The organism is Polaribacter huanghezhanensis (assembly GCF_030444335.1).
Classification (GTDB): Bacteria; Bacteroidota; Bacteroidia; order Flavobacteriales; family Flavobacteriaceae; genus Polaribacter; species Polaribacter huanghezhanensis.
Window position 1 is genome coordinate 1,926,167 of sequence record NZ_CP128595.1, and the last position, 115,343, is coordinate 2,041,509.

Here is a 115,343-nt window from a genome sequence, read left to right on the forward strand (position 1 = left end):
ATTCTGATGCAGTACTAAGATCAATTTCTAACGGAGAGAAACAAGTTGTTGATGCTCGTTCTGTTGGAAGATTTAATGCAGCCGAACCAGAGCCTAGAAAAGAAATACGAAGCGGTCATATTCCGACTTCTACAAATTTACCGTTTGCATCACTTTTAAATACTTTTGAATTAAAATCGAAAGAAGAATTAGAGCAATTATTTTTAAAAGTGAATCCATCTAATAAAGCACTTGTTTTTTCTTGTGGTTCTGGAATTACAGCCTGTATATTGGCTTTAGGAGCAACAATTGTAGGTTATAAAGAGGTTTCTGTGTATGATGGTTCTTGGACAGAGTGGGGAAGTTTACCTCACTTACCAATTGAATAACAGTTTTTTTACTGATTTTTTGTGTAATATTTTTTACGCAGCCAAAACGAAACCTTAACCAATAAAATTAACGCAGGTACTTCTACTAAAGGACCAATCACTCCTGCAAACGCTTGCCCAGAATTCAATCCAAAAACTGCAATCGCAACCGCAATTGCTAATTCAAAATTATTTCCTGCTGCTGTAAATGCTACCGAAGCAGTTTTATCATAAGATGCTCCAGTTGCTTTGGTAACAAAAAAGCCGATGATGAACATCAAGGTAAAATAAATCAATAACGGAATTGCAATAATGACTACATCCATCGGGATTTCTACAATCAATTCTCCTTTTAAAGAAAACATTACGGTAATGGTAAATAACAATGCAATTAATGTTATTGGAGAAATCGTTGGAATAAATGTTTCGGTATACCATTTTTCGCCTTTTAATTTCACTAAAATCAATCGACTTAAAATTCCCAGTGCAAACGGAATTCCCAAATAAATAGCAACACTTTCTGCAATTGTTGTAATGGAAATGTCTACAATTGCGCCGTCAAATCCAAAATAGGGCGGAAGTACTGTAATAAAAATCCATGCATAAAAAGAATAGGCAAATACTTGAAAAATACTATTTAACGCAACTAAACCAGCGCCATATTCACTACTTCCTTCAGCCAAATCATTCCAAACCAACACCATGGCAATACAGCGAGCTAATCCTATTAAAATAAGCCCAACCATGTATTCTGGATAGTCACGTAAAAACGTAATTGCCAATACAAACATTAAAATTGGACCAATGATCCAATTTAAAAGTAGCGAAATGGATAAGATTTTTGTGTTTTTAAACACTTTAGGTAACAAAGCATAATTTACTTTTGCCAATGGCGGATACATCATTAAAATCAAACCAATTGCAATCGGAATATTTGTGAATCCGCTACTGAAAGAGTTGATGATGTTTGGAAAGGTAGGAATAAAATACCCTAATCCGATTCCAATAGCCATGGCTACAAAGATCCATAAGGTTAAATATTTATCAAGAAAGCTTAATTTTTTTGTCGCCATTTTTTAAGAATTTATTTGAGAAAAAATATAGTACATTTCAGTAGCAATTTGAATACTTCTTTCGTTGTATTTTTCTACCTGTTGTGGTGTATTGTCAAATGCTTTTGGATCTTCAAAAGTGATGGGAATTCGTTTTTCTGCACCCGGAACAAATGGGCAAGCTTCATTTGCTGAATTGCAGGTCATAATGGCAGCAAATGCTGATTTTGGATTGAAATCATCGTCTAATTTTTTTGAAAATCCGATAATTGGTTGTGCTTCTTTAGAAAATGAAATATTATAAATAGGATTTTTACTTTTAGATTCTTTTGTGATTTCAAAACCTGAATGTTGTAAGGTTTCAACAATCATTGGGAAAAGGGCTGTTTCCTCTGTTCCACCAGAATAGCAAAACACGTTTTTGATATTGAAATAATGCGCCATGGTTTGTGCCCAAACTTGTGCTAAATGACTTCTACGAGAATTGTGTGTACAAATAAAGTTTAACCAAATTTCTTTATTGTCATCAACTTTTGTATTGATAAAATCAATTAATGGGTATAAAATTTCTTTTCGTTTGTTCGTAATTGTATCAACATTTAAAGTTGAAATAACGAATTCGATTTCAGGAAGTAAAGTCATTTTTAATCTGTTTTTCATAATTAACAACAACCGCTAGTTGGGGAGCAACAAGATGAAGCTTGTAAAACTTTTGCAACTTCTTTTACTGTTGGAACTTCACATTTTCCTTTAGCCAAACAATCTGTTTGTTTTGTTGTTAATAAAAAGGTTTTTCCGTCAAAATCCAATCCAAACTTACCAATGGTTTCTGCTTGATATTCTACTTCAATTTCTAAATCTTCTATTTCTAATATTTCTTCAGAAAGTTTAATAATGTGTATTAATTTCTCTGGATGCAATCTATGGTCATAATCGTTGGCGTTCCAAAGTTGAAAATTAACCACTTCTTCTTTACGGATTGTGCCACCACAATCGATAAAATTTTTAGTTATTTTTCCAACTTCGGTCACATGAAAATGATTGGGAACTAATTCTCCGTTTGGCAATTGAAAAGCAATTGTTTCTAATCTATTTAAAGCTTCTTTTATTTCTGATAATTTCATGATTTTAATATTTTAAGATGATTAAATCTGTTATTTTTTTAGCAACAATTTTCTTTTTCCGTAAGATCTTGATTTAAAAATTGAAACATCACTTCTTTCATTCTCGTCCAATTTTTTGAGTCTATACAGTAACAAACACTCGTGCCTTCCACATTTCCTTTAATCAAACCTAAGAGTTTTAATTCTTTTAAATGCTGAGATATTGTGGGTTGTGCTAATTTTATTTCATTTACTAAATCGCCACAAACACACGCGTCAATTTTAAATAAATGCTGTAAAATGGCAACTCTTGCTGGATGTCCAAATACTTTGGCAAACAAAGCAATTTCATTTTGTTCGTCAGTAAATTTTTCTGCTTTTGTGATTCCCATTTGCTCTTTAATTGTTTCATTGCAATATTACGATTAATAATGAAACCAACAAACTATTTTTTTTGTTTTTTTATAAAAATTAAATGAATTTCTTTAGTTCACTAAAAGCAGTTATCACTTTGTCTGCATTTTCTAAGGTTTGATCTGCAGCTAACGGATTTCTGTATCCAAAAACAAAAATGCCAGCAGCATTTGCTGCTTTAACGCCGTTATCAGAATCCTCAATAACAATACAATTTTCTTTGGGAGTGTTTCCTAAAACGGCCGCTTTTTCAAAAATCTCTGGATGTGGTTTTGATTCCTTTAAATCTGCTCCGCTTATTTTTGCCGTAAAATAGGGATTTAAATCAAAGCGATTAAAAACCCGATTAATATTTACCATGGCAGAAGAAGAAGCTAAAATTAGCGTAATTTCTTTTTCATAAAAATACTTGATGATTTCTTCGACACCTTTTACCAAATGCAATGTTGGATCGCTTTCAAAAAAATTTACATAACGCTTTCTTTTTTGCAACACCAATTCGTTTGGATCTTGATCTAAACTAAAATGCGCAACCAATTTCTGAAATGCATTAATGGTAGAAGAACCTGTTAAAGTTTTGTATAATTCTTCAGAAACTTCTAATCCTAAAGAAATAAAAGTTTCGTAATACGCTTTTTTATGGAGTAATTCTGAATCGATAATTACGCCATCCATATCAAAAATTACACATTGTATCCTGTTCATGAGTCTATAAATTTAGATTTTAATTCTGGAGTTGGTAGCATGCAGCTTTCTTTTTTTCCAAACCATTTGTAGCGATTTTTTGCAATATAATTGTAAACCAAATCTCTAAACGCTGTTGGTAAAATCCAAAAGATTTGAAAAAGCATCCAGAATCCACCAAAATGTTTTGCAATTTTTAATGCTGCAGTAGATTTAATATAAAACGTAGTATTTGATACAACCAAAACAATAGAATCTATTTTTTTTGTATCAATCTTAAAATGATGTGTGATTTCTTTTCCTATTTCTGATTGAAGTGAAGCAAATAAAAAAATATTTTGTGTGTCTTTTTTTATAATTTTTAAAACAGAAGCGTTGCAAAAATTACAAACTCCATCAAAAAGGACTAGTTGCTTATTTTTTAGTAGTTTATCAAATAGATCCATCAGAAAAAAGTATCATTAAAAATAATATTCTACAAATTTCCATAAAATTAATGAATTTCATGTAACAATTTTTGCTTTAAGACGTCAGATACACAGAAGTAGTTATAAAACAGAAAAGTTTGCTAAAGTGATTCTTTAACATAACATTAATAGCTTTAAAATAACGCAATAATTACTTTCGCAAAAAAGGAACTAATTCAGATGATAGAAATAAAAAAACTACACAAATCTTATCCAATCGGGAAGGATTCTTTACATGTTTTAAAAGGAATTGATTTACATATTAAAGAAGGTGAATTTGTTTCAATTATGGGATCTTCTGGTTCAGGAAAATCTACATTATTAAACATTGTTGGCCTTTTAGATGAACATGATGAAGGAGAATATTATTTAAACGGTCAGTTAATTAAAAATTTAAATGAAAAGAAAGCAGCTATTTTAAGAAATAAATTTTTAGGATTTGTTTTTCAGTCGTTTAATTTAATATCCTACAAAACTGCTTTAGAAAACGTTGCATTACCATTATATTATAAAGGTATTCCAAGAAAAGAACGTTTAAAAATAGCAATGGAATATTTAGATAAAGTTGAATTAAAAGATTGGGCAAATCATTTACCAAATGAATTGTCTGGTGGACAAAAGCAACGTGTTGCAATTGCAAGAGCTTTGGTAACACAACCAAAAGTTGTTTTGGCAGATGAACCAACAGGAGCATTAGATTCTACTACTACAGACAATGTAATGGATTTGTTAAGAGATATCAATAACGAAGGAATGACTGTTTTTGTTATTACACACGAAGAAGAAGTTGCAGAACAAACCAAAAGAATTGTTAGATTAAAAGATGGCGTTATTATTAGCGATGAATTAACCAATAAAGCAAAAGCAGTATAGTATGTTCGATTTAGATCGTTGGAGAGAAATTTTTCAAAGCATCAGTAAAAACAAATTACGTTCTGTAATGTCTGGTTTTACAGTAGCTTTTGCAATCTTACTTTTTACCTTATTATTTGGGATTGTAAGTGGACTTAGTAACTCTTTTAAAGATGCTTTTTCTGATGATGCTGCAAATTTTATGTCTGTTAGGGTTAGAAAAACAACGAAACCTTATAAAGGATTACAAACAGGTAGAGTAATCCAATTAAAAAATAAAGATTATAATTTTGTAAAAAACGGATACGATTCTAAAATACAGTATTTAACAGCTAGAGTAAATAAAAGCGTAAACATTTCATACAAAGACAAACAAGATAATTATAGTTTAAGAGCTGTTAACCCAGATCATCAATTTTTGGAAAAAACAATTATTGATGAAGGAAGGTATATTAACGATAGAGATTTAAAAGAAAAAGCCAAAGTAATTGTAATTGGTCGTTTAGTAAAACAAGACTTATTTGGAGAAAGACCAGCCTTAGGAAAGCGTGTAAATGTTAGTGGAATATCCTATCAAATTATTGGTGTTTTTTCTGATGAAGGTGGAGATAATGAAGAACGTTATACATATATACCAGTTACAACAGCTCAAATGATTTATGGTAATAACGACTTTATCAATCAAATTAATATTGGATATAATCCAGATTTAAGTTTAGATGAAGCAATCGCTTTTGGTAATAAATTGGAACGAGATTTAAGAAAGGAATTAAATATAGCTCCAGATGATCAAAGCGCTTTATCTGTTCAGAATATGGCAGATACAAATAAAGGTGTTGGTACTTTTGTAATAGCGTTGTACTTTATTGTAATTTTTATTGGATCAGGAACGTTGGTTGCAGGAATCATCGGTATTAGTAATATTATGATTTTTGTTATTAAAGAACGAACAAAAGAGTTTGGAATCAGAAAAGCTTTAGGTGCTCAACCAGCATCAATTGTTGGAATGGTTGTACAAGAATCCGTTTTGATAACAACAATTGCTGGATATTTAGGGTTGTCACTAGGAACCTTTATTTTAAGTGAAATTGGAAATAGTTTAGAAGATTATTTTATAAAAGATCCAAGTGTAAGCCCAGGAATTGTAATAGGAGCAACTATTACTTTAATTTTATCAGGGTTAATTGCAGGATATGTTCCCGCAAAAAGAGCAGCAAGTATTAAACCAATTGTAGCATTAAGAGCAGATTAAGATGAAATTTTTATTTGATTCAGATACATGGCAAGAAATTTACGGAAGTATTCGTAAAAATAAAACCAGAACAGCAATTACTATAGTTGGTGTGTTGTGGGGAATTTTCTTGTTAGTTGTTTTATTAGGTGCAGCAAGAGGGATAGAGAATAATTTTAATAAAATTTTTGGAAGCTTTGCTACCAATAGCGTCTTTATTTTTCCACGAGCTACCGAAATACCATTTAAAGGATTCCAAAAAAATCGCAGATTTAGTTTAACCTTAAAGGATGTAGAAATTTTAAAAAGTGAATATAGCAAAGAAATTAGATTATTAGCACCAAGAAATCAAACATCAAATTTAATTATAAAAGGGTTTAAAACAGGTACTTTTCAAGTTAGTGGAGATTATCCAGTTTTAGATAAAATACAGAAAAAGAACTTAATGTATGGTCGTTTTTTAAACGAAAATGATATTTTATCCTATGCAAAAGTTTGTGTTATCTCTGAGGAAATGTACAAACAATTGTTTGAAAAGAATGAATTTCCAATAGGTCAACTTGTTAATATAAATAGTATCAATTATAAAGTAGTTGGCGTTTATAAGCCTTCTATCGGAATTAGTTTTGATGGAGATTCTGCTTACATACCATTTTCAACTTTTCAAAAAGTGTACAATACTGGAAATAAAATAGGCTGGATGATGATTACTGCCAATGATGGAATTGACATTGTACAAATGGAAGCAGATATTTTGTTAACCTTAAAAAATCTACATAATGTAAGTCCAGAGGATCAAAGAGCATTTGGTAGTATAAACCTTGGAGTAGCAATAGCAAAAGTAACTGGGTTTTTAACTGGAATGCAATTTTTAACATGGTTTGTTGGTATTGCTACATTAATTGCTGGAGTTTTTGCCATTGGTAATATTTTATTAATTACAGTGAAAGAACGTACAAAAGAAATCGGAATTAGAAGAGCCCTTGGAGCAACTCCACTTAGTATTAGAAGACAAATTGTTTTAGAATCTGTATTCTTAACTACAGTTGCAGGAATGTTAGGAATTGTTTTTGGAGCTTTAGTTTTATTTGGATTAGATAAATTGGTAGGAAATGGAGAAAATGCAGTATTAGTTAATCCAACTGTAAATATTCCAATTATATTAATAGCATTTTTAACATTAACGGTATTTGGGTCTTTAATAGGATTGATACCAGCATATATGGCAACAATAGTGAAACCAATAGAAGCATTAAGAGAAGAATAAACAAATAACAATTATGAGTAAAAGAGCAAAAATTATTTTAGCAATTATAGCAGTAGGTTTTATTGCGGCCCTTATTTGGTTCGGTAAAAAGAACAAAACAAATATTATAGAATTTGAAACTGAAACAGCTTTCACTACAACTATTGTTGAAAAAACTGTTGCAACTGGTAAAGTTGTGCCACTAGAAGAAGTAGAGATTAAACCTCAAATTACAGGAATTATTGATGAAGTCTTTGTAGTTGAAGGAGCCATCGTAAAAAATGGAGATTTAATCGCAACCGTTAGAGTTGTACCAAACATAGCTTCTTTAAATAGTGCTACAGGTAGAGTTAAATCTGCAATGCTAAGTTTTAACAATGCAAAAATTTCTTATGATAGAAATAAAAAACTATTTGATAAAGGAGTAATCTCTGGTCAAGAATTTGAAACTGCAGAACTTAACTTTGATAATGCTAAATTAAATTTAGCAAATGCTGAATCTGATTTAGAAATCATTAAAAAAGGTTCAACATCTGGTTTAGGAAAAACAACAAATACAAATATTATAGCTACAGCATCAGGTATGATTTTGGAGATTCCTGTTAAAAAAGGATATCAAGTAACTCAAACAAACGACTTTAATGCAGGTACTACAATTGCTAGTATTGCAGATATGACCAAAATGATTTTTGAAGGAAAAGTGGATGAGTCTGAAGTTAGCAAATTAATAGTAGGAACTAAAATTGAAGTTTCTTTAGGGGCAATAGAAGGAAAAAAATTTCCTGCAAAATTAAATTTTGTAGCACCAAAAGGTACTGAAGAAGGAGGAGCTGTTCAATTTAAAATAAAAGCAGATGTAACGTTGGATAAAAACAATTTTATTAGAGCAGGTTACAGTGCAAATGCAGATATCGTTTTAGTAAAAAAAGAAGGAGTTTTAGCGATTAAAGAAGCTTTGTTACGTTTTGATAAAAAAACGGAAGAGCCTTATGTAGAAGTTAAAGTTGGAGATACATTTGAAAAAAGAACTGTAAAACTAGGTATTTCTGATGGTGTAGATATTGAAGTTCTTTCTGGTATAACTAAAGATGACCAAATTAAAATTTGGAACAAAGCATCTAAAGATGATGTCAATAAAAACGGTGGTAGAAGAAATAATTAAGAACTCATAACTTACTAAAAAGAGGAAATTTCTAATGAAATTTCCTCTTTTTATTTTAAAGAATATTGAAAACCAAAACCCGTATTAAAAATAGTATATCCGCTATTTGGTAACTGAAAATCTAAATTAGATACATGTCCTAATCCACCAAAAAACTGAATAGATGTTTTCTGGTTTAACTGTAAATCCAATCCTAAATTTCCGTTTTCTAAAAAAGTAAACCCTTTTGCCAAACGTTCTGTTGCTGTATCAACATAGCTAAGTCCTAAACCAGCTTGAAAAAATATACTTAGGTTTTTAAAGAGCTGTTGTTTTGCCTCTATACCAAACTCAATTGCAGTAATCGAAAGGTTTTTTAACTGGGTATAACGTTGTCTTTTTTCTATATAATTATCTTCTTCTGGTCTTACAAATTGCTCATTGTATAATTGGTGTTTTATAAATTGTATTTGTGGCTGTACAATCAAAGAAACTTCAACAGATTTAAGTGTTGTTATTGGAAAATACAATTGCCCTTTTATAATGTTTGCCCTGTAAAAATAATCTACATCATCAAACATAAAATTGTTTTCGTTTCCCTGAGAAAACTGCATTCCAATTTTAGTAAGAGTAAAGAAACCCTTAGTTGACTTTTGTCCGTAAGATGAAGTAATCAAACAACTAAAAACGAAAACAAAACCAATTATTTTTTTGTAAAAATTTGTTGTCATTCCGAACGAAGAATAAGGAGGAATCTCATTATTTAAAGTTAAACACTACTAATATTTAATAGATTTCTCAATCGTTCCTCTTTTCGAAATGACAAATTATATTAATTTTTTTGATTGTAGCTTAGACAAATTGCTTCGCAACTTTTTCTGCTTTTCTGCTTTCAGAATAATCGTAAAAACCTTCACCAGATTTAACGCCTAGTTTTCCTGCTCTAACCATATTTACTAATAACGGACAAGGAGCATATTTTGGATTTTTAAACCCATCATACAATACATTCAAGATTGATAAACACACATCTAAACCAATAAAATCTGCTAATTGTAGTGGCCCCATTGGATGTGCCATTCCCAACATCATCACCGTGTCAATTTCTTTAATACCAGCTACTCCGTTGTAGAATGTTTCAATAGATTCATTAATCATTGGCATTAAAATTCTGTTGGCAACAAAACCAGGATAATCATTTACTTCAACCGGAATTTTATTGATTTTTTTTGTCAAATCAACCGTAAATTTCATCACTTCATCAGAAGTATTATAACCTCTAATAATTTCCACCAATTTCATAATTGGCACAGGATTCATAAAATGCATTCCGATTACTTGCGTTGGTCTTTTTGTTACTGCAGCAATTTGAGTAATTGAAATTGAAGAAGTATTTGTTGCTAGAATGGTGTCTTCTGGACAAACTTCATCCAATTCTCTAAAAATATTGAGTTTTAAATCTACATTTTCTGTTGCAGCTTCCACAACCAAACTTGCATACTGCACACCAGCTTTGATAGAAGTGTAGGTGGTGATATTGTTTAAGGTGTTGTTTTTATCAGCTTCAGAAATTTTTTCTTTGGCAACCATTCTATCTAAGTTCTTCGTAATAGTTGCAATTCCTTTAGCCAATGCAGTTTCAGAAATGTCAATTAATTGCACTTGAAATCCAAATTGAGCAAAAGTGTGCGCAATTCCGTTTCCCATTGTTCCTGAACCAATTACAGCGATATTTTTCATGTATGTATTATTTAAAAATTTGTTATTTAAAGATTAAAAATGCTCTTTGAGTTTTTCAATTTTTTAATTATTTTAATATTTTTTTTGGGCGTTTTAACGGGCTTTACGTTTCAATCTTTTTTTGTTTTGTCATTGCGAAGAAAGTTTTTGCTTTCTGTGGCAATCTCATTATTAATTAAGAGATTACTTCGTCATTCTTCCTCGTAATGACGAGATGTTTCAAAAAAAGGATTTCCACTACAATCCCTAACGCATATACTTTTTAAGTTTTGATTTAAACTGAAAACCTTTAGAACATTTCAACTTGTTACTTTCAAACTTTGTAACTATAATTAAAAACAATCAATGATTCGTTGAGCAATTCTTAAAGCTTCTGTTCCTTGTGACAAAGAAACAACCGGAGTTGTATCATTATTAATCGCATCAGCAAACGATTCTAACTCGTCTAAAATGGCGTTATTTTCTGTAACTTCTGGATTGTCAAAATAGATTTGTTTTTTAACGCCTTCAGCATTTTGTAAAATCATGGCAAACTCATCTTGATGCTTTGGAACATCTTTCATTTTTACAACTTCTGCAGTTTTTTCTAAAAAATCAACAGAAATATAGGCATCTTTTTGAAAAAATCTAGATTTACGCATATTTTTCATTGAAATTCTACTCGCAGTTAAATTGGCAACACAACCGTTTTCAAATTCGATTCTTGCATTGGCAATATCTGGCGTTTCACTAATTACCGAAACACCACTTGCGTGAACGTTTTTTACAGGCGATTTAACGACGCTTAAAATAATATCGATATCGTGAATCATTAAATCCAATACCACAGGAACATCAGTTCCTCTAGGATTAAATTCTGCCAATCGATGCGTTTCTATAAACATTGGCGCATCAATCATGTCTTTTACAGCGGTAAACGCAGGATTAAAACGTTCTACGTGACCAACTTGTCCACGAATATGTTTCTGACTTGCCAAGGTCCTAATTGCTTCTGCTTCTAAAACTGTTTTTGTAATTGGTTTTTCAATAAAAATATGGCAGCCTTTTTCTATGGCTAATTTTGCACATTCAAAATGTGATAATGTTGGAGTTACAATGTCTATTACATCAACTTCATCAATTAAACTTTCTACAGAATCAAACAAGGTATACCCAAATTCTTCGGCAACTTTTTGTGCGTTTTCTGTAAATGAATCGTAAAAACCTATTAATTCGTATTTATCTGATTGTTGTAATAAACGAAGATGAATTTTTCCTAAATGACCAGCGCCAAGAACACCTACTTTTAGCATATACATATATTTTAATGTCTCCTCGAGCGCAGTCGAGAGGTTTTATAATTAAATTGTCTTAAGTAGTTCTCGACTGCGCTCGAACAGACAATTTTTTGAGTTTTTTTAAAAAAAAATTTATCGCGAACAAAGATACACTTTTATAGCTATTTTTTTAGATTTATTACTACTTTTAGAACTCCAAACTTTACTTAGAATTGAAAGATACACATAAACATCAAGGACTTAGAAAACAGCTAGCTAACGTGTTAGAAGCGAAAGGAATTACCGATAAAAATGTGTTAGATGCTGTCTGTAAAATTCCACGACATTTGTTTATCGATTCTAGTTTCGAAGCGCACGCTTATCAAGATAAAGCATTTCCGATTGCAGCCGAGCAAACCATTTCTCAGCCTTACACCGTTGCATTTCAATCGCAAACACTAGAGGTTAAACCTGGAGATAAAGTATTAGAAATAGGTACAGGTTCTGGATATCAAACGGCTGTTTTACTAGAAATGAAAGCAGAAGTCTATTCGATAGAGCGTCAAAAAGAATTGTTTAAAAAAACATCTTTGTTCTTACCAAAATTAGGCTATAGAGCAAAGAAATTAATTTTTGGCGATGGTTATAAAGGATTGCCAGAAGTTGCACCTTTTGATAAAATTATTGTAACCGCTGGAGCACCTTTTGTGCCGAAACCGTTATTAAGTCAGCTAAAAGTAGGAGGAAAGTTATTAATTCCTGTTGGTGATACAACACAAATAATGACGTTGTTTATCAGGAAATCTGCCAAAGAATTTGAAAAGCACGAATTAGGAGACTTTGCTTTTGTACCGATGTTGGGAGAGAAAAATTAATTTTTTATTCGATACCAATATGCAGTTCTGCCAAAAACTGAAAAACCAATATAACCACGAAGTTTCATCGTATTATTATCTTTTAACGTGATGTAGCATTTGTATTCTTTTCCATTTTTTGGATCTAAAACTTTTCCACCTGACCATTCGTCGCCATCTTTTTTTAACCCATTGATAATAACCAATCCTTTTATCGGTTTATTTTTGTTTTTTCCTTTGCAATTTTCGCAAACAGCATTTTTTGTTTTTGGGTCTAAAAGCTGAATAATCTTTCCGTAGAATTTGCCATTTTCTTGATAAACTTCAATAATAGATTCATCTTTATTGGTTTCTTCATCTACAGATTTCCATTTCCCTAAAATAGATTGCGAAAAGGCAATTGTAGTAAATAACAAGAAAAAAAGAAAAATTAGTTTTTTCATTTAATCGTATTTCGCATCAAAATTCCCACTCCATTTTCCTTGAACGCGTAATATTTGTTCGATGATATCTCTTGCACAACCTTCGCCTCCTTTTTTGTAAGAAATGTATTTAGAAATTTCCTGAATTTCTGGAGCTGCATCATTTGGGCAACAAGGCATTCCAACTAATTTCATCACTGGATAATCTGGAATGTCATCTCCCATATACAATACGTTTTCTGATTGTAAATGGTATTTTTCAACCAACTCGTTGTATTGTTTAATTTTATCATGCGCACCTAGATAAATGTCTTTAATTCCCAAGTCTTTCAAACGAATTCTTACACCTTCGTTATTTCCACCAGAAATAATACAGACATTTAATCCAGCATCAACAGCTGTTTTTAATGCATAGCCATCTTTAATATTCATGTGTCTTACCAATTCTCCGTTCGGAAAAACCGTCACGATTCCGTTGGTTAAAACGCCGTCAACATCAAAAATTAATGTATTTATTTGAGATAAAAATTCTTTATAACTTTTTTCCATATTTTAATTTAATTTGTCTGTTCGAGCGGAGTCGAGAACTCATATAACCTCTCGACTCCGCTCGGGGAGACATTTTATTTTAATTTATTCAATTGAGTTTTGAATTGACTTTGTAAGCAGTTGATATATTTTTTGCTGCTGCAAATTTAATTGTTCTAAATGATTTTGTATCGTTTGCACATCGTTTCTTTTTGCAGGACCCGTTTGTGCATCTTTTGGAGAAATTGATTGTGCCTTTTTAGCTGTTTCTTCAATCAAAGGGTATAAAATCTCAAAAGGAACATCGTTTTTCTCACAAATATCATTCGCAATTGTATACATATGATTGCTAAAATTATTTACAAAAACAGCTGCAACATGTAGTTTTTTTCGTTGTTCTGAATCAATTTGATAGATTTTTTTTCCAATAGATTTTGCGACATTTTCCAACAAATTAAAATCATCTTTATGTGAAGTTTCTAGGCAAAACGGAATCTCATTAAAATTGATGATTGCGTTTTTTGTAAACGATTGCAACGGATAAAAAACCCCTTTTCGTTTTCCTGCAATTGCGTTGATGTCAACTGCACCAGAAGTATGCATAATCAATCCTTTTCTATCACCAATTTCTTGAGAAACTTGCCGAATTGCATCATCAGAAACTGCAATGATAGTTACATCAGAACTAGGAATAGTTGATAGTTTTCTAGAATTGATTTGTGTCACATTGATATTTAACGCCTTAGAAAAAGCACTATATAAATGTGTTGCCACATTTCCGTTACCAAGAATTACTACTGAAATCATATCTAGCGAAGATATTGAAATTAATTTTCAACAATTAGATTATTAAAAATATTTTTGCATATTTGCGGTCTTATGATTGTTTAAATAGACTCCTGTTTTCGTCGTTTCTAACACGATCCAAAATTATCAGCATTGAAATATCATCAAAGCTGAATTCTATTATTTTATATTTTTAAGTAGTATGTCACAAAACAATCAATTTACCATAAAAAACATTTTTCAACTTTTTAAAGACGCCGTTAGCGGAAAAGAACAAGATTTTACAACTGGAAGCATTCGAAAAGCAGTTTTTCTATTATCGATTCCGATGATTTTAGAGATGCTAATGGAATCGATATTTGCTTTGGTCGATATTATTTACGTTTCTAGAATCAGTGTAAATGCTGTTGCAACCATTGGTTTAACAGAATCTGTAATTACCTTAGTGTACGCAGTTGCCATTGGATTAAGTATGGCGGTAACTGCTGTTGTTGCAAGGAGAATTGGAGAAAAAGATGTTGTTGGAGCCAACCAAGCAGCCATACAAGTGATCATTTTAGGAGTTGTCATCGCTATTATAATTAGTGTTATCGGAATTCTATATCCGAAGGAAATTTTAGCATTAATGGGCGCTGAAACCGATTTAATTGAAGAGGGTTTTGGCTATACAAAAATTTTATTAGGAGGAAACATTACTATTATGCTGTTGTTTTTAATCAACGCTATTTTTAGAGGCGCAGGAAATGCTTCTATTGCGATGTGGACGTTGATTTTATCAAACGGACTGAACATTATTTTAGATCCAATTTTTATTTTTGGATTGGGTCCGATTCCTGCGTACGGAGTAGAGGGAGCAGCAATTGCAACAACAATTGGTAGAGGAACTGCTGTTGTTTGGCAATTAATCGCATTGTTTTATGGTTTTGGAAAAATTAAAATTGCCGTAAAAGATGTGGTGATTCGAGTTTCTGTAATGATTAATTTGATCAAAGTTTCTTTAGGCGGAATTGGTCAGTTTTTAATCGGAACTTCTAGTTGGGTTTTCTTGATGAGAATCATGTCAGAATTTGGTAGCGAAGTGTTGGCAGGGTATACAATTGCAATTAGAATAATGATGTTTACTTTAATGCCAGCATGGGGAATGAGCAATGCAGCGGCAACATTAGTTGGACAAAATTTGGGGGCAAAAAAACCAGACAGAGCAGAAAAATCGGTTTGGAAAACCAGTAAATATGCAGCATATTTTATGGGATTTGTTTCCATCATTTATATGGTTTTTGCATCTACTTTTTTAGGTTGGTTTAGCGATAATCCTGAAGTGGTGAAAAACGGAACATTATGTTTGCAAATTATTGCAGCGGGTTATGTTTTTTATGCCTACGGAATGGTTGTTATTCAGTCTTTTAATGGGTCTGGAGACACAAAAACGCCGACGTATATCAATTTTGTTTGCTTTTGGGTGTTTCAATTGCCGTTTGCTTATATCGTTGCAATACTATTTGAAGCTGGACCAATTGGTGTATTTTTATCCATAACGTTAGCAGAAATCCTAATCGCAATAATCGGAATTTGGCTTTTCAAAAAAGGAAAGTGGAAAACAGTACAAGTGTAATTGTTTTCTTAATTTAGCTGAACTAATTTTTACATAATGAAGAAAAATAATAACTTAGGAATAAACACCATTTGTACGCACGTTGGTGAAGTTAAAGATGAACAATTTAAAGGCGCAATTTCTCCAATTTACATGTCGACTTCGTATGAGTTTGATAATGTAGATGTAAAACGATATCCGCGTTATTTTAACACACCAAACCAAGAAATGCTATGCAAGAAAATTGCAGCATTAGAAAAAACAGAGAATGCACTGATTTTTGGTTCAGGAATGGCAGCTGTTAGTACAACTTTGTTGGCTTTTTTACACAAAGGAGATCATATTGTTTTGCAACAAACCTTGTATGGCGGAACGTATAATTTTGTGGTTGAAGAGTTTGATAAATTCGGAATTGAATATTCGTTTACAAAGGATTTATCTATCGAATCTTTTCAAAAAGAAATCAAAGAAAACACCAAAGTATTGTACATAGAAACTCCGTCTAACCCGTTGTTAACCATTACAGACATGCAGTTGGTTGCAGACTTGGCAAAGCAAAACGGAATTGTAACCATGATTGATAATACGTTTGCATCACCAATAAACCAAACTCCAATTGATTTCGGAATTGATATTATGCTGCATTCTGCGACAAAATATATGGGCGGACATTCAGATATTTTGGCAGGCGCAGTTGCTGCATCAAATGAACATATTGATAAGATTTGGAACATCGCAAAAAACTTAGGCGGAAGTTTAAGTGATTTTACGGTTTGGATGTTAGAACGCAGTTTAAAAACGATGAGTTTGCGTGTAAAACGTCAAAGTAAAAATGCCTTAAAAATGGCAAAATATTTAGATAAAAATGAGTCAATTGCTAACGTGTATTATCCTGGTTTAAAATCGCATCCAAATTATGCATTGGCAAAAAAACAAATGAGCAATTTTGGAGGAATGCTGTCTTTTGAATTAAATGATACTATAAACGCAATGGATTTTATGAATGCTTTATCGTTGATAAAACCATCCATGAGTTTGGCTGGAGTAGAAAGCACGATGTTAAGTCCAACACAAACATCCCACGCATTATTATCTCCAGAAGAAAGAGAAAACCAAGGAATAAAAGATGGATTGATTCGGTTTTCTGTTGGAATTGAAGAAACCAAAGATATCATTGCCGATATTGAGCAAGCAATAGATAGTAGAATAGAAAAAATAGTACAAAAAGAAGAAAAATGAAACTAGATATATTAGCTTTTGGAGCGCATCCAGACGATGTTGAATTAGGTTGTGGAGCAACCATTTCCAAAGAAATTTCTTTAGGAAAAAAAGTCGGAATTGTAGATTTAACACGTGGTGAATTAGGAACTCGTGGTTCGGCAAATTTGCGTGATCAAGAAGCTGCAAATGCGGCAAAAATATTAGGAGTTTCGGTTCGTGAAAATTTAGGTTTTGCAGATGGATTTTTTGTCAACGATAAAAAGCATCAATTAGAAATCATAAAAATGATTCGTAAATACCAACCAGAAATTGTGTTGTGTAATTCAGTTGATGATCGACACATTGATCATCCGAAAGGAAGTACATTGGTTTCTGACGCGTGTTTTTTAAGCGGATTGATAAAGGTAGAAACGGAATTAGATGGAGAAAGTCAACAAAAATGGCGACCAAAACAAGTGTATCATTACATCCAATGGAAAAACGTAGAACCCAATTTTGTGGTTGATGTAACAGGCTTTATGAATGTAAAAATTGAATCGGTAAAAGCATATAGTTCACAGTTTTTTGATCCGAACAGTAAAGAACCAGAAACTCCAATAACAAGTAAAAATTTTATTGAGAGTATTCATTATAGAGCAAATGATTTAGGAAGATTAATTGGCGTAGAATACGCAGAAGGTTTTACCACAGAACGTTACGTTGCTGTAGAAAGTTTAGATAAATTAATTTAGATTTTCTTTGGTAGAGAATTAAAAAATAAATTATATTTGCACCCGCAATTATATGGTGGTTGTAGCTCAGTTGGTTAGAGTATCGGTTTGTGGTACCGAGGGTCGCGGGTTCGAATCCCGTCTTCCACCCAAAAGCAAAATCCTTCTCGTTATGAGAAGGATTTTTTTGTGCCTAGAGTTTAAGGATTAAAGCAAGGGATGAGAAGTTTATCTTGAGCGCAGTCGAAAGGAATCCCGTCTTCCACCCAAAAGCAAAACCTTTTCAGAAATGAAAAGGTTTTTTTGTGCTTTATTTTTTACATTTGGATAAATACTTATTTCTATGCAACATTTATTGAACGTTTACAAAAGAATACAACCACATATTCATAAAACACCCGTTTTGCATTCGAGATTATTAAACGAAGCAACAAATGCAAACGTTTTTTTAAAATGCGAAAACTTTCAAAAAACAGGATCCTATAAAATTAGAGGAGCAAGTAACGCAATCTTAAATTTATCAAAGACACAAAGGAATAAAGGTGTTGTAACACATTCTTCCGGGAATTTTGCACAAGCATTATCGTTAGCGGCTAAAAATTTAGGTGTAAAAGCATACATTGTGATGCCTTCTTCTGCTCCAGAAATTAAAAGAAAAGCGGTGTTAGATTATGGCGGAATCGTAACAATTAGTGAACCAACTTTGGCAGCAAGAGAATTGGCTTCCGAAAAGATTCGGAAAGAAACCGGAGCAACTTTTATTCATCCATCAAACAATATTGATGTAATTGACGGACAAGGAACTGCTTGTTATGAATTACTGCAATCAGCATCGGACTTTGATTATATGATTGCACCAATTGGCGGTGGTGGTTTGATTGCAGGAACGTGTTTATTTGCAAATGCCTTTTCTCCATCTACAAAAGTAATAGGAGCGGAACCTTTAAAAGTTGATGATGCGTATCGTTCGCTAAAAAGCGGAAAAATAGAAACCAATAAAACAGCTAATACAATTGCAGACGGATTGAAAACGCAGCTTGGAAATCACAATTTTCCAATCATTTTAAAACATGTAACGCAAATAATTAGAGTTACTGAAGATGAAATTATTGCTGCCATGCGTTTTGTTTGGGAACGAATGAAAATCACCATAGAACCTTCTAGCGCTGTTGCTGTTGCAGCAATTTTTAAAGAGCCAACTTTGTTTAAAAATAAAAAAGTGGGAGTTCTTATTTCTGGAGGAAATGTAGATATTACAAAACTTCCTTTTTAAAAAAGAATGTCATTCCCATGAAAATGGGAATTCAAAAACTTAGATTTTGAAAGATTCCTACCTTCGCAGGAATGACACAAAATTAAAGATTGGCAAGTGCTTCAATAACTTCTGCACGTTTACGAACGGAAACTGAAACGGTACTTTTATCTTTTAATACTAAATAACCACCATCAGATTTTATAAATTCCTTTATGTATTTTGTGTTTACCAAATGACTTTGATGTACGCGTAAAAATGAGTTATTTTTTAATAAATCTGCATAAAATTTTAAAGTTTTGGTAACCATAATTTTAGAGCCATTTTCAAAATAAAAAGTAGTATAATTATTGTCGGATTTACAACGGATTATTTCATCTAAAGAAACCACCACAATTTTACCTAAAGTGTGTAATGATATTTTTTTAGGCAATTGATTTGGCGAAGCAATAGATTCTTGTAAGACTGATAACTGCTCGTTTTTTGGCTGAATTTGATGCATTGCTTTGTCAATTGCATTTTTCAGTTCATCATTAGAGTAGGGTTTTAAAATATAATCGATTGCGGCAAATTTAAAAGCTCTTATCGCAAACTCGTCACTTGCGGTTACAAAGATAATTTTAGAAGTTAAATTCGGAATGATTTCTAACAAATCAAATCCAGTTCCGTCTCCCAACATAATATCTAAAAACAACATGTCTGGTTGTTCTTTCTGCAAAATTTTTGCAGCAGAAACCACACTGTTTGCAGTACCAATAATTTGTATCATTGGATGATTGTTAGCAATATCTTGTGTTAACATTTCTAATGCTTGTGGCATATCATCAACTAAAATGGCTGTTTGTTGTTGCATTTATACTTGTTTTTCTAATTCAAAAATGGTGATTTCTGGTCTTACATTAAATCGAACTTGCCATAAACAACCTAAAGCTCTGTTGATATACAATGTTCTTCCATCGTCTAAATCTATTTGACCAGCAGCATATTTTTTGTTTTTAACAGGTAAAATAAGCGGATCTAAAAACGGAGGTTTTACTTGTCCGCCATGTGTATGACCAGATAAAATCCATCCTTTATAATTATTCCAAGCATCTAAATCGCAAACATCTGGATTGTGACATAAAACCAAATTTGCATTTTTATGATCTATTTGATTCATTATTTTCTGCGGATTAAAATTCAATCCCCAATAATCATCCAATCCAATAATATTCAATCCGTTGATGTTTTTTTGCTCATTATTTAGAATTGATACTCCATCTTTTTCAAGAAGAGAAGTAATTTCATTTGCAACTTCTTGTTCTGACCAATTTTTACCATAATCGTGATTTCCAAGAATTCCGACTGTTCCTAATTTGCCTTTTACAACATGATTTAAAACTTTTTTTAGCTGAGTAAATTGCTCTTTATTTTCATAAGAAACATAATCTCCAGTATAAACCACAAAATCTGGATTTAACTTCTGTGCTTTTTGAAAAGAATCTATTATGTATTGATAATCAAAGCGATTGCCAACATGCATGTCGCTAATTTGCATGAGTGTTTTACCAATTAAATGATCGGGTAAATTTTTAATTGGCATTTTTTTCTTTACAAATTCTAGCCAAAATGGTTCAATTTGCCAAGAATATATTCCGCCAAGTAAAGTTGCTCCTACTGTTCCAATAATTGTGTTTTTAATAAATTTTCTTCTTTTCATAGCTGTTAATAATCTGTTTTTAACGGGATTTTAAACTCAACTTTAGTTCCAATTATGTGTCCATTTTCTGATAGTTCTTTAATTCCTAAAGTACTGTTTTTTGACAAATTCTCTATCCGTTCTTTGGTTACTTTTAGAGCAAGAGAAGTATGAGCTGAACCTGTTTTTGCTTTTTTTGATTGATCAATTCCGATTCCGTTATCAATAATTGTACACATTAAATGGTTCCTTTTTATTTCAAAAAGGATTGATAATTTTCCATTGGTATTTTTAAAACCATGTTTGATGCTGTTTTCTACAAAAGGTTGCACCAACATTGGAGGAATCAAAATTTCTTCTGTTGCAATATTTCCAACTTCAGTTGTAATTGTGTACTCGAAATTTTTGTTCATTTTTTGCTCTAAATTCAAGTAATTTTTTAGCATTTCAATTTCTTCTAAAAGATTGATTTCTTCCTTTCTAGAATTGTATAAAAGTGAACGTAATAAACTTGCAAACTGACTGATTGTACTGTTTAACTCTGTTGTGTTTCCGTTATTTCCAAATGCTTTAATTCCGTTTAACACATTAAAAATAAAATGTGGATTCATTTGCAATTGCAGCGCTTTTTGCTCTAAAGTAATTAAATGATTTTCTAAGGTTAATTTTTCAATTTTTTGTTGATTTTCTGTTTGCTTTCTTTTAAAATAAAAGTAAATCATTAAGAAAAAAACAATTGCTAAAAAGCCAATAACACTTACAATAAACCACGTTTTTTGATACAATTGTTTGTCAATAAAAAAGGTAAAAATTACAGGCTCACTCTCAATTTTTGAGGCACTTATAGAGGTTACAGAAAACGTATAATTCCCTGCTGTTAAGTTTGCAAAATTGACAGTAGTATTAGAACTCCAAGTGCTTTGTGTTTCATTTAAAGTATATTGATATTCAATTCTTTTTGGTTGGTTGATATCGACTGTCTTAAAACTAAAAGAAATATTATTTTGCGCTGGAGAAAGTTGCAAAACAGCATTTTTAAATTGATTTTGAATACTATCAATTGATTGATTTGAAACTTCGATGTTTTCAAAAGAAATAGTTGGTTTTAAAAGTGTTTTTTTATTTTCATTAGGCGTGTATTTTGTAATTCCGTTTTTGGTGCCAAACCAAAGATTTCCAAATGTATCTTCTAAAGAAGTGTTTTTTGTGGTTTCAATTCCGATAAAACCATCATTTGCATTATAAAGTGTCGATTTTGATATTGCATCATTTTGAAATTCTATTTTATCGACACCTTTTTCTGAACCATTCCACAACTGATTTTTTGCATCAAAAAGCAACTGATAGCTATTTTTTGAACTTAAAAACTCCTCATTTACAGGTTTTGGAGAGTTCAACTTAGAAATTGAAATTTTCCAAATTCCGTTTCCTAAAGTTCCAATATACAAATCATCAGCAGAAGACCCCACCAAACTGCTAATTGTGGTGTCTAGGTTTAAAAAGTTGGAATAATGTGTTATTTTGTTGTTGTCAATAAAACCTAAATCACCGTGTAAAGTTCCGTACCAAATTTGGTTTTTGTGGAGTAGAGAAGCAGTTATCAATTGATCTTTTAATCCATTATTTTGATTAAAAGCAGTAATTTTTTCTACAAAATTTTGCTGAAAATTATAAGCTAGTTTTAGAATTCCAGATTTTTCTGTTACTAACCAAACGGTATTGTTTTGAATGATAATATTTTGAATATTATTTGTTGGCAAACCATTTTCTGAATATAATTTTTCGATGTCGAAATGGGATGCGCTTAAAGAATCATTGGATTTTCTAAAAATATACATTCCTTTGTTTTGTGAGCCAAACCAAAGGTTATTATTAATATCAGTTGTAATTGAGGTCGTTTTAAAATTATTCTTTCTTACAAAACGAATTCCTAAACTATCAATTGCAAATAAGTTTCTATTTGTATCGGTAAACCAAATATTTTTATTTTTTTGATGAATTGCAGTAATTTCTTTGATAGCATGATTTTCTATAAAATTAAAATGCTTAAAATTACTAGAAACCGATTTGTAAACGCCATTTCCATTGGTTAATAACCACGTATTTTGTTGTCTGTCAATAAAAATTTTATTGGTGATTGATTTTATAGCAACCTCAATTTTTAAATTTTTGATGATGGATTTTTGAGAACCAAAAACAACTTCAGAAGCTGTTAACGAACTTTTTTGAATGATGGCTTTTGAATTTAATGTCGTTAATTTCCAAGTTTTATTTGAGGTTTTAACCCAATAAAAAGAATTTTTATATTGAATGTCTAACACATCAGAAAGATCAATTTTTAAATTGATTTTTATAGGAGTTACATACTCCTTTTTAAATTGATAAATGCCTTGGTTTGTTGCTAAATACAGCTTCTTATCTAGCCAAATTAGTTTGTTAATTTTAGGTGTTTTATAATTTATAAACTGGTTTTTAATTTTTATGGACAACCCATTATTTGTGCCAATAAATAAACTGTCTTTTTGGATAAAAAAGGAGTTTACAAAATTTGAAAGCAATCCGTTTTTTTGACTAAATACGGCAAAATCACTTCCGTCAAAACGCGCAATTCCGCCACCTTGAGTCGCAAACCAAATATATCCAATGTTATCTTGTACCGCATCAACCACATCAGATTGTGGCAATCCGTTTGCAACGGTAAAATGTTGTAATTGATTTTGTTGTGCTTGCAAAAACAAGGATCCACATCCAACAAAAAACAAAAAAAACATTTTTTTAAACTTCATAAAAACAAACTTAATGTAAAAAAGCAGCTGCACAAAAGAAAGCAACTGCTTTTTGTTCTAACTTAACAAATATTATTCCACAGTAAATAAACGTAAATTGTCAAATTCTGGTTCTACGTGTTGCAAATCTCCGTAAGGATTTATAATTGGTTTTAAAATACACAATACAGTAGTGATTCCTTTGATCGTTAATTTATTGTCTTTTACAGCAATTTTCCATCTAAATTTTTCAATCGGAATGTTGTAACTCTTAAATTCATTTAACAAATTTTCATCAGCTTCAATAAAATCCATGATTTCAGCTTGAGATTTTAATGTTGGAATTGCATTATCAGAATCTGTAAAATCGATGTCCATTTTTATGGGAAGATTAAACTGAGTTGTAAATGGATCTCCAACATAGCGCTCACTTTCATTGTATAATGTTTCTAACCAATCAACATCTTCATTTGGATATTTTTTAGCAAATTCTTTTGATAAATCTACTTTTCCTGGAGAATGCGCTGTTGGATAAAATCCGTAGAATGGTTTTGCTAAATAATACTTAGAAAATTCTCCGCCAAAAATAGTATAGTACGGCGTTGCAATTACTTTAGGATGCACGTTGGTGCTAAAAACAGTTTTCAATTCTTCAATTAAAGTAGTTTCAGTTGCTAAAGCTGGTGAATGAAAAATAACATTGGTGTCTTCTGCAATTCCTTTTTCTAATTTTGGAATTTCATCATTTAGTACAGCGTTTTTTAGTGTTTTTTCATTAACAATTTCCCCATTTATTGCTGTTTCTAAATGCATTCCTTTCCAAGGATTATTTTCGCTTACAATATGAATGTCAGAATACAACCTTTCATCATAATTGTTATTTAACCAAGAAATGATTTCTTGTAGCGAAAAGGCTTCTGTGACTACTTCAAATTGTTTTTCTTCGAAATACTTTTTTGCACTTGCATAATAATTAGAATGTTCAGCATCTATTCCGGTAATAAAAACGATGGATTCTCTGTAAATTGGTGTTTCATTCGTTTTTTCTGCAAGAATTGTTGGAGTAATGGTTGCTGTTGTTTTCTTTTTTCTGTTACAACTAGTAAAAGAAATACTGAAAGCGAGCAAAACGATTGCGATTGCTTTTGTGTTTACGGTTTTTTTCATGATGCGTAGGTTTTAGATTAATAATTATGGTTAATCAAATCTAGTATCAGAAAGTGGTTAAATTTGGTGTGTTTTAGAATTCGTAGGGAAGTACTTAGAATTCGTAAGAATACCGGTTTTTATTTATTATAAACAACCAGTTTTGTTGGATTTTTAATTGTAGTTTCATCAGCAAAAGACAAAATATATTGTTCCACTTTTTTTGCAACTCTTGGCTGTGGATATAGTAATACTTTGTTTACATCGCCAGCCCATTCGTTCAAATATAAAACTGTCATGTGCTCGTTTGTTCTATAGTATTTTTGTATGTTTTCTGGCAGTTTGTCTTTTAGTGAAGCATCAATTTCGATGTAATAATAATCTAATTTAGAAGTAAAAAAGCTAAAGGATAACAAATGATCCCAGCCGCCAAATAAATTGCTAAATGGTAAGATAAATGTGAAGATAAAAATCAATCCTTTTTGATAGGAAATAGCATCTGTAAAAACTTCAAAAAACGATGTTGTTTTCAACGTCCAAAAGATAATGATAACGCTTAAAATATTTTGTAAATTCCAAGGGATTACATTAAATCCATACCCCAAATACAACAACATTACAATAATAATTGAATGCATCATTACAATTCCATAAATCCCTAATTTTCTTGTTTTGTTTGATAAAATAAAAACTCCTAAAAGAGCTTCTAACCAAGGGACAACATACGTAAATGCTAACAATAACTTCTCAGGAATAAAACTAAAATGCTTTACCAGTGCGTGCATCCATTGTTCGTAAAAAATTCCGTTTAATTTATGAATTCCGCTCCAAAAGTATGTTGCAATAAAAATTAATATAACGGTAAATAACACTTTTTTTGCTTCTGTATTTTTAGGATAAATTACAATCGCTAAAATTGTTAAAAAACTTTGATAAAAATAGGGTTGTAACCTGTTTTGATCTACAAAACCTAAGTAGATATATAACAACAACACAAACCAACCAAATACCCGTTTTGGTTTAAAAATATAGACCACTTGACTCACAAAAAAGATTCCTGCAAAAATCGTATCAAACGGAGAAGTCGGAATCGGAATCCAGTCAAATAGCGGAATTACAGGGAAGTCTTTGTCTGTAATCCACAATTCTGGCGCGTACAACATCATTGCTAATGTTGATAGAATTGCAATAATTCTAACCGCGTTTACTTTTTGTTTATTTGTTAAGTTTGTTATCATTTTTTAAAAACTTTATTAACCTCTCGCTAAACTGTGTTTACTACTTTCAATGAAAATGTATTTTCATTGAAAGTAATGCTCGAGGAGACATCTAAAACACTAATTTCTCTTTTAAGTATTTAGAGGTGTACGATTTTTTATTCAAAATTAATTCTTCTGGCGTTCCTTGAAAAATTAGATTTCCGCCATTTTTCCCGCCTTCTAAACCTAAATCAATAATGTAATCGGCACATTTTATCAATTCGATATTGTGTTCAATTACAATAATAGAATGTCCTTTTTCTATCAGTGCATTAAACGACGCCAATAATTTTTTGATATCATGAAAATGCAAACCTGTAGTTGGTTCATCAAAAATAAATAAGGCTTTGTCTTTGGTGTTTCCTTTTACTAAAAACGACGCCAATTTAATTCGCTGCGCTTCTCCACCAGAAAGGGTAGAAGAAGACTGTCCTAATTGCACATAACCCAAACCAACATCTTGCAAAGGTTTTAATTTCTGAACAATTTTTGTTTGCTCATTTTCTGCAAAAAATGCAACAGCATCATCAATTGTTGACGTTAAAATATCATCAATCGATTTTCCATCAAAAGTAATTTCTAACACTTCTTTTTTGAAGCGTTTTCCGTTACAGGCATCACATTCTAAATGCACATCTGCCATAAATTGCATTTCAATGGTAACTTCTCCATCGCCTTTACAAACCTCACAGCGTCCGCCTTCAACATTAAAAGAAAAATGTTTTGGCTTGTAATTTCTGATTTTCGCTAACTTCTGGTTTGAAAATAAATTTCTGATATCATCGTAGGCTTTTATATATGTTACAGGATTTGAACGAGACGAGCGTCCAATAGGATTTTGGTCGATAAATTCGATGTGTTTTAAGTTGCTAAACGAACCTTTAATTTCTGTAAATTGCCCTAATTTATCGCCGTAACCAAACAGTTTTTTTTGCATCGCTGGATACAAAATATTTTTAACTAAGGTGCTTTTTCCGCTACCAGAAACTCCCGTAATTACCGTTAGATTGTTCAACGGAAAAGTAACATCAATATTCTTTAAATTGTGTTCTCTTGCGCCAACAACTTCAATAAAGTTGGTTGATTTTCTTCGGGTTTTTGGAACTTCAATTTTTAATTTTTCATTCAAATACTTTGCTGTTAAAGAATCGGATTTTAAAATGTCTTTAAAATTACCTTCCGCAACAACATGTCCACCAAAAGTTCCTGCTTCTGGACCAATATCAATAATATAATCTGCAATCTTCATGATGTCTTCATCATGTTCAACTACAATAACCGTATTTCCTAAGTCACGTAAATCTTGTAAAACGCCAATCAAACGTTCTGTATCTTTTGGATGCAAACCAATACTTGGTTCATCTAAAATATACATCGATCCCACTAAAGAGCTTCCCAATGAAGTTGCTAAATTAATGCGCTGACTTTCTCCGCCAGAAAGTGTATTTGAAGTTCTATTCAACGTTAAATAACTCAATCCGACGTTCAATAAAAATTGTAATCTGTTATTGATTTCTGTCAACAAACGTTTTCCAATTTTTAATTCTTGATTATTTAGGTTGATGTTCTTAAAAAAACCTGCCAATTCATCAATAGGTAACGTAACCAAATCAGAAATTGTTTTGTGATCAATTTTTACATAATTGGTTTCTTTTCGCAAGCGTTTTCCGTGACAATCTGTACATGTTGTTTTTCCTCTATATCGAGAAAGCATCACTCTATTCTGAATTTTATAACTTTTTTCTTCTAATTTTTGAAAGAAATGATTGATTCCGTCAAACTTTTTATTTCCAGTCCAAACCAATTCTTTTTGTTTTTCTGTCAACTCAAACCAAGGTTTGTGAATCGGAATGTCAAAATCGATGGCGTTATGTACTAAATCATCTTTGTATTTTCTAAAGGATTCAGATTTAAAAGGAACGATGGCGTCTTCATAAATAGACAAACCTGTATTTTGAATGACTAATTCTTCATCAATCCCGATGACATTTCCGTAGCCTTCGCAAGTTGGACAAGCGCCGTACGGATTGTTAAAACTGAACAAGTGTGTGTTTGGCTCTAAAAACGTAATTCCGTCTAACTCAAATTTATTGCTAAACTCGACTGTTTTGTTGGTGCTTAAATTTTCTAAAAAACAGGTTCCTTTTCCTTCAAAAAAAGCAGTCTGAATGGCGTCTGCCAATCTGTTGTAAAAATCTTCATCATCTTTTAAAATAATTCGATCTACCACCAATTGTAACGTTTCTTCTTTATAAGCATCAAACGGAAAATCTTCAATTCTTAAAATAGCATCGCCCATTTTAATTCTTGCATATCCTTGTTGAGAAAAAATATTCAACAATGTTTTTAAATCTCTAGTCTTATCTAAAAAAACGGGTGCTAACAATAATAGTTTAGAGCCAATTTCATAGGTTTTTACATGTTTGATTACATCTGCAACTGTATCTTTTTTTACTTGTTTGTTAGAAATAGGCGAGTAGGTGTTGCCAATTCTGGCAAACAACAATTTCATATAATCGTAAATCTCTGTTGATGTGCCAACGGTAGATCTCGGGTTTGTAGAATTTACTTTTTGTTCAATGGCGATTGCAGGCGCAATTCCTTTGATATAATCTACTTTTGGTTTGTGTAATTTTCCTAAAAACTGACGCGCATACGAAGACAAACTCTCTACATAACGTCGCTGTCCTTCTGCATACAACGTATCAAAAGCCAAAGAGGATTTTCCTGAGCCAGACAAACCTGTAATTACAACTAATTTATTACGAGGAATAACAACATCTATATTTTTTAAATTGTGCAAACTTGCACCTTTAATAATGATATTTTCTTTCGGATTTACGCTGTTTAAATCTAACTTCATTTTTTAAAAAAGTAAGCGTTAAAAATACCATTTTTTAAGAGAAGAAAAAGAGAATTTTCATTTAAAAAATAGCAACTTATTTGTATTTGTAAAAAAATATCATCATATTTGAATCAATAATTCACTAAAAATCACGTGCGTATAGTTTAAAATTACTTTAACTGTTTATAAATAATAGGAACCAGAAGGCAAACTTGCCCTCTAAAAGTAATTTATGATGCGTGAAAATTTAACCCCAGACAGCAAATTAGTTAGCGATTACATTCATGGTAATGAGTATGCTCTTGAAATTTTAATTAAGAGACATCAACAGCGTTTATTTAGCTTTATTTATAGTAAAGTTAAAAATAGAGATGTTACCGAAGATATTTTTCAAGACACATTTATTAAAGTAATTAGAACTTTAAAAAAAGGAAATTACAACGAAGAAGGGAAGTTTTTACCTTGGGTTGTTCGTATTTCTCATAATTTAGTAATCGATCATTTTAGAAAATCGAATCGAATGCCAAAATTCAGAAATACAGACGAGTTTGATATTTTTTCTGTTTTAGGAGATGATGTGCTAAATGCAGAGAAAAAAATCATCAAAGAGCAAATTCATGCCGATGTTAGAGAACTGATAAATGAATTGCCAGAAGAACAAAAACAAGTGTTGGTAATGCGGATGTATAACGATATGAGTTTTAACGAAATATCAGAAAATACAGGCGTTAGCATTAACACAGCGTTAGGAAGAATGCGTTATGCATTGATCAATTTAAGAAAGCTCATAGAAAAAAATAAAATAATTTTGGTGAACTAAATACTAAAAGTAAAAAAGCATCGTTATGTGATTAACAATCAAGTAATAAAAGATACCATATGATGCAACTTTACTCTAAAAAGTCTCCCGATTTTAGGGAGCAACCAAAACAAGAAACAATTCAATTTTTAATTAATTTTTCCAAATCGTTAAAAGTAATTAAAGTAAAGCCAGATGTTGTTATTGAATTGAGTTTGAATTAAGAGGGAAAAGCCTTAACTACCAGAGTTGAGGCTTTTTTGATGTCTTTTAATGTCATTTTGAGTCTGCCTGTTCGTTAGACAGGCGAAATGGAATGAAGTCGAAAAATCTATTTATGAGATTCCTCCATTTCAGTCGGAATAACACGTGTGTTTCTAGTCTGAATGAAATAATATATTTGAGTATAATCTCAATTATATTTTTACTTTTTTACAATTGAAAAACGATTGTCATCTCGACCGTAGTGGAGAGATCTTTTTTTCTGTTTAAAGTTTTTTCTTTTTAAAATATTCGTCTAAAACAGCTTGTCGCCCAATTGTTTTCGTAATCAAATCTTTTTCTAAATTCCAGCCGCGTGCTGGAGAATATTCGCGTCCGTACCAAATAATTTGCAAATGCAACTCGTTCCATAATTCTTTTGGAAACAAACGTTTTGCATCTTTTTCTGTTTGTGTAACATTTTTTCCGTTCGTTAAATTCCAACGATACATCAATCTGTGAATATGTGTATCCACAGGAAAAGCAGGAACTCCAAAAGCTTGACTCATCACCACACTTGCAGTTTTGTGTCCAACTGCCGGCAATTCTTCCAATCCTTCAAAACTTTGCGGAACTTCTCCGTTGTATTTGTCAATCAATATTTTTGACAAGCCGTAAATCCCTTTACTTTTCATGGGCGATAATCCACACGGGCGAATAATTTCCTTAATTTCTTCTACCGTCATTTTAATCATATCAAACGGATTATCTGCTTTAGCAAACAAAATTGGCGTGATTTTATTCACACGAACATCGGTGCATTGTGCAGACAATAACACAGCAATTAACAAGGTATATGGATCTTTATAATCTAGCGGAATTGGAATTTCTGGATAGGTTTCTTGAAGTGTGTCAATTACAAATTGCACTTTTTCTTGTTTGGTCATAAAATGAGTTATAAAGTTTAAAAGTACAAAGTTTATAAAGTTTATTCCTAATAAAGTTTCAATTATAGTTTTTACTTTTTAACTTTCAACTTTCTAACATTAAACAAAATTATGACGACACTAAAAATAGGAGATGCTGCTCCAAACTTTACCGCAAAAGATAATAAAGGAAATACCATACAACTTTCTGATTATAAAGGAAAAAAATTAGTCTTGTTCTTTTATCCAAAAGCAAGTACGCCAGGTTGTACTACAGAAGCTTGCGATTTAAGAGACAATTACCAAACGTTTTTGGCTAAAGGATATGATGTGTTAGGCGCTAGTGCAGATTCTGCAAAAAGACAGCAAAACTGGATTGACAAACACGAATTGCCTTTTCCGTTATTAGCCGATGAAGACAAAACGGTTATCAATGCATTTGGAGTTTGGGGGCCAAAGAAATTTATGGGACGCGAATATGATGGAATTCACAGAACTACTTTTGTCATTGACGAAAACGGAAAGATTGAAGATATTATTACCAAAGTGAAAACGAAAGCACACGCTGCGCAGATATTGTAGTGATTTTGAGGTTTCGCTAACGTGTTTGTGTATGATTTGTTGCGATTTTGTAAACGAGGATTTTCCTAAGGAAAATCAGATGTAGTAAAAGAGCAACGAACTTTGGTTAAGCACTAATTTAGCAATTATTTTTATACGGTGTTGGCAGCAGTATTTAATTAATCAAAATTTCCAAAATTTCATCTATATTCCCAGGTTTTTCTGCGCTGGATGAAATTATTTTACTTTGTTCATCTAATAGGATATATCTTGGAACACCTGTAATATTATATTTTTTAAAAAAATCCTGCTCTTTATCTTTTGCAAAAAGCTGTTTCCATTTAGGTTTTTTAATAGTTATAAATTTTTCCCATCTAACTTTAGTGTCCAAATAGCCTATACTTACAATGTTGATTTTTTCTCCAAATTTTTCATTTAGATTTACCATTTGTGGATAATCTTCAATACAAGGTTTACACCAAGTTGCCCATATATCTAAATAAGTTATTTTTCCTTTAAAATCAGTTAGACTAAAAATATCATTTTCTTTATCAATAAATTCAAAATCGGGAGATATCATTCCTTTTTTAACAGAAGAGAAAGAGTTATATAAGTCTGTAATTGTTTTCTTGTAACTTGTATTAGAGTTAATATTTAGGAAAGTATTAAAGTATATTTCTTTTTTAGGTAAGTATTTTATTAAACCCCAAGTATAATGTAGTATAAAATCATCTAAAATTTTTTGATTCGTTATTCTTCTGCTTGCTAGTATTTGTATCTCTTGATTGAAATCTTTGTTGCTTTTTTCGTCAAAAGTTGAACGCATTATTTTTTCAAAATATTTTTGAATATACTCGACATATGCGAAATTGTCAATTGCAAGTGCATTTTCATCATTCAATTTAATTTTATTAAAAGGGAAAACTAATTCGTTAGCATATTTACTTAAATCGTCTTTATTTATTTCAGTTTTTTTTCCTTGATAAAACGCTACTCTTTTTGCTATTATAAAGTTAATTGAAGTTAACTCAATATTATAGAATAAGTTTGAGTCAAATTTAAAACCATTTAAGTTTTCAATAAAAAGATTTTTATATTTTTCAATTGAAGTATAAAACTCTTCTTTTTTCATAGATTTTGTATCGAAAAAATTTAAATCAGTATTTAATTTGCTAATTATTGAAGATTTCAAAAGAAGATAATTATTCTCTTTTGATCCTCTACCTTCAAACCAAATAGAATCTTTTATTGACTTTCCCTTAACTTTCAGATTAAAACCTTTTTCTAAATAAAGAATTTTGTATCCATAGTTTATGATTCCAAAATATTTAGGTTTTTCATTTTTAAAATTTGCTGTTCCATCTTGTGTTAAAATTATTTCCTTTTTTAATTTTTGATCATTTATAAAAATGGTATCTGGATTTTTTTCCAATTCAAAGATTACTTTTGAGCCGTTTTGAGATATAAGTTGAATCGAAAAAAATATAGTTAAAATAAAAAAATTATATCTCATTTTATTGGGGTTATGTATTGCTGCCAACTTATATGATATCGAACGTTTTAATGTTTTATATCAAGAGTTAGCGAAGTTACCGAAAAAGAGTTTAGAAACAAAACAAATTAGTTGTTAGAATTGCATTCCAATTTTAAAATTCAACACTCTACCTGTCATATAATTCGGAATTCCGTACATGGTTTTAGAATACACATCTCGCACCCAAGTATTGGTAATCGAATTGTTAATATCAAATAAGTTGAATAATTCTAATCCGGCAGTTAATTCTTTAAAGTTGCGCAACCAACTAGAAGTTGCTTTTTTGTTTTTATCCACAAAAATGTAAGAAACGCCTAAATCCGCACGTTTATAAGCGCTCAATCTACTTTGAAATTTATAGACATCAGCATAACTTGGAGAACCTCCAGGAACGCCAGAATTGTACACCAAGTTTAAATAGGCTTTTAAATCTGGTAAATTCGGCACATAATCTTGAAACAAAATTCCCAATTTAAAACGTTGGTCTGTTGGTCTTGCAATAAAACCCTTGCTGTCAATATTTTCTTGTGTTTTTAGCAAACCTAAACTAATCCAACTTTCGTTTCCAGGAACAAATTCTCCGTTTAATCGAATATCGATTCCCGTTGCATACGCAGTTGCGTTGTTTTTTGCTTGATACCGAATCCGAACATTGTCTACCGTGTACGGATTTACGTTGCTTAAATGCTTATAATAAATTTCTGTAGTCAATTTAAAAGGGCGATCCCAAAGCGTAAAACTATAATCATTACCAAGAACTGCATGCATCGATTTTTGCGCTTCTACTTCTGGATGAATTCCACCCAAATTGTCTTTCAACTCTTTGTAAAATGGTGGTTGATAATACAATCCGCCAGAAATACGAAACAACATATCTTTATCCCAATCTGGTTTGATGGCAAATTGTGCTCTCGGACTAAATATAGCATGACTTTCTGATGCGATTCCGTTTGCTTTTACAGCCCAATTCTGAAAACGCATTCCGACATTATACCAAATTTGATGTTCGTTCCATAAATCTTTTCTGCTGAATTGCGCAAAACCAGAAACACGATTAATTGTTACATTGTTGGTTGCTCTAATACTTTGATAGGGTTGCAATGCTCCTTGATAAGGATCGTAGGGTTGATTATTGATAGAATGATGTGGAGGACGAATGGCAAATCCAACAGAATCAATCACTTCCCATTCTATAATTCGGTCTTTGATATCTTCTACTTGGTATTTAATTCCGACTTCCAATTGATTGTTGTCCTTTTTATAAACTCCTTTCAGTTGTAAATTAGCAATGAAAGCATCTAAATCGTTTCTAGCATGATTTAATTGCGAGCCAATTCCGGTAGAAAACTCCACGTTACCAAAATTTTCAGAACCTAAATTGCCATCAACTTCACCTAAATTATACGAAGCCAAAATATCGAAATATTCCTCTTCTTGCGTGTTGTACATCGATGCTGTCGCATGTAGTGTAATTTCTTTGTTGAGTTGGTAATCCGCTTTAAAAGCACCAAAACTAGTAATATATTTGTCTTTTTCTTGTCCGTTGTAAAAAACAATCAATTCAATTGGATCTAGCAACGTTCCGAAACGCGTTCTACGAGAAATAGGCGTATAATTGTAATTGTTGAGCGAAAAATTCCCTAAAAAATCGACATTTAACTTCTCATTTATCTGATAACTAGCAAATGCCTGAATGTCTGTAAAACTAGGGTTGTAATTAGTTTTTATTTGTTTGCTATTTACAAATAAACTGTTTTTTCTGTGGCGCCAACCAATAAGTGTACTTCCTTTTTTATTGTTGGTTTGCCCTTCTATGGTTGCACTTACGCCAACCAAACTTAGCTCGACTTGCGTTTTAAATTCTGTTGGTTTTCTGTAGGTGATATCTAAAACGGATGAAAGTTTATCGCCGTATTTTGCTTGAAATCCACCTGCAGAAAAATGAATATTCTGCACCATATTAGAGTTGATAAAACTCAATCCTTCTTGTTGTCCAGAACGCACCAAAAATGGTCGGTACACTTCAATTCCGTTTACATAAACGAGGTTTTCATCGAAGTTTCCACCTCTTACATTGTATTGCGTACTTAATTCGTTGTTGTTATTTACACCAGGAAGCGTCATTAACAAATTTTCTACGCCAGCATTTGCTCCAGGTAAGCGTTTTACTTTAGCAATAGCAATGGTTTTGATTCCTTTTGCAGAATTGTTGTTGTTTTTTACTACAATTTCGTTGAGCTCGTTGTTTAAAGAAATTAGAATAGGCGAGTAGGTAAGGATTCTGTTGCTTCGTAAGGTAATTTTTTTGGTATGCTTTAAATAAGAAACATGACTAAAAACAATTTCTATGGTTTTCCGAACCGGAATTGTGATTTCGTAATACCCTTTTGCGTCGGTTGTAGTTCCGGTATTTAAATACGAAACAGCAACATCTTTAATGGGCGAATTTTGTTTGTTGGTAACAACACCTTTTAATGTTGTGGTATTTTGGCCAAGAAGCGAAAACGGAAGCATTAAAATAAAAAGGAAAAGTTTTTTCACTTAGGTTTTTTGTTTAAAACGCTAATTTATTCTTTTTTATAGAACGTAGCATTAAGTGTATTCGTATTTCCAACATTATCTTCTACAACGATTTCTAATTGATGTTTGGCGCCTACTAATTTTTTATCCGTAAAATGATAGACAATTTGTTTCTTTTTTAAGTTGTATTCCATTAAAATCCATTCTCCATCTAAGGTTGCAGAATACGAGTTTATCCCTGATGTTTTATCTTCTATTTTTACAATAATTTTAGTGTTTTTTGTAATCCATTGATCGTTTTTAAAATTTAATAATTTTATTGTAGGTTTTTGTTTGTCAGATAGTAATGTGTATTTACCTAAAGTTTTTGTTGTAGTGTAGAATACATCATCTTTCTTTCTAGTATTTTGATAAGAAGGATATTTTTTATTGTTGATATTTGCTATATATAGTTGACTTTTTTCGCCTTCTGTGTACTTAGAAACATCAAAAGTTAAGGTGTAACTTTTATCTAACGGAATAAGTGGATTGTGTATCGTTGCGATATTATTTTCAACTTTAAAATCTAAATAAAGATTGTGGTAAAAAGTATTTTTTGGAAACGCAATACTAACTCCATTCTGTTCAAATTTATTAAATTTGTCAGCTGTAATTTTGTAAGCAGTTGTGTCTTTTGCTTGTCTAAAAACAGCATTACTTTCTACACCTCTAACCGGAACTCTAACTTTGGTTTTATTGCCAGCAAAGTCTGATGCAATAATTTCAACGGTATAATTAAATCCATTTTTGATGTTTACGATTCCGTTATTTAGCAACGATTTGTAAATTTTTAATTTGTTTGCTTTTTCTTTAAATGTTTTTTGAAATTTATTTTTAAAACGAGCATAATTTTCATAATCAATTAACAAGTTAACATATTTACTTTCTGCAAACGAAAAAGTTTCAAGAACATGATGATAAACTTCATGTCCATTTACGTTCATTTCTAAGCTGTAAATTCCGTTTTTATTATAGGCGCCATTTAATTTATCATATACTTGAATGCTAAATCCAATTGGACCTTTAGCATTAATTCTATTTGTTGTATATGTGTTATTCCCAATAGATTTAAATGCCAATAACGATTTTTTTATCGATTGATTCACGCGAGAAGAATCTGTTAACGGATACACGAACAGCCCTTTTATTTTTGGAGCGATGGTGTCTTTTACTTTTACGCCAAAAAAGAAAGGGTTGATAATTTTTTCTGTTTTAGTGTCTCTAATTTCGTAATGCAAATGCGGAGAAACAAATCCGCCAGTACTTCCAGAATACGCAATTACTTGTCCTTTTTTAACAGGTATTTGGTTTGGTTTTAAAAAAATATTACCGGTTTCGTAGTTTTTCTTTTTATACTGAATGGACTTTACGTATTCTTCAATTCCGTTGCCAAATTTACTTAAATGCGCATACACAGTTGTGTAGCCATTTGGATGCGTTATATATATTACCTTACCATAACCCCAAAGAGCTACTTTAATTCTAGAAATATAACCATCTGCAACCGCATGTACTTTTAAACCTTCTTTTTGTTGCGTTTTAATATCTAAACCAGCATGAAAATGATTTCCTCTAAGCTCACCAAACGTTCCAGCCAAAACAGTTTTAATATCTAAAGGATTTCTAAAATCTTTAGTAGGATACTGCTTTTGTCCAAAAAATAATGAAGTTGTAAAGAAGAATACGAATACGAATAAAGGTCTCAAATCTCAATTTTTAGCTAAAATAGTAAAAAATTAGAGCAAAGAAAAGCCAAAATTTTAGAACCCTAATTAGCAGTCGTTTAGAAATTAATAGTTAAAAAGAGTATATTTTTTTGTGTTTTAGCTTTCAGAATGTTAACTTTGTTGGAATAGTTTCGATTCTGAAAATTGATGAGTAAAACACTAGAAGCAATTCATTTACTAGAAGATAGGTTAAAAACACTATTAGCTAATTATGAATTTTTAAAAGAAGAAAATGAAATTCTTCTTCAAAATGTTGGTAAATTACAACTTCAATTAGATTTGAATCAGCAAACCATAGAAGATCAAAATCAAAATTTTGAACTTCTTAAAATTGCAAAAACTATTGATGGCAGTAACGAAAGTACAAGAGAAACAAAACTCAAAATAAATGCTTTAATTCGAGAAATCGATAAATGTATTGTTCAATTAAGCGAATAAAAAAGTTCATTAACAGTGTCAGAAAAATTAAAAATTAATGTTGTAATTGCAGGTAGAACCTATCCTTTAAGTGTTAAAAACACGCAAGAAGAAGAAGGAATGAGAAAAGCTGCAGCCAATATCAATCACTTAATTTCTTTGTACGAACAAAATTATGCTGTTAATGATAAACAAGATGTCTTGGCAATGTGTGCCTTGCGTTTTGCATCACAATTAGAAATTTCGTCAATTGATAAAAATGATAATACAGACAAAGCTTTAGAAAAAATAAATAAACTAAATGAAATGTTACAATCTCATTTAGGCTAAGTTCATTAAAATAGAATTACAATACACTGCCTACGTTAGTATAAGTTTATTAAACTCAACACTATTCAATTATGAAGGATGAGTCTTAATTGTAAAAGCAAGCCACAAGTACTGAATTTATTTCAGCTTCTAAATGGATCCTTGATCAATTAGTTAATCCTATAAATGCCATAATGGAGTTTAAAAAAACCACTGATGTAGGCTTTTTTTATATATAAATAGAAAATTATGGATGGAATGATACTTCCTTTTGCACTTAGTGTAGTCGGAGCAGTTATAGGATTTATTATTGCGAAAGCGATAGAGAAATCAAAAGGGAAAAAACTTTTAAATAATACAAGAAAAGAAGCAGCGTCAATTCTTAAAGAAGCCAAAATTGATGCAGAATCTCTAAAGAAAGATAAAATATTACAAGCAAAAGAAAAGTTTATAGAACTAAAATCTGAGCACGAAAAAGTAATATTATCTAGAGAAAAGAAAATATCGGAAGTAGAAAAGAGAATTCGCGATAGAGAATCTCAGATAGCTTCAGAAGCAGATAAAACAAAAAGATTAAACAAGTCTTTAGAAGAAAAAGAAGCTGATTTTACGTATAAATTAGATTTTTTAGACAAGAAAGAAAACGATTTAAATAAGATGCATTTAAGACAAGTTGATATGCTAGAACAAGTTTCAGGTTTATCAGCAGAAGATGCTAAAAAAGAATTGGTAAGTACACTAAAAGAAGAAGCGAAATCTGATGCAATGGCTTTTATTCAAAATTCAATTGAAGAAGCTAAATTGACTGCAGAGCAGGATGCTAGAAAAATTGTTTTAAATACCATTCAACGAGTTGGAGTAGAACAAGCAGTAGAAAATTGTGTTTCTGTTTTTAACTTAGAATCTGACGATGTAAAAGGTAGAATTATTGGTAGAGAAGGAAGAAATATTAGAGCTATTGAAGCTGCAACAGGCGTAGAAATTATTGTTGATGACACTCCAGAAGCAATTATTTTATCTTGTTTTGATCCGGTAAGAAGAGAAATTGCACGTTTGTCCTTACACAAATTAGTGACCGATGGAAGAATACATCCTGCGAGAATTGAAGAAGTTGTAAAGAAAACAGAAAACCAAATTACACAAGAAATTATAGAAGTTGGTAAACGTACCGTTATCGATTTAGGTATCAACGGATTGCATCCAGAGTTAATTAAAACTGTTGGACGAATGAAATACCGTTCTTCTTATGGACAAAATTTATTACAACACTCAAGAGAAGTTGCTAATTTATGTGGAATTATGGCTTCAGAAATGGGCTTAAATGCTAAAATGGCAAAACGTGCTGGTTTATTGCATGATATAGGAAAAGTGCCAGATGCAGAAAGTGAATTACCACATGCTTTATTAGGAATGCAATGGGCAGAAAAATATGGAGAGAAACCAGAAGTTTGTAATGCAATTGGAGCACATCACGATGAGATAGAAATGAAAAGTTTACTTTCTCCGATTGTGCAAGTTTGTGACGCAATCTCTGGGGCAAGACCAGGCGCAAGAAGACAAGTATTGGATTCTTACATACAACGTTTAAAAGATTTAGAAGAAATTGCTTTCGGATTTAATGGTGTACAAAAAGCATATGCAATTCAAGCTGGACGTGAATTACGCGTTATGGTAGAAAGTACTAAAGTAAGTGACGAAAAAGCATCTGAATTATCTTTCGGAATTTCACAAAAAATTCAAAACGACATGACCTATCCTGGTCAAGTTAAAGTTACGGTAATTAGAGAAACGAGAGCCGTGAACGTAGCGAAGTAAAATAACATCTTAATCTTCCCAAAGGGGAGAAATATTTTAATGAATAAAAATCCTGCTTTTAATAGCAGGATTTTTTTTGTATATATAAATCAAGAGGTTTCCTCCTTTGGAGGAGTTAGAGGAGGATTTCTAGGGTGGAATTTTTCTACCACATTTTTTAAATACGACTTATCTAGATGCACATAAATTTCTGTAGTAGTAATACTTTCGTGTCCAAGCATTTGTTGTATCGCTCTTAAATCCGCTCCGCCTTCTAATAAGTGTGTTGCAAAAGAATGCCGTAAGGTGTGTGGTCCAATTTTTTTATTCAAATTGATTTTTATTGCCAAATTTTTAATAATTATAAAAATCATTTGACGCGTTAATCCTTTTCCTCTTCGGTTTAAAAACAAGGTATCTTCAAATCCTTTTTGAGGAGAAATATGATTTCTAATGTCTTTTATATAAAAAGCAATATATTTCTGAGTATTGTAATTTATTGGTGTATAACGTTCTTTATTTCCTTTTCCGAGTACTTTTACAAAGCCTTCTTCAAAAAATAAATCAGAAATCTTTAGAGAAATTAATTCGCTTACTCGTAAACCACAACTGTAAATTGTTTCTAAAATAGTTCTGTTGCGTTCTCCTTGCGGGTGACTTAAATCAATAGCATTGATCAACTCATTTATTTCATTTTCTGATAAAGTGTCTGGTAATTTTCTTCCTATTTTTGGGGTTTCTATTAAGTCAGTTGGATTATCAGCACGATAATCTTCAAAAATTAAATAATCAAAAAAATTTCTGAGTCCAGAAATTACTCTTGATTGTGTAGTTGGTTTTACTTTTTTGGCGATTTCATAAATAAAACGCTGAATAAAAGTGATATCAATTTGAATAGGAGAAATCGTAATTTTGTTTTCTTCCAAGAAATACATCAATTTTTGAATATCACGCGTATAACTATCAATCGTGTTTTTAGAAAGCCCTCTTTCTATTTTTAAAAACAACTGATAATCTTTAAGTGCGTTTTGCCATTTCATTAGCTAAAAATAAAGTTTATATTTACAACTTTAAAACTTTTTATGAAACTAATCATTATAAACGGACCAAACTTAAATTTATTAGGAAAAAGAGAACCAGAAATATATGGTTCAGAAACTTTTGCTGAGATTTTTAAAAACCTACAAAGAAAATTCCTAAAAGTAGAATTGTCTTATTTTCAATCTAATATTGAAGGCGAATTGATTGATAAATTACACGAAGTTGGTTTTGATTATGATGGAATTATCTTAAATGCGGCTGCTTACACACATACTTCTGTCGGAATTGGAGATGCTGTAAAAGGCATTGAAACTCCAGTTGTAGAAGTGCATATTTCTAATGTACACGCCAGAGAAGAATTTAGACATCTAAGTTTTATTGCACCGAATGCAAAAGGGATTATTTTGGGATTTGGAATTAAAGGGTACGAATTGGCAATTCAAAGTTTTTTATAGTTCTAATTTCATTTTAATATTAGCTCTTTCGTAATACACGTCTTTTTCTAACGGCACTTCTTTAAATCCAACTTTTTTGTATAAAGTAATGGCTGGTTCAAGAATTCTATTAGAATACAACATGATGTTTTTCCAACCTTGATTTTTAGAAAAATCGAGACAATAATCTATGAGCTGTTGCCCAATTTTCTGTCCGTGATATTTTGGTGAAACTGCCATTTTACTCAACTCGAAACATTCTTTTTCGTTGATCAAAGCTACCGTACCCACAATTTCATTCTTGTAAGTTGCAAAAAAAATAAAACCGCCTTTATCAATGATATGTGTTTTTGGATTGCTCAAAACCTTTTCATCATAAGGTTCTACATAAAAGTATTTTTGCAACCATTCTACATTTAAATCATAAAAAATTTTTGTAAATTTTTCTTCAAAAGGAATAATAGAAATTTTTATCATGTATTAAATTTTAGCATCAACAAGTGCCATCATCTCTTGTTCTAAAGCAATCGCTTTTTCATAAATAATTTTTGCATCAGAAAGCATTTTATCAGCAAATGCTCTGTCTTTGATGTCTTTTGCATTAATGCGAACATTAAAATACGCACCAATTACAGCGGTTCTTGCACATAAGGCACCAACACCAGCGTCAGAAAGCGAATTTTGCAATCCTTTTTTCGCCATTTCTAGCATTACTTCCATAGAATTGTATGCGGTTTTCATCACTTTAAACGGAATTTCGGTAGCATATTTTGTAGCGTCTTCCACAGCTTTTTTTCTGATGATTATTTCTTCTTCTGTAGATTTTGGTAATCTAAATCCGTCTATAATTTTATTAAAAGCATTGGTATCTTCATCCACTAAAAACAGCAAATCATTTTTATATTTCTGACCTTTTTCTGCCCAAGCAGAAAAGTATTCCCATTGATCATCCCAACCAGGTTTATGAGCAGATAAATTGGCAACCATTGTTCCGAGAGAAACACCTAACACACCAACATAAGCAGCAATACTTCCTCCGCCTGGCGCCATAGATTCTGAAGCCGTTTCTTCGGCAAAATCTTTTACCGTAAAATCGATTAATTTTTTATCAGCATCGGCATTCATTACATATTCTATAATTCTTTCTTGCGGATTAAAAGGTTTTAAATCGTCTAATCCAAGAGATTTTACAGCAATTTTTATCTTTTCACTTTCGCTAATTCCTAAAGATCGTTCTTGTTTTCTTAAGAAATAATCAGCTGCATCGAGTATTGCTTGTAACGGAACCAAACCAACCAATTCTGACCCTGTAACTCTTAATCCGCGACTTGTTGCCGATAAAACAGTTTCTTCAAAAGCTTCGTGCATAGACGTAATACTGATGTTCGTTAAGTTGTACGAAATTTGAGCAATTCCGTATTCATCTATAAACCAACCAATTCCTTTTACCGCTTTTAATTTTCCAGGAACTCGTTTTGGTTCGCCATTTTCATCCAATACTTTTTTTCCTGTAGCAGGATTTCCTCCGCGTAAAGTCCTTCCGGCTTCTCTAACATCAAAAGCAATTGCATTTGCACGTCGGGTAGAAGTAGAGTTTAAATTTACGTTATAAGCGATTAAAAAATCACGCGCAGAAATTGCTGTAACTCCAGAAGAAATAACTTGTTGATTGTATGTTGATGGACCAAAATCAGGTTTCCAATTTGTAGTATTAAATTTTTCTTTTAAACCTTGGTATTCTCCAGAACGAACGGTAGCTAAATTTTTTCGTTCATCAGAAGTTGCAGCATTTTCGTAAAAATAGCCTGATATTCCTAATTCATCACCAACACGTTTTCCTAATTGATGCGCAAACTTTGCAGTTTCTTCCATAGAAATATTTGCAATAGGAACTAAAGGACAAACATCTGTAGCACCAAATCTTGGATGCTCACCAGAATGTTTACTCATATCTATTAATTCTGACGCTTTTTTGATCAATCTAAAGGCAGCTTCAATTACATTTTTAGGTTCTCCAACAAAAGTAATAACAGTTCTGTTTGTTGCTTTTCCGGGGTCAATGTCCAACAATTTAACTCCTTCAACTTCTTTTACAACATTTGCAATGGTCTGTATTTTATGTAAATCTCGTCCTTCGCTAATGTTAGGAACACATTCTATAAGCTGCTTGTTCATTTTTTAGTTTTGTTTGTTGAAATCAAAAGTAAAGAAATATCAATTTATATTAGATAAGAATTGATAAAACTTCGTTAAATTAATTATATTTGTTTGATTCCTATATTTGAAGAATGAAGAGAGAAAAATGGCTTTTTGAAATTACCCCAAAACAAAGTTTATTTGATTTAAATTTAAAAGAACTTTGGAAATATAGAGATTTATTAATGCTCTTTGTAAAAAGAGATATTATTACCTTATATAAACAAACGATTTTAGGTCCATTGTGGTATATTATTCAGCCTTTGTTTACTTCAATTATTTTTACGTTAGTTTTTAATAATATTGGGAATATTTCTACAAATGGTATTCCTGCTTTTTTATTTAATTTAGGGGGAATTACTGCATGGAATTATTTCAAAGATTGTTTAATAGATACCTCAGATACTTTTAAGAAAAATGAACAGATTTTCGGGAAAGTATATTTTCCGAGAGTAATTATGCCAATGTCTATTATTGTTTCAAATTTATTAAAATTTGCAATTCAATTATTTATTTTTATTGTGTTTTACATGTATTTTGTTTCTACAAACAGGTTAGAATTTAGCTTTTCTTTTGATTTATTATACCTGCCTTTTTTGTTTGTTTCAATGGGGGTTTTAGGTTTAGGTTTGGGGATGATAATTTCTTCAATGGTAACAAAATATAGAGATTTAACTTTTTTGGTTTCTTTTGGAGTACAGTTGCTAATGTATTTGTCGGCAGTTGTTTATCCTGTAGAACTGATTAAAGAAAAAGTGCCCAAATACTCTTGGGTAGTAGAATATAATCCTATGACTATCGTTATCGAAAATTTTAGAAAAATTGTATTTCCAACTATAGAAGCGAAAGTTTTACCCTTAGATGTTTTTTATATGCTGCTGATTTCACTTGCGGTTTTTATTTTAGGGTTGCTTATTTTTAACAAAACAGAAAAAAGTTTTATTGATACAATTTAGGATGAAAGACGAAGTAATTTTAAAGGTAGAAAATGTATCGAAACAGTATCGATTGGGTACCATTGGTACAGGAACCATAAGTCACGATTTAAATCGGTTTTTTGCTAGAATTAGAGGAAAAGAAGATCCTTTTCTTAAAATTGGGGAGTCAAATAATAGATCTAAAAAAGGAGAATCAGAATATGTATGGGCATTAAAAAACATTGATTTTGAAGTAAGAAGAGGAGAGATACTAGGTGTCATAGGTAAAAATGGTGCAGGAAAATCGACTTTATTAAAAATTTTATCTAAAGTAACTGGTCCAACAACAGGAAGTATTAAATCAAAAGGAAGAATTGCTTCTTTATTAGAGGTTGGTACAGGTTTTCATCCAGAAATGACTGGAAAAGAGAATATCTTTTTAAATGGGGCTATTTTAGGAATGACCAAAAAAGAAATTGAATCAAAATTTGATGAAATTGTTGCCTTTTCTGGTTGTGAACGTTATATTGATACGCCTGTAAAACGCTATTCTAGCGGAATGAAAGTACGTTTAGCTTTTGCTGTTGCGGCTTTTTTAGAACCAGATATCTTAGTGGTTGATGAAGTGTTGGCCGTTGGAGATGCAGAATTTCAAAAGAAAGCCATTGGTAAAATGCAAGACATTTCTAATACCGATGGAAGAACAGTGTTGTTTGTGAGTCATAATATGGCTGCAGTTCAAAGTTTATGCACATCTGGTTTACTTATTGAGGATGGATACATTTCTTTTTCTGGCCCCATATCAGAAGTAGTTAATTGTTATTTAAAAAACAGAAATCAACTAGCTTTTGTTAGTTGGACAGATTCTAATTGCCCTAAAGCTAATTTTATAGAATTACGTGAAGCTAGAGTTTTGAACACAAAACAGGAAGTCTCCCTTAATCACTTGATTTCTGAGGATATAGAATTAGAGTTTACCCACAACATAACTAAAGAGGGGGAATTGTTTGTTAGTTCGGTCAATATATTTAATGATCATGGAATACATATATTTACTTCTCACGATATCTTTGCACCAACAATAAAAAAAGCTTTAACTAAAGGGTACTACAAAAGAAGTGTAATTATTTCAGGAAATTTTTTAACAAATGGGAGTTATAGCTGCAGTTATGCAATTATGAGATACAATCCATTTGTAGTTGAATTTCATCAGATGGAGGTTTTAGCCTTTAATGTGATAGATGAAATTGGTAATCATACATCTAGAGGGAATAATTATAAACAAGAAATACCGGGACTTGTTCGACCCTTATTAAAATGGGAATAACACTTAGATGAAAGGTAGTAATTGTTAATTATAAAAATTATATTAAAGAAAAATGCATAAAGTTTCAATAATTTTACCAAGTTATAATCATGCTAAGTTTTTAAAAGACAGGTTAGATTCAATAATAAATCAAACCTATACAAATTGGAAACTAATTATTATAGACGACTGTTCGACAGACGAAAGTCTAACTTTCTTAAATGAATTTAAAAAAAAACATCTAGATAAAATTGAAAAATATATAATTAATAATCAAAATACAGGAAGTGGCTATAATTCATGGGAAAAAGGAATTGAACTTGCAAATACAGAGTATATTTGGGTAGCTGAAACAGACGATTATTCAAACCCTAAGTTTTTAGAAGAGCAAATAATACTTTTAGAAAAAAACCCAACAGCAGCTTTGTCTTTTTGTGCTAGTAACTATGTTGATGCCAATAAACAGTTTTTGTACAATACAAATAATCGGACTAAAGATTTAAATGTTCTTGAGGATAATTATAAAGCGTTTGTCGGAGATGTTTTTTTAGATAAAATGCCATTCAACACCTATATCACAAATGGCAGTTGTGTTGTTTTTAGAAAACCAAAAACCAAGATCCCCAAAGCTATATTTACAAATAAACAATCTTCTGATATTTTTTTATGGACCTACCTTTTACAAAAAAGTTCATTTGTTTTTTTGAATAAAAAACTAAATTTTTTTAGAAGACATGCAGACTCAACTACAACCCGTTTATCTACTTTGCAACAATTAGATATCTTTAAAGAAAAAATAAAATACTTACATTATTTTAACATAAAAAACAAAGAGAACATTTTAATAAAAAAATATTTTCGAGAGTATATTTGGAGTAATAAAAGAAGAATTTTTAATACTAAAATATTTGATTTTAATTTAAAAGTTAAATATTATTTACAATTAATTCCAAATATATTTAGTCAATTAATAAAATATAATAATGGGTAAAGAGCCACTAGTTTCTGTAATAATACCGACTTATAATAGACCTGAGTTTCTAAATGAAGCCATATTAAGTGTTGTAAATCAAAGTTATTCAAATATTGAGGTATTAGTTGTTGATGATGGTTCTAAAAATATGTATGCTCAAACTATTTGTGATCAGTATGATAATTGTTGTTGTTGTTACAAAGAAAATGGAGGTGTGTCTTCGGCTAGAAATTTCGGAATTAGAAAAGCAAAAGGAAGTTATATCGCTTTTTTAGATGATGATGACTTGTGGAAAAAAGATAAGCTTCTAATTCAGGTAGAAATATTAGAAGGTAATAAAGAAATTGATTGTGTGCATTCATCTTTAGAAGTAATAAATGAATTTAACGAAAAATTAAATATTAGATATGGGGCTACAAAAAATAAAGCTCATAAACGTACAGGGTATGTATTTTGGAATGCATTGGGAACGTGGTTGGTAAAAGCATCAACACCTTTAATAAGAAAGGAAGTTTTTGTAGGGAATCTTTTTTTTGATGAAACTCTCGAAGTTGGAGAAGATATAGATTTTTACCAAAGATTGTTCTATTTCCACAAAGTATTTTACATTAACGAACCATTAGCTTTTTACAGAGAATATAATAATATTAAAAGACTCTCTTTACAGAGTAATAAATATATAGGAATTGAAAAAAAAATTTATAATAATTTTGTTAAAATGGGTGTAAATAATCCTTTTGTTTTACAAAAAATTGCATCAAAGCTTTTAGTTTCAGGGGTAAATAGATATAATTTGCTATATCCAAACAAGATAATTAAACTCAGTTTTTTTGAAAAATATTTTTTTTCAATAAAAAAAATAAAAACAATTAATTTTGATTAAATAAATAATAATTATTTTAATAACAGGAATTATATTGAAAGTTAATAATTATGCAACTTTTATAAAAGCCGATGTCAATGATAAAAAAACAATGATTACAATCCAAAAAAAGAATACTTACCAAACTATTGGGAAGTAAATAGATTTAATTTAAATGAGAATAGGAACGAACCCAGAAAAGGAAAAAAGTAATAGAATACACTATAAGAAACATAGAGTACTAATTCCTGTGTACATTCCTAAAGATAAAGATCCTTACTTTAAAGATTTATTTGATGTGTTTAAAGAGAGTATGAATTCTTTATTACTAACTATATCTTCAAACAATACAGCAATAACAATCATTAATAATAATTGTAAAGTAGAAGTTACAGACTTTATTGATAAATTATTAGTTGATAAAAAAATAGACAAACATGTTAAGTTGGTATCAAATTATGGGAAAGTGTATACGGTATTATCAGAAGCTAGAGCTTCTTTTGAAGATTATATAACCATTGCAGATGCCGATGTTTTTTACTTTAACCATTGGGAAAAAGAAGTTTTTGAACTATTTTCTGTTTTTAAAAAAGTTGGCGTAGTGTCTCCAGTTCCAGCGCCACATTTAGCTTTGTATAATAATGTGTCACTTTTTGGATCTTTATATAGAAAGCCAAAAATGAAAAATGTTGTAGATTCAGAATCATTTTTACTTTTTGAGCAAGGAACCAATAATACTAAAATATTTAATAATCGAAATTATAATTGGAAAGAAAAACAATATTATTTAGAAAAAAAAGGAGTTAAAGCTTGTGTAGGTTCTGGCCATTTTATTGCCACCTATAAGAATGTTTTTAAATTTTTTCCATTAATTAAACCAGAATTTGTATTTAAGCAAGCAGATGAAAATGAGTTTATAGATTCACAGTTTGATAAATTAGGATACTATAGAGTATCTACTCTAAAAGCATTTGCCTATCATTTAGGGAATACTATTCCTGATTGGATTAGAAAGTATCGGTTTAGTAAAAAAATAATTTTTTTAACCCATATTAAACAATTAAAAAGGAATAAATTAACTTATTTAATTAAGAAACTGCTATTTAAAGTTTTAAAGAAATTTAAAATAATTTAAAGGAAATCAATATAAAATAAAATGGCAAATAAGAACCTAGTGATAATACCCTTAAGAGCAAATTCTAAAAGGCTTTTAAACAAGAATATTTTAGATTTAGGCGGAATTCCTTTATTTATGCATTCAGTGAATTATGCTAGAGAAAATATAAAAAAAGGAGATAAAATTATTATCGTTACTAACGATGATTTGGTAAAAAAAATTGCAAAAAGAAATCATGTAGAAGTTATAGATAGACCTGAAGAAATTTCTGGAGAGTTTGAACCTACAATAACAGCTCTACAATATGTATTAAGTAGATTTAATAAAGATTTTGAAAATGTTATTTTATTACAAGCAACCAATCCATTACGTCCTAAAAATTTATTTAAAGAAGCGTTAGAAGTATTTAATAAACAAGAATGTAAGAGTTTAATGACAGTTTCCAAAAGTGAAAAAAAATTAGGAAAAATTAATAACTCAGTTTTTAAACCGTATAGTTATATATTTGGGCAAAGAAGTCAAGACTTAGAGCCTTTGTATTTTGAAAATGGTTTGATATATATATCTAAGGCAGAATTGATTATAGGAGGAAAAATTATAGATACAAAATGTTATCCCTTTATTGTAGATCATATATTTTCGACGATAGATATTGACATAAAAGAAGATTTAGAATTAGCAAACTATTATTTTAACAAAATGATGCATGAATAAACCATATATTGAAATTTCTGGCAGAAAAATAGGGGAAGATTTTCGGCCTTTGGTAATTGCAGAAATAGGAATTAATCACGAAGGAAGTTTACAAACGGCATTTGAAATGGTTGATGCTGCAAAAAGAGCAGGAGTTGAAGTTGTAAAACATCAAACTCATATTGTTGAAGATGAAATGAGCGGAGCAGCAAAAAATGTAATTCCTGGAAATGCAGATGTTTCTATTTATGAAATTATGGATAGATGTTCGTTGAATGAATCAGAAGAAACTCAACTTAAAGAATATGTAGAAAGTAAAGGAATGATTTTTATTTCTACTCCTTTTTCTAGAGCAGCAGCAGAAAGATTAGAAAGAATGAATGTTTCTGCATATAAAATTGGTTCTGGAGAATGTAATAATTATCCTTTATTAGAACATATTGCAAAATATGGGAAACCTGTTATTTTAAGTACAGGAATGAATACAATAAAAAGCGTTGGAAAAGCGATAGACATTTTCAATAAATATGACGTTCCGTTAGCTTTGTTACATACCACAAATTTATATCCAACGCCACCAGAATTAGTCCGTTTTGGAGCAATGACAGAATTGCATAAAGCTTTTCCAAAACATGTATTTGGATTATCAGACCATACAACAAGTAATCATGCTTGTTTAGGAGCAGTTGCTTTAGGAGCGAGTATTTTAGAACGTCATTTTACAGATAAGATGAGTAGAACAGGTCCGGATATTATATGTTCTATGGACGAGATAGCTTGTAAAAAACTAATAGAAGGTTCAGAATTGATATGGAAAATGCGAGGAGGAACAAAAAAACCAGCTAAAGAAGAACAAGTAACAATCGATTTTGCATTTGCTTCAGTTTGTACAATAAAAGCTATTAAAAAGGGTGAAACTTTTACGACAGATAATATTTGGGTAAAAAGACCAGGTTCCGGAGAGATTTTAGCAGAAGAATTTAATACTATTTTAGGTAAAAAAGCAACAAAATCGATTGCTAAGGATAAACAGTTAGAACTAAACGATATAGAAAAATAATAAAATGAAAAAAATAGTTTTCCTTTCTGGAACAAGAGCTGATTTTGGAAAGCTAAAATCGTTAATCAAAATAACCCAAGAATCTGGTAATTTTGATGTTCAAATTTTTGCAACCGGTATGCATTTAGACGAAAAATATGGTTTAACGGTCAATGAAATTTATAAAAGCGGATTTAAAAATATTTCAACGTTTCAAAATCATGTTGGCTCAGAATTTATGGATAGAAGGTTGGCAAAAACAATTCAAGGGTTTTCTGAATATATAGCAATACAAAAACCAGATTTAATTGTTGTCCATGGAGATAGAATAGAAGCTTTAGCAGGTGCGATTGTAGGTAGCTTAAATAATATTTTAGTCGCTCATATAGAAGGCGGAGAAATTTCTGGAACCATTGACGAATTAATAAGACATTCTGTAAGTAAATTATCACATTTACATTTAGTTTCTAATGATGAAGCCAAGAAAAGATTAATCCAAATGGGAGAATTAGAATCTTCAGTTTATGTTATTGGTTCACCAGATTTAGATCTAATGAACCCTTCTAATTTACCAAGTATTGATCAGGTAAAAGAATATTACAAAATCCCTTTTGATAAATTTTCTATAGCAATGTTTCACCCTGTAACTACAGAATATAAAAACATTAAAAAACATAGTAAAATATATGTTGATTCATTACTTAAATCTACTAAAAACTATGTTGTTATTTATCCTAATAATGATTTAGGAACTGAAGAAGTTTTAAAGCAATACAAAAGATTAGAAAATAATTCTAGATTTAAAATTTTTCCTTCTTTAAGATTTGAGTATTTTCTTAAATTATTGAAAGAATCAGCTTTTATTATAGGTAACTCTAGTGCAGGTATTAGAGAAGCTCCATTTTACAAAGTTCCAACTATAGATATTGGCTCTAGACAAAATAATAGATATAAAGGAAATTCTATTCTAAATGTATCTTATGATGTAAATGAAATTTTATCAGCTATTGGAAAAAGTAGTCAATTTAAATCTAAAAAATTGGATATTTCTGATTTTGGAAAAGGAAATAGCAATACACTTTTCTTACATTTGTTAAATTCTCAGCAGATTTGGTATGTGAATTGTCAAAAACAATTTCAAGATTTATAATTTAAAAAACATAAAATGAAAATTGTAATTCTAGTACCAGATGGTGTAGGAATAAGAAACTATTTATATTCAGATTTAATAACTGAATTAAGAAAAAACGGAGCAGAAATATGTTTATATCATAAGGTTTCTGATGTAGCCATTAAAGAAATCGAAAAAGTTCATAAAATTAAAATTGAACACAAAGAAATTGCTGATTTAAAAGAGGGTTTTTATTTAAAACTATTAAGAGAATCAGCCGCATATGCTAGATTGATTTATTTTAAAAATGTTTTAAAAAATAAAACAATACTTGATTTCTGGGGTAAAAACCCGAAATATTTAAAGTTAAAAGTGTTTTATTTTTTCTGTAAAATATTTGGAACTTTTTTTTCTAAAAGTTACAATAGACTAAGGAGATATGAAATAAAGTATGAAAACAAAATAAAAAGGACAAGCGCATATAAAAAAGTAAAACAAGACTTAAAAGTATCGCAACCAGATTTTATATTAAACCTTCATCAAAGATCGCTAATAACTACGCCAGTAATTTTAGCGGCGCAAGAGTTAAAAATTAAAAATAGTACGATAATTTTTTCTTGGGATAACATTCCGAAAGGTAGATTAATCTGCAGACCAGATATGTATTTTGTGTGGTCAGACTTAATGAAAATAGAATTGTGCCTTTTGTATAAAGAAATTTCTCCAAAGAATGTGTACATTGTTGGTTCACCTCAATTTGAGTTTTATAAAAAGAAGGAATTGCAACTTACTAAAGAAGCCTTTTTTAAGAAATACAATTTAGATATTCATAAAAAAACCATTTGTTTTTCTGGTGATGATAAACTTACATCTCCGCATGACCAAGTCTTTTTTGAAGACTTATGTTCTTCTTTACAAAAGTTTCCAGAAAGCGAACGGCCACAAATTATTTTCAGAAGATGTCCTGTAGATTTTAGTGATAGATATGATGCTGTTTTAGAAAAATATAAAAATGATATTGCTATTATTAACCCAGATTGGCGTGTAGAAAAACCTTCTCAAGAAGCAGATTTCACAATGATATATCCAACGTATAATGATCTTTCTCTTTTAGTTAATACTTGCTTACACTCTGATGTTGTTGTAAATTTAGGAAGTACAATGGCACATGATTTTGCTATTTATGACAAGCCTTGTTTATATCTAAACTATAATCCAAAGAAAGATATGAATTGGTCAGTAGAAAGAATTTATCAATTTGAACACTTTAAAAGCATGGAAAATTTAAATGCAGTTGGCTGGATTACTAATCCAACAGATTTTTATCCCTTATTAAAAAAAGCATTGACTACACCAGATTTGATAGGAACAGACAGAAAATTATGGTTAAAAAGAATAATACAACATCCTCTTGAAAAAAATTCTATAAATTTAGCAAACCTAATTCTAGAAAAATGCACATCTGCTTCATAACAAGTGAATTTCCTACCGAAGGATTAAATGGAGGAGGAATAGGTTCTGTCGTTAAATTTTTAGGAGAAAAGCTAGTCAAGAAAAACATAGCTGTTTCTGTTGTTGGTTTTTATACTATAAATTCAGAACAAATTGAAAAAGTAAATGGAATTCATGTTTATAGATTGCCAAAATCTCAATGGAAATTTGCACGGTTTTATGATCATACAAAACGGATTTTAAAAAAAATTAACGAAATAAATACTATTAATACAATTGATATTGTAGAAGGAAGTGAATTAAATTTTGCTTTCTTTCCTAAAAAAACGAGCTATAAAAAAGTAATTCGTTTGCATGGTGGACATCATTTTTTTGCAATTGAACTCAATAAAAAGCCTGCATTTTGGAGAGCATATCAAGAAAAAAGATCCTTTAAGAATGCTAACGAATTTATTGCAGTAAGTAATTATGTTGGTAATCAAACTAAAAAATACTTAAAAAGGAGTTTTAATTTTAAGACAATCTATAATACGGTTGATGCAAACCAATTTAAAAACAACAATGCGTTAGAATATCAAAAAAATAGTTTGCTATTTGTTGGTACCATTTGTGAGAAAAAAGGAGTTAGACAATTGGTGCAAGCAATTCCAATTATTAAAAAACAATTTCCAGATGTTGTTTTAAACATTATTGGTAGAGATTGGACGTTTCCTGATGGAAAATCATATATCGCATATTTAAAAACCTTTATTTTAGATGCTGATAAAAAGAACATCAATATAATTGGTCCAGTTCCTCATACTGAAGTTTCAAATTATATAGCAAAAACAGAATTATGTGTCTACCCTTCACGTATGGAATCATTTGGCCTGGTATTAATTGAGTCACTATTAATGGAGAAACCTGTATTAGCAAGTAATATTAAACCATTTGAAGAAATTAAAAATAATAAGAATATTTTTAAAACACTAGAATCGATTACATCTAGAAAAATTGCTGAATCAATAATTGATATTTTGAGTTCAAAAGAAGAGTCCCGAAAAAGGGGTATCAATGCAAGAGAGGATATTTTAAAAAGATTTAATTCATTTAAAATTATTGAAGAAAACATACAGTTTTATAAAAATATATTAACATGAAATTATTTTTAACGGATTTGAATAAATATCAAAAATATAGTAATAAATCAAAATTAGTTTTATTTATAACTTCTCAAGGTTTATGGGCTATTTTTGTTTATAGAATTTCTAATAAAATATATAAAAGTAATTTACCAAAAACCATAAAAAAACTATTATTGTTTTTTGCGGTTTTTTGGCAAAAGATAATTGAAATTTTTGCTGGAATTTCAATTCCATATTCTTGCTCAATAGGCCATTCTTTTTACATTGGTCATTTTGGAGGGATAATTATAAACGCAAATGCTGTGATAGGAAATAATTGTAACATATCACAGGGGGTAACAATTGGAGTTAGTGGAAGGGAAATCAAAAGAGGAGTACCAATAATTGGTAATAATGTTTATATTGGAGTTAATGCTGTAGTTGCAGGTAAAATTTTAATAGAAAACAATGTGTTAATAGCAGCTAATAGTTTGGTTATACATGATGTAAATCATTCTTCAACGATGATAGGAGTTCCCGCAATTTGTATTAATAATAAAGGATCTAAAAGTTATATTTAATGAATTTTGTAGTAATTTCAAGCGCACCTATATTAGAAAATTTAAAATCAGAAAAACTTGCTTACTCGCCCTATGTTTATGAAATGGATTTATGGATGAAAAATGTTAAAAAAATTAAGTTTGTTTGTCCAATAAAATACAAAGAAAAGTTATTGACTTCAAAATTTCAACTTCAAGATTTTGATATTAATAAAACACCAGTAATTTCATTTCATAATATTAAAGAATCATTAATATCTTTATTTAGAATTCCTTTTGTAGTTTTCCAAATTTTTAAAGGGATGTTTTGGTCAGACCACATTCATTTACGTTGTCCAGGAAATGTTGGGTTGTTAGGGTGTTTTGTGCAAATTGCTTTTCCTTCTAAACCAAAAACTGTTAAATATGCCGGTAATTGGGATCCTAGAAGCAAGCAGCCATTTAGTTATAAAGTACAAAAATGGATACTCTCTAATACTTTTTTAACCAAAAACTGTAAAGTATTGGTTTATGGAGAGTGGAAAAATCAATCTAAAAATATAATCCCTTTTTTTACAGCTTCTTATTCAGAAAATGAAATTACAACCATTGAACCGAAAAACTTAAAAGGAAAAATTAAATTATTATTTGTAGGCAATTTTAGTATTGGTAAGCAGCCTTTATTAACCGTTAAAATTGCAAAAATATTAGTAAGTAAAGGATATGACATTCAGTTAGATCTGTTTGGTGATGGGGCAAGATTTAATGCAGTTAAAGATTATATTTTAAACAATAAATTGAGTAATAATGTGATTTTACATGGAAATCAACCAAAAGAAATTGTAAAAAAAGCCTTTCAAAAAAGTCATTTTTTAGTTTTTATTTCTAAATCTGAAGGTTGGCCAAAGGTTGTTGCAGAAGCAATGTTTTGGTCTTGTTTACCAATATCATCAAAAGTTTCTTGTGTTCCTTTTATGTTAGGAAATGGAGAAAGAGGCAGTATTGTAAATAAAAGTACAACTCAAATTATAATTGAATTAGAGAAGTATATCAGTCAAGAAAACATATATCTAAAAAAAGTGACTAAAGCAAAAGATTGGTCACAACAATTTACTTTAGAAAAGTTTGAAAAAGAAATTAAAAACTTACTATAATTGAACAAACTTGGTATCATACAAATTATAGATTCGCTTAATGTTGGGGGAGCAGAAGTGTTGGCAGTTAATATAGCTAATGGTCTATCTGAACAAGAAATAGATTCACATTTGTGTGCTACAAGAAGCGAAGGAGTTTTAAAGGAAAATATACATCCTGATGTTGGTTGTATTTTTTTAAACAGAAAAAAAACAATTGATGTTAAGGCAATTCTAAAGCTAAATAAATATATAAAAAAACATCATATTAAGATTGTTCACGCGCATTCATCATCTTCATTTATTGCTGTTTCTGTAAAAATAATAAATCCTAAAATTAAAATTGTTTGGCATGATCATTACGGAAATAGTGCATTTTTAAATAGTAGAAGTGTTTTTTCTTTAAAGATATTTTCATACTTGTTTTCTGTAATAATCTCTGTAAATAATGATTTAAAAAAATGGGCATCAAAGAATTTAAAAACTAAGAATGTTTTTTTTATTCGGAATTTTCCTGTTTTTATTAATCAAGAAAAAACAACTATTTTAAGAGGCGTTGAAGGAAAAAAAATTGTTCATTTAGCTGGATACAGAAAACAAAAAGATCATTTAAACTTATTAGAAGCATTTCAATTAGTGTCAGATAAACATGAAGATTGGACACTACATTTGGTTGGTAAATCGTATAATGACGAGTACTCTGATTCGATTGATAATTTTATTAAAAAAAATAAATTAAGTAATAAAGTCTTTCAATATGGAATTTGTTTAGATATCCAACATATTTTATCACAAGCAACAATTGGGGTGTTATCTTCAAAGTCAGAAGGATTGCCAATTTCTCTTTTAGAATATGGTTTGGCAAATATTCCAGCTGTAGTAACCAATGTAGGTGAATGCAGCTTAATTATTAAAGATTCAAGTTTTATTGTTCCTCCATCAAATAGTATTATTTTAGCGAATGCTTTACGGTTATTGGTGAATTCTAAAGAGAAAAGGAAAATTTTGGCTTTAGAAATTAACAAAACTGTTTCGACAGATTTTTCTAAAGAAGCAGCGATTTTTAAAATAATAGAGATTTACAAAAACGAATGTTAAACAGATTTATAGAAAATAAACTATTATTAATAAGTATTCATATTGTAATTGGGTATTTAGCTACGTTTTCTTTTTTTCCTAAAATATTTGGTTTGATTTGTATTGTTGCCCCAATATTTTATTTAATATCTCAAAAAAACTTCAATGAAGAAGCATTAATGTTTTCTGCTTATATTGTTGGTGCTGAGGTTTTTTTAAGAATGACAGACTCTTTGGTTTTTTATGAGTCAGGGAAGTACGCAGTAATTATATTTTTAACTTTTGGTTTTTTTTTAGGGAGATTTAATCAAAAATTTGGAGTTCAGTTTTTATTTTACCTTTTACTTCTTTTCATTGGAATTTTTTTTACAAGAGTTCCGGAAGGAGAATCAATAAGAAACGCAATTGTCTTTAATCTTAGTGGTCCTTTAGTATTAGGGGTTTCTGGAATCTATTTTTATAAGAGAATAATTTCAAAAAAAAACTTACTTAATTCTTTGTTCTGTATGCTTTTGCCTTTGTTTTCAATGCTGACTTATATATATTTTAGAACACCCAATTTAAAAGAAATTATTTTTAGAGGTACAGCAAATTTTGAAGCATCAGCTGGCTTTGGGCCCAATCAAGTAGCAACTGCAATTGGGCTAGGGATTTTTATCATTCCTGTTTTTATTTTAATGAAAAAGAGAATTACAGGCTTTGTGCTCCTTGATTTAATTTTTTTAATGTATTTTATTTATAGAGGTTTGTTAACTTTTTCGAGAGGAGGTATTATTACGGGTTTAATTGCCCTAATAGTGTTTGCGATATTTTATATTATTTCAAATAAAAACGCACTGCAAGTCTTTGTTAAATATTTAGCTGTTGGAATTACTTTTTCAATAGCTATTTGGGTCTATACTTCTGGAGTTACAGGCGGTATGTTAGATAATCGATATGCGGGAAAAAATGCTAGTGGAGTTCAAAAAGAAGACATCACTTCAGGAAGAGTTGATATTTTAGAAGAACAAGTTAGTAGTTTTATTGCGAATCCTTTGGGTATTGGTGTAGGGAATGGTAAATATAAAAGACAAGCATTAAGTAATGATATTACAGCCGCATCTCATAATGAAATAGGAAGATTGATAGAGGAACATGGAATATCTGGATTGATAATTTTAATAGGATTAATAATAATTCCGCTTTTTAATATTTGGAATTCTAACAACTACCAACGGAGCTTTTTGCTTTCATTTTATTTAATTTGGTTTTTAACAATTAACCATTCTGCGATGCGGATAGCCTTACCTGGGTTTATTTACGCATTAAGTTTAATTATTATTACAGATGATGAAGAGGAGTAATATTTTATATATTGGAAATGATTTATCAAATAACTCAAACTATCCAACAACAATAAAAACCTTAACTAATTTATTACAATTAGAAGGGTTTAAATTAATAAAAACATCGAATAAAGAAAATAAAATTTTAAGAATGATTGATATGTGTTTAACAATAGTAAAACACAGTAAAGTTGATTATATACTAATTGACACATATAGCACTGCTAATTTTTATTACGCTTTTTTTACTTCTCAAATAGCCCGACTTTTCAAAATAAAATACATTCCAATTTTACATGGCGGAAACCTTCCGTTTAGATTAGAGGATTCTAGAAAACTATCAAAGTTAATTTTCAAGAATTCATATAGAAATATTGCTCCTTCAAATTATTTAAAACACGAATTTGAGAAAAAAGGGTATCCTTCTGTACTAATTCCCAATGTTATTGAAATTAAAGATTATAAATTTAAAGAAAGAAAAGTATTACAACCTAAATTATTATTTGTTAGAGCTTTTGATGAAATTTATAACCCTTTAATGGCGATAGATGTATTAAGGAAGTTAAAAGTAAAATATCTAGGAGCAACACTTTGTATGATTGGTCCAGATAAAGATGGTAGTTTAGAAAAAGTAAAACAATTAGCTAAAGAGAAAAACGTATTGGATGATATTGAATTTACAGGTGTATTGTCTAAAAAAGATTGGCATAAAAAATCTGAAGATTTTGACATCTTTATCAATACAACAAATGTAGATAATACACCTGTAAGTTTAATTGAAGCTATGGCGCTTGGTTTACCAATTGTTTCAACAGATGCTGGCGGAATTCCGTACTTAATTTCAAATGAAGTAGATGGTTTATTAATTAATAAAGGAGATATTGATCAAATGGTTAATGAAATAATTTCCTTATTAGAAGGAGGGCATCCTGAAATTGCAAAAAAAGCAAGACATAAAGTTGAAAGTTTTAATTGGGATATTGTAAAATATAAATGGTTTAAAATTTTAAAATAATGTTTTATAAATTTATTTATTTATTAGGTAGAAATTTTAGAAACCCATCAATAAAAAAGCAGTTAGCATTTTTAAAGGAATCAGAAAGTTGGTCATTAGAAAAATTAGAGAACTACCAATTTAAAAAATTACAAGAGCTACTAAATTTTGCTTTCACGTACTCTAATTATTACAAACAAAAAATGTTGGAACTAGAAATTGAACCTTCTGATATTAGAAACTTAGGAGATATAAAAAAGCTACCTATTCTAACAAAAAAAGATATTTTAGAACATAATTCTATAATTCACACAAATTTTAAATTTAAAAAAAAATTTAAAGCAATTACCTCGGGTACAACAGGACAGTCTTTAGAGTTCTATAGAGATGAATTTGCAGACTCATTTAATAGAGCCTCAATTATAAAAGGCTATGAGCTTTTCGAAGTAAAACCATGGGATAGAAATGGGTATTTTTGGGGATTTAGTTTTTCACTTATAAAGAAAATAAAAACTATAATTTTAGATCGTTTTCAGAATAGATTTAGAGTTTTTAGTTATGATGAAAAAGCATTTAACAAATTTGTTAATAAATTACAAAAAGCAAAATATATTCATGGATATTCTTCGATGCTATATCAAGCAGCAAAAACTATTAATGAAAAGAAGTTGTTAAAACCTGAAAAAATATTGATGGTTAAAGGAACTTCTGAGAAAATTTTTGAAAAATATCAAGATGAAGTTAAAAAAGCATTTGGATTAAAAATGATTAGTGAATATGGAGCTACAGAATCTGGAATTATTGCTTTTGAGTGTCCGAGTGGTAATATGCATATTAACATGGAAGGTGTAATTGTAGAAGAAATAGAGAATGAAATTTTAGTAACACATTTGCAAATGAAATCATTTCCCATAATAAGATACAGATTGGGAGACTATATAAAATTGGCCCCTAAAGAGAAGAAGTGTAATTGCGGAAAAGAGCATTTGATATTAGAGGATATTACGGGTAGAGTTGGAAGTAATATTTATGGAGTAAAGCAAATTTATCCAAGTTTTACCTTCTATTATATTTTCAAAAATTTATCAAATAATGATAATATTATTCTAAACTATCAAGTTATTCAAAAGGAAAAAGGGTTATTAGTTTTTAAAATAGAACAATTTTTAAATGAAGAAGAATCTACTAAGTTAAAAAATGAAATATATAAATATTTTAAAGACGATATGAGAATAGAAATAGAGCAAAATTCTAATCTAAATACATTTAAAGGAAAATTAAAAAGTTTTATTTCAAAAGTAAATGAATAAGCTTGTATCAATAATAACACCCTGTTATAATTCGGAAATGTTTATTACCGAAACAATAACCAGTATTCAAAAGCAAACTTATGAAAATTGGGAATTATTGATTACTGATGATGGGTCTACGGATAATTCAATAAAAATCATTAAAGAATTTTTATTAAAAGATAGTAGGATTAAATTATTTAGTATAAAAAACTCTGGCGCTGCCGTAGCTAGAAATAATTCTATAAAAAAGTCTAAAGGAAGTTATATTGCTTTTTTAGATAGTGATGATTTATGGTTTCCAAATAAACTTGAACTTCAAATTAAGTTTATGGAAACACATAATTATAACTTTACCCATACTTCATATAAAAAAATAAGTGATGAAGGAGAAGATCTTAATTTAACAGTAACTTGTAATGATGTATTGACTTATGATCAAATGCTCTCATCAAACAAAATAGGTTGCCTAACTGTAATGTATAATGTTGATTGTATTGGGAAAATATATATGCCGATTATAAGGAAAAGGCAAGATTATGCACTTTGGTTAAAAATCCTAAAAATAAATGAAGTAGCTTATGGACTTAATGTAGTATTATCAAAGTATAGACTAAGAAGCAACTCAATATCTAATAATAAATTTGAAATGCTAAAATGGAATTGGCTATTGTTTCGGAAAATAGAAAAACTATCTTTTTTTAAATCTTTGTACTTAGTAACGTCAAATATTTTAATAAAAATTTTTAAATAAAAAAATTTATTAAAAAAGACCAACAATATCTATAAAACTTCTTACTTTTGATTCAACAATGTTCCCCCTATTTGAATTAACCTTCCCCCCTTACTATTTTTTGTATTTATGGCTAAAAAACCACCTTTTTTAGATATTTCTGAAAGAAAATTAATGCTTAGAACTTTTGATGTTTTAACCATAGTTTTAAGCCTAACTATTGCATCGAAATATTCAGATTTTACATACATAAACATTAAAAGTGATTTAATTTATAAATGGTTTTTAATTTTAGTAATTTATTTTTTATTGTTTGGAGAAGTCTTTCAGCTTTATAATTTAAAAGTAGCTAACAATAGATTTTTGGTTATTAGAGGAATAGCAGTTACTTCTTTAATTACAACATTATTTTATATTTTTTCTCCGTTTATAACTCCATCTCTACCAGGTAATAGGTTACAGGTTTTCTATTTTTTCTTGTTGATTGCTATTCCAACTATCTTTTGGAGATTTTTATACATATCGTTGTTGTTTTCACCTAAATATTTTAAAAACATTATTGTAATTGGACATGCATCAAAAAAAGAAAAGCTAATAGAACTGATAAAGTTTGAGAATTTTCAAAATATTACTTGTTATGTTTCTAATGAGAAAATTGAGGGATTAACTAATTTTTACAATGCTAAAACTGTTGATTTATTAAAAATTGTAGACACCAATTTAGTTACTGAAATTGTAATTTCTACTTCTAAATTTTCTAGTGATACAGTTAAAAAATTAAATAAAGAAATAATTTTACTTTTTGAAAAAGGGGTAAGTATAAAAAGTTTTGAAACCTATTATGAAAGTGCTACAAAAAGAATTCCTAAAGAATATTTAGATTATAATTTTTATAAAAAAATAAATTTTAGTGTAAATAATGACAATAGATTTTATCATTTTACTCAAAGAGTATTAGACCTTATACTATCTATTTTGGGTTTAGTGTTTTTTGCTTTCTTAATTCCATTTATATTGATTGGAAATTTAATTGGTAATCGAGGTTCGTTATTTTACACTCAAGAGCGTGTTGGTTATCAAGGAAAAACATTTAAGATTTTTAAAATTCGGTCTATGATTAAAGAAGCCGAGAAAGACGGGGCTGTTTGGGCTCAAAAAAATGATACAAGAATTACAACATTCGGGAAAATATTAAGAAATACTCGATTGGATGAATTTCCGCAATTTATAAATATTATAAAAGGGGATATGAGCTTAATTGGCCCTAGACCAGAAAGACCAGAGTTTGTTTTTGAATTAGAAGATAAAATTCCTTTTTATGCCATAAGACATGTTATTAAACCTGGTTTAACAGGTTGGGCACAAGTTAATTACCCGTATGCAAGTACCATTGAAGAACAAGAAACTAAATTAAGATACGATTTGTATTATATTAAAGAAAGAAGTTCTTTTTTAGATTTTAAAATACTTATTAAGACGATATCTATTGTTTTATATTTTAGAGGACAATAAACCCTTAGATAAAAATAAAAAACGAATTCCTAAAAGCAGTATAAAAGGCAAAATTGCGAATGGGAATAACTGTATTTTTCCTATCCAAATTATCGGAATAATTAAAAGCAAAACAACAAGTGCTTTTACATATGTTTTTACCCAAAACTTAGGGTTTCCTTTTACTATATAGAATGCTACAATTATATTTGGAGCAAATGCCCATAAAAAATTAAAGTTGTTTGGAGTAGTAGAATGATCGGTAAAAAACCATAAGAATGCAATTATAATTCCAATAACCCCTGTTGAAAAGAACAAGAAAAAATCGAACCATTTTGTTCTTTTTTCTCTTTTTACATCTTTATAGGTGATAAAAATCCCAAGTAGTAAAATTAATGTAAAAACGATAAACGGATTGAAAAAGGAAGGTTTAATTTTTAATTCTTGAAACTTTAGAATATAGCGATCGTTTTTAATTAAATTTTCAGAAACAGCTCCTCTTTTTACTATTGCATTTTTAAACCCACTATACACATAATCTGGCAAATACATGTGTTGTTTTGCCGTTGCAATTTTATCTAATTTACTTCCTAGTGCTAAGTTTATTCCAAAACTACCCCAAGTATTCCAAGGGATTTCAGCATTCATTAACTGTCTAAAAGATTGATTTGTTTCAATATGATTTTCCTTAAAAACAACTTTATCTTTTAAAATTTTTTCTGTTATTTCTCTTAAGATTGTTGCACAATTGTTAAAAAAAGGATCGTATAGATATGTTGCATTTTCTGGTTTTACATTGTTCTCTAAATACTCGTAAAACTTTTGTTTTTCTTGTTGATTAAGATTTAAAACTTGCTCTTTTATCCAACGTTTATTAGCTTGATAGCTTCTAAGAAAATAAAAGAAAGGATAGCTTTGTAACTTGTATAATAGTTTTCCCTTCGTAAAGTTTAAGTAAAAGTGTGGTGCATTAAAATCAAAAATCCCATAGTTGTAAGCAGTATCAAAATCAGTATCTTTTACTCTAATTGTACTATGACCAAAACCTTCATACAACACTTTTCCTGGACCCGCAGTAATAATACTTATTTCAGCTTTTTCTGATAATTTTTTATACTGAGAAAATGTAAGTTGAACGACAAACAACATCAGAAATAAAGCAATAATTTTTGTTTTCATAGTTACTAATTTCTAAAAAATTTATAATCTATCTTGATTGAAAATATATTTGAATACAATGCGTTTCCAACACTTCCGATGTTTGTTAAAGCGTAATCAACTTGAATTCCGTTGTAGGTAAATCCAACGCCAAAATTTGGCTGTAAAGAGACTGATTTACTTCCGTCAAACTGCGTTGTGTTCTGAATATTTCCAATTCCGCCACGCAAAAAAACCAAACCGGTATAACCTAATTCGAATCCAAAAGTGGGATCTACACTTATGACACTTGAAGAAATAATGTCGTTAGTTTGCGCAAAACGCATGTTTAAATCGATTTCTGTTAGCAAATGGAAATCTCTTGCTACTCTAAATTTTCGTGCAACACCGAGTTGTATTTTGGGTTTTGTAATTTCTGTAGTTTCTGGTAATTCTTGATTTTGACCGGGAGTTGAATTTTTAATTTTATCAAATTCTACCGTATTGATATTCCAAGTATTATAAGTTGTTGTAATATCTCTAATCATTAACCCAAATTTCCATTCATTTTTTTCAAACTGAATTCCAGCATCAAACCCAACTCCCCACGAAGAAGCAAAATCGCCAATAACTCTTCTAAGAATTTTGGCATTTACACCAAAATACATGTCTTTAAAAATTAAGTTTCTAGCGTACGAAAAAGTAAAAGCATAATCAGCAGCAGAAAACAAACTAATTCTATTAAAGTTAATATTTCCTTGGCTGTCAATAAGTTCAGTGGTGTTTAAAATGTCATCAACACCAAATCTGATTACTGAAATTCCAACAGCACTTTGATCATCAATTGGTAACGCAATTGCGGCAAAATCATAATTTGCCATTCCTGCAAAGTATGAAGCATGCATTAATGCCCCTTCGTAATCTTCTAAATTCATTAAACCTGCAGGATTCCAGTAAACTGCGTTTACATCATTGCTTGTAGCAGCAACCGATTTGCTCATTCCTAGCGCTCTAGCATCAACACCAATATTTAAAAATTCGTTCGAATAATTTCTAAATGTTTGCGCTGTTATTTGAAGTGAACAGAAAATAAAAAGAAAGATAAAAGGTTTTTTCAAAATATACAATTGCTAATTACAAATATCTAAAATCCTATTGTAATAACTAGTGTTAACCTAAGATATTGTTTGTGTAATCTGGATTTGAATATTTTCTTCTATAAAACGGCTAATTCGCTTTTCTAACCATCTGCTTTCATGTTGTTTAAAAGATGATATAAATCCGACATGACCGCCATGTTTTGTCGTTTCTAAAAAGAAAAATTCTGAATCGCCAGCTTCTTCATTTGGAAAACATTCTGGACTTAAAAACGAGTCATCTTTGGCGTTTATTAATAATGTTGGTTTGTTAATCTTTGATAAATAGGGTTTTGAACTTGCTTTTTGCCAATAATCTTCTGGACTTTTAAAACCAAAAACCGGAACGGTATATAAATGTTCTAAATGTTTAAATCGTTTTGCTTTAAAAAGTTTGTCTTTATCTAATTTAAACTCTGGAAATTTATATGATTTTTCTAGTATTTTTAATCGGATGGTTTTTAAGAACTCTTCGAGATACAATTTGTTTTTTAATTTGTCCATTTCACACTCTGAACTTGTAATATCAATTGGTACAGACGTTGCAATAGCGCCTTTTATTTTTGGAGAAAGTTTTTCTGAATATTCTCCCATATATTTTAAGGTTAAATTTCCGCCTAAACTAAATCCGATAATAAGGATGTTTTCATAATCATAAGTATCTAATAAATGCTTAACAACAAAATCTACATCTTCTGTTTTTCCGCTGTGATAGGTTCCTAACAACCAATTATCTTCTCCGCTACAACCACGCAAATTAAACGAAACAGTATCAATTCCTTTTCCATTTAACTCGTTTGCTGTAGAAAGAATGTATTTCGATTCTGAGCTTCCTTCTAAACCGTGAATTAAAATAGCCAATGTATTTGAGTTTGCTTTAGAAAAATCTAAATCAATATAATCATTGTCCCAAGTAAAAATTCTTTTTCTAGAATAAGCACAGGTTTCTTTCATAAATAGCGGACGATACATTGTATTAAAATGTCCGTTTCTAAACGGTAAAGAAGGATTAAAATCCGAAGTAAATAGTGGCATAAAATATTTTTTAAAGCAATTTAGAAAACAAAGATGATAAAAAAAGAAAGAAATTGAAAAAAGAGCAAATTGATTTCCTTATTTTTGTTTTGTAAAAAGCAACCAAACAAGATGAAAAAACACATTCCGAATATCATTACTTTAGGAAATTTATTATTTGGAACTATTGCGGCAATTGCTGCGGTAAATGGAAATTATGAAATTGCTGCATTGTCTGTAACAATCGGAATTCTTCTTGATTTTTTTGACGGTTTTTTTGCAAGAATGCTAAATGTTTCTGGCGAGTTAGGTAAACAATTAGATTCATTGGCCGATATGGTTACAAGTGGAGTAGTTCCTGGAATTGTAATGTATACATTGTTGCAAGAAAACGCATTAGATTTATTTGACAAAACAGCAGACACGTTACATATTGCTTCATTTAGCACTGGTTATTTACCGTATTTTGGTTTGATTTTAACGCTTGCAGCTTGTTACCGTTTGGCAAACTTTAATATTGATGAACGTCAATCTGATTCTTTTATTGGATTGCCAACGCCAGCAATGAGTTTGTTTGTACTTGCATTGCCTTTAATTCCTTTATATTCTGACAATCAATTTTTTATTGATTTGGTGCAGAACAATTATTTTTTAATAGGAATTACGTTAGTATTAAGTTATTTGATGAATGCTGAAATTCCGTTATTTTCTTTTAAATTTAAGAATTATAGCGTCAAAGAAAATCTTTTGAAATACCTTTTTCTAGTAGCTTCACTAATCATGATTTTAACCTTAGAAGTAATTGCGATTCCGTTAGTAATCATTTTGTATGTGTTGCTTTCTGTAGGAAGTAATTTGAGTAAGAAAACAGTGTAATTTATTTTATACAATTTGTTCTCGATACATCACGTCCAAAAGCGTGACACTCGAACTGACATCAAATAGAAAACATCTAAGATGCTAAAATTTTCTTTTTTTCAATTCAAAATCTTTACCAAGATATACTTTACGTACAGTTTCGTCTGCAGCTAATTCTTCAGGAGTTCCTTCTTTTAAGATGCTTCCGTTGTACATTAAGAAAGTTTTATCTGTAATTGCCAAAGTAGCTTGTACATCATGATCGGTAATTAAAATACCAATATTTCTGTTTTTAAGTTGAGCCACAATCTTTTGAATATCTTCAACGGCAATTGGATCAACTCCAGCAAAAGGTTCGTCTAATAAAATAAATTTTGGATCAGAAGCTAAACAACGCGCAATTTCTGTTCTTCTTCGTTCTCCACCAGATAACAATTCACCTTTATTTTTACGAACATGACCTAAACTAAATTCTTCAATTAAAGATTCTAATTTTTCTTTGCGTTCTTTTTTTGTTCTATCAGTAAATTCCAACACAGACATGATGTTTTCTTCTACAGATAATTTTCTAAAAACAGATGCTTCTTGCGCCAAATAGCCAATTCCTTTTTGAGCACGTTTGTACATTGGATCTTTTGTAATTTCTTCATCATCTAAATAAATATGACCAGCGTTGGGTTTTATCATGCCAACAATCATATAAAAAGAAGTGGTTTTTCCGGCGCCATTTGGACCTAACAAACCAACAATTTCTCCTTGAGAAACTTGTAAAGAAATTCCTTGAACTACCTTTCGGCTTCCATATATTTTTTCAATGTTATCTGCTTTTAATATCATGTATCAAATATACTAATTGTGATTTTGTGAACTCTTAAATTAATTATAAATCGTTTTGCTCTAAAGCTTCCCAAAATTCGTACGCTCTACGTAAATGCGGAATTACAATTGTACCACCAACTAAAGTTGCGATAGACATTGTTTCCATCATTTCTTCTTTTGTAACACCTTTCTTATAAGCTGTTTCTAAATGATATGCAATACAATCATCGCAACGCAAAACAGCAGAAGCAACTAACCCTAGAAGTTCTTTTGTTTTTACGGGCAAATGACCTTCTGTAAAAGCATTGGTGTCTAAATTAAAAATTCTCTTAATAACTTTATTGTCGTTACTTAAGAGTTTATTGTTCATTTTCTGACGATAGTCGTTAAATTCTTCAACTTTATTTGGCATTTTTTAACTGTCTTTTTAAAACGAAACCAGAAATATAAATACTGATTTCATATAAAATTAATATTGGAATGGAAACAATTATTTGACTCGCAACATCTGGCGGAGTAATAATTGCGGATAAAATTAACACTAAAACCAACGCATGTTTTCTGTACTTTCTTAAAAAAGATGGAGTTACCAATCCTAATTTTGATAAGAAATAAATGACAACTGGTAATTCAAAAACTAAAGAAATACCAATCATTGTATTGGTAAATAAACTAATATAAGAATCTAATGTGAAATTATTTACAATGTTTTCGCTAATCTGATATCCGTAGAAAAATGAAACAGACATTGGCATGATTACATAATAACTAAATGCAACTCCAATAAAAAAAAGAAAAGAGGCAATGAATAAAAAACCTCTAGATTTTCTTCTTTCTGTTTTGTGTAAACCAGGAGATATAAAACGCCACAGTTCCCATAATAAATAAGGAAACGCAAGGATGATTCCTAAAATAAAGGAAACCCAAAGAGAACTCATTAATTGTTGAGTTAACGATAATGCTTGTAATTTACTTGGAATTTGAATGTCGCAAAAACTACTATCAATACCAATACTTCCAAATACTTTACAAAAAAACTTGTAGGTAACAAAATCAGAATGAGTATGTGCGATGATAAAATCATTATACACTTCTTCTCTAAAAATAAAAAGCACAATTGCAAAAACAAATATTACAGCAGAACTTCTAACCAAGTGCCAACGTAATTCTTCTAGATGTCCTAAAAAAGACATTTCTTTTGGTTCATCACTCATTTAAAAAATACCTTCTTTAATTAAATCGTGTAAATGTACAACACCTAAATAATCTGCAGTGTCGTTTGTAACTAAAATTTGTGTGATATCATTAGCTTCTAGAGCTTCTAAAGCATCAATAGCCATCGCATTTACAGAAATAGTTTTAGGGTTTTTAGACATAATATCACTTGCTGATAACGAATTTATTTCTGTAGACTTACTTAACATTCTACGAATATCTCCATCGGTTATTATTCCAACAATTTTATCATTTTCTATAACTGCCGTAACGCCCAATCTTTTTTCTGTGATTTCTACAATTACTTTAGAAATACTACTGTTTTTATCTACTTTCGGAACTTCATTGTTTTTTATCAAATCAGAAACACGTAAAAACAAACGCTTTCCTAATGCTCCGCCAGGATGAAATTTAGCAAAATCATTGCTAGAAAAACCTTTTAATTTTAACAAACAAACAGCCAAAGCATCTCCCATCACTAATTGTGCGGTTGTACTTGTAGTTGGAGCTAAATTATTTGGACAGGCTTCTTTTTCTACAAAAGTGTTTAAAGTAAAATTGGCATTTGTTCCTAAAAAGGAATCTACATTACCCGTAATTGCAATAATTTTATTTCCGTAATTCTGAATCAATGGCACTAAAACTTTAATTTCTGGCGTATTGCCACTTTTAGAAATACAAATAACTACATCTTCTTTTTGTATAGCTCCTAAATCTCCGTGAATTGCATCCGCAGCATGCATAAAAATAGCTGGTGTCCCTGTAGAATTAAACGTTGCAACAATCTTTGTAGCAATGTTGGCGCTTTTTCCAATTCCGGTAACAACAACTCTTCCTTTAGAATTTAATATATATTTAACGGATGCTTCAAAATGGTCATCAATAAAATTTACTAAATTGGCAATAGCATTACTTTCTGTAAGAATCGTTTCTTTTGCGGTAGTAATGATGGAATTAAAATCTTTCAACGTTTTATAATTTTAGTAGTAAAAAAAAAAGTTATATCTTTAAAATATTGTAGAAAACACTTTTTATTTGCATCTACAAATTTACTATAAATAATGATAGACCCAAACCAAAAATTGGTTTTTAAACAAACACTAACAAACACCCAGATTGATAGATTATTATGAGTGATGAAATTGATTTATATGTACCGTTAAAAAAGTTTTTCGGATTCAATAAGTTCAAAGGTTTACAGGAAGAAGTTATTAAAAGCATTTTACGAAAGAAAGATACTTTTGTAATAATGCCAACTGGTGGAGGAAAATCGTTATGCTATCAATTACCAGCTTTAATGAGCGAAGGAACAGCAATTGTTGTTTCTCCTTTAATTGCCTTGATGAAAAACCAAGTAGATGCCATTCGTGGTATTTCTGAACATAGAGGAATTGCACACGTTTTAAATTCATCTTTAAATAAAACAGATGTAGCTCAAGTTAAAAGCGATATTGAAAGCGGAATTACAAAATTGTTATATGTTGCCCCAGAATCTTTAATAAAAGAAGAGTACGTAACTTTTTTAAGAACTCAAAAAATTTCTTTTGTAGCCATTGATGAAGCGCATTGTATTTCTGAATGGGGACATGATTTTAGACCAGAATATAGAAATCTTAGAACCATTATTAAACAAATTGATAATGTTCCTGTTATTGGTTTAACTGCTACGGCTACAGAAAAAGTACAAGAAGATATTTTAAAAACATTAGGCATTTCTGATGCTAAAACGTTTAAAGCATCCTTTAATAGACCCAATTTATTTTACGAGGTACGTCCAAAAACAAAAGAAGTCGATAAAGATATCATTCGATTTGTAAAACAACGCGTTGGTAAATCTGGTATTATTTATTGTTTAAGCAGAAAAAAAGTAGAAGAAATTGCACAAGTTTTACAAGTAAACGGAATTAAAGCAGTTCCGTATCACGCAGGATTAGATGCTAAAACAAGAGTAAAACATCAAGATATGTTTTTGATGGAAGATTGTGATGTTGTGGTAGCAACCATTGCATTCGGAATGGGAATCGACAAACCAGATGTGCGTTTTGTAATTCATCATGATATTCCTAAAAGTTTAGAAAGTTATTATCAAGAAACCGGTAGAGCAGGACGAGATGGAGGAGAAGGATATTGTTTAGCATTTTATGCATATAAAGATATAGAAAAGCTAGAAAAATTTATGGCAAGCAAACCTGTTGCCGAACAAGAAATTGGTCATGCTTTATTACAAGAAGTTGTTGGTTATGCAGAAACTTCTATGAATAGACGTAAATACATTTTACATTATTTTGGTGAAGAATTTGATGAAATAAATGGATTAGGAGCAGCGTTAGATGATAACACCAAAAATCCTAAGAAAAAACACGAAGCGAAAGAGGAAGTTGTAAAATTACTTACTGTTGTTAGAGATACAAAAGAAAAGTACAAAGCAAAAGATTTAGTTAGTACTATCATTGGTAAAGAAAACGCCATGTTAACTTCTCATAGAACGCATCGTCAGCCATTTTTTGGTATTGGAAAATACAAAGAAAATACCTATTGGAAAGCGTTGATTAGACAAGTGTTAGTTGCTGGATATTTGCGTAAAGAAATTGAGCAATATGGTGTGATTAAAATCACAAAAGAAGGATTAGATTTTATTGATTCTCCAACATCTTTTATGATGACGGAAGATCACACGTATTCTAGTGAGAATGACAATTCTATCATTACAAATACCAAAGGAAATGCTGGTGGTGTAGATGATAAATTAATGGCAGTGTTAAAAGATTTGCGTAAAAGCATCGCGAAGAAATTAGGTGTTCCGCCTTTTGCTGTTTTTCAAGATCCATCTTTAGATGATATGGCATTAAAATATCCAATTTCTTTAGAAGATTTAGCGAATGTACATGGTGTAGGTGAAGGAAAAGCACGTAAATATGGAACGGAATTTATAAAATTGATAGCAAAATATGTTGATGAAAATGATGTTTTAAGACCCGATGATTTAGTGGTAAAAAGTACAGGTGTAAATTCTGGTTTAAAATTATATATTATTCAGAATACAGACAGAAAATTGCCTTTAATAGATATTGCTAAGTCGAAAGGATTAAACATGGAAGAATTGATTAAAGAAATGGAAGCAATTATCTTTTCCGGCACCAAATTAAACATCAATTATAGCTTAGATGATTTATTAGATGAAGAACAACAAGAAGAAATTTTTGATTACTTTATGGAGGCTACATCTGATAAAATACAAGAGGCTTTAGATGAATTTGATGGTGATTATGACGAAGAAGAATTGCGACTAATGCGAATTAAATTCATAAATGAAGTAGCTAATTGATTAGATACTAACACTTTAAATAACAATTATTTATTTTTAACACTTCTTTGACATACTCTTAACATTTTTAAGGCACGGTAATTGTACTTTTCGCTTCGTAAAAATAAAAATATGTTAATGAAAAAAAGTACACTATTCGTGTTATTATTGATAACACTTTCTCCAATTTTCTCTCAAGAAAAAGAATCAAAACTTAATATTTTTTTAAACTGTAATTTTTGTGATCAATCTTATTTGAAACAAAACTTAGAGCACGCTGAATTTGTTAGAGATGAAAATTTTGCTGATGTATATTTGTTTTTTACCAGCCAAAGAAGTGGAAGTGGAGGAAGAGTTTATGTTATAGATATTGTTGGACAAAATGAATATAAAGAATTTAAAGATAAAATTACGTATTCAACAAACTCAGATACAACAAGTGACGAGAGCCGTAGTTTAATGCTGAAAAACATTCGTTTAGGGTTGGTGCGTTATTGGTTGAAATTAGGTTTGCAAGACGAAATTTCTATTTCTATAAAAAAGGCAAAACCAACAAATGCGCTTGAAGAAGTAGATCCTTGGAATAATTGGGTTTTTAGATTAGGAGCCAACGGTTTTTTTAGTGGACAAGAAACATATAGCAATAGCAATTTAAACTTTAATGCATCCGCAAGAAGAATAACAGAGAAAAATAAATTCATTTTTAGATTGAGGTATGGTAATAATAAACAAGTCTATAAGTTTAACGGAGAGCCAGATAAAATATATAATAATAGTAATAGGAATGTAACATTATACAGCGTTTTTAGTTTAAATAATCATTGGTCAGCTGGGGTATTTAGTTATTTTGGAGGTTCTGATTATTCAAATAAAAGTTTATATGCAAAATTAGCACCAGCAATTGAATACAACTTTTTTGATTATAAGGAATCGTTTAAAAAGCAATTAACCTTAGCCTATAGAATTGGCGGAGATTATACAGAATATATAGAAAAAACAGTTTTTGGTAAAATAGATGAATTTTTATGGAATCATTCTTTAAGCCTGGAAGCTAGTGTTAGACAGACTTGGGGTAATATTAATGGATCTATTAGATATGAAAGCTATTTACATGATACATCATTGAATCAATTTTCTTTTAACTTAGGAGCAAGAGTGAGACTTTTTAAAGGGTTTAGGTTTAATATTGGCGGAAATTATAACATTACAAACAATCAAATTAATTTACCTGCTGGTAATCTAACTGTTGAAGAAATTCTGCTACAGCAACAGCAACTAAAATCAGGGTATAATTATTTCTTTAATGTTGGTTTTAGTTACACATTTGGATCTATGTTTAACACCGTTGTAAATCCAAGGTTTGGAGATGATTAATTAGCTTCTAAAGTGTAAAAATAGTTACCAAAATACCTAGTAAAACAGCAATAAACTTCTGTAGATTAAATTTGTGGTTTTCAGAGCTTTCAAACAATATGATGGTTGAGATATGTAAAAATACTCCAATTATTAATGCGGTAATTTCTGTATGATATTTTGAAAAGAATCCTATGTTATCCGCAGCAAAAATACCTAAAGGACTCATCAAAGAAAAAAGTGCTAAACAGATAAATATTGTTGTTTTTGAACTTTTTGAACGTATAAAAAAAGTGGTTAATACGATGGCAATCGGAATTTTATGTACTACAATTGCCCATAATAAATTTACATCTTCTGAATGGATCGGAATTCCTTCAGAAAAAGCATGAATACATAGGCTGATAAAAAGGAGTAACGGAAATTTAGTGTCATGAGAATGTACGTGAATATGTCCGTGTTCTGCACCTTTAGAAAACGATTCTAAAACGGACTGAATTATGATTCCTGCTAAAATAAAAATACCAATTCTTTTTGTATCCGTTGTTTCAATAAAAACTTCTGGCATTAAATGTAAAATAGTAACAGACAGTAGATAAGCACCACTAAAAGATAATAATAAGCGTGTAATTTTGTTTGATGGTTTAAAAAGTAAAACAACCAATGAGCCAAATAAAACCGAAAAAATTAACAATACATAACTCATTACGATACTACAAAAATTAATCTGTTAGACGTTTCTTTATCATATGCTGATAAAGAATAATTACCAAAAATATGATTTATTTTTAATCCAGCCTTTTTAAAATAAGCAATAAATTTTTCTATATCTAAATATTTAACTCTTTCAAAATAAGAATGCTCCTCTCCATCAGCTGTAAATTTTATTTCTTTTATAATAAAACCATTCTCAATTTTTCTATGGATAAAAAAGTCGACTCCATCAATAGACTTTACTTCATTTGCAACCAAATTCTTTTTTACATCAACAACATTTAAAAAATCGATGACTGCAATTCCATTTTCTTTCAATCCCTTTTTTATGTTTTCTAGCACTTTAATATCTTCTTGATCATCTTCAAAATACCCAAAACTAGTAAACAAATTAAAAATAGCGTCGTACTTATTTTCAATCGGGCTTCTCATATCATGCACTTCAAAATTTAATCGTTCGTTTTCAAATGAAGTAGCATATTTAATATTGTTTTCAGACAAATCCGCTCCGGTTACTTTATAGCCTAAAGAATTTAAAAACACCGAATGCCTTCCTTTACCACAAGCAAGATCTAATATGTGTGTTTCTGGATCTAATTGTAAAAAGGCAGTGATGTTTTGCATAAAAATACGCGCTTCAGTATCATCTCTATCTTTGTATAACGTGTGATAAAAAGGAGTATCAAACCACGAGGTAAACCAATCTTTTTTTGTGTTCATAAGTAAAATTCGATTGCAAAAATACTGAAATTTAATAGGATAATTTTGCTTTTCTTAAGAGATTCATTCACAAATTAAAATGTATTTTTGCAGAATGAATATGAATAAAGATTTTAAAATGGTAGCGACCACCATGTTTGGTTTAGAAGAAGTGTTGGCAACTGAATTGCGAAATTTAGGAGCACAAGATGTTGTAGTTGGAATCAGAAATGTTTCTTTTAAAGGCGATAAAGGCTTTATGTACAAAGCAAATATTGCGTTAAGAACTGCCATTAGAATATTAAAACCAATCAAGTCTTTTAAAGTGTATGATGAAGAAGATTTGTACGAAAGTTTGCAAAAAATAAACTGGGAAAACTACTTAGATGTAGACGGAACTTTTTCGATTGGAGCAGTTGTAAATTCAAAACATTTTACGACAAATTCTCATTATATCACCTTAAAATCTAAAGATGCAGTCGCAGATTATTTTAGACATAAATATAGCAGAAGACCCAATGTAGATTTAAAATATCCAGATTTAAAAATTCATGTACATATTCAGAAAGAATGGTGTACGGTTTCTTTAGATTCTTCGGGAGATTCATTGCATAAACGAGGGTATCGTTCGGCAACAAATATTGCACCAATTAATGAAGTTTTAGCTGCGGGTTTGGTGTTGCTTTCTGGTTATACAGGTGATGAAAATTTCATCGATCCTATGTGTGGTTCTGGAACTATTTTAATTGAAGCAACTATGATTGCGAATAATATTCCCGCAAATATCAACAGAAAACATTTTGGATTTGAAAACTGGAAAGATTATGATGAAGATTTGTATTTTTTAATTCAAGATGTATTGTTGAAGAAAATCCGTAGTTCTCATTTTAAAATTATGGGATTTGATAAAGCACCATCTGCTGTTAGAAAAGCACAAGACAATATCGAAAATGCAAATTTAGATGAATTTATTGGCGTGCATCATGTTAATTTTTTCAATTCAAAAAAAGAAGTTTTTGGTAACACCACTATTTTGTTTAATCCGCCTTATGGCGAACGATTAAATATTGATACTGAAGAATTTTACAAGAAAATTGGAGACACATTAAAAAACGGATATCCAGATTCTAAAGTGTGGTTTATCACTTCAGACTTAGAAGCTTTAAAACATGTTGGTTTGCGAACTTCGAAAAGAATTCCACTTAAAAATGGAGATTTAGATTGTCGTTTGGTTCGTTATGATATTTATGCTGGAACAAGAAAAGTACGTTCTGACGAACGTGAAATCCCAGAAACAGATTTAGAAGATTAATTATTCTTTTGATAACGTGTTTATATACGCTTCAAATTCATTCTTAAAATCAATATAATTTTGTCCAGTTGCTGGTCCACTAAACCCTGTGTGTATTTTTCTTACTTTTCCTTTCTTGTCAATAAAGATAGTAGTTGGGAAAGAAATAATATGATTTAACATGGGTAGTTTTTTATGTGCTTCAATTTTGTTTTCAGAACCAAAATGAGCTAGAAGTATAGGGTACTTAATTCCAATACGCTCTTGTAAACGCTTTATTCTTTTAAATGCAAGTTCTTTCGTTTTTGCAACTTCAAAAGCAAGTGCAAGTATTTCTATATTCTCCATTTTATGTTGCTCATAATATTTTGCAAGGAATTTACTTTCATCAAGGCAATTCGGACACCAACTCCCCATTATTTGTAGAACTACAACTTTATGTTGAAACCGATTATCAGAGAGTGATATAAAATTGTTGTTTTCATCCGGAAAAGAAAATTCTAAAGCATCAAACCCTTCTTTTAAATAAGTTAGATTTTTCGTACTAGGCAATTTATATGCATTGTTCAATTTTGCGATAAATGGTTTTTTCAATTGATTCCCAGAATAAAATTCACCAACCATTGTAGAATCAGTGATTTTAGCTACAAATAAAAATGCACGCGAACCATCAAAAGTAGATAGCTTTAAAGAGTCTCCATCAACAATCCCTTCTAAATATCTGTAATCTCCTGTTGTAGTTTTAAAAGTACCTGTAACTTTATTATTGGTTTGATTAAAAACAGCTTTGGCAACATAACGCTTAGTAGTACTATTGGTATTAAAAACAGTTTCCCAATTGCCAGAAATAGTATGTTTTGCATTTGTGTTTTGTTTAAAACGCTCAGAGCCTTTAATTGCTTTAAATGGAATTATCATATCATAACTCTCCTTTATAAAGCTACCAGTTAGTCCTTTTTTCGAAACCTTTGCTATTATATATCCTTCAAAAACTGGAGTTTTAATGATTACAGAATCGTTTTTATAGCTAATTTCATCAACAGTTATTACTTCTGTTGCATTATAGATTTCTATTAAAGAATCATTAATAACATTCATGATAAAAGGCAATTGCTGATTATCTTGAACTTTTAGTTGAGCTCTATAAACACCTGATTCTAGTTTAGTTTTTTTTGAGCAAGATGTTAAAAGTAAAGCAAGTAAAAATGTAAATAAAATTTTCATAAAAGTTGTTTGTATTCTAGGGTATAAACTTACTAATTTAACTCTTAAAATAAAGATAATTTACTTAAATTTGCACTTGAATTTGACAAAAGAGACATGAAGATATCTTACAATTGGTTAAAACAATTTTTACAGATTGACTGGGAAGCACAAAAAGCAGGAGAGTTATTAACTGACTTAGGGCTTGAAGTAGAGGGGATTGAAACAAAAGAATCAATAAAAGGAAGTTTAGCGGGAATTGTAGTTGGAGAAGTGTTGACTTGTGTACAACATCCAAATGCAGACCGATTAAAAGTAACTACAGTAAACCTTGGTTCTGGTGAACCCGTTCAAATAGTTTGTGGCGCACCAAATGTTGCTGCCGGACAAAAAGTGCCTGTTGCAAAAATCGGAACGACATTGTACGACGAAAAAGGTGAAGGGTTTAAAATCAAAAAAGGAAAAATTAGAGGAGAAGAAAGTCACGGAATGATTTGTGCCGAAGACGAATTAGGATTGGGAAGTTCTCATGACGGAATCTTAATTTTAGATGCTAATTTAAAACCTGGAACTCCAGCTTCAGAAGTTTTTAATATCGAAAAAGATGAAGTTTTTGAAATTGGATTAACTCCAAATAGAGCCGATGCTATGAGTCATTTTGGTGTGGCTAGAGATTTGCGTGCTGGTTTGATGCAACAAGATATTAACATTGAATTAATTTCTCCTTCTGTAAGTAATTTTCACGTAGATGAAAGAAAATTAAAGATTGATGTTGAAGTAGAAGATAAAGATTTAGCGCCGCGTTATTGTGGAATTTCAATTACAGATTTAGAAGTAAAAGATGCTCCAGAATGGATTCAGAATCGTTTAAAATCTATCGGAATAACGCCAAAAAATAATATAGTTGATATTACTAATTATGTGTTACATGAATTAGGTCAGCCTTTACACGCTTTTGATGCACAAAAAATTAAAGGAAATAAAGTTCTAGTAAAAACCTTGCCAAAAGGAACAAAATTTACAACTTTAGACGAAGTTGAAAGATCATTAAGTGCTGATGATCTTATGATTTGTGATGCAGAATCAAATCCGATGTGTATTGCGGGTGTTTTTGGTGGATTGGCTTCTGGAGTTACAGAAAACACCACTAGTATTTTCTTAGAAAGTGCTTATTTTAATCCAGTTTCTATTCGTAAATCAGCAAAAAGACATGCGTTAAATACCGATGCTTCTTTCCGTTTTGAAAGAGGAATCGATATCAACTTAACAAAATATGCGTTAAAACGTGCGGCTTTATTAATTGAAGAATATGCGGGCGGAACATTGGCTTCAGACATCATGGATTTTTATCCAGAGAAAATTGAAGATTTCCAAGTGTTTTTAGCGTACGAAAATGTAGATCGTTTGATCGGACAAGAAATCGAAAGAGAAACGATTAAAAACATTTTAGCTTCTTTAGAAATTAAAATTAGTAGCGAAACAGAAGGTGGATTAGGTTTAACAATTCCGTCTTACAGAGTTGATGTGCAGCGTGAAGCTGATATTATTGAAGAAATTTTACGAGTGTACGGTTATAATAATATTGAGTTTTCTCATAAATTAAACACCTCAATTTCTTTTGACATCAACAAAGAAGTTAAAGTTGAGAATATGGTTGCCAATCAATTGAGTTCATTAGGGTTTAATGAAACTATGGCAAATTCGTTGACAAAAGTAGATTATGTTGGTTTAACAGAAAATCTAAACGAAGAGAACAACGTAGAAATGTTGAATCCGTTGAGTACCGATTTAAAAGTGATGCGCCAATCTTTATTGTTTAGCGGATTAGAATCGGTTGCGTATAATATCAACAGAAAGAACAACGCATTAAAGTTGTATGAATTTGGAAAAACGTATCATAAATACAACGAAAAATATCAAGAAGACAAACATTTAACCTTGTTTGTAACAGGAAACAGAACTAAAGATAGTTGGAAAACCGTCTCGCAAAATTCTGACTTCTTTTATGTAAAAGGAATTATTACAACTGTTTTAGAGCGATTAGGAATTAACAATGCTAAAACTGCACCAATAAAATCGGATGTGTTTTCTGAAGGAATTACCTTGAGTTTAGGAAAAATTAAATTGGTAGATTTTGGAGTTGTAAAACGTTCTCTCTTAAAAGAATTCGGAATTAAACAAGAAGTGTTGTTTGCTGATATCAATTGGGATAATGTTTTAAAAATGTGTGGTAACAAGAAAATTAAAGTATCTGATTTGTCAAAGTTCCCTGCAGTTAAAAGAGATTTGGCTTTATTATTAGACAACGGAAAAACATTTAAAGAAATTTACAACTTGGCTTTTCAATCAGAAAAGAGTTTGTTAAAAGAAGTTGATTTGTTTGATGTTTACGAAGGCGATAAACTACCTGATGGGAAAAAATCGTATGCGGTGAGTTTTGTGTTGCAAGACGAAAATAAAACCTTAGAAGACAAGCAGATTGATAAAATAATGCAAAAATTACAAGCAACTTTTGAACAAAACTTAGAAGCTGTTTTAAGATAAATATGAAGCTCCTTTTTGGAGCTTTTTTTATAAATAAAATTAATAAATGTCCGCTCGACCAGACAAAAAAGATGTACAAACTACTTATACGACCAATTTTATTCCTTTTTGATCCAGAAAAAGTACATTATTTTACATTTTCTGTGATTCGATTTTTACATAAAATTCCGTTTGTACCCGGAATCATCAGAAGTATGTTTCAAGTAAACGACAAACGTTTAGAACGAAAATTATTTGGAATTACTTTTAAAAATCCAGTTGGTTTGGCAGCAGGTTTTGATAAAAATGCTGTGATCTACAACGAATTGGCAAACTTCGGATTTGGTTTTATAGAAATAGGAACTGTGACACCGAAAGGACAAATTGGGAATCCTAAAAAAAGGTTGTTTCGTTTAAAAGATGATCAAGGAATCATCAACAGAATGGGATTTAATAATGACGGAATTGAAGCTGCCATCAACAACTTAAAAAAGAACAAAGGTCAAGTTATTATTGGCGGAAATTTAGGAAAAAATACAGATACTTTACCAGAAAATTACACTTCAGATTATTGTGAAGTTTTTAAAGCCTTACATCCGTATGTAGATTATTTTGTGTTGAATGTTAGTTGTCCGAATGTTGGAAGTCATGCAAAATTGAATGATAAAGATTATTTAATTGAGTTGATTACTGCGTGTCAACAGCTAAATACAGAATTAGCTTATTTGTCACCTCGAGCGGAGTCGAGAGGTCTTATACCGATACTACTTAAAATCGCACCAGATTTAAACAATACGCAATTAGATGAAATTATAGCATTGGTTGCAGAAACAAAAATTGACGGCGTCATTGCATCAAACACATCAACAAATAGAGATAACTTAAAAGCTTCTACAAAGCGTTTAGCTGAAATTGGAAGTGGCGGAGTTAGCGGACAACCAATTAAAGCACAAAGCACCAAAGTCATTAAATATTTAGCGGACAATTCTAACAAATCTTTTCCGATTATTGGAGTAGGAGGAATTCATTCTGCAGAAGATGCTTTAGAAAAAATAAATGCTGGCGCAGATTTAGTGCAGATTTACACAGGTTTTATTTACGAAGGTCCGAGTTTAATTAAGAAAATTAACAAAGCGATTTTAAAACAACAATAGCGTCAGGTTGAGCGCAGGCGAAACCTAAAAGACTTCTCGACTGCGCTCGAAGAGACAATCTCAAAACAAATTAAATGATAGAAACCTTACTTTCATTTGCGTTGGCTACAACTGCATTGGCATTTTCTCCAGGACCCGATAATATGTATGTGTTAACACAAAGTATTGTTAACGGGAAAAAGTACGGATTGGCAACGGTTTACGGTTTAATTTCTGGTTGTATTGTGCACACAACTTTATTGGCTTTTGGAGTTTCGGCACTTATAAAACAAAGCGAATCGTTGTTTTTTGCTCTTAAATTATTTGGTGCCATCTATTTAATTTATTTGGCGTATAAGGTGTATACATCGGATGCTTCTATTGCTTTTTCTGAAGACAATGTGGCTAAAAAATCAACTACACAATTGTTTAAACAAGGATTTATAATGAATGTATTAAACCCAAAAGTGTCCATTTTCTTTTTGGCTTTTTTTCCTGGGTTTTTGTTTAGCGATTCTTTAAGTACCGTAATTCAGTTTTATGTGTTGGGACTTATATTTATGTTTGTTTCCCTACTTATATTTTCTACGATTGCAATTTTGGCTGGTAAAATTTCTACTTACATTAAAAGCCATAAAAATGTTGGTTTGTATTTAAAATGGACGCAAATTGTAGTGTTTGTAGCAATTGCGATTTTTATTTTGAAGTAGTTTTTTGGAGATTCGCTAACGAGTTTTTATATGATTTGTGCGACTGGAAAATCGGAGATTTTTCGGACGTAGCAAATCGTTAGTTGAATGTTTGTCGTTTGTACTAGTTCAAATTTAAGCATAAATTATATGAGGTGTTAGCAAACGTTTATATCAAAAGGGTAATTCATCTTGTGATTCCCATTCTTGTTGAGTCATTATGTTTTTAGATAATACATAATTTTTCCAAAAATACTTTCCTTTTTTAGTTAATAGGTAATATGTTCTTTGATTTTCATCGTCATCAACTTTTCTTATTAATCCACTATAGATGAGTTTCTCAACTATTATTACTTCGGTGTCTTTGGGTATTGATTTAAATTGGCTAATTTCAGTTCCAATTTTCTCAAAATATGTTGATACTTCTGTCTTTAAAAAGTCCTCATATTCTTTGTCTAATTTATTTTTAATGTCATCCGAATATTCTAAATCATCAGGATCTTCTAAATTTATATATTGTTCAAGTTTGTTTTTTTCTTTTTTTAAATTTGTCAAGTCAATTTTCAAACTCTCAATTGATTTTTGTTTTTCCTCATTAATTAGAGTAAGTTCTTCTATTTTGGTGTTTAATTCTGAAATTTCAACATTTCCTGCTTTTTCTTGCTCGTATTTTCTTTCTTCTTTTGCAATTTTCTGTTTTCCTTTTAAATCAGAGATTTGCTCATTTACAAGGTTTTCTTTTCGTCCACTTTTTGCAAATCGAACAATTTTTTCAATGAACCAAGTAAAGTAAGGAAGTAAAATTACATAACCTAAACTCACAATTAATGGATAGTAAAGTGTGAATTTAATTTCACTAAAATTGGTAGTTATATAAATTATTCTATCCTCAATATTTTTTTCAGATATGAATAGTGTAAAAATCGGTCTCCAATTAAATGCTATCCAAGAAATAAGGAATGAAAAAATTAAAGGGTTTTTCAATCTTTCATTTGAGGCTTGGAAAAAGTTATTTATAAATTCCTTCATTTTTTATGTTTGCTAACTTTAATGATATCGAACGTTTTAATACTGAAACTAGTTCAGCATAAATGTTTTATATCAGGAGTTAGCGAAGTTAATCAAAAAGGAGTTTAGAAACAAGCTAAATTAATTTCTAAAAATCCAAAGCTTTGGTTATCTTTGATTCTTCGATGAAAAAAGTCAAAATTATAGAATGTCCACGTGACGCAATGCAAGGAATAAAATCGCATTTTATTGCCACAGAAGACAAGGCAAACTATATCAATGCGTTATTGCGTGTAGGTTTTGATACGATTGACTTTGGAAGTTTTGTTTCTCCAAAAGCGATTCCGCAAATGCGAGATACCGCAGCAGTACTTTCTCAATTAGATTTGTCATCAACCCAAAGTAAATTGTTGGCAATTATTGCCAATGTTCGTGGCGCAAATGATGCCGCTCAGTTTGAAGAAATTGATTATTTGGGCTATCCGTTTTCAATTTCAGAAAACTTTCAAATGCGGAACACACACAAAACTATTGCAGAATCTATAGAAACGTTGGATGAAATTTTAAACATCGCCAACAAGTCAAATAAAGAAGTGGTGGCGTATTTATCAATGGGATTTGGAAATCCGTACGGAGATCCTTGGAATGTTGAAATTGTGGGAGAATGGACAGAGAAATTATCTAAAATGGGTGTTAAAATATTATCGCTCTCAGATACGGTTGGAAGTTCAACTCCAGAAGTAATTGAGTATTTATTTTCTAATTTAATTCCAGCGTATCCACAAATAGAATTTGGCGCACATTTACACACAACACCAACAACTTGGAAAGAAAAAGTTGATGCAGCATACAAAGCAGGTTGTCATCGTTTTGATGGTGCAATTATGGGATTTGGCGGTTGCCCAATGGCAAAAGATGATTTGACAGGAAACATGCCGACAGAAAAAATGTTGTCTTATTTTACAGCAGAAAAAGTTGAAACCGGCATCAAACCAATGCGTTTTGAAAGTGCTTATAATGTTGCAATGAATGTTTTTGGGTAGAGTTACAGAGGTTCAAAAGGTCCAAAGATTCAAAGGTTCAAAGTTGCAGAGTTGCAAAGACACAAAGGTTTATAAAGTTTAAAAGTTGTCACCTTGAGCGTAGCCGAAAGGTCTTATAATACTAAATAAAGATCACAATGAAATCAATAAAATCAATTTTATACTTTTTATCAATCATCTTATTTCTTTCTTGTTCTAAAGAGGATGGAAAAATAGATTTTACATTTTTACAAGTAAATGATGTATATGAAATTGCTCCGATTCAAGGTGGCGAATTTGGTGGAATGGCAAGAGTAGAAACGGTACATCAACAATTATTAAAAGAAAATAAAAATACCATGTTGGTGATGGCGGGCGATTTTTTAAATCCGTCTTTATTAGGAACTATAAAATACAACGGAGAAAGAGTTCGTGGAAAACAAATGATAGAAACCATGAATGCGATGAATTTTGATTTGGTGGCATTCGGAAATCACGAATTTGATTTAAGTGCCAACGATTTGCAAAAACGTATGGACGAAAGTAATTTTAATTGGATTACGGGCAACGTTTTAGAAAATAAAGACGGAAAAACAGCTCCTTTTACAAACAAACACAATCGTGTAAACGAAACTTTCATCAAAGAATTTACGGATGCAGACGGAACCACAATAAAAGTCGGATTTATCAGTGTTTGTGTACCTTCTAATCCTAGAAGCTTTGTTACTTATAAAGATGTTTTTGAAGAAGCAGAACGTTCGTATAACGATCTAAAAGACAAGGTTGATGTTGTTTTTGGTTTGACACATGTAACCATTGCAGAAGACACGAAAATTGCAAAATTATTGCCAAATATTCCGTTAATTATGGGCGGACATGAACATACAAATATGCTAGTTTCTGTTGGAAATTCCTTTGTCGCAAAAGCGGATGCAAATGCAAAAACTGCTTATATTCATAGAATTTCGTTTGATACAAAAACAAAAAAAGTAACTGTTCAATCAGAATTAAAAGAAATCAATTCATCAATTGTTGCAGATAAAAGAGTAGGAGAAGTAGTAAATAAATGGGAAACTATTTTAAACAACAAAATAAAAGAGACTATAAAAAATCCAACGGAGGTTATTTTTAATGCAGAAACTCCATTAGACGGAAGAGATAAATCAATTAGAAGTGTACAAACTAATTTGGGAGAACTGATTACCAAATCGATGTCTTTTTCTTTTGATGATAACGTAGATTGTGCTTTGGTTAACGGCGGTTCTATTAGAATTGATGATGAACTAGATGGAAATATTACAGCGGTTGATATTTTTAGAGTATTGCCTTATGGCGGAGCAGTTTTAAAAGTAAAAATCAAAGGAAGTCTGTTGTTAAGAGTTTTAGAATATGGAGAAAAAGCAGCAGGAACAGGTGCTTATTTACAACGATATAATGTAGAGAAAATCAACAATAAATGGTTGGTGAAATCAAAGGCAATCAATCCAAATAAAACATATACAGTTGCTTTCTCTGATTACCTTTTAAAAGGATTTGACATTCCGTTTTTATCAGAAAAAAACAAAGAAGTACTTTCTATATATCAACCAATTGTTACAGATATTTCGTTTGATATTAGAAATGCTGTAATTTTATACTTAAAATCTTTATAGGTAAATAACAGTTTTTCAATCTTTTACTTCATTTTATTATTTTTTATTTAAAATAATTCTAAATAAACTTTTTTAAATTAAAAAGAGATGCTACTTTTGCGGCATTATTTAAAACTATTTATAATTAATCTAAATAAAAATGAAAAGAATTATATTTTTAGCAATCGTAAGTTTATCAATCGGATTAACTGCACAAGTAAAACAAGACAGCATAACATCAGACCCTCAAAAACAGGTAAATGCTGCTCAAAGAATTTTAACTTCTAATTTAAATCAAAAGGGATTAACTATTGGAGGTTATGCAGAAACGCATTACAACAATGCTTCAGGGAAAAATGCAATATTAGATGTACACAGAGTTGTAATATTGCTTGGTTACAAATTTAATGAAAGAACTCAATTTATAACAGAATTAGAGTTTGAACACGTTAATGAAATAGCTGTAGAACAAGCTTTTTTACAGTATTCTTTAAGTGATAACGTAAATCTAAGAGCTGGTTTAATGTTAGTGCCAATGGGAATTATAAATGAATACCACGAACCAACAACTTTTAACGGAGTAGAAAGACCAAGCATGGACAAATCAATTGTACCAACAACTTGGAGAGAAATTGGTTTAGGAATTTCTGGAAAGTACAATGAAGCATCATTGCGTTATCAAGTATATATGTTTAATGGATTTGCTTCTAAAAATGGGAGTAAATTATTAGGGGGCTCAAATGGATTGAGAAACGGAAGACAAAAAGGAGCAGAGTCTATAATTAACAGCGTAAACTTTTCTGGTAAATTAGATTATTACGGATTGCCAGGTTTGCGTTTAGGTTTGTCTGGTTATTTTGGAAGAACTCAGTCTGATAAGTCGATTGAAGATATTGCAGGCGCTGATGTTGGTGTTGCTATGCTTGGATTAGATGCGCGTTATGCATACAAACGTTTTTCGGCTCGTGGACAGTTTATTCATACAAATATTACAGACAGTAAAGCATACAATACGTATTATGGATCTGACTTAGGATCTTCTTTGCAAGGTTGGTATGTAGAGGGTGCTTATAATTTATTATCACAAGAAAAAGAACAAGAGTTGGTTGGGTTTGTTCGTTATGAAGATTTTAATACACATGCTTCTACAGAAGGAAATTTAGCGCAAAACTTAAGTTACGATAGAAACGAGATAACTTTCGGGTTGACGTATAAAGTTGCTACAGGAGCAGCATTTAAAGCAGATTATCAATTTAAGAATACTGCAATTCCGGGTACTGAAACGGTAAAACAATTAAACTTAGGATTCGGAATTTGGTTCTAAGAAAAAAGAATACTAATTAAAGTTGAACTAGGATACTGTTTAAAAAGAGTATCCTAGTTTTATCCGTTTTAAAAACATTCATCTATTTTTGTAAAATGAAAACTAGAAAAGTCACATTTCTAATCGTATTTTTTATAACATCGCAGTTATTCGCATATCAATTGCCTAAAAAGATATTTAAAAAAGTACACAAAGAGCTCGTAAAAACTTTTGAAAACACAGATTTACAACTTATAAGTGTTACAATTCCTGCGGATATAAACACATTGCTCGGTAAAAAAATAGGACCTTCTAATTTATTTACAATTGTTGCTGATAAAACAATCTTTGGTTATGCATATGTTGATAAAGCGCCAAGTAAAACGGATGAATTTGATTATTTAATTCTGCTAGACAAAGAATTGATTGTTCTAAAAACGAAAGTTTTAATCTATAGAGAAGATTATGGTGGCGAAATAGGAAGCAGTCGTTGGTTAAAACAATTCATAGGAAAATCATCTAAAGATCAATTAAAATATAAAAACAACATCATGGCAATTTCTGGGGCAACAATCTCTGCATTGTCTATGACCAAAGCTGTAAATCGGTTTTTGTCTGATGTAGGTATTCTACATAAAAACAACATTTTATAATGCAAATTCACGGAATCATATCACAATTTCCTAAAGAGGTAAAAGGCTTAATTATCGCATTTATCATTACGTTAAGTATTGGTTTTTATGCTGGGATTCGATTTGTGAATGATACAAGTAATTCAAATCCACAGGGAATTGAAGAACGTTATTTAGGAAATGAAAGCAATGAAAACGCTACGACAATGCAATTTAAAAAAAGCAAAGCAGAAGTGATGACATTGGTTCACAATCACATTTTATCACTATCTGTCATCTTTTTTTTATTGGGTGGAATTGTTGCTACAACAGGAATCAATAAAAAAATAAAAGCATTTTTAATGATAGAACCTTTTGTTTCTATCCTGTGTACTTTTGGCGGAATCTATTTTATGTGGTCTGGAATTCTATGGATGAAATATGTAATTATGCTTTCAGGTATTTTAATGACCATCGCATTTTCTGCGTCAATATTTTTTATTTTTAAAGGATTGCTAATTAAAAAATAGATTTCTAGTAGCTTTTCAATTAATAGTCGTAAATTTGTTCGCAATTAATTTATAAGTTGATTGTACCATGAAAGCTCACAATTCAAAACTTGTTGGAGAAGGATTAACCTACGATGATGTACTTTTAGTACCCGCCTTTTCTGACGTGCTTCCTAGAGAAGTAAACATCCAAACAAAATTTACTAAAAACATAACCATTAACGTTCCAATTGTTTCTGCAGCGATGGATACTGTTACAGAATCTGCGATGGCAATTGCTATTGCTAGAGAAGGTGGGATCGGTGTTTTGCATAAAAACATGACCATTGAGCAACAAGCTCAAGAAGTTAGAAAAGTAAAAAGGGCAGAATCAGGAATGATTATTGATCCCGTAACTTTGCCTTTAAGTGCTACGGTTTTAGATGCAAAAATGTTAATGCAAGAGCATAAAATCGGCGGAATTCCAATTATTGATGCTGCCGGTGTTTTAAAAGGAATTGTTACCAACAGAGATTTGCGTTTCGAAAAGAAAAACGATAGAGCTATTACAGAAGTAATGACTTCTAAAAATTTAATTACTGCAGCTATAGGAACTTCTTTAGGACAAGCGGAATTAATTTTACAAGAAAATAAAATTGAAAAATTACTAATTGTAGATGCTGATTTTCATTTATCAGGATTAATTACGTTTAGAGATATTACAAAAGTGACTCAAAAGCCAACAGCAAACAAAGATACTTTTGGTCGTTTACGTGTTGCTGCCGCATTAGGAGTTACTCCAGACGTTGTTGAAAGGGCAGAGGCATTAGTAAATGCAGGTGTTGATGCAGTTATTATTGATACAGCTCACGGACATACAAAAGGAGTTGTTACAGCTTTAAAAGCTGTAAAATCAAAGTTTCCAAAGTTAGAGGTTGTAGTTGGTAATATTGCAACTGCAGAAGCAGCAAAATTTTTAGTTGATGCTGGAGCAGATGCGGTAAAAGTTGGTATTGGGCCAGGATCTATTTGTACAACTAGAGTAGTAGCTGGAGTTGGTTTTCCACAGTTTTCAGCTGTAATCGAAGTGGCAGCAGCAATCAAAGGCTCTGGTGTTCCAGTTATTGCTGATGGTGGAATACGTTATACTGGTGATATTCCGAAAGCAATTGCTGCAGGAGCAGATTGTGTAATGTTAGGTTCATTATTAGCAGGAACTAAAGAATCTCCAGGAGAAACCATTATATATGAAGGACGTAAATTCAAATCGTATCGTGGAATGGGATCTATTGAAGCCATGAAACAAGGCTCTAAAGATCGTTATTTCCAAGATGTAGAAGATGATATTAAGAAATTAGTTCCAGAAGGAATTGTTGGTCGTGTTCCGTATAAAGGAGAATTGGAAGAAAGTATTCATCAATTTGTTGGTGGTTTAAAAGCCGGAATGGGATATTGTGGCGCAAAAGATGTGGCGACTTTAAAAGAAACCGGAAAATTTGTTAGAATTACTTCAAGTGGAATTAACGAAAGTCATCCACATGATGTAGCCATTACCAAAGAAGCACCAAATTACAGCAGAAGATAAAACAGTTATCAGTTTTCAGTTAACAGTTATTAAATTAGTTGTCATTCCGAAATGAGTTGTAAAACGATTGAGGAATCTGATAAATTGTGGTTACAAATCCTTAAAATTATAATGAAAGTACTTCATAAAATAAAAAACCCCGAATCATTGATTCGGGATTTTTTTATGAATTAATTTTAAAATTATTCTTTAATTCCTAATTTATCTAAAACCAATTTAGTGATATCGTGTTTTGTGTCTATGTACGCAAAATTATTACCTGTTACAGTTAAAATTTGTGTGTATCCTTTTTCTTTCGCAATTCCTTCAATTAATTCATTAACTTTCTGATACAAAGGTCTCATAAATTCATTTCTTCTCAATTGCATCATCGTAGTTCCGTTTTTTTGAAACTGAGTAATCTCTTGTTTTAGTTTTGATATTTCTGCAAACTTTGTTTTTTTATCTGCTTCAGGTAAGGTTTTTATATTGTCATTAAATACTTTTACAGTTGCATCGTATTTTGCAATTTTTATTGTATTTATAGAGTCTAATTTTGCCCCGTAATTTTTAATACGTTCTTGCACCGTTTTTAGTTGCGGCATTTTTGCAATGATGTATTCTCTATCAACAGTTCCAACTTTTGTTTGTGCAGATATTGTTAAGCAAATAAAAAAAGTGGCAATGATTAACGTAATTCTATTTTTCATTTTTGTAAGTTTTTGGCAAATATAAGAAAGCGACTGCGTTTATCTAATTTATTTAAAGTTTTTAACAGCTTAGAGTTTTTCTTCTATGTATTTTATAATGGATGCAGTCTCAGATTTAAAAGGATACCAAGCAATATTTTCATCCTTTTTAAACCAAGTTAGTTGTCTTTTCGCAAATCTTCGAGTATTTTTTTTGATTTCTTCAACAGCAAATTCTTTAGAAATAGCTCCGTCTAAAAAAGAGAATAATTCTCTGTATCCAACGGTTTGTAAAGAATTTAAGTTTCTATTTGGATATAAATTTTTTGCTTCATCAAGCAATCCGTTAGCAATCATAATATTTACACGCTGGTTAATTCTATCATAAATAATTTCTCTTTCAGCATTCAATCCAATTTTTATAGATGTAAAATTTCTAGGAGTTTTTGGCTTGTTTTTAAAACTCGAATACGTTTTTCCTGTGCCGATACAAATTTCTAAGGCTCTAATAATTCTGTGTGGATTATCGATTGTAATTGTTTGATATGTTTCAACATCTAATTCTCGCAATTGTTGTTGTAAACTTTCGATGCCGTTTTCTTTTAAATCATCGTTCAATTGTTCTCTAATTGCAGGATCTATAACCGGAAAATAATCCAATCCATTGATTACAGCATCAACATACAAACCACTTCCACCAACCATGATTACAATATTATTTGTTAAAAATAATTCTGAAATTTTTTGCAATGCATCTCGTTCAAACTCCCCCACATTATAAGCATCAAAAATACTTCTATCTTGTATAAAGTGATGTTTTGCAGCATTTAATTCTTCTTTTGATGGAACCGCAGTTCCAATGGTCATTTCTTTATAAAACTGACGAGAATCGCAAGAAATAATTTCTGTATTAAAATGGTTTGCCAATTGAATGCTTAAAGCAGTTTTTCCAATTGCAGTTGGACCAACGATTGTAATTAAATAGTTGTTTTTTTGAGAAGGCATTTAGAAAATTTTACTTCCACATTTATAGCAAAACTCAGCCTTGTCTTTATGTTTATCGGCTAAACAATTTGGACATGATTGTGTATTGGTGTTTATGCTATCCATTTTAGTCATTTCTGAACTTACAATTCCTGTTGGGATGGCAATAATTCCGTATCCTAGAATCATAATAACACTAGCAATTAATTGTCCTAATGGAGTTTGAGGTGCAATATCCCCAAAACCAACAGTTGTTAACGTTACAATAGCCCAATACACACTTGTAGGAATACTTGTAAATCCGTTTTCTTCTCCTTCAATCATGTACATTAAAGTTCCTAAAATGGTGCAAATAATCACAATAAAAAAAATAAAAACGGCAATCTTAGCTTTACTTGCTCTTAAAGCAATTAACAATTTATTTGATGCCCCAATATATCTGGCAAGTTTTAAAATTCTAAAAATTCTTAACAAACGTAAAGCTCTTAATGCAACAAGGCTGTGAGAACCAACAAGCACAAAAGATAAATACTTGGGAAGTGTAGATAACAAATCTATAATTCCGTAAAAGCTAAACACATATTTTAAGGGTTTTTTTATAGAAACCAATCGTAAAATATACTCGATGGTAAATAAGATTGTAATAATCCATTCAGAGATATTTAGGATGTCGTGATATTTAACATCTATGCTAGTAACACTTTCTAGCATGACCAATAAAACACTTGCAATAATAACAACAAGAAGTATTACATCAAAAATTTTACCTGCTTTTGTATCAGCTTCATAAATAATTTCATGAATTTGATGTTTCCAAGAAGTGGTAGGTTTTTGATTTTTCAATGGTAAAAATATTTTTTGCTAATTTACTATAAATTATGATGATAAAAGCTCTAGTTTAATTTTTAAACCAGAGCTTTAAGTTTTTGAAATTAAATTTTATTATTCTTTTTTAACAAAAATAAAATCTCCTCCTTCGTCACCAATACCATAGATAGTTCCGTATTGTGGTGTGTTTGGACTGTTATTCATTACAGGTTCTTCTATTCTGTCAAAAAGTTGACGTGCAGATAAATAGTTGCTAGGATTTGTTTCTAACCTTTTTAGCAAATATTTTAGGAACATGCTTTTATTTGGAACTGTTTTTAAAGTTCCACTTGTAATTGCTTTTCTACTTGTTAATTCGAATTTCTTTTGAATAGATTTGGGAGATTTTTCGAACGACCGTACTTGTCTAAAAATACTACCACTAAAACAGGCATCAGAAATTAATAAAGTGTGTTTAGATCTAATCGATTTTAAGAAATCTACCACTTGCGAGTTGCTAATTAAATTTAGTTCATATTCCATATCTGCATCCGAAGGTAACCAAGCACCAAGTCCACTTATTTCATCATAAATTCCGTGTCCAGCATAGAAAACTAATAGATTATCTCTATCGGTAACTTTCTTTTTCAGCTTGCTAAATTCTTTAATAATGTCATTTGCCTTTGGGCTGTTATTTAAAATAACAACATTTTCTTTTTTAAAGCTGTATTTGTTTATCAATACATTTCCTAAGTCTTGTGCATCTTTTGTTGGCAATCCACCCAAATCTGTAATTGCTCCGTCACCATAATCACTTACACCAATTAACAATGCGTAATATTCGCCAAAACCATTATTTATATTGTTATTATTTACAACAATTACATCATCTTTAACATCAACAACATCTGGAGATTTTCTTTTAATCGTAAATGTTTTGGTTGATGATGCTTGTTTTAAATCTGTCGCTTTTACAATTAAATCATTTGTGCCAAATTTTAAAGGAACATTTGCAGTAAAAGTTCCGTCTTCTTTAACCGTTGCGTCTACACCATTAATTGTAACTTCGTAAATACCATCTTTATCTGTTGCTTTACCACGCACTAAAATCTTTTTTGTTTTTACAATTTTAAATCCACGTTCTACAACAGGCTCTGTAATTACAACTTCTGGCGGAGTATTAAAGCTTGATGATGGGTAGGTTACATTTAAATAATTTACAGAAATCTCTTGCTTATTGTAAACGCTAAACCCAATATAATCTCCAAAAAACTTAGAATACGGAGCTTCGTTTACATATTGATCGTTGATGTAAATCCTCAATAAATTATTGGTTTTTACAATTTTTATTTTATTTGGTTGATACGTTTCTTTATTTAAAGCAGCACTTTCTGTCCAAGGAATTAGCTTGTTAGAAACATCATTTTCTAATTTTCTAAATAAATAACTTCCCTCTTTTGATAAAAACAAATCAAATTCGTTGGTGTTATTTTGACGACCAAAGGCAAAAGCAATAGATCCAGTAGAAGAGCTTGTAAGTCTTGTTAATGAGGTTTCTATAATAAAATCTCTACTAGTGTCAATTCCCACTTTTTTACTAATAAAAACACCTCCTTTTTCGTTGTTACTTTTTATATAAAGTTTCCCATTGCTAATTCTGGTTTTTATGTTTGTATCATCAGACAAATTCCATCCATTAGTATTGCTTGTAAAACTCTCATTTAATGGAACTTTTAAGGTGTTAGAAGTAACAATTGTGTTTTTTGATTTTTTTAGGTACTTAATAGTAATATTATCGACACCAATTTTTTGTTTGTTAAACACAACAAATCCTAATCGATGACCAAAAAAGGACTCAAAATCTGTTTGAGCTACAAAAGTATTGTTGATATAAAACTTGTATTGATCGCTCTCTTTTCTGATTTTTAACGTATTTAAGGCTCCATTTCCAGTTTTTATAGCAGATGATTTAGTAAATTTTTTAATCAGTTCTTCTTTATCATCTACAACACGCGCAATTTTATAATATCCGTTTCCAGTAAGATAAAAGCGAAAGCTATTTTTGCCTTCTTTACCCCATTGAAATCCGTAGGAAATATTAGTAACTCCATTAATTTTTTTAATTGCAGTGCTAATTTCAAAATCTCTTGAAGTATCTATGGTTTTAGGAATATTAACAGCCCAACCACCAGATTCTTTTAGATGTTCAAAACTATAATAGCTATTCGCAACACTCATAATTGTGTTTCCACTAGAGTTGGTTGTTGGCCAATTGTTATTGTTGTTTGTAAAATAATCTATTAAGACTTTTTCTCCGTTAGCAACAACTACATTGTCATTGTTGTCGTTTTGATTTATATATTTTATGTTTAAATCGTCGATGGCAATACTTTGATCGTTATAAGCAATAAACCCAAAACGATTTCCCATAAACGGTTTGTGTGTATACAAGGTTAAGTACCTGTCGTTAACATAAAACTTAATAAAACCTCTTTCTTTTTTTATTTTTAAAGTGTTGTAGGCGTTATTTCCAGTATTTATATAGGAAGATTTTGTCCAATCTTTTATTGCAGTGTATTTTCCGTCTACATATTGATCTATTGAGTAAGAACCGTTTGCAGTTACTGTAAAAACAAATTGATTATTCCCATCTTTTCTACCAAAAACAAAACCGTAACCATTGTTCTTAATTCCGCTAATTTTTAAAAATTTAGCTTCAATTTCAAAATCTTTACTCGTGTTAATATCAATAACTTTTGTACTAGACCAACCACCAGAATCTCTTTTATGTTCAAAATAATATTTACCATTACGTACTTCTAATTTTGAGCTACTATCTGAAGATTCTGCCCAACTATTTTTATTTGAAGAAAAATCATCATTTAAAATATTGCTACCTGTTGTTGTGGTTGTAGTAGTTACATTGTTATTATTACCTCCATTGATGTATTTTGCGCTTAAGTTGTTTACAGCAATTTTTTGATCATTGTAAATAACAAAACCAAGACGATTGCCAAAAAAAGGTTTGTATGTAAAAAGTGTTAGGTATCTATCATTTACATAAAACTTAATAAATCCATTTTCCTTTTTTATTTTTAAAGTATTGTAAGCATAATTACCAGTTTTTATATGGTCAGATTTTGTCCATCCTTTTAATGCTGTAAATTTACCACCAATATATTGATCTATTGAATAAGAACCTCCTGCCGTTATTTTAAATACAAATTGATTGTTGCTATCTTTTCTGCCAAAAACAAAGCCATATCCATGGTTACTAATACCACTAATTTTTAAAAATTGAGCTTCAATTTCAAAATCCTTATTGGTATTGATATCAACAACCTTTGTACTAGACCAACCACCAGATTTTCTTTTGTGTTCAAAATAATATCGATTATTTTTTATCTCTAAAGTTGCGCTATTGTCAGATGATTCTGCCCAATTGTTTTTGTTTGATGTAAAATTATCTTCTAGAATTACACTACCTGTTAGTTGCGCATTGGCAATAAAAGCAAATGTTGATAAAAAGAAAGCTAAGAATAAGTGTTTAGTTTTCATAATGTTGTTTTTTATTGGTGATTCATTTCTATAAAGAGAGGTACAATTTTAGCAGTGGTATTTGATGATTTTGTTGCAAAAGCAATTTTATTACTATCAAATTTAATATCAGATCCTTTATATATTTTAGATTGTAGTGCTTTTTTAACTCTAGAAACAAAGTCTCCAGACCCGTATCTTGTAATGCTTACAATTTTGTCAATGTCTAATTTTTCTTTGCTGTATAAAACACAAAGGATGTCTCTACCTGGATTAGAATCAAATTCTATAAAGTAATCTTCGTTTGGTAGTGCTATTTCACTATCTACGTAGTTAAAATAGTCGCTAAAATTTTCAAAAGGATATAATTTATTTACAGATTTATCTGCAGAGCCATAGCCAATTAAATATAGATAACCTTTTTGTTTACTTTTTAAGTAAATTCTAAATTGAGTTCCAGAACCATAACTTTTAGCAATTCTATAAGTTGCTTCTGAAGCTTTTACAACATTAAAATTTCTGGAAGCTCCTTTGGCTAAAATCGGAGTCATATTTTCGCCATTTCCTAATTTTAATGTCATTTCTCCAGCTAAAATATTAGGATTATCGGTAACAATATCATCATTATCATCTGGAGATACAATAACTGTAGGTTTTGAGCTTTTATCAACTAAAACATAAGCTGTTTTGGTGTTTTTTTTAAAATCATCATACCGCACCCAAATGTATCCGTTGTTTCCCCAATTTGTTCCCCAAGAGTTTAACAATTCAAAAGCGCCGCCATATTTATCATCATCATAGCCAATAGCCACCATTGCATGTCCACCAGGTTTGCTTGTATGGATTCCGTTCCAATATCCTTTTGCTTTAAAGAATGTAGAAGAAACTTGCATTCCAATAACAACTGGATTTTTATTTGCGATTGCTTTTTTTACTTTTCCTACTAAATTAGAAGGATTGTCCCATTTTGCTAACCTTTCGTAAGTTAAAATGGTATTTTGTTTTGCTTTTTGCAAACCATAGCTAGATGGGTTTTTAACACAGTTAGTTTGATCGTAACTAAAATCTTTTAATTCTAAAACGCCATAAGTATTTAGCAATTTCATTGCATCTGCAATATAAGATCCGCGTTTACAATTTGTATCATTTTTAAATTTAATTAAGTTGTAAACAAATGCAGGTGAATAGGTATTTTGATTGATTTTTGCAGTATTATTTGCCCAACCATTTTTTACAGCATTGGCAATTGTTCTTGCTCCATAACCACTTGCCCAACCAACACAAGATGGTTGTTGTCCTTGATTTCCTGGTGTTGGAGTATAGGATTTAAGGCTATAGTTTCTTGGTACAGCAGTTACACTTCTTGTAATTAACGGAACTGTTTCTGTAACATTTTCGTATTTTTCTTGACTAAATTCTAAACCGGTAACAAATTCTTGTGCATAGCATGTTGTGCTTAGAAGCATTAAAAACACAATAAGTGAAAACTTTTTCATGATGTTTGTTTTTAGGTTATTTTACAAAAAGGGGAGATATGTATAGAAAAAACAATACGCAATTATTCGTATATTTTATAAAAATAACAAAAAAAATGAAGATTTAAAACTATTATGTAAAGGTTGCTAAATTTTTTCTAAAGTAATAATGGTAGATTGTGCTTTTACTATTTGATTAAAATATTCTTTCAAAGCAAAATATTCTTCGTTAGAATACATTGCTTTATTAAATTTAAATTGAAAGATCACAACGATTTTATTCCCAATACTTTTGCAATTTAACACTAATTTCCCTCCATTATTTGGTAAAGAAAAAGCTTTACTTTCTGGTATAGATACTATTTTATAATTATTGGGTAATAAAATATTAGCTCTGTAGTTATAACTGAAAGCATGACCAAAGTTTACGGGGTAAAATCTATTATCTAATTTGAATGGATTACTAATATATCTATCTAAATAAAACAGTTGTAATTGAATTGAATTAGAGGAACTATTATTAACCGTAAAGTCTAAGTTTTCAATTAATTGATTTTCTTTAAAATTCTTTCCTTTATTAGAATAATTATTTAATGTGATTTTATCAGTACTAAAAACGTCTAAATAATCATCTTTACTAAATTTGTTAATTCTAGATCTTGTATTTAGAGCGTCGTGTCCAGTTTTTATTACTCTTAATTTGTTTTTTACAATGCCATTTTCTTCTAACTTAATATTCATCATGGCTTTTGTTGATGAATTTGTAGATTGACTAATTTCTTGCCAATAACTTTCTTTTTTAAAATCTAACACTCTTGCTTTGCCATTAAGTGTATAATAAGGGGTTAAACCAAAAGTTAAATCTTTTTTACTAGCATCCAAAAAATAATCTTTCCCATTGATAACTGTTTTTATTAATAAATAATTAAAATCAGTAATAACTGGAAAAAGTTGTGTAGGCCTACCATTTTCTCTAGTAGAAGACATGACAATGTATGCCTTAATATTAGCAGCTTTTAACGAATTATATAAAGATATATTTATTTCTGGAATTGTACCAGTTCTATTTTCAAATGCTCTTTTAGTATTTATTTTTTGGAAATTATACCCCTTATTATTAAGGGTGTAATGGTTTTGTATGAAGTAATATACTTGTTTCGCTTTATCAAGCTGATTAGTTTGATTAATGATGTTTTCTGGAAGATTCTTCTTAAAAAAACTTGATTTTTTTATTTCAGAACCAAAGAAGAGTCCAGATTTAAACTTTTTATCTGTAGCTTTCCATGAACTTGTAAAATCATCTTTTTTTCCACTAGAATATTCTATAGTTTCTAATCTAAAGGATAATCTTGAAATATTGTCTTCTTTACTTGTAGTGTATTTCTCTTCAATATAAGCAGGTACATCTTTCATAACAAATTCTTGAACAGCACAATCTACAGAATGTTCTGTATAACCGTCACCTGAATATTTTACACATCCTTTTTTTATCTCTCCTTTGTTAATATCTAAAGGAAAATATCCATTTAACTTGATGTTATATTTAAAATTTCCTACAATAGATGAATTATACTGGCTTTTAATTTTTGGAATATCATCTTGAAAATACCAATCATTCATATTTAATTCATATGGATTAATTAATGTATATGAATATTCAATAACAGAACCAGCTTTTACATTTGGTAGCGTAAAACTTATTTCTTTCCAATTACTAGACAACTCTTTACTTAAAATATTTTTATCTTGTAAATCTGTTGTTTGTGTTATTTGATTAGAAATGTTGTAAGTAACCCCTTTAATGTTTTTAATTTCTTGTTTATCATAATATGGAATTTTTATAATAGCTTTTCTAGAACCTTCTGTTTTTAATATTTTTATCCTAAAATAATAATCAGTCCATGTTTCATTCAAATTATTATTATAAAAAAATAAATTTCCATGATCAAATAAAACAACTGCAGCTGCAGTAGAATCTTTGTCATAAACTGTCATTTGTAGTTCTTCTAAAGAAGTTTGTCCAATTTTTTCTGACTTAGTTCTTTGAGAAAATGATAAAGTAGAAATAAATAGAATTAAAAGGAAAGTGATTTTTTTCATGACCTAGAATCTTATAATTTTTAAAACTGATTTATTTTTTAAATAATTTTTTATGATGGTTTTAGCCAACTCTTTATTTAAAATAGGAGTAAGCATTTCTTTTAAAATGCTCATTTGATTTTCTTGAAAAGCCAAGTTGGTAAAACAATATCCTAAAACCTCGTTATTTTCTATTACAATTATCGAACGCTCATCAATAGTTCTTCCTTTGTCAATCAACAACATATTGTCGCTATTAAAGCTTTTTGACAGCATTCTTTTTTTACTTTTTAAATTGTATTTTGGTTTGTTTACATCCAGTTCTAAAAAATATTTTAAGCTGGTAAGTAACATATTTCCAGTAGATTCGTAACTTATTGAAGCTATTTTTTCTTGAACTTTAAGTGCTCGTTTTGTCGTTTTCACAAACTGATTTGTAAGATCACTTTTTATGTTGCTTCCTTTGCCCATGAAAATAATTTCTCCGTCATCTTTATGCAAATAATAAACGCCCATAATTGTGGGAATTGCTTCCATTAAACCAGTTAGTTTTTCTGCAACCTTCTTAGAATCAAAATGTTTAATGGTGCTTTTTAGTATTGTTTTGTCAACATCCTTATTTAACAATAGTTTAAAAAGTTGAATAGTCGCGAGTGCATCACCAGAAGCTCTATGTCTATCATTCATTGGTATTCCGAGAGATTTACATAATTTACCTAAACTGTATGAAGGTTTGTCTGGAATCAATTTTCTACTTAATTCAACCGTACACAACGTGTCTCTTTTAAATTGATATCCTAACCGTTTGTATTCTGTTTTTAAAATACGATAATCAAAACTCGAGTTGTGAGCAACAATAATACAATCTTCTGTAATTTCTAAGATTCGTTTTGCTACTTCGTGAAATTTTGGAGCATTTTTTAGCATTTTATTGTTGATTCCGGTAAGTTGTACCACAAAAGGCTGAATGTCTTTTTCTGGATTTACCAATGTAATAAGTTGATCGACAACAGCATGTCCGTCAAACTTGTAGATTGCAATTTCAGTAATTCCTTCTTCGTTAAATTTTCCTCCGGTAGTTTCAATATCTAAAATTGCGTACAAACTCTTTTTCTTTTTTAAGTAAAACTAAGCAATATAATTTCGAGCGCCAAAAATAGCACTTCCAACTCTAACCATATTACTTCCATTTTTTATTGCTAATTGATAATCTCCACTCATTCCCATTGATAAAATTGTAAGTTTTGTATGTTGGGTTTTGAGGGCGTCAAAAAAGTTTTTTAATGCTGAAAACTCTTCTGATAATTGTTCTTGGTTTTCTGTAAATGTTGCCATTCCCATTAAACCAACAATTCTAATATTTTCTAATTCTTTAAATTCTTCTGAAGTGATAATCGTTTCAATATCTAAAAAAGACAAACCAAACTTGGTCTCTTCTTTTGCAATTTTAGCTTGCAATAAACAATTGATAATTCTATTGTGTTTTTTTGCTTGTTTGTTGATTTCTTTCAAGGTTTTAAAACTATCTACACCGTGAATCAGATCAACAAAATGCGCCATGTATTTTACTTTGTTTCTCTGTAAGTGCCCAATCATATGCCATTGAATATCTTTTGGCAATTCATCGTGTTTGGCAGCCATTTCTTGAATTTTATTTTCGCCAAATACACGCTGACCAGCATTGTAAGCTTCTAAAATAGCTGAATTCGGTTTTGTTTTAGAAACCGCAACTAAAGTTACATTTTCTGGAAGGCTATTTTTTATGTGAAGTAAGTTTTTTGCGACCATAATTAAAATTCGTAAATGGTTAAAGCACTTCTTAATTTGGGTTCAATATACGTTGTTTTTGGAGGCATTAACATGCCAGCATCCACAATGTTTTTTAGTTCTTCAATAGTTGTTGGTAACATCCCAAAAGAAACTTTAAAATCACCAGCATCTACTTTTGTTTTTAATTCTAAACTATCAGATTTATTTTGAGAGTAAATAATTTTAGAATCATTTCTAATATCTTCAATTCCTAAAATAGGTTTTAATATTGTTTGATATAAAATTTGAGCATCTAATTTACTAAGAGCATCGGTAAAATTATAAACACTTTTACGCAAATATAAAGCATAAAAATCACCATTTAAATACATGCTAAAATGATGTTTTTCTTTTGGTTTATATAATTCTTGTCCACGATTTTCAATTCTAAAATAGGTGTCCAATTCAATTAAAAATTCATCAGATGTTAATCCGTTTAAATCTTTTATAAAGCGATTAAACTCATAAATATTTAATTGACTTTCTGGTAATAAATAACTCATAAAAAAGTTATAATCTTCGTTACCAGTATGATTTGGATTCTCTTTTGCCAAGTTTTCTGCTAACAAACACGACGATGTAGATCGATGATGTCCGTCGGCAATGTATAAGGTTTCAACTTCTTTAAAAGTGGCAGTAATCAATTCAATATCTTGTTGATTGCTTACAATCCAAAGCAAATGAGAATCTTTATCTGTTGTAGAAAACTCAAATTCGGCTCTCGTTTTTTGATACTTTTTAATGATGTTTGTAATAACATCATTATCAGGATAGGTTAGGAGTACAGGTTCTGCATTAAAACCGGTATTTTTTAAATAGTTTTCAAATAACAATTCTCGTTGTTGTAAAGTTCCTTCGTGTTTTTTGATGACATTATTATGGTAATCAGCTACAGAAGTAGCACCAATAATTCCACAAAAAGAATTTGTGGGAGTTATTTTCTGATATATATATAAAGCAGGAACTTCATCTTGTGTAAAAATTGCATTTTCTTTAAATTCTTGATATCTATTATGTACTAATTTAAAACGTAAATCTCCACTTACATCTTGCTGATGATATTTATACCCAGGATTGATAACATGCAAAAAAGTATATGGGTTAAAAGCCAGTTTGGCATTTAACATATCTGGAGTATAAATTTCGCGCGATTTTGTAGAAACCAACGCAACTTTATCTCTAGCTGCTCTAACTGCCTTAAAAGGTTTTAGGATTGCCATGTTACTTTTAAGAAAGTAATTTTATAATTTGTTCTGCTAATTCTTTGCCAATTCTGTCTTGCGCTTCTAAAGTTGCAGCCCCAATATGTGGAGTTAAAGAAATATCAGGATTCATTAATAGTTGAATTTCAGGAGTTGGTTCTTTTTCAAAAACATCTAAACCAGCATATTTTACTTTTCCAGAATCGATTGCGTTTACCAAAGCAACTTCGTCAATGACTCCTCCTCGAGCAGCATTTATAATTCCAACGCCATCTTTCATCAAACTAAATTGTTTTTCTCCAAGAATATATTCATCTTGATTCGGAACGTGTAATGTAATAAAATCAGCTTGTTTGATAACTTCATCAAAAGATTCAGTTTCTATTTTAACATCAATAGATTGTCCGTTGTAAAAAGGAACATTAATAATTGCTTCACCAACATGACCGTCATTTGCAATTACTTTCATACCGATTCCTAAAGCAATTTTAGCAACTTCTTTACCAATTCTACCAAAACCAATAATTCCAATAGTTTTTCCACGTAATTCTGTTCCACCAGCAAACCCTTTCTTTAAATCTTTAAATCGCGTATCGCCTTCTAAAGGCATTTCTCTATTTGCTTGATGTAAAAAACGAACCATTCCAAATAAATGTGCAAAAACCAATTCTGCAACAGAGCTAGAAGATGCATTTGGTGTATTGATAACAAACAAACCTTGATTTTTAGCATATTCAACATCAATATTATCCATTCCAACACCACCACGACCAATCAATTTTATACTCGGACAAGCATCAATTAACTCTTGACGAACTTGTGTTGCACTTCTTACTAAAATTGCATCTATAGAATTTTCGTTGATAAAATTTTCTAATTGATTTTGTGCAACTTTTGTGGTGATAACTTCAAATCCTCCTGCTTCAAGTGCTTCAATTCCACTTTGTGAAATTCCGTCGTTTGCTAATACTTTCATCATTTATTTAAATATTCAAAAATTTAAAAACTCAAAAATTGTTACATTTTCAGGTTTTCAAATTGTTACATTAATTATTTCTTTCTTTCTAATTCTTGCATTACATCAACCAAGACTTGAACGCTGTATAATGGCAATGCGTTGTACATGCTTGCTCTATAACCACCAACACTTCGATGGCCGTTAATTCCGTTTATGCCTGCTTCTAAACACATCTTGTCGAATATTTCTTTTAAGCTTTCATCAACAAGAGTAAAAGTAGCGTTCATGTTACTTCTGTCTTCTTTTGCCGCAAATCCTTTAAACAACGGATTTCTATCAATCTCTTTATAAATTAATTCCGCTTTTTTGTTGTTTGCTTTTTCAATAAATGCTATTCCGCCCAAATCTTTTAGCCATTCTAATGTTAACATAGAAACATAAATGGCAAAAACAGAAGGTGTATTAAACATGCTGTCTTTGTCAATATGAATTTTGTAATTTAACATTGATGGAATTACTCTCTCAACATTTCCTAGAATTTCTTCTTTGATTACAATTAAAGTGGTTCCTGCTGGGCCCAAATTTTTTTGTGCGCCTGCGTAGATTAAATCGAATTTAGAAAAATCTAACTGACGAGAAAATATATCAGAACTCATATCGCAAACAGTAACGCCTTCAAATTCTGGGAATTCTTTGATTTGAGTTCCAAAAATGGTGTTGTTACTTGTGCAATGAAAATAATCTGCATCAGTAGGGATTTCATATCCTTTAGGAATGTATGTATAATTATCCTCTTTAGAAGAAGCAACTTCTACCAATTCTCCAAATAATTTAGCTTCTTTAATAGCTTTGTCTGCCCAAGTTCCTGTGTTTAAATATGCCGCTTTTTTGTTTAATAAATTGTATGCTGTCATTAAAAACTGAGTACTTGCTCCTCCTTGTAAAAACAATACTTTGTAGCCTTTGTTTTCTAAGTTTAACAATTCTAAAACCAAGCTTTTTGCTTTTTCCATTACTGCAACAAAAGGTTTGCTTCTATGCGATATTTCTAATAATGATAAATCATCATTATTAAAATTAAGAACAGCCTCAGAAGCTTTTTGCAATACTTCTTGAGGTAATATTGATGGTCCGGCGCTAAAATTATGTTTTTTCATTTGTTCTTCTTGTACAGATATTTATAACACAAATATCATACTTTTTGATGGTTATCTTTTTAAATTTTTGCTAAAAAATCTAAGGTATTTATTCCGTCTGCATAATCCCACAATTGCGGATTCTGAGTTTCTCCAAATGCAATTTCAGCATCTAAAACTCCGTTTGCAACCACACATTGTATTTTATGAGCATCTTTCTGCAATTTTTCTTTTAATTGGTTGATGTCTGAATAGTATTCGTAAAAAACAGTTGCAATTGGGGACGAATAACTTTCATCTTCTTTAATCATTAAAAAACCGTTTTCTAACAAATCAAACAAACTCATTAAATACACCGCTTTGTTATAATCGTAATTGTTGGCGTATTTGGCGTTGTTTATGATTTCTTTTTTGGTGTACATTCCGTTAAAAAAAGCATCGAAATTATATCCTTCTGGGACAAATAATTTAGAAACACTTCTACAGCCTAAACCAAAATATTTAAAAATATCGTTGCTAAGATTTGTTAGCTCTGTATCAGATTCTTTTCCGGTTAAAACAGCAACAGAATTTCTGCTTTTTCGAATAATACTTGGCTTTCCTTTAAAATAATGTTCAAAATAACGCGCTGTATTATCACTTCCTGTTGCAATTACAGCATCAAAGTTTGTTAAGTTGCCTTCAGTAAATGCTATTTTATTTTTAAAAGAAGGTTCAACATATTCTAAATATTTCGCTAAAAAAGGCATTAAATTTTTATCGTTTGATGATTGCTTCACTAACACCGCATGTCCAGAAATCAACACAGATAAAAAATCATGAAAACCAACCAACGGAATGTTTCCTGCCATAATTACAGCAACTTTTTTCTCAGACTTTTGGAATGATTGATTAGAAATCCATGTGGAAATATTTTCTTGTGATAAAGCGTTAGACCAACTTTCTAAAGAAAATAAAATATTGTCTTTTGTAAACCAACTATTATTTTCTTCAGCCAATTTAAGTTGATGTTTAAATCCATCAAAAAACAAATCATTATGAGCAATATGCTCTTTCTTTTCGATGCCAGATTGAGAAAACTGACTTAAAAATGTTCCTAATTTTACAAAAGCGTCAATTCGTTGTTGCATTCTGTCTATTTCTTTTGGTTGTGAATTATTTTGGGCTTATTTTTGCACCGCAAAGGTACACAAACTCAAAGAAAAAAACTATGGCAATTATAATTACTGATGAATGTATAAATTGTGGCGCATGCGAACCAGAATGTCCAAATACAGCAATTTATGAAGGAGCAGATGATTGGAAATATGCCGATGGAACAGATTTAACAGGAAATGCAGTATTACCAAACGGTAAAAAAGTAAATGCTGATGAAACCAACGAACCTGTTTCTGATGAAATTTACTTTATTGTTGCAGATAAATGTACAGAATGTGTTGGGTTTCATGAAGAACCACAATGTGCTGCAGTTTGTCCTGTAGATTGTTGTGTTCCTGATGAAGATAATGTTGAAACAGAAGAAGAGTTGTTAGCAAAGCAACGTTTTATGCATAACGATTAGTTTTTTAATACATAAAAATAAAACACCCAACGATTAATCGTTGGGTGTTTTTTATAAATAATGAAATTTATAATTCAAACAATTCTCAATTAAAATTGATAGTTAAGTCCAACTGTAAAATTAGTACCTAATTGACCAAGTTGTTGTACTTCAGAAGAATAGATAAACCTACCTCCAGCCTGTGCGGTATTAGTCGATTTTAATGTCTTATCTGGGTAGACATCAAAGATGTTGTTAATTCCACCGTTTATATTTATTTTATCAGTTAACTTGTACCCAAAACCAATATCAGTAGAAATTTTAGCGGCTAAATTTTGATCTGTTCCTCCAGATTGAGGTGCGGTAATTGTAACTTGTCCAAAACGAGTATTATTAAAAGCAATATCCCATTTGTCGTTTACGTAGTTTAACCCTAAAATCATTTTAGATTTTGGTCTAGAGTTTGTGATTAATCCTTGCTCTTGTCTATCAAAAATATTGTAACCTGCATTTGCTAATACTGCTGGAGTTGAAATTGCATCCAATGTAGTTTCGTTAAAGTTTGCTGCAAAACTAGCGTGTAGTTTTCCTGAGCCAAAATCGATATTTCTATAGTTGATTGTAATATCTGTACCAGTTGTTTTTGTGTTACCAGCATTGATAAAGAATTGAACAGCAACCACATTATTACTACTTAAAATTTGCTCTACAGGATTTGTTGGATTTGCGGCAGTACCGTTTTTATATCCAATTTGTGAAGAAAATAAAACTCTATCGTCTACTTTTATTTGGTAAAAATCTATAGATGCCGTAAAGTCTCTATCAAACTTATATGTTAAACCAGCTGAAATATTTTTAGCGGTTTCTGCAAATAAACTAGGTACACCTAATGCTTTTACTGCAGGGTTGTTATTCGCTAATGTTCCTTGTAATAATGGCTCAGAAGAACCAGAAACAATAATATATTGACTATTAGTTAAGTGTCTTTGATGTAATGTTGGAGCTCTAAATCCAGTACTATAAGAAGCTCTAATTGCACCTTTCTCTCCTAATTTATATCTACTATTTATTTTCCAAGAAAAGTTACTTCCAAAATCAGAAAAATTCTCATATCTACCAGCAACACCAATTAAAAAAGCTTCATTTACATCATAATCTAAGTTTGCGTAAGTAGCAAAATTATTTCTTGACCAAAATCCAGCCTCAGCAGGTTTTATACCAGCAAAAGAATCAGAACCTCCTTTGTAATAAGACAATGGGTCACCTTCAAAAGCTTTAAAACTTTCTATTTTATATTCTAACCCCACAGCAACACTTACTTTTTCAGATAATTTACCATTAAGGTCGTAATTACCAATAACATTTGTTAATCTGTATCCACCTGGTTTAAAAGATGTTGGTGATGTTCCATAATCTTTTAAATGATCTCTATTAACAGAGTTATTTACGGTATAAAAAACATCATTTGCTCCGTATGTCAAACTAATATCAGAGTTCCAATTTTCACCTATTGGATAACGAATACCAACAGTATTGATATAATCATTAATCTCAGTTTCAAATGTTGGTTGATACCCGAAAAAATCTTCTTTTCTTGTTAAGAATTCTAAATCACCAACATCAGCCTGTCTCCAATATGGTGCTCTATAATATGCAAAACTCTGACCAGTTCTAGTAGTAAAACCATGAAAAGAGTACAACGTTGCTTTTTCTCCTAAAGGATGCTCTAGATTTACAAATAAATCTTTTTTCTCCATTTCTGGCTGTCCAACATGCATTCCTAAATCAGGATTAGCTTTTGCCCAAGCAACCCAGTTAGGTAATGGGTTGGCAGGTAAATCTGCAACACCAGGAGTTCCTGCTCTATTTGTAATTTGTTGTTTATAATATCCTAAAGTTAAATTTACAAAACCACCTTCTCCAAACTCAAATGAAGTATTGTAATCAGCTGATAAATTAAACCCATCTTTTTGAGAGGTAATACCTGCTGCAGTTGTAAAAGTAGAGTATTCTACATTTTTCTTTAGAATTATATTCATAACCCCTGCAATTGCATCAGAACCGTATAATGCAGAAGCTCCATCTCTTAAAACTTCTACTCGTTCAATAGCTGCAGTTGGGATACTTTTTAAATCTACACCAACCTCTCCTTTTCCAGGAGTTCTATTTAAATAAACTTGTGCGCTTTGATTTTTTCTTTTTCCATTTATTAAAACCAAAGTTCTACTTGGTCCTAGCCCTCTTAAATCAGCTGGATCATAATGAGCTGTTGCATCAGAAATTGCTTGATTCTGAGAGTTAAAAGAAGGTACTTTAAAAGTTAACATTCTGTCTAAAGTAGCTTTTCCACTATTTTGTAACTCTTTAATACTAATGTTGTCAATTGGTACAGGTGAGTCTAAAATTGTTCTAGGTTTTGCTCTGTTACCTGTAATTACAATTTCATCTAATTGCAATCCTTCAGAAAGTACAATAGTTAAATTTGTTTTTCCATTTACAGAAACTTCTTTTGTTGTGTAACCAGCAAAACTGATTATTAGTACAGCCCCATCATTAACACTAAGTGAAAACTTTCCGTTAAAGTCTGTTGAAGTACCATTTTTCGTTCCTTTCACTACAATGTTTGCTCCTGGCAGGACTTCGTTACTGGTATCAGTAACTGTACCAGTAATAGTGCTTTGTGCAAATGTAATGCTGATGCTAAATATAGCAACAAATAAGAGTGTGATTTTTTTCATCATGTATATGTATTTGTTAATAATAAATTACTTACTATTCTTGTGTTTTAATGAGTATACTTCAAGAATATCTGTGATTTATTATTAATAAGGGAAGTATTGTGGTTATATACCCTTTAAATAGTATTTTTTTTTAAAATAAAATTAGGCTTAGATAATTCTATTTAAACAAATACCTAATTCTAAAATTAAAATTAGTACCCAATAAACCTAATTGTTGAACTTCAGAGGAATAGATTAATCGATTTCCAGCTTCTGTGGTATTCGTAGTTTTTAAAGTTTTGTCAGGGTAAATATTAAATATATTATTAATATTAGCCATTAAAATTATTTCGCTAGATAATTTATAATTTAAACCAAAATCTGTAGCTATTTTTGGGTTTAATTCTTGGTCTACACCGCCAGATTGAGGTGCTGTTATTATAACTTTTCCAAAACGTGTATTGTTTAGTGATAAATTCCAATTTTTGGTTGTGTAATTTAATCCTAATATAAATTTTGATTTTGGCCTTGAACTAGTGATTAGTCCTTTTTCTTGTCTATCAAAAATTGTATAGCCTGCATTTGCTAAAATATTTGGGGTTGTAATAGTATGAATTGTAGTTGTATTAAAATTTACAGCTAAATTAATCAGTAGTTTATTATTGGAGTTTAAATTAATTTGTTTATAGTTTAATAAAAAATCAACTCCTGTAGTTTTGGTGTCTCCTGCATTTATAAAAAATTGCATGGTTTCTACATTATTATCTTTTAGTATTTGTTCAACAGGATTTGTAATGTTTGATGGTGAACCGTTTTTATATCCTATTTGAGAAGAAAATAAAACCCTATTTTTCACTTTTATATTATAAAAATCTATCGAAGTTGAAAAATTAGAATTAAACTTATATGTTAATCCTGCAGATAAATTTATTGAAGATTCTGCAAATAAATTAGGAACACCTAATGCTTTTACAGCTGGGTTATTATTAGACAGTGTTCTTTGGAGTCGAGGTGTAAGAGAATTTGATGCGTGAATATATTGACTACTAGTTAAGTGGCGTTGATGCAGTGTAGGAGCTCTAAAACCAGTACTAAACGAACCTCTTATGACTCCTTTTTCTCCTAATTTATAACGACTGTCTATTTTCCATGAAAAGTTACTGCCAAAGCCAGAAAATTTTTCATACCTATTTGCAATACCTATTAAAAATTTATTATTGATATCATAATCAATTTGCAAATACCCCGCAATATTGTTTCTTTCCCATTTCCCTGCTTCATTAGGTTTAATACCAGCAAATGAATCTGAACCGCTTTTATAGTATGAAAAAGGATCTCCTTCATAAGCAGTAAATCCTTCGTTTTTGTACTCAAAACCCAAAGCAAGGCTTATAAATTCTGAATATTGGCCTGTAACATCAAAATTTATGATGGTGTTATTTAATTTATATCTTCCAGGGTCAAATGAAGTAGGAGAAGAGCCATGATCTTTTAGATAATCTCTATTTATAGAGTTGTTTACTTTATATAATACTGAATTGGCACCATAAGTAATACTCCCATCTGCCAACCAAGTATTATTAAAACGATATTTAAGACCAAAAACACTCATGTAGTCATAAATATTGGTATTAAAAGTTGGCTGATAACCCATAAAATCTTCAGGTCTACTTAATACCCCATAATCTCCAACAGTAGTTTGTCTCCAGTATGGTGCCCTATAAAAGGCAAAACTTCGCCCATTTCTATTTGTATAGTTATGGAAAGAATAGAAAGTAGTTGCTTTTCCAATAGGATGTTCTATATTAACAGAAAAGCTTTTTTTTTCAAGATCAGGTTGACCAACATGCATGCCTAGTTTAGGGTTGTTTTTCGCCCAATAAACCCAATTAGGAAGAGGGTTGTTGGGTAGGTCTAACACTCCTGGTGAACCTGCTCTATTTGTGTTTTTTTGGTTGTAATATCCTAAAGTAAAATTTATAAAACCACCATTTTTAAACATATAAGAACCGTTGTAGTCTGTTGATAAAAAGAAGCCATCCTTTTTCGAAGTAATTCCTATCGAAGTATTGAAAGTTGAGTATGGGACGTTTTTTTTTAATATAAAATTAATAACTCCAGCAATAGCATCTGAGCCGTATTGTGCAGAAGCGCCATCGCGTAAAATTTCTACACGCTCTATAGCAGCTAAAGGAATGCTTTTTAAGTCTACACCAACTTCTCCTTTACCAGGAGTTCTATTTAAATACATTTGTGCACTTTGATTTTTTCGCTTGCCATTAATCAAAACTAACAATCTACTTGGCCCTAATCCTCTTAAATCTGCGGGGTCATAATGTGCAGTTGCGTCCGAAATTGCCTGATTTTGAGAATTAAAAGAAGGAACTTTATAAGTTAGCATTTCTTCAATTGTTTTTTTTCCGCTATTCTTTAATTCTTTTATATATAAATTGTCTATTGGTATCGGAGAATCTAAAATTGTTCTAGGCTTTGTTCTATTTCCTGTAATGACGACTTCTTCTAATTGAATATTATTTTGATATGTGTAATTATTAAATGCCTTCTTTTTTTTTGGAGATTTTGTGTATACTACAAAATAATTATTTCCTAAATCATCAAAATAATAAGAAGTATCTATTTCTAATAACTGTATCGTTTTGTCTAGTGTTTTACTATTTAAAAATTTGACATCTATTTTCTTTTTATCAAAAACAGTAGAGTTATACGTAAAGTAAACATTATATTTTTTACTTAATGAATCTAATAGAGAGGTGAAAAGAATTTTATCTGAAGATGTTTTTTGTGCGTAAATAGAAACTGAACAAAACAGGATCCAACAAAGGATGAATAAAACTGTTATTGTTTTTCTTTTAGGCATTCAATTAAAGAATTTAGTAAATATAACTAAATTATTTATTTTTTATAAAAAGCTGATTTTTGATCCTAGTAATTTTTACATTAACCGATTTCTCTATTGCTTTTAAACAAATATCTAAATTTGTAACAGGAACAGTACCTGTAATTATTTTTGATTTACTAATTTCATCTTCAAAATTCACTTTTAAACCATAAGTATCTTCAATCTTTTTAATAGCATCAGATAAAGGTATTTTATCAAAAATAATTGAACCGTCTTTCCAAGAAGTTACTAGAGAAGATTTCATGTTTTTGTTTTGATTTAATATGATATCGTCTTCAGAAGTGTAAGAAATGTAATTTCCAGGAATCATTTTTTGGGTTTTCCCATTTTTAAGCTCAAGCCAAATATTTCCTTCCTCTAAGAATACTGCTGTTTGATTGCGCTTAGTATTTACATTAAAAGATGTACCATAAACTTCTACTGTTAAATCATTGGTGTGAACCCAAAATTTTGCATTTGTACTTGTTTTTTTATCTACTTCAAAAAAAGCTTCTCCTGTCAACCAAATTTTTCTACTATTATTGCCAAAATAATGAATTGAAGAGTTTGAATTCAAGGTAACTAAACTTCCATCATTTAGTTTTAAATGCAGCACTTCTCCAAATGCAGCTTTGTAAGTGGTTTTTTGTGGGTTATTTGTAAGGAAATAAAAACCAACAGAAATGAATAATACTATTGAAGCGGCTATACTACTGTATTTCTTAAAAGTAAAAACTTTTTTTTGCTTTCTTTTAGAAGCTAAAGTTTTGATGCTATTTTCTAAACGATTCCATTCTACTTCAATTTTTTCTTCAGATAAATCTTGGTTTTTAATTTGAATGCCAAGTATAATATCTTTAGCTTCGTTTACTATTTCTCTTTTGTCCGGATTTTGAATGAGCCATTGATCCCAAAAATTAACATCCGAAAGTCTATTGCCTTTAGCCCAATTACAAAAAGAGTCATCTTTTAGAAAGTCTTCAATATTATTGAAATTTGTTATTGTCATTATTTGTAGTGTACTTTAATGTTCATTGGTTTGTATTATTAATAAGTGTATTACAAAATAATATACCCTTTTTTGTATGTTATTAAGAATTAATTAATTGAAGTATAGAAGTTTCTTCTCTTAAATTTTTAATTGCTTTATGTATAGTGTTTGAAGTACTTTGATAGTTTAAATTCATTATTTCAGAGATGTCATTAGTATTTAATCCGCAATAATACTTTAAATAAATGGCTTCTTTTTGTCTTTTTGGAAGTTTGTTGAGTAGGGTGTTGATATTTTTATTTCTGAAAGTTTTACTTTCTTGTTGAATCATTATCTCTTCAGAAGTAAATTGAATATCAATAATATTGATGTTCATTTTATCAAAAGAAACAATTTTAGATTTTTTTTTAAGGGCCGTTATTAAATGCCTTCTATAAGAAGCAAATAGATAGGGTGCAATAGCATCAAGATCACTAAGGTTTTGTCGATGCTCATATATATAAAGAAAAAAATCGTGTAAAGTATCTTCTGTTAATGGAACTCTTTTAGAAATTTTTAACCCATAATTATATAATTTTGGATAGTACGTTTTATATAAAATGGCAAAAGCTTTAAGATCTCCTTCTTTTAACGTTTTCCAAATATATTGATCAGATAATTTATTCATTAAATACAGTATGCTTTACAGGCTAAAAGTAATTAAAAAAAATTAATGCCAATAAATTTATATTTTTTAGTTCTTTGTTTTAAAAAAATGATACTAAATATATTGTTATGTTTTTTAATTCTAAACATTATATTTGCACCTGCTTGCTGCAAGGTAAGCTCGCAAAAATCAAGTTTTGATGTTTGTGTTTTTTATCAAAAATATTTAAAGAATTATGAAAGCTGGAATTGTAGGATTACCAAACGTAGGAAAATCAACCTTATTTAATTGTTTATCAAACGCAAAAGCGCAAAGTGCAAATTTTCCTTTTTGTACGATAGAACCAAATATTGGTGTGGTAAATGTGCCTGACGAAAGATTAGAAAAACTAGAAGAATTAGTAAATCCAGAAAGGGTGCAGCCAGCAACTGTGGAAATAGTTGATATTGCTGGATTGGTTCGTGGAGCAAGTAAAGGAGAGGGGTTAGGAAATCAGTTTTTGGCAAATATTAGAGAAACCGATGCAATTATTCATGTATTGCGTTGTTTTGATAACGACAATATTATCCATGTTGATACTACCATCGATCCGATTAGAGATAAAGAAACGATTGATATTGAATTGCAGTTAAAAGATTTAGAAACTGTTGAAAAACGGTTGGAAAGAGTTAAACGTACCGCAAAAACAGGAAATAAAGAAGCGCAAGCAGAATTGGTGATTTTATTAAAAATCAACGAAACGTTGTTACAAGGAATATCTGTAAGAACTATCGATTTTACAGAAAAAGAAGAAGAATTTGTAAAAACACTTCAATTAATTACAGCAAAACCAGTTTTATATGTGTGTAATGTTGATGAAAATTCAGCCGTTAATGGAAATGCATATGTTGATAAAGTAAAAGAAGTTGTTGCCAATGAAGATGCAGAAATTATTATTTTGGCGGTTGGTACAGAAGCAGATATTACCGAATTAGACGATTATGAAGAACGTCAAATGTTTTTAGCTGACATTGGGTTAGACGAACCTGGTTCATCAAAATTGATTAGATCTGCGTATAAATTATTGAAACTCCAAACGTATTTCACAGCTGGAGTTAAAGAAGTAAGAGCTTGGACAATTAACATCGGAGATACAGCACCACAAGCGGCAGGAGTTATTCATACTGATTTTGAAAAAGGTTTTATTAGAGCAGAAGTAATTAAATACGAAGATTATGTTGCTTTAGGAAGTGAAGCAAAAGTAAAAGAAGCCGGAAAATTATCTATTGAAGGTAAAGAATATATTGTGCAAGATGGTGATATGATGAACTTTAGATTTAACGTTTAAAGGCTTAGAAAAACCGTCAAAAAATATTTTAAAACTCTGTTGATAACTAATTCAATAGAGTTTTTTATTTTTTACGCTTATTGCTATTTTAGCAAGGCATTCAACCCGCAAATTTTTATGGCACAAGAAACAAAATATACCGAAGACAATATTCGATCTCTCGACTGGAAAGAACACATCCGAATGCGTCCTGGAATGTATATTGGTAAATTAGGTGACGGCTCTTCTCCGGATGACGGAATCTATATTTTATTGAAAGAAGTTTTAGACAATTCTATTGATGAATATGTGATGGGAGCCGGTAAAACCATCGAAATTTCTATTAGAGACAAACAAGTAACCGTTCGCGATTATGGTCGTGGAATTCCGTTAGGAAAAGTAGTTGATGTGGTTTCTAAAATGAATACTGGAGGTAAATACGATTCTAAAGCTTTTAAAAAATCGGTTGGATTAAATGGAGTTGGGACAAAAGCCGTAAATGCGTTGTCAGAATATTTTAAAGTGCAATCTATACGAGATAATAAAACTGCTTGGGCAGAATTTACTCAAGGAAATATCGTTGAAGTAGAAGATGCGCATGAATCATCGTTAAGAAAAGGAACAAAAGTGCAGTTTATTCCTGATGAAACAATTTTTGGCAAATACAAATACAGAAATGAATATGTTGCCAAAATGCTTAAAAACTATGTGTATTTAAACACTGGTTTAACCATTTTGTTTAATGGAGAAAAATTTCACTCAGAAAACGGATTAAAAGATTTATTAGAAGAAAATACTTCGGCATCCGATTTATTATATCCAATCATCCACTTAAAAGATGAGGATATTGAAATTGCAATTACACATAGTAAAACACAATATTCAGAAGAATACCATTCGTTTGTAAATGGACAACACACAACGCAAGGAGGAACGCATCAAGCAGCTTACAGAGAGGCGATTGTAAAAACCATTAGAGAATATTTTGGTAAAAATTATGAATCGTCTGATGTGCGTAAATCAATTATTTCTGCAATTGCCATTAAAGTAATGGAACCTGTTTTTGAAAGTCAGACAAAAACAAAATTAGGTTCAACAGAAATGGGTGGTGGTTTGCCAACAGTAAGAACTTTTATCAACGATTTTGTAAAAACACAATTAGACAATTATTTACATAAAAACACCAATGTTGCAGAAGCCATTCATCGCAAGATATTGCAAGCAGAACGTGAGCGTAAAGAGTTATCAGGAATTCGGAAATTAGCAAAAGATAGAGCTAAAAAAGCCAGTTTACATAACAAAAAATTACGCGATTGTAGAGTTCATTTTGATGACATCAAAAAAGAAAACTATTTAGATACAACACTTTTTATTACAGAGGGAGATTCTGCTTCTGGTTCTATTACAAAATCTAGAAATGTAAATACACAAGCCGTTTTTAGCTTAAAAGGAAAACCATTGAATTCCTACGGATTGTCAAAGAAAATAGTATATGAAAACGAAGAATTTAATTTACTGCAAGCGGCTTTAAATATTGAAGACGGAATAGAAGGGTTACGGTATAACAATATAGTAATCGCAACAGATGCCGATGTAGATGGAATGCAT

General features: G+C 30.4%; 102 protein-coding genes and 1 tRNA gene (2 of these 103 running past the window's edge). 51 read left to right on the plus strand and 52 right to left on the minus strand.

Translation table 11 applies throughout. From position 1 onward, the window contains the following. A protein-coding gene (locus KCTC32516_RS09130; RefSeq protein WP_301400110.1) for a sulfurtransferase crosses the window boundary here: on the plus strand, positions 1-368 show its 3' end. It extends 481 nt beyond the left edge of the window; 368 of the gene's 849 nt are visible here — the last part of the coding sequence; its start codon lies beyond the left edge, outside the window; the stop codon is at positions 366-368. Positions 369-376: 8 nt separating this feature from the next. On the opposite strand, the gene arsB is transcribed toward KCTC32516_RS09130, so the two are convergent. From arsB to KCTC32516_RS09160, 6 genes are all read right to left on the minus strand, one after another. Next, a complete protein-coding gene (arsB, locus tag KCTC32516_RS09135; protein WP_301400111.1) occupies positions 377-1,420 on the minus strand; it encodes an ACR3 family arsenite efflux transporter in 1,044 nt (347 codons plus the stop codon). A gap of 3 nt (positions 1,421-1,423) precedes the next feature. Then, the gene (locus KCTC32516_RS09140) at positions 1,424-2,059 is read right to left on the minus strand and encodes a low molecular weight phosphatase family protein (RefSeq protein ID WP_301400112.1); all 636 of its coding nucleotides are present in this window, start codon (positions 2,057-2,059) and stop codon (positions 1,424-1,426) included. 2 nt (positions 2,060-2,061) lie between these two features. Beyond that, the gene (locus KCTC32516_RS09145) at positions 2,062-2,523 is read right to left on the minus strand and encodes a DUF6428 family protein (protein ID WP_301400113.1); all 462 of its coding nucleotides are present in this window, start codon (positions 2,521-2,523) and stop codon (positions 2,062-2,064) included. Positions 2,524-2,561: 38 nt separating this feature from the next. Then, positions 2,562-2,894, minus strand: coding sequence for an ArsR/SmtB family transcription factor (locus tag KCTC32516_RS09150; protein ID WP_301400114.1), 333 nt, complete (start codon positions 2,892-2,894; stop codon positions 2,562-2,564). Between the two features lie 79 nt (positions 2,895-2,973). Next, entirely contained in the window at positions 2,974-3,621 is a 648-nt protein-coding gene (locus tag KCTC32516_RS09155; RefSeq protein WP_301400115.1) for an HAD family hydrolase, read from the minus strand. After that, complete coding sequence (locus KCTC32516_RS09160; protein WP_301400116.1) at positions 3,618-4,046, minus strand: thiol-disulfide oxidoreductase DCC family protein; 429 nt, start codon at positions 4,044-4,046, stop codon at positions 3,618-3,620. Before KCTC32516_RS09160 ends, KCTC32516_RS09155 begins: the two co-directional genes overlap by 4 nt. Positions 4,047-4,247: 201 nt before the next feature. On the opposite strand from KCTC32516_RS09160, the gene KCTC32516_RS09165 reads away from it, so the two are divergent. The 4 genes from KCTC32516_RS09165 to KCTC32516_RS09180 are packed head-to-tail and all read left to right on the plus strand — an operon-like array spanning position 4,248 to position 8,558. Beyond that, positions 4,248-4,940 (plus strand): ABC transporter ATP-binding protein, encoded by a 693-nt coding sequence (locus tag KCTC32516_RS09165; RefSeq protein WP_301400117.1) that lies wholly within the window; start codon positions 4,248-4,250, stop codon positions 4,938-4,940. 1 nt (position 4,941) lies between these two features. Further along, the gene (locus tag KCTC32516_RS09170; RefSeq protein WP_301400118.1) at positions 4,942-6,171 is read left to right on the plus strand and encodes an ABC transporter permease; all 1,230 of its coding nucleotides are present in this window, start codon (positions 4,942-4,944) and stop codon (positions 6,169-6,171) included. A gap of 1 nt (position 6,172) precedes the next feature. Then, positions 6,173-7,417, plus strand: coding sequence for an ABC transporter permease (locus KCTC32516_RS09175; RefSeq protein ID WP_301400119.1), 1,245 nt, complete (start codon positions 6,173-6,175; stop codon positions 7,415-7,417). 13 nt (positions 7,418-7,430) lie between these two features. Beyond that, positions 7,431-8,558 carry an efflux RND transporter periplasmic adaptor subunit gene (locus KCTC32516_RS09180; RefSeq protein WP_301400120.1) on the plus strand — a complete coding sequence of 376 codons (1,128 nt, stop codon included), beginning with the start codon at positions 7,431-7,433 and terminating at the stop codon, positions 8,556-8,558. A 50-nt stretch (positions 8,559-8,608) separates the two neighbouring features. Here the strand turns inward: KCTC32516_RS09180 and KCTC32516_RS09185 are convergent, their stop codons facing one another. The 3 genes from KCTC32516_RS09185 to KCTC32516_RS09195 form a co-directional block, all read right to left on the minus strand. Continuing rightward, positions 8,609-9,151: an acyloxyacyl hydrolase gene (locus KCTC32516_RS09185; RefSeq protein ID WP_301400121.1), complete on the minus strand. Its 543-nt coding sequence runs from the start codon at positions 9,149-9,151 to the stop codon at positions 8,609-8,611. Between the two features lie 238 nt (positions 9,152-9,389). Next, positions 9,390-10,277, minus strand: a complete 888-nt coding sequence (locus KCTC32516_RS09190) for a 3-hydroxyacyl-CoA dehydrogenase family protein (protein ID WP_301400122.1) — start codon at positions 10,275-10,277, stop codon at positions 9,390-9,392. Between the two features lie 332 nt (positions 10,278-10,609). Then, complete coding sequence (locus tag KCTC32516_RS09195; RefSeq protein WP_301400123.1) at positions 10,610-11,569, minus strand: Gfo/Idh/MocA family oxidoreductase; 960 nt, start codon at positions 11,567-11,569, stop codon at positions 10,610-10,612. A 197-nt stretch (positions 11,570-11,766) separates the two neighbouring features. On the opposite strand from KCTC32516_RS09195, the gene KCTC32516_RS09200 reads away from it, so the two are divergent. Then, positions 11,767-12,408 (plus strand): protein-L-isoaspartate(D-aspartate) O-methyltransferase, encoded by a 642-nt coding sequence (locus KCTC32516_RS09200; protein ID WP_301400124.1) that lies wholly within the window; start codon positions 11,767-11,769, stop codon positions 12,406-12,408. On the opposite strand, the gene KCTC32516_RS09205 is transcribed toward KCTC32516_RS09200, so the two are convergent. From KCTC32516_RS09205 to KCTC32516_RS09215, 3 genes are all read right to left on the minus strand, one after another. Then, positions 12,405-12,830 (minus strand): DUF2147 domain-containing protein, encoded by a 426-nt coding sequence (locus tag KCTC32516_RS09205; RefSeq protein ID WP_301400125.1) that lies wholly within the window; start codon positions 12,828-12,830, stop codon positions 12,405-12,407. The genes KCTC32516_RS09200 and KCTC32516_RS09205 overlap by 4 nt on opposite strands. After that, positions 12,831-13,358 carry a KdsC family phosphatase gene (locus KCTC32516_RS09210; RefSeq protein ID WP_301400126.1) on the minus strand — a complete coding sequence of 176 codons (528 nt, stop codon included), beginning with the start codon at positions 13,356-13,358 and terminating at the stop codon, positions 12,831-12,833. Positions 13,359-13,442: 84 nt separating this feature from the next. Next, the gene (locus tag KCTC32516_RS09215; RefSeq protein ID WP_301400127.1) at positions 13,443-14,144 is read right to left on the minus strand and encodes a Rossmann-like and DUF2520 domain-containing protein; all 702 of its coding nucleotides are present in this window, start codon (positions 14,142-14,144) and stop codon (positions 13,443-13,445) included. Positions 14,145-14,325: 181 nt separating this feature from the next. On the opposite strand from KCTC32516_RS09215, the gene KCTC32516_RS09220 reads away from it, so the two are divergent. The 5 genes from KCTC32516_RS09220 to KCTC32516_RS09240 all read left to right on the plus strand — a co-directional run bounded on the left by KCTC32516_RS09220 (position 14,326) and on the right by KCTC32516_RS09240 (position 18,918). Further along, entirely contained in the window at positions 14,326-15,735 is a 1,410-nt protein-coding gene (locus KCTC32516_RS09220) for an MATE family efflux transporter (protein WP_301400128.1), read from the plus strand. Positions 15,736-15,771: 36 nt separating this feature from the next. After that, a complete protein-coding gene (locus KCTC32516_RS09225) occupies positions 15,772-16,953 on the plus strand; it encodes a trans-sulfuration enzyme family protein (RefSeq protein ID WP_301400129.1) in 1,182 nt (393 codons plus the stop codon). Beyond that, positions 16,950-17,666, plus strand: a complete 717-nt coding sequence (gene bshB1, locus KCTC32516_RS09230; RefSeq protein ID WP_301400130.1) for a bacillithiol biosynthesis deacetylase BshB1 — start codon at positions 16,950-16,952, stop codon at positions 17,664-17,666. The genes KCTC32516_RS09225 and bshB1 overlap by 4 nt, the downstream gene beginning before the upstream one ends. Positions 17,667-17,720: 54 nt before the next feature. Next, a tRNA-His gene (locus KCTC32516_RS09235) sits at positions 17,721-17,796 on the plus strand. A gap of 192 nt (positions 17,797-17,988) precedes the next feature. Then, positions 17,989-18,918: a threonine/serine dehydratase family protein gene (locus KCTC32516_RS09240; protein WP_301400131.1), complete on the plus strand. Its 930-nt coding sequence runs from the start codon at positions 17,989-17,991 to the stop codon at positions 18,916-18,918. Positions 18,919-19,000: 82 nt separating this feature from the next. Here KCTC32516_RS09240 and KCTC32516_RS09245 read toward each other — a convergent pair whose 3' ends face one another. From KCTC32516_RS09245 to uvrA, 6 genes are all read right to left on the minus strand, one after another. Continuing rightward, complete coding sequence (locus tag KCTC32516_RS09245) at positions 19,001-19,750, minus strand: LytR/AlgR family response regulator transcription factor (protein ID WP_301400132.1); 750 nt, start codon at positions 19,748-19,750, stop codon at positions 19,001-19,003. Beyond that, positions 19,751-20,596 carry a metallophosphoesterase gene (locus KCTC32516_RS09250; protein ID WP_301400133.1) on the minus strand — a complete coding sequence of 282 codons (846 nt, stop codon included), beginning with the start codon at positions 20,594-20,596 and terminating at the stop codon, positions 19,751-19,753. A 5-nt stretch (positions 20,597-20,601) separates the two neighbouring features. Then, positions 20,602-23,361 (minus strand): sensor histidine kinase, encoded by a 2,760-nt coding sequence (locus KCTC32516_RS09255; protein ID WP_301400134.1) that lies wholly within the window; start codon positions 23,359-23,361, stop codon positions 20,602-20,604. 72 nt (positions 23,362-23,433) lie between these two features. After that, entirely contained in the window at positions 23,434-24,507 is a 1,074-nt protein-coding gene (locus KCTC32516_RS09260) for a hypothetical protein (RefSeq protein ID WP_301400135.1), read from the minus strand. A gap of 119 nt (positions 24,508-24,626) precedes the next feature. Then, on the minus strand, positions 24,627-25,724 hold the full coding sequence (locus tag KCTC32516_RS09265) for a MauE/DoxX family redox-associated membrane protein (protein ID WP_301400136.1): 1,098 nt from the start codon (positions 25,722-25,724) through the stop codon (positions 24,627-24,629). 91 nt (positions 25,725-25,815) lie between these two features. Continuing rightward, the gene (gene uvrA, locus KCTC32516_RS09270; protein ID WP_301400137.1) at positions 25,816-28,608 is read right to left on the minus strand and encodes an excinuclease ABC subunit UvrA; all 2,793 of its coding nucleotides are present in this window, start codon (positions 28,606-28,608) and stop codon (positions 25,816-25,818) included. Between the two features lie 217 nt (positions 28,609-28,825). On the opposite strand from uvrA, the gene KCTC32516_RS09275 reads away from it, so the two are divergent. After that, positions 28,826-29,410: an RNA polymerase sigma factor gene (locus KCTC32516_RS09275; protein WP_301402749.1), complete on the plus strand. Its 585-nt coding sequence runs from the start codon at positions 28,826-28,828 to the stop codon at positions 29,408-29,410. Between the two features lie 467 nt (positions 29,411-29,877). On the opposite strand, the gene KCTC32516_RS09280 is transcribed toward KCTC32516_RS09275, so the two are convergent. Then, positions 29,878-30,537, minus strand: a complete 660-nt coding sequence (locus KCTC32516_RS09280) for an endonuclease III domain-containing protein (RefSeq protein WP_301400138.1) — start codon at positions 30,535-30,537, stop codon at positions 29,878-29,880. 111 nt (positions 30,538-30,648) lie between these two features. Between KCTC32516_RS09280 and bcp the strand changes: the two genes are divergently transcribed. Then, entirely contained in the window at positions 30,649-31,098 is a 450-nt protein-coding gene (bcp, locus tag KCTC32516_RS09285) for a thioredoxin-dependent thiol peroxidase (RefSeq protein ID WP_301400139.1), read from the plus strand. Between the two features lie 154 nt (positions 31,099-31,252). Here the strand turns inward: bcp and KCTC32516_RS09290 are convergent, their stop codons facing one another. The 3 genes from KCTC32516_RS09290 to KCTC32516_RS09300 form a co-directional block, all read right to left on the minus strand. Beyond that, entirely contained in the window at positions 31,253-32,617 is a 1,365-nt protein-coding gene (locus KCTC32516_RS09290) for a TlpA family protein disulfide reductase (protein WP_301400140.1), read from the minus strand. Between the two features lie 87 nt (positions 32,618-32,704). Further along, the gene (locus KCTC32516_RS09295) at positions 32,705-35,152 is read right to left on the minus strand and encodes a TonB-dependent receptor (protein ID WP_301400141.1); all 2,448 of its coding nucleotides are present in this window, start codon (positions 35,150-35,152) and stop codon (positions 32,705-32,707) included. A 26-nt stretch (positions 35,153-35,178) separates the two neighbouring features. After that, the gene (locus KCTC32516_RS09300; RefSeq protein WP_301400142.1) at positions 35,179-36,876 is read right to left on the minus strand and encodes a M23 family metallopeptidase; all 1,698 of its coding nucleotides are present in this window, start codon (positions 36,874-36,876) and stop codon (positions 35,179-35,181) included. A 168-nt stretch (positions 36,877-37,044) separates the two neighbouring features. Here KCTC32516_RS09300 and KCTC32516_RS09305 point away from each other — a divergent pair, with 168 nt between their 5' ends. The 3 genes from KCTC32516_RS09305 (at position 37,045) to rny (ending at position 39,438) form a co-directional block, all read left to right on the plus strand. Further along, on the plus strand, positions 37,045-37,335 hold the full coding sequence (locus tag KCTC32516_RS09305; protein WP_301400143.1) for a coiled-coil domain-containing protein: 291 nt from the start codon (positions 37,045-37,047) through the stop codon (positions 37,333-37,335). Between the two features lie 15 nt (positions 37,336-37,350). Next, positions 37,351-37,644, plus strand: a complete 294-nt coding sequence (locus KCTC32516_RS09310) for a cell division protein ZapA (protein ID WP_301400144.1) — start codon at positions 37,351-37,353, stop codon at positions 37,642-37,644. Positions 37,645-37,872: 228 nt separating this feature from the next. Further along, positions 37,873-39,438: a ribonuclease Y gene (rny, locus tag KCTC32516_RS09315; RefSeq protein ID WP_301400145.1), complete on the plus strand. Its 1,566-nt coding sequence runs from the start codon at positions 37,873-37,875 to the stop codon at positions 39,436-39,438. Positions 39,439-39,527: 89 nt separating this feature from the next. Here rny and xerD read toward each other — a convergent pair whose 3' ends face one another. Then, a complete protein-coding gene (gene xerD, locus KCTC32516_RS09320) occupies positions 39,528-40,457 on the minus strand; it encodes a site-specific tyrosine recombinase XerD (RefSeq protein WP_301400146.1) in 930 nt (309 codons plus the stop codon). Between the two features lie 42 nt (positions 40,458-40,499). On the opposite strand from xerD, the gene aroQ reads away from it, so the two are divergent. After that, the gene (gene aroQ / locus KCTC32516_RS09325; protein ID WP_301400147.1) at positions 40,500-40,913 is read left to right on the plus strand and encodes a type II 3-dehydroquinate dehydratase; all 414 of its coding nucleotides are present in this window, start codon (positions 40,500-40,502) and stop codon (positions 40,911-40,913) included. On the opposite strand, the gene KCTC32516_RS09330 is transcribed toward aroQ, so the two are convergent. Then, positions 40,908-41,369 (minus strand): GNAT family N-acetyltransferase, encoded by a 462-nt coding sequence (locus tag KCTC32516_RS09330; RefSeq protein ID WP_301400148.1) that lies wholly within the window; start codon positions 41,367-41,369, stop codon positions 40,908-40,910. The two genes, aroQ and KCTC32516_RS09330, sit on opposite strands and share 6 nt — an antisense overlap. Before the next feature lie 3 nt (positions 41,370-41,372). Beyond that, complete coding sequence (gene ftcD, locus KCTC32516_RS09335; RefSeq protein ID WP_301400149.1) at positions 41,373-43,067, minus strand: glutamate formimidoyltransferase; 1,695 nt, start codon at positions 43,065-43,067, stop codon at positions 41,373-41,375. Between the two features lie 113 nt (positions 43,068-43,180). Here ftcD and KCTC32516_RS09340 point away from each other — a divergent pair, with 113 nt between their 5' ends. From KCTC32516_RS09340 to KCTC32516_RS09425, 18 genes are all read left to right on the plus strand, one after another. Further along, on the plus strand, positions 43,181-44,044 hold the full coding sequence (locus KCTC32516_RS09340) for an ABC transporter permease (RefSeq protein ID WP_301400150.1): 864 nt from the start codon (positions 43,181-43,183) through the stop codon (positions 44,042-44,044). Between the two features lies 1 nt (position 44,045). Further along, positions 44,046-45,332: an ABC transporter ATP-binding protein gene (locus tag KCTC32516_RS09345; protein ID WP_301400151.1), complete on the plus strand. Its 1,287-nt coding sequence runs from the start codon at positions 44,046-44,048 to the stop codon at positions 45,330-45,332. A gap of 52 nt (positions 45,333-45,384) precedes the next feature. Next, complete coding sequence (locus KCTC32516_RS09350) at positions 45,385-46,302, plus strand: glycosyltransferase (RefSeq protein ID WP_301400152.1); 918 nt, start codon at positions 45,385-45,387, stop codon at positions 46,300-46,302. After that, positions 46,295-47,167: a glycosyltransferase family 2 protein gene (locus tag KCTC32516_RS09355; protein WP_301400153.1), complete on the plus strand. Its 873-nt coding sequence runs from the start codon at positions 46,295-46,297 to the stop codon at positions 47,165-47,167. The genes KCTC32516_RS09350 and KCTC32516_RS09355 overlap by 8 nt, the downstream gene beginning before the upstream one ends. A gap of 154 nt (positions 47,168-47,321) precedes the next feature. Next, positions 47,322-48,281 carry a glycosyltransferase family A protein gene (locus KCTC32516_RS09360; protein ID WP_301400154.1) on the plus strand — a complete coding sequence of 320 codons (960 nt, stop codon included), beginning with the start codon at positions 47,322-47,324 and terminating at the stop codon, positions 48,279-48,281. A gap of 21 nt (positions 48,282-48,302) precedes the next feature. Continuing rightward, a complete protein-coding gene (locus KCTC32516_RS09365; protein ID WP_301400155.1) occupies positions 48,303-48,977 on the plus strand; it encodes an acylneuraminate cytidylyltransferase family protein in 675 nt (224 codons plus the stop codon). Continuing rightward, positions 48,970-50,016: an N-acetylneuraminate synthase family protein gene (locus KCTC32516_RS09370; RefSeq protein ID WP_301400156.1), complete on the plus strand. Its 1,047-nt coding sequence runs from the start codon at positions 48,970-48,972 to the stop codon at positions 50,014-50,016. Before KCTC32516_RS09365 ends, KCTC32516_RS09370 begins: the two co-directional genes overlap by 8 nt. 4 nt (positions 50,017-50,020) lie before the next feature. Beyond that, on the plus strand, positions 50,021-51,145 hold the full coding sequence (gene neuC, locus KCTC32516_RS09375; protein WP_301400157.1) for a UDP-N-acetylglucosamine 2-epimerase: 1,125 nt from the start codon (positions 50,021-50,023) through the stop codon (positions 51,143-51,145). A gap of 15 nt (positions 51,146-51,160) precedes the next feature. Next, the gene (locus KCTC32516_RS09380) at positions 51,161-52,579 is read left to right on the plus strand and encodes a hypothetical protein (protein WP_301400158.1); all 1,419 of its coding nucleotides are present in this window, start codon (positions 51,161-51,163) and stop codon (positions 52,577-52,579) included. After that, positions 52,561-53,697, plus strand: coding sequence for a glycosyltransferase family 4 protein (locus tag KCTC32516_RS09385; RefSeq protein WP_301400159.1), 1,137 nt, complete (start codon positions 52,561-52,563; stop codon positions 53,695-53,697). Before KCTC32516_RS09380 ends, KCTC32516_RS09385 begins: the two co-directional genes overlap by 19 nt. Beyond that, on the plus strand, positions 53,694-54,242 hold the full coding sequence (locus tag KCTC32516_RS09390; RefSeq protein ID WP_301400160.1) for a serine O-acetyltransferase: 549 nt from the start codon (positions 53,694-53,696) through the stop codon (positions 54,240-54,242). The genes KCTC32516_RS09385 and KCTC32516_RS09390 overlap by 4 nt, the downstream gene beginning before the upstream one ends. Further along, positions 54,242-55,354, plus strand: coding sequence for a glycosyltransferase (locus KCTC32516_RS09395; RefSeq protein ID WP_301400161.1), 1,113 nt, complete (start codon positions 54,242-54,244; stop codon positions 55,352-55,354). Before KCTC32516_RS09390 ends, KCTC32516_RS09395 begins: the two co-directional genes overlap by 1 nt. Then, positions 55,355-56,431, plus strand: a complete 1,077-nt coding sequence (locus KCTC32516_RS09400) for a glycosyltransferase (protein ID WP_301400162.1) — start codon at positions 55,355-55,357, stop codon at positions 56,429-56,431. Further along, complete coding sequence (locus KCTC32516_RS09405; protein ID WP_301400163.1) at positions 56,425-57,753, plus strand: O-antigen ligase family protein; 1,329 nt, start codon at positions 56,425-56,427, stop codon at positions 57,751-57,753. Before KCTC32516_RS09400 ends, KCTC32516_RS09405 begins: the two co-directional genes overlap by 7 nt. Then, positions 57,737-58,750, plus strand: coding sequence for a glycosyltransferase family 4 protein (locus tag KCTC32516_RS09410; protein ID WP_366911171.1), 1,014 nt, complete (start codon positions 57,737-57,739; stop codon positions 58,748-58,750). The genes KCTC32516_RS09405 and KCTC32516_RS09410 overlap by 17 nt, the downstream gene beginning before the upstream one ends. Then, a complete protein-coding gene (locus KCTC32516_RS09415) occupies positions 58,750-60,039 on the plus strand; it encodes a phenylacetate--CoA ligase family protein (RefSeq protein WP_301400164.1) in 1,290 nt (429 codons plus the stop codon). Before KCTC32516_RS09410 ends, KCTC32516_RS09415 begins: the two co-directional genes overlap by 1 nt. Next, positions 60,032-60,772: a glycosyltransferase family 2 protein gene (locus KCTC32516_RS09420; RefSeq protein ID WP_301400165.1), complete on the plus strand. Its 741-nt coding sequence runs from the start codon at positions 60,032-60,034 to the stop codon at positions 60,770-60,772. Before KCTC32516_RS09415 ends, KCTC32516_RS09420 begins: the two co-directional genes overlap by 8 nt. Before the next feature lie 108 nt (positions 60,773-60,880). After that, complete coding sequence (locus KCTC32516_RS09425) at positions 60,881-62,263, plus strand: exopolysaccharide biosynthesis polyprenyl glycosylphosphotransferase (protein WP_301400166.1); 1,383 nt, start codon at positions 60,881-60,883, stop codon at positions 62,261-62,263. Here the strand turns inward: KCTC32516_RS09425 and KCTC32516_RS09430 are convergent. Genes KCTC32516_RS09430 through KCTC32516_RS09440 form a run of 3 tightly spaced genes read right to left on the minus strand, consistent with a single transcriptional unit; the run spans position 62,243 to position 65,550 of the window. After that, positions 62,243-63,421, minus strand: a complete 1,179-nt coding sequence (locus KCTC32516_RS09430; RefSeq protein WP_301400167.1) for a lipoprotein N-acyltransferase Lnb domain-containing protein — start codon at positions 63,419-63,421, stop codon at positions 62,243-62,245. The genes KCTC32516_RS09425 and KCTC32516_RS09430 overlap by 21 nt on opposite strands. Before the next feature lie 5 nt (positions 63,422-63,426). Further along, complete coding sequence (locus KCTC32516_RS09435) at positions 63,427-64,497, minus strand: putative type IX sorting system protein PorV2 (RefSeq protein WP_301400168.1); 1,071 nt, start codon at positions 64,495-64,497, stop codon at positions 63,427-63,429. 57 nt (positions 64,498-64,554) lie between these two features. Next, positions 64,555-65,550, minus strand: a complete 996-nt coding sequence (locus KCTC32516_RS09440; RefSeq protein ID WP_301400169.1) for a YheT family hydrolase — start codon at positions 65,548-65,550, stop codon at positions 64,555-64,557. 111 nt (positions 65,551-65,661) lie between these two features. On the opposite strand from KCTC32516_RS09440, the gene KCTC32516_RS09445 reads away from it, so the two are divergent. Further along, positions 65,662-66,405, plus strand: a complete 744-nt coding sequence (locus KCTC32516_RS09445) for a CDP-alcohol phosphatidyltransferase family protein (RefSeq protein ID WP_301400170.1) — start codon at positions 65,662-65,664, stop codon at positions 66,403-66,405. Between the two features lie 84 nt (positions 66,406-66,489). Here KCTC32516_RS09445 and lptB read toward each other — a convergent pair whose 3' ends face one another. Genes lptB through KCTC32516_RS09465 form a run of 4 tightly spaced genes read right to left on the minus strand, consistent with a single transcriptional unit; the run spans position 66,490 to position 69,389 of the window. Continuing rightward, positions 66,490-67,224: an LPS export ABC transporter ATP-binding protein gene (gene lptB / locus KCTC32516_RS09450; protein ID WP_301400171.1), complete on the minus strand. Its 735-nt coding sequence runs from the start codon at positions 67,222-67,224 to the stop codon at positions 66,490-66,492. Between the two features lie 43 nt (positions 67,225-67,267). Then, positions 67,268-67,618 (minus strand): carboxymuconolactone decarboxylase family protein, encoded by a 351-nt coding sequence (locus KCTC32516_RS09455; protein WP_301400172.1) that lies wholly within the window; start codon positions 67,616-67,618, stop codon positions 67,268-67,270. Continuing rightward, positions 67,608-68,420, minus strand: a complete 813-nt coding sequence (gene tatC, locus KCTC32516_RS09460; protein ID WP_301400173.1) for a twin-arginine translocase subunit TatC — start codon at positions 68,418-68,420, stop codon at positions 67,608-67,610. The genes KCTC32516_RS09455 and tatC overlap by 11 nt, the downstream gene beginning before the upstream one ends. Next, a complete protein-coding gene (locus KCTC32516_RS09465) occupies positions 68,421-69,389 on the minus strand; it encodes a KpsF/GutQ family sugar-phosphate isomerase (protein WP_301400174.1) in 969 nt (322 codons plus the stop codon). It abuts the gene before it with no gap. Between the two features lie 161 nt (positions 69,390-69,550). Here KCTC32516_RS09465 and KCTC32516_RS09470 point away from each other — a divergent pair, with 161 nt between their 5' ends. Both KCTC32516_RS09470 and KCTC32516_RS09475 read left to right on the plus strand, forming a co-directional pair. Next, positions 69,551-71,746: a RecQ family ATP-dependent DNA helicase gene (locus tag KCTC32516_RS09470; RefSeq protein WP_301400175.1), complete on the plus strand. Its 2,196-nt coding sequence runs from the start codon at positions 69,551-69,553 to the stop codon at positions 71,744-71,746. 117 nt (positions 71,747-71,863) lie between these two features. Further along, the gene (locus KCTC32516_RS09475; RefSeq protein ID WP_301400176.1) at positions 71,864-73,099 is read left to right on the plus strand and encodes a TonB-dependent receptor; all 1,236 of its coding nucleotides are present in this window, start codon (positions 71,864-71,866) and stop codon (positions 73,097-73,099) included. 7 nt (positions 73,100-73,106) lie between these two features. On the opposite strand, the gene KCTC32516_RS09480 is transcribed toward KCTC32516_RS09475, so the two are convergent. Both KCTC32516_RS09480 and KCTC32516_RS09485 read right to left on the minus strand, forming a co-directional pair. Next, positions 73,107-73,784, minus strand: a complete 678-nt coding sequence (locus tag KCTC32516_RS09480) for a ZIP family metal transporter (protein ID WP_301400177.1) — start codon at positions 73,782-73,784, stop codon at positions 73,107-73,109. Continuing rightward, the gene (locus KCTC32516_RS09485) at positions 73,784-74,512 is read right to left on the minus strand and encodes a class I SAM-dependent methyltransferase (protein WP_301400178.1); all 729 of its coding nucleotides are present in this window, start codon (positions 74,510-74,512) and stop codon (positions 73,784-73,786) included. The genes KCTC32516_RS09480 and KCTC32516_RS09485 overlap by 1 nt, the downstream gene beginning before the upstream one ends. A 100-nt stretch (positions 74,513-74,612) precedes the next feature. On the opposite strand from KCTC32516_RS09485, the gene KCTC32516_RS09490 reads away from it, so the two are divergent. Beyond that, complete coding sequence (locus KCTC32516_RS09490; protein ID WP_301402751.1) at positions 74,613-75,803, plus strand: THUMP domain-containing class I SAM-dependent RNA methyltransferase; 1,191 nt, start codon at positions 74,613-74,615, stop codon at positions 75,801-75,803. Here the strand turns inward: KCTC32516_RS09490 and KCTC32516_RS09495 are convergent, their stop codons facing one another. After that, positions 75,804-77,006, minus strand: a complete 1,203-nt coding sequence (locus KCTC32516_RS09495) for a peroxiredoxin family protein (RefSeq protein WP_301400179.1) — start codon at positions 77,004-77,006, stop codon at positions 75,804-75,806. A 96-nt stretch (positions 77,007-77,102) separates the two neighbouring features. Here KCTC32516_RS09495 and pheT point away from each other — a divergent pair, with 96 nt between their 5' ends. The 3 genes from pheT to KCTC32516_RS09510 all read left to right on the plus strand — a co-directional run bounded on the left by pheT (position 77,103) and on the right by KCTC32516_RS09510 (position 81,351). Beyond that, positions 77,103-79,529: a phenylalanine--tRNA ligase subunit beta gene (gene pheT, locus KCTC32516_RS09500; protein ID WP_301400180.1), complete on the plus strand. Its 2,427-nt coding sequence runs from the start codon at positions 77,103-77,105 to the stop codon at positions 79,527-79,529. 71 nt (positions 79,530-79,600) lie between these two features. Further along, positions 79,601-80,662: a quinone-dependent dihydroorotate dehydrogenase gene (locus tag KCTC32516_RS09505; protein ID WP_301400181.1), complete on the plus strand. Its 1,062-nt coding sequence runs from the start codon at positions 79,601-79,603 to the stop codon at positions 80,660-80,662. Positions 80,663-80,736: 74 nt separating this feature from the next. Beyond that, a complete protein-coding gene (locus KCTC32516_RS09510) occupies positions 80,737-81,351 on the plus strand; it encodes a LysE family translocator (RefSeq protein WP_301400182.1) in 615 nt (204 codons plus the stop codon). A gap of 153 nt (positions 81,352-81,504) precedes the next feature. On the opposite strand, the gene KCTC32516_RS09515 is transcribed toward KCTC32516_RS09510, so the two are convergent. Next, positions 81,505-82,359 (minus strand): hypothetical protein, encoded by an 855-nt coding sequence (locus tag KCTC32516_RS09515; RefSeq protein ID WP_301400183.1) that lies wholly within the window; start codon positions 82,357-82,359, stop codon positions 81,505-81,507. A gap of 164 nt (positions 82,360-82,523) precedes the next feature. On the opposite strand from KCTC32516_RS09515, the gene KCTC32516_RS09520 reads away from it, so the two are divergent. The 6 genes from KCTC32516_RS09520 to guaB all read left to right on the plus strand — a co-directional run bounded on the left by KCTC32516_RS09520 (position 82,524) and on the right by guaB (position 88,978). Continuing rightward, positions 82,524-83,381: a hydroxymethylglutaryl-CoA lyase gene (locus KCTC32516_RS09520; RefSeq protein WP_301400184.1), complete on the plus strand. Its 858-nt coding sequence runs from the start codon at positions 82,524-82,526 to the stop codon at positions 83,379-83,381. A 137-nt stretch (positions 83,382-83,518) separates the two neighbouring features. Further along, positions 83,519-85,012, plus strand: a complete 1,494-nt coding sequence (locus tag KCTC32516_RS09525) for a bifunctional metallophosphatase/5'-nucleotidase (protein WP_301400185.1) — start codon at positions 83,519-83,521, stop codon at positions 85,010-85,012. Positions 85,013-85,151: 139 nt separating this feature from the next. Beyond that, positions 85,152-86,315, plus strand: coding sequence for a porin (locus KCTC32516_RS09530; protein ID WP_301400186.1), 1,164 nt, complete (start codon positions 85,152-85,154; stop codon positions 86,313-86,315). A 95-nt stretch (positions 86,316-86,410) separates the two neighbouring features. Beyond that, on the plus strand, positions 86,411-86,947 hold the full coding sequence (locus tag KCTC32516_RS09535; protein WP_301400187.1) for an FMN-binding protein: 537 nt from the start codon (positions 86,411-86,413) through the stop codon (positions 86,945-86,947). Then, complete coding sequence (locus tag KCTC32516_RS09540) at positions 86,947-87,435, plus strand: Aq_1264-related membrane protein (protein ID WP_301400188.1); 489 nt, start codon at positions 86,947-86,949, stop codon at positions 87,433-87,435. The genes KCTC32516_RS09535 and KCTC32516_RS09540 overlap by 1 nt, the downstream gene beginning before the upstream one ends. A 67-nt stretch (positions 87,436-87,502) precedes the next feature. Further along, a complete protein-coding gene (gene guaB, locus KCTC32516_RS09545; protein ID WP_301400189.1) occupies positions 87,503-88,978 on the plus strand; it encodes an IMP dehydrogenase in 1,476 nt (491 codons plus the stop codon). Between the two features lie 182 nt (positions 88,979-89,160). On the opposite strand, the gene KCTC32516_RS09550 is transcribed toward guaB, so the two are convergent. From KCTC32516_RS09550 to KCTC32516_RS09605, 12 genes are all read right to left on the minus strand, one after another. Next, positions 89,161-89,667 carry an OmpH/Skp family outer membrane protein gene (locus KCTC32516_RS09550; protein ID WP_301400190.1) on the minus strand — a complete coding sequence of 169 codons (507 nt, stop codon included), beginning with the start codon at positions 89,665-89,667 and terminating at the stop codon, positions 89,161-89,163. Between the two features lie 69 nt (positions 89,668-89,736). Beyond that, positions 89,737-90,651: a tRNA (adenosine(37)-N6)-dimethylallyltransferase MiaA gene (gene miaA, locus KCTC32516_RS09555; RefSeq protein ID WP_301400191.1), complete on the minus strand. Its 915-nt coding sequence runs from the start codon at positions 90,649-90,651 to the stop codon at positions 89,737-89,739. Beyond that, a complete protein-coding gene (locus tag KCTC32516_RS09560) occupies positions 90,652-91,473 on the minus strand; it encodes an ion transporter (protein ID WP_301400192.1) in 822 nt (273 codons plus the stop codon). 99 nt (positions 91,474-91,572) lie between these two features. Continuing rightward, positions 91,573-94,995 (minus strand): caspase family protein, encoded by a 3,423-nt coding sequence (locus KCTC32516_RS09565; protein WP_301400193.1) that lies wholly within the window; start codon positions 94,993-94,995, stop codon positions 91,573-91,575. Positions 94,996-95,006: 11 nt separating this feature from the next. Next, positions 95,007-96,470, minus strand: coding sequence for a C1 family peptidase (locus tag KCTC32516_RS09570; RefSeq protein WP_301400194.1), 1,464 nt, complete (start codon positions 96,468-96,470; stop codon positions 95,007-95,009). A gap of 126 nt (positions 96,471-96,596) precedes the next feature. Further along, positions 96,597-98,549: a DUF3857 domain-containing protein gene (locus KCTC32516_RS09575; protein WP_301400195.1), complete on the minus strand. Its 1,953-nt coding sequence runs from the start codon at positions 98,547-98,549 to the stop codon at positions 96,597-96,599. A 3-nt stretch (positions 98,550-98,552) separates the two neighbouring features. Beyond that, positions 98,553-99,632 carry a 3'-5' exonuclease gene (locus KCTC32516_RS09580; protein WP_301400196.1) on the minus strand — a complete coding sequence of 360 codons (1,080 nt, stop codon included), beginning with the start codon at positions 99,630-99,632 and terminating at the stop codon, positions 98,553-98,555. A gap of 24 nt (positions 99,633-99,656) precedes the next feature. After that, the gene (locus KCTC32516_RS09585; RefSeq protein WP_301400197.1) at positions 99,657-100,316 is read right to left on the minus strand and encodes a YggS family pyridoxal phosphate-dependent enzyme; all 660 of its coding nucleotides are present in this window, start codon (positions 100,314-100,316) and stop codon (positions 99,657-99,659) included. A gap of 2 nt (positions 100,317-100,318) precedes the next feature. Next, positions 100,319-101,557, minus strand: a complete 1,239-nt coding sequence (locus tag KCTC32516_RS09590) for a DUF1015 domain-containing protein (protein ID WP_301400198.1) — start codon at positions 101,555-101,557, stop codon at positions 100,319-100,321. Positions 101,558-101,564: 7 nt separating this feature from the next. After that, positions 101,565-102,515 (minus strand): D-2-hydroxyacid dehydrogenase, encoded by a 951-nt coding sequence (locus KCTC32516_RS09595; protein ID WP_301402752.1) that lies wholly within the window; start codon positions 102,513-102,515, stop codon positions 101,565-101,567. Positions 102,516-102,589: 74 nt separating this feature from the next. Beyond that, complete coding sequence (gene serC / locus KCTC32516_RS09600; protein ID WP_301400199.1) at positions 102,590-103,654, minus strand: 3-phosphoserine/phosphohydroxythreonine transaminase; 1,065 nt, start codon at positions 103,652-103,654, stop codon at positions 102,590-102,592. 59 nt (positions 103,655-103,713) lie between these two features. After that, positions 103,714-104,763, minus strand: coding sequence for an acyl-CoA reductase (locus tag KCTC32516_RS09605; protein WP_436410100.1), 1,050 nt, complete (start codon positions 104,761-104,763; stop codon positions 103,714-103,716). 80 nt (positions 104,764-104,843) lie between these two features. On the opposite strand from KCTC32516_RS09605, the gene KCTC32516_RS09610 reads away from it, so the two are divergent. Next, on the plus strand, positions 104,844-105,194 hold the full coding sequence (locus KCTC32516_RS09610; RefSeq protein WP_301400200.1) for a 4Fe-4S dicluster domain-containing protein: 351 nt from the start codon (positions 104,844-104,846) through the stop codon (positions 105,192-105,194). An 89-nt stretch (positions 105,195-105,283) separates the two neighbouring features. On the opposite strand, the gene KCTC32516_RS09615 is transcribed toward KCTC32516_RS09610, so the two are convergent. From KCTC32516_RS09615 to KCTC32516_RS09630, 4 genes are all read right to left on the minus strand, one after another. Continuing rightward, complete coding sequence (locus tag KCTC32516_RS09615; RefSeq protein WP_301400201.1) at positions 105,284-107,914, minus strand: TonB-dependent receptor; 2,631 nt, start codon at positions 107,912-107,914, stop codon at positions 105,284-105,286. Between the two features lie 157 nt (positions 107,915-108,071). Beyond that, complete coding sequence (locus tag KCTC32516_RS09620) at positions 108,072-110,771, minus strand: TonB-dependent receptor plug domain-containing protein (RefSeq protein WP_301400202.1); 2,700 nt, start codon at positions 110,769-110,771, stop codon at positions 108,072-108,074. A gap of 31 nt (positions 110,772-110,802) precedes the next feature. Then, positions 110,803-111,801 (minus strand): FecR family protein, encoded by a 999-nt coding sequence (locus KCTC32516_RS09625; protein ID WP_301400203.1) that lies wholly within the window; start codon positions 111,799-111,801, stop codon positions 110,803-110,805. An 82-nt stretch (positions 111,802-111,883) separates the two neighbouring features. Then, positions 111,884-112,450, minus strand: a complete 567-nt coding sequence (locus tag KCTC32516_RS09630; protein ID WP_301400204.1) for an RNA polymerase sigma factor — start codon at positions 112,448-112,450, stop codon at positions 111,884-111,886. Between the two features lie 214 nt (positions 112,451-112,664). Here KCTC32516_RS09630 and ychF point away from each other — a divergent pair, with 214 nt between their 5' ends. After that, entirely contained in the window at positions 112,665-113,756 is a 1,092-nt protein-coding gene (gene ychF / locus KCTC32516_RS09635) for a redox-regulated ATPase YchF (RefSeq protein ID WP_301400206.1), read from the plus strand. A gap of 117 nt (positions 113,757-113,873) precedes the next feature. Beyond that, on the plus strand, positions 113,874-115,343 hold the 5' portion of the coding sequence (locus tag KCTC32516_RS09640) for a DNA topoisomerase IV subunit B (protein WP_301400207.1). The gene runs 393 nt beyond the window's last position; 1,470 of the gene's 1,863 nt are visible here — the first part of the coding sequence; its start codon is at positions 113,874-113,876; its stop codon lies beyond the right edge, outside the window.

Bases quoted from the DNA above. Each gene is read 5' to 3' on its own strand.
- KCTC32516_RS09630 (WP_301400204.1), bottom strand. From the start codon at position 112,450: ATGAATAAATTATCTGATCAATATATTTGGAAAACGTTAAAAGAAGGA.
- KCTC32516_RS09350 (WP_301400152.1), top strand. From the start codon at position 45,385: ATGCATAAAGTTTCAATAATTTTACCAAGTTATAATCATGCTAAGTTT.
- KCTC32516_RS09495 (WP_301400179.1), bottom strand. From the start codon at position 77,006: ATGAAAATTTTATTTACATTTTTACTTGCTTTACTTTTAACATCTTGC.
- KCTC32516_RS09565 (WP_301400193.1), bottom strand. From the start codon at position 94,995: ATGAAAACTAAACACTTATTCTTAGCTTTCTTTTTATCAACATTTGCT.
- ychF (WP_301400206.1), top strand. From the start codon at position 112,665: ATGAAAGCTGGAATTGTAGGATTACCAAACGTAGGAAAATCAACCTTA.
- KCTC32516_RS09210 (WP_301400126.1), bottom strand. From the start codon at position 13,358: ATGGAAAAAAGTTATAAAGAATTTTTATCTCAAATAAATACATTAATT.
- bcp (WP_301400139.1), top strand. From the start codon at position 30,649: ATGACGACACTAAAAATAGGAGATGCTGCTCCAAACTTTACCGCAAAA.
- KCTC32516_RS09180 (WP_301400120.1), top strand. From the start codon at position 7,431: ATGAGTAAAAGAGCAAAAATTATTTTAGCAATTATAGCAGTAGGTTTT.
- KCTC32516_RS09445 (WP_301400170.1), top strand. From the start codon at position 65,662: ATGAAAAAACACATTCCGAATATCATTACTTTAGGAAATTTATTATTT.
- miaA (WP_301400191.1), bottom strand. From the start codon at position 90,651: ATGCCTTCTCAAAAAAACAACTATTTAATTACAATCGTTGGTCCAACT.
- KCTC32516_RS09590 (WP_301400198.1), bottom strand. From the start codon at position 101,557: ATGGCAATCCTAAAACCTTTTAAGGCAGTTAGAGCAGCTAGAGATAAA.
- tatC (WP_301400173.1), bottom strand. From the start codon at position 68,420: ATGAGTGATGAACCAAAAGAAATGTCTTTTTTAGGACATCTAGAAGAA.
- KCTC32516_RS09605 (WP_436410100.1), bottom strand. From the start codon at position 104,763: ATGCAACAACGAATTGACGCTTTTGTAAAATTAGGAACATTTTTAAGT.
- KCTC32516_RS09390 (WP_301400160.1), top strand. From the start codon at position 53,694: ATGAAATTATTTTTAACGGATTTGAATAAATATCAAAAATATAGTAAT.
- KCTC32516_RS09175 (WP_301400119.1), top strand. From the start codon at position 6,173: ATGAAATTTTTATTTGATTCAGATACATGGCAAGAAATTTACGGAAGT.
- KCTC32516_RS09170 (WP_301400118.1), top strand. From the start codon at position 4,942: ATGTTCGATTTAGATCGTTGGAGAGAAATTTTTCAAAGCATCAGTAAA.
- KCTC32516_RS09305 (WP_301400143.1), top strand. From the start codon at position 37,045: ATGAGTAAAACACTAGAAGCAATTCATTTACTAGAAGATAGGTTAAAA.
- KCTC32516_RS09485 (WP_301400178.1), bottom strand. From the start codon at position 74,512: ATGAACACAAAAAAAGATTGGTTTACCTCGTGGTTTGATACTCCTTTT.
- KCTC32516_RS09480 (WP_301400177.1), bottom strand. From the start codon at position 73,784: ATGAGTTATGTATTGTTAATTTTTTCGGTTTTATTTGGCTCATTGGTT.
- KCTC32516_RS09535 (WP_301400187.1), top strand. From the start codon at position 86,411: ATGAAAACTAGAAAAGTCACATTTCTAATCGTATTTTTTATAACATCG.
- pheT (WP_301400180.1), top strand. From the start codon at position 77,103: ATGAAGATATCTTACAATTGGTTAAAACAATTTTTACAGATTGACTGG.
- KCTC32516_RS09195 (WP_301400123.1), bottom strand. From the start codon at position 11,569: ATGCTAAAAGTAGGTGTTCTTGGCGCTGGTCATTTAGGAAAAATTCAT.
- KCTC32516_RS09370 (WP_301400156.1), top strand. From the start codon at position 48,970: ATGAATAAACCATATATTGAAATTTCTGGCAGAAAAATAGGGGAAGAT.
- KCTC32516_RS09330 (WP_301400148.1), bottom strand. From the start codon at position 41,369: ATGATAAAAATTTCTATTATTCCTTTTGAAGAAAAATTTACAAAAATT.
- KCTC32516_RS09365 (WP_301400155.1), top strand. From the start codon at position 48,303: ATGGCAAATAAGAACCTAGTGATAATACCCTTAAGAGCAAATTCTAAA.
- KCTC32516_RS09345 (WP_301400151.1), top strand. From the start codon at position 44,046: ATGAAAGACGAAGTAATTTTAAAGGTAGAAAATGTATCGAAACAGTAT.
- KCTC32516_RS09385 (WP_301400159.1), top strand. From the start codon at position 52,561: ATGCACATCTGCTTCATAACAAGTGAATTTCCTACCGAAGGATTAAAT.
- lptB (WP_301400171.1), bottom strand. From the start codon at position 67,224: ATGATATTAAAAGCAGATAACATTGAAAAAATATATGGAAGCCGAAAG.
- ftcD (WP_301400149.1), bottom strand. From the start codon at position 43,067: ATGAACAAGCAGCTTATAGAATGTGTTCCTAACATTAGCGAAGGACGA.
- KCTC32516_RS09225 (WP_301400129.1), top strand. From the start codon at position 15,772: ATGAAGAAAAATAATAACTTAGGAATAAACACCATTTGTACGCACGTT.
- KCTC32516_RS09260 (WP_301400135.1), bottom strand. From the start codon at position 24,507: ATGAAAAAAACCGTAAACACAAAAGCAATCGCAATCGTTTTGCTCGCT.
- KCTC32516_RS09280 (WP_301400138.1), bottom strand. From the start codon at position 30,537: ATGACCAAACAAGAAAAAGTGCAATTTGTAATTGACACACTTCAAGAA.
- KCTC32516_RS09220 (WP_301400128.1), top strand. From the start codon at position 14,326: ATGTCACAAAACAATCAATTTACCATAAAAAACATTTTTCAACTTTTT.
- guaB (WP_301400189.1), top strand. From the start codon at position 87,503: ATGAAAGCTCACAATTCAAAACTTGTTGGAGAAGGATTAACCTACGAT.
- KCTC32516_RS09240 (WP_301400131.1), top strand. From the start codon at position 17,989: ATGCAACATTTATTGAACGTTTACAAAAGAATACAACCACATATTCAT.
- KCTC32516_RS09410 (WP_366911171.1), top strand. From the start codon at position 57,737: ATGATGAAGAGGAGTAATATTTTATATATTGGAAATGATTTATCAAAT.
- KCTC32516_RS09470 (WP_301400175.1), top strand. From the start codon at position 69,551: ATGAGTGATGAAATTGATTTATATGTACCGTTAAAAAAGTTTTTCGGA.
- uvrA (WP_301400137.1), bottom strand. From the start codon at position 28,608: ATGAAGTTAGATTTAAACAGCGTAAATCCGAAAGAAAATATCATTATT.
- KCTC32516_RS09425 (WP_301400166.1), top strand. From the start codon at position 60,881: ATGGCTAAAAAACCACCTTTTTTAGATATTTCTGAAAGAAAATTAATG.
- KCTC32516_RS09570 (WP_301400194.1), bottom strand. From the start codon at position 96,470: ATGAAAAAGTTTTCACTTATTGTGTTTTTAATGCTTCTAAGCACAACA.
- KCTC32516_RS09380 (WP_301400158.1), top strand. From the start codon at position 51,161: ATGAAAATTGTAATTCTAGTACCAGATGGTGTAGGAATAAGAAACTAT.
- KCTC32516_RS09610 (WP_301400200.1), top strand. From the start codon at position 104,844: ATGGCAATTATAATTACTGATGAATGTATAAATTGTGGCGCATGCGAA.
- KCTC32516_RS09575 (WP_301400195.1), bottom strand. From the start codon at position 98,549: ATGAAAAAAATCACTTTCCTTTTAATTCTATTTATTTCTACTTTATCA.
- KCTC32516_RS09255 (WP_301400134.1), bottom strand. From the start codon at position 23,361: ATGAAGTTTAAAAAAATGTTTTTTTTGTTTTTTGTTGGATGTGGATCC.
- KCTC32516_RS09145 (WP_301400113.1), bottom strand. From the start codon at position 2,523: ATGAAATTATCAGAAATAAAAGAAGCTTTAAATAGATTAGAAACAATT.
- KCTC32516_RS09420 (WP_301400165.1), top strand. From the start codon at position 60,032: ATGAATAAGCTTGTATCAATAATAACACCCTGTTATAATTCGGAAATG.
- arsB (WP_301400111.1), bottom strand. From the start codon at position 1,420: ATGGCGACAAAAAAATTAAGCTTTCTTGATAAATATTTAACCTTATGG.
- xerD (WP_301400146.1), bottom strand. From the start codon at position 40,457: ATGAAATGGCAAAACGCACTTAAAGATTATCAGTTGTTTTTAAAAATA.
- KCTC32516_RS09505 (WP_301400181.1), top strand. From the start codon at position 79,601: ATGTACAAACTACTTATACGACCAATTTTATTCCTTTTTGATCCAGAA.
- KCTC32516_RS09190 (WP_301400122.1), bottom strand. From the start codon at position 10,277: ATGAAAAATATCGCTGTAATTGGTTCAGGAACAATGGGAAACGGAATT.
- KCTC32516_RS09185 (WP_301400121.1), bottom strand. From the start codon at position 9,151: ATGCAGTTTTCTCAGGGAAACGAAAACAATTTTATGTTTGATGATGTA.
- neuC (WP_301400157.1), top strand. From the start codon at position 50,021: ATGAAAAAAATAGTTTTCCTTTCTGGAACAAGAGCTGATTTTGGAAAG.
- KCTC32516_RS09245 (WP_301400132.1), bottom strand. From the start codon at position 19,750: ATGCAACAACAAACAGCCATTTTAGTTGATGATATGCCACAAGCATTA.
- aroQ (WP_301400147.1), top strand. From the start codon at position 40,500: ATGAAACTAATCATTATAAACGGACCAAACTTAAATTTATTAGGAAAA.
- KCTC32516_RS09415 (WP_301400164.1), top strand. From the start codon at position 58,750: ATGTTTTATAAATTTATTTATTTATTAGGTAGAAATTTTAGAAACCCA.
- KCTC32516_RS09510 (WP_301400182.1), top strand. From the start codon at position 80,737: ATGATAGAAACCTTACTTTCATTTGCGTTGGCTACAACTGCATTGGCA.
- KCTC32516_RS09250 (WP_301400133.1), bottom strand. From the start codon at position 20,596: ATGAAAAGAAGAAAATTTATTAAAAACACAATTATTGGAACAGTAGGA.
- KCTC32516_RS09550 (WP_301400190.1), bottom strand. From the start codon at position 89,667: ATGAAAAATAGAATTACGTTAATCATTGCCACTTTTTTTATTTGCTTA.
- serC (WP_301400199.1), bottom strand. From the start codon at position 103,654: ATGAAAAAACATAATTTTAGCGCCGGACCATCAATATTACCTCAAGAA.
- KCTC32516_RS09205 (WP_301400125.1), bottom strand. From the start codon at position 12,830: ATGAAAAAACTAATTTTTCTTTTTTTCTTGTTATTTACTACAATTGCC.
- KCTC32516_RS09490 (WP_301402751.1), top strand. From the start codon at position 74,613: ATGAATAAAGATTTTAAAATGGTAGCGACCACCATGTTTGGTTTAGAA.
- KCTC32516_RS09455 (WP_301400172.1), bottom strand. From the start codon at position 67,618: ATGCCAAATAAAGTTGAAGAATTTAACGACTATCGTCAGAAAATGAAC.
- KCTC32516_RS09615 (WP_301400201.1), bottom strand. From the start codon at position 107,914: ATGATGAAAAAAATCACACTCTTATTTGTTGCTATATTTAGCATCAGC.
- KCTC32516_RS09150 (WP_301400114.1), bottom strand. From the start codon at position 2,894: ATGGGAATCACAAAAGCAGAAAAATTTACTGACGAACAAAATGAAATT.
- KCTC32516_RS09405 (WP_301400163.1), top strand. From the start codon at position 56,425: ATGTTAAACAGATTTATAGAAAATAAACTATTATTAATAAGTATTCAT.
- KCTC32516_RS09520 (WP_301400184.1), top strand. From the start codon at position 82,524: ATGAAAAAAGTCAAAATTATAGAATGTCCACGTGACGCAATGCAAGGA.
- KCTC32516_RS09440 (WP_301400169.1), bottom strand. From the start codon at position 65,550: ATGCCACTATTTACTTCGGATTTTAATCCTTCTTTACCGTTTAGAAAC.
- KCTC32516_RS09585 (WP_301400197.1), bottom strand. From the start codon at position 100,316: ATGGTCGCAAAAAACTTACTTCACATAAAAAATAGCCTTCCAGAAAAT.
- KCTC32516_RS09155 (WP_301400115.1), bottom strand. From the start codon at position 3,621: ATGAACAGGATACAATGTGTAATTTTTGATATGGATGGCGTAATTATC.
- KCTC32516_RS09275 (WP_301402749.1), top strand. From the start codon at position 28,826: ATGCGTGAAAATTTAACCCCAGACAGCAAATTAGTTAGCGATTACATT.
- KCTC32516_RS09215 (WP_301400127.1), bottom strand. From the start codon at position 14,144: ATGATTTCAGTAGTAATTCTTGGTAACGGAAATGTGGCAACACATTTA.
- KCTC32516_RS09540 (WP_301400188.1), top strand. From the start codon at position 86,947: ATGCAAATTCACGGAATCATATCACAATTTCCTAAAGAGGTAAAAGGC.
- KCTC32516_RS09530 (WP_301400186.1), top strand. From the start codon at position 85,152: ATGAAAAGAATTATATTTTTAGCAATCGTAAGTTTATCAATCGGATTA.
- KCTC32516_RS09595 (WP_301402752.1), bottom strand. From the start codon at position 102,515: ATGAAAGTATTAGCAAACGACGGAATTTCACAAAGTGGAATTGAAGCA.
- KCTC32516_RS09620 (WP_301400202.1), bottom strand. From the start codon at position 110,771: ATGCCTAAAAGAAAAACAATAACAGTTTTATTCATCCTTTGTTGGATC.
- bshB1 (WP_301400130.1), top strand. From the start codon at position 16,950: ATGAAACTAGATATATTAGCTTTTGGAGCGCATCCAGACGATGTTGAA.
- KCTC32516_RS09160 (WP_301400116.1), bottom strand. From the start codon at position 4,046: ATGGATCTATTTGATAAACTACTAAAAAATAAGCAACTAGTCCTTTTT.
- rny (WP_301400145.1), top strand. From the start codon at position 37,873: ATGGATGGAATGATACTTCCTTTTGCACTTAGTGTAGTCGGAGCAGTT.
- KCTC32516_RS09165 (WP_301400117.1), top strand. From the start codon at position 4,248: ATGATAGAAATAAAAAAACTACACAAATCTTATCCAATCGGGAAGGAT.
- KCTC32516_RS09475 (WP_301400176.1), top strand. From the start codon at position 71,864: ATGAAAAAAAGTACACTATTCGTGTTATTATTGATAACACTTTCTCCA.
- KCTC32516_RS09265 (WP_301400136.1), bottom strand. From the start codon at position 25,724: ATGATAACAAACTTAACAAATAAACAAAAAGTAAACGCGGTTAGAATT.
- KCTC32516_RS09515 (WP_301400183.1), bottom strand. From the start codon at position 82,359: ATGAAGGAATTTATAAATAACTTTTTCCAAGCCTCAAATGAAAGATTG.
- KCTC32516_RS09140 (WP_301400112.1), bottom strand. From the start codon at position 2,059: ATGAAAAACAGATTAAAAATGACTTTACTTCCTGAAATCGAATTCGTT.
- KCTC32516_RS09625 (WP_301400203.1), bottom strand. From the start codon at position 111,801: ATGACAATAACAAATTTCAATAATATTGAAGACTTTCTAAAAGATGAC.
- KCTC32516_RS09360 (WP_301400154.1), top strand. From the start codon at position 47,322: ATGAGAATAGGAACGAACCCAGAAAAGGAAAAAAGTAATAGAATACAC.
- KCTC32516_RS09355 (WP_301400153.1), top strand. From the start codon at position 46,295: ATGGGTAAAGAGCCACTAGTTTCTGTAATAATACCGACTTATAATAGA.
- KCTC32516_RS09525 (WP_301400185.1), top strand. From the start codon at position 83,519: ATGAAATCAATAAAATCAATTTTATACTTTTTATCAATCATCTTATTT.
- KCTC32516_RS09340 (WP_301400150.1), top strand. From the start codon at position 43,181: ATGAAGAGAGAAAAATGGCTTTTTGAAATTACCCCAAAACAAAGTTTA.
- KCTC32516_RS09430 (WP_301400167.1), bottom strand. From the start codon at position 63,421: ATGAAAACAAAAATTATTGCTTTATTTCTGATGTTGTTTGTCGTTCAA.
- KCTC32516_RS09395 (WP_301400161.1), top strand. From the start codon at position 54,242: ATGAATTTTGTAGTAATTTCAAGCGCACCTATATTAGAAAATTTAAAA.